We start from the raw sequence: 115,343 nt of genomic DNA on the forward strand, positions 1-115,343 counted from the left end.
TGTTTAATGAACGTTGCACTGTAGGCCAAGAGATAGATATATTATCCACAAGGCCTTGACGACAGTCAGCTTCTAACCTTGTTACCACGTCGGTTAATGCTTCGGAATTGACTTTATTTGCCACAATCACCAGCTTTCGGGCACCGCGTAAAATACAAGCCACGTCATCTTCATCTACGGCAATATCAGTTTCTTTGATACCGTTTTCTAACTCATCCATCAGCTCATTTAAGACAACTGGCAAAGGCTTAGTCACATTCTGATTTTGTAAGTATGGCAATAAATCAAACCAAATAGCAGGGTTACCGGGCATCACAATTTTGGCAATGTCAGATGGTGCTTTGTTTTCTTGCAGCGGTTGCTGCTCTATGGCTTGCTGCAGCTCTTCCTTATGTGCAGATAACAATGCGCTCTCTTGTTCCACTAGTTTTGCCTGATTCGACTCTAACTCTTGTTTTGCTTCCTGCAGAGCCGATTCTTTATCACTTAACTGAGATTGACTGTAGTGTAAATCCTGTTCCAGTTTTTGTAACTGCTCTGCTAACTCAGTGTGATCAATGTGTCGGTCGCTTAAACTCTCTTTACTGTTTGAGTATTCCTGTTGCACAGCTTGTAATTGCTCAGTTAACAGAGCCTGTTTTTCCTCTAAAGAATGAATACTCTGTTCACTGCCCTGTAAACTTTGCTGTTGCTGTTCGAGCTGCTCTTGTAGTTTACGTTCATGCTCTTCTTGTTGTTGTATACGTTGTTGCAACTGCTCTGCTTGGTCACGAGCTTGATTGAGTTCATGTTGCAGCTTTTGTTCGCCCGATTGAGTTTCTGATACTTGTGACTCTGCTTGTTGCAGTTGTTCTAAGTTACCTTCGAGCTTCTGTTGCATTTGAATATTTTGCTGTTCAGCTTCAATCAAAGCCTGTTGTAATTGTAATTTTTGTTGCTCAATTTCTGCATGATGCTTACGCCATTGTTCATCACTGCCTTCAATCATTTCTTTTTGTTTGACCGCACGGCTTTCTACATCGGTGAGTTCAACCGTCAATTGCTCTAGTTTCTGTTGTTGTTCTAAACGAGCAATTTTTTCAGCATCTGCTTGGCGTTTAATATCATCCAAATTACCCTGAGTATTTTGCAACTGTTGACGTTTAGCCTCGACCTCATCTTGCAACGCTTGTTGTTGATTTTGCCAATCTTGGTCGCTCTGGGCTATTTTCTGTTGCTGCTGAGTACTTTGCTGCTCCATTTCTGCCAGCTCATTCTGGAGTTTCTCAAACAGTGCTTGTTGTTGTTCTTTCTCGGCTCTTTCTGCTGCTTTTTCTGCTTCAGTTTGCTGTTTAGTTTGTGACAACAATTGCTCTGATTGTTGCAATTGTTGTTGTTTATCAATTAACTCTTGTTGTACTTTTTGCTGTTGCAACTGCCATTCTTTATCACTTTTTGCCATTTGCTGCTGCTGCTGAACGTTGCGTGACTCCATTTCACTTAGCTCATGTTGTAATGTCTCGAATAAGGCTTGTTGTTGTTTTTTCTCTGCTTCAGTTTGCTCTTTGGCTTGACTCAAGTTTTGCTCAGTGTCCTGGAGCTGCTGCTGCTTATCTTTAAGCTCTTGCTGCATGTTTGCTTGTTGTTGCTGGTATTCACCGTCTCTTAGGGCTATTTGTTGTTGCTGCTGTTTATTGCGCAGCTCCACTTCTGCAAGTTCTGATTGTAAATTTTCGAACAGAGCAAGTTGTTGCTCTTTATCTGCTTTTTCTGTTTCACTTTGTTCTTTAGCTTGCTGTAAGGTGCGTTCGGTGTCTTGCAATTGCTGCTGCTTAGCAGCTAATTCTTGTTGAATTTGTTGCTGTTGTGCCTGCCACTCATGTTCAGTTTCTGCCATTTTCTGCTGTTGTTGCTGGCTATGACTTTCCATCTCAGACAGTTCTTGTTGCAATATTTCTAATTGATTTTGTTGTTGTTCTTTAGCCACCTTATCTTGTTCGGCTGCTTGTTTGGTTTCATCTAGAGCTTGTTGGGTTTCTTGTAATTGTTGCTGTTTTGACTCTAACTCTTGCACCAACTGGCTTTGCTGTTGCTGCATGTCGCCTTTTTGTTGATTCGACATTTCTTCAAATTTTTGCATCTCGTTTTGCAAATGCTCAACATGACGCACTTTGTTAGATAACTCTGACTCAGCTATTTTATAAGTCTGTTCAAGGTTTCGGCGTTGCTCCTCTGCTTGTTCACTGGCCTTGCGCTGATTAACCAATAACTGACGCAGTTTTTCACTGGTATTGCCTGAGCTCGTCAACTCAGACTGCAATGAATTGATTTGACCACCGACTTCATTAATCTGTAGATCTTTTTGCTCAATGGACTGTTTAAACCCATCAATTTCTGACACAAAATCATCCATATTTGCTTGTTGGCTATACTGTTCCTGTTTCAAGTTCTCAGCATTACGTTCGCTTTCAATCAGCTCTTGTTGAGCAGTTTTATATTTTTTCTCGCTGTGTTGTAAAGCGTCTGAAATTTGATTGCGCTGGGCCTGTAACCCCGTCACTTTAGTCGTGGACTCTTCTAATTGAATACTTAATTCACTGTTAACATTTTGCGCCTCGCTTAGCTGAGAACGACTCTGATTATAATCCTGTTGCAACTCTTGAAGATTATCGGTGACACTTTGGTGAGCCTGTTGTAAATCGCTGAATTCACTTTGTTTTTCAGATAAGTCATCTTGAGCAGCTTGTAGCCTTGTTTCTGTATCTGCTAAATTTTTGACCTTTGTCGCCAACTGATCACGGCTGCTTTGTAAAAGTTGTTGTTTCTCTGCGACTTCTTTCTCGGCAGCTTGATGTAAATTCAGCGCCTCAATACGTGCTTCATCCGCTAACTGTAAATCCCTAAAGTCGGTCCAAATACATAGAATTGAATCGAAGTCTTGACCTTTATACATAGGCACATAGGTTGCTTGGCAAGGTAAAGAGACCTGGCCCACTTTATGCTCCCATTGTAATGATTTGGCCTGCCCATCTAGTTTAACTTTGGTTAAATGCCTTTCTAGCTCTTCAGATGCTTGTTGATCTAGATTTAACTCTGCTGCAAAAGGGCTGCTGCCAAATAACTCATGTTCATCTTGTACATTAAAAAATGAGCAAGCTGCAGGATTCAATTTACTAAAGCCTTGCTCACCAAAAATAGCCATTGGCATACTGCTGTGTTGCAATAACCCATCAAACTTATCTTGATGGAACTGTTCTTTAGTGCGGTCTGTAATCCAGCACAAGTACTCTTGTTTTTCTTTATTTAGACAATCGACGTGTAACTCACTGGGATGTAATTCATCATTTTTACCTTTTAAGTGCGCGACAAAACCACGTAATCTTCCAGTCTGATGAATTTGTTTAGCGGCCTTACCTGCATTACTCGAGTCGTTAAACAGCTGATAAATGGTATCTTTTTTCAGCTCTCTTTCACTTAAACCTAATCTATCCGTCATAGCAATATTAGCTCTAACAATGCGGTCTTCGGCATCAATAGTGGCTACAGCTAGAGGTGCTAAGTCCAAAATAGTAATAAAATGTTTTCGTTCTTGTTCAAGCTGATTTTTGGTTTCTTTAAGTTCGGTCACATCTTGAATGACTCCCACCACACCGGCGCGTTTTTTATTATTATCTGAAAAAAACTTTAACTTTAATTTAAGTGTGTGGACCACTTCATCAGCAAGCTGCAATTCGAACTCTTTATCGTGCCCTGCATTGACTGAACTAAAATTTGCACTGTTCTGGGTATGCAGACGATTAATCTCAGCAGGCAGTATGTCAATTTCTTGTAAGCTTTTATGCAGAATTTTTGACAATCTTTGTTTAAACATCGACTCAAAGGCTGAATTGCAATCAGTGAATTTACCTTGTTCATCAAGCAAATAAACGGGGTTAGGACTAGTTGTAAGTAACGTTTTAACTTGTTGCTGGCTAGTTTGAAATAAACCTTTTTGTTGCTCCAGTTCTGACAGGTTTTTGCACCATAAAGTCTATACACGTGGTTTCGCCTTTGTCATTCTTTTTACAGCTTAGGCCAATAAGCCTTAGAGGAATAGTATTTTGCACTTGCGATTCTTTTGGCTCACTGCCCTGACTTTCGGTGTGATTTTTATCGAACAGCAAAAACTCAAGACAAATGTCTAATTGATGCTGTTTCTTACTCGTTTCCAAAGCCTGTTCCCACTCAAAAACAGCTTTGCTATTTAGTAATTTCTTTAATTGATTGAGCTCACCACCTAAAGGTGCCGTTGCCAACAACAAATCGGCAAATAGTTGGTCCGAGGTAAAAGTATTATTATCAAAGTTGATACTGAGCTGAGCTATGCCTGATTGTTGTAAACCTTTATTTAAGCTGGTTAAGCGAGAAGATTGAAGTTCAATTTGATGCTGATAATTGCTCACATCTGCAAGCGAAATAACACTGGCTATACCATGATTTATATCCGACTGTTTACTGAATCCTAATTGCAAATGACGTTTACTAGCTGCCACATAAGTTTGCAGAGGCACATATTGATTAGATGCTAAAGCCGTGTTGATGGATTCTTGTACCCCGTTATCAAACACCTCAGTTAAAGGTCTATTAATTAACTTATCTTCTTTACTGCCTAAAAAAAACGCCGCGACTCGATTTGCAAAAATAATCTCACCGGCCTGATTAACGTGCAACATGCCAACTTTGAAATCGTTAAGTAAGGATTGTTTGTCAGCTAATGCAGTGTTGTGCTTTTTTTGATCTTTACGGACGCTACCCAATTGTATTTTAATGAAAATGACCAACAATAATAAAAAAACAAACACAGCAGCTAACGCCATTAAACCAATTTTTATGGTGTCAGGGCTTTGTTCAAGTATTTGATCGAGTACTATTTGGCTAATGGCAAAACACGCGGGACTGACTAATACTGAAATAATGCATAAAACCTTTAATAACATACTGTTCCAAACACGGGGAGTCATTACACATTTTCCTTATAAACTAGCGACAAGTATCAGAATATAGCAGTGATATGCACTTAAACAGTAGTGATAGCGCAACAAAGTATGAAGATTAATACCTAGGAATGGTAAACATTGACACCATCCCTATTTTTGAACAACTCAGTGGCATCGATTAGGTTTGCTTTAGCTAAAAAAGGCAGGGGTCGTCGCTTAAGTTAAATAGGATGTTTGGGAATAGCCAGCAATTAACCTAACAACCATTAAGAATAAAGCTAAACCGATCTGACAGAGAGCTATGTGTTCAATAACGGACATACTCAGTTCAAATTTGTACGGGAAGTTTGTGCCATTTGTTTGCCTGATCAACTCCCCTTTTAAATACTGAGTGAGCAGAAAAGGTGATTGCTGGGACAACGCCATTAAAGAAAGTGTCTTAGACAGCTTGAAGAGTAAGCGGGTACCTTGGCGAAGTTACCAAACCCGATATGAGGCGCAGCAGGACATCTTGAATTACATATCGATGTTTTACAACAGCCATAGACTGCATTCATATCTGGGCTATCAAAGCCGAAATAAGTACGAGCAGAAAAATGATAAAAACAAGAAAAGTAGCTTAACTGGGCTGTCCGAAATATGTTGACCACGTCACAAGGTACGTTGAAATTTTTTGAATAACGAAGGGGCTGTGATGCAGGTAATTATCCTAATATTGTGCGTTTCGCATTTGGTAATGTCTATGTTAAATACTTGCTTGAGGCGCTGCGCTCATGGCTTTTGCGTGTTTTGCAGTCACTGATAACTGTGTGAATACTCGGTAGTAAGTATAGAATTAGATACGGTCATGTTTGTAACATTATATAAGTAGGTAGTACCAAGGTTTATGCTAATGCCCACTTATTGAATTTACCGTTATATTTTAAGGGTTTCACGTGAATAAAAAAAATTATCTAACCTGAGATCTGCTTAAGCGATAACCATAGAGTTCAGCTCTACGTCAGTTAAATTCAGGCTTGACTTATTTTCTTTTAAACAATAAGCGACCAATCCCGCGAGTAAATTCAGCATAAAGCCGTTCATACTCCGATACCTTGAGTGTTCGATATAAGAAATATTCTTAAGTTGGTCGTTTATTGTTTGAATTATATAGCGCCTTGAAAGCATGGCTCTATCCCGCAACGATATAGCTCTTGCTTTCATATTTTTGCGAACGGTTGTGATGAGACTTACACCTTTGTCTAATAAATCCGCTTCCAAAGCTTTACTCAAATAGCCTTTGTCTCCATACAATTTATCAGTCAAACCTTCTGCTAATTCACGTACGGGTTGAGTGTCATGCACATTGTCGGTTGTGACTTTCGCAGCAACAATTTCACCGTGATGATTGACGACTAAGTGGAGCTTGAAACCATAAAACCAACCCATAGTACCTTTACCTCGTTGAGCGATACCGTCGAAGGTTTTATGTCTAGGTATTCGGATGTTATGACACACCTTGATGCTTGTAGAGTCAATGAATTCGAGTCCTGTGGGCTTTCCTTTAAGTGATGTGAAGTAGACGCACATTGGCACGATAACTCTAGGCATGACCGCTACAAATTGTGTGTAACTCAATAAATTTGGAAACGCATTTTTGTACACAAGAGATACATACCCAAGAGAGTAGTTTTTGAAATCACGGTAATGTGACATATGAAAACTGACGACAATCGTCATGATTTCATATGTGGTCATTTGCCCTTCTCTTTGCCCTTCTTTTTGACGTTTTCGCGTACCGTCTTCAAGCAGTTGTTTACGCCATTGAGGAATAAATACTTTGCAAAAATCATCGACATCACAAAACAACTCAACTAATTTACTCATGCCTGTTCCTTTTTTAGATTCATCTCTTTTAGTCGAAAGATCGGATCTTGGAACAGGTATCTAGTTCAATTTCTTAAACAGAATTCAGGTTAATTAATACAACACGACCGATGCCATAATAATGGTTCATTATTTGCCTACTTTGCGATATTTGAACTGTGTGCACACAAGATTTGCGCTCGACAATAAGCCGAATGGGTTAAGCCGGGATCAAGCAATTTAGTGAAACATTATTTAACGATGGTAGTAGAATTTAGCCATCTTGATGAAGTATCTAGGGTGTTTTATTAGCTGTAGTTTAGGTAAAAGTAGTAAAACGCACTCTGAAAGTTATAAATAACCTTTGGTAACAGACATAATTTCTTCTAATCTAGTAAATACTTTTATCAAGAAAACTCTTAAAGATAGTCATTGTGATTATTTTTAAATCAAAGCTTAGAGACCAGTCTCTAATATAGTCAAGGTCATGATCTATTCGCTTTTCCATTTTTTCTAGGGTATCGGTTTCACCACGCCAACCATTAACTTGTGCCCAGCCAGTAATTCCGGGCTTGACTTTATGTCGCAGCATGTAACCGCTAATAATAGGCCTATATTCCTCATTATGTGCAACAGCATGAGGACGAGGTCCTACTATTGACATTTTACCTTGTAACACATTGAAAAACTGCGGTAATTCATCTAATGATTTTGAACGAAGAATACCTCCGATTGGAGTTAAGCGGACATCATTTTTCTTGGCCTGAATAACTTGAGCACCATTTTCCATTACTGTCATCGAACGAAATTTCCATACCTTAATGGCTTTTCCATCAATTCCGTAGCGTATTTGTTTAAATAAAACAGGACCAGGTGAAGTGAACTTAACTGCAATACTAATAGCAATGAGCAAAGGAGTAATTAATAGTAAGATAATAGTCGATAAAACTAGATCTTCAATGCGTTTAATAATCGCATTAGTTCCATAAATGGGTGAGTCGTAAATGCTGATGGTTGGGATACCAGCAATAATATCGCTCCTTGAATGCATGAGTTCGAATGTAAAAACATCTGGCACCAGATAAACTGAAGCAGTGGTATCAGCCAGCTCTTTTATTAGCCATTTAATTCGTTGTTCAGCCCGCATTGGCAGCGTAATATAAACTCGGTCAATACAGCCTTGTTTGCACTTTACCACTAATTCCTTTAAATCGCCTTTTCTCTGTATATTGTCAAAGCCTTTGTGGCTCTCAAGATCATCGTAATACCCCTCAAATATAAGTCCATATGATTGATTATTTGAAATTTTACTTAATAGACTTTGACCAAGTGCTCCACCACCCGCTAGAACAAAAGAACGGGCGTTAAAGCCTTTGCTGCGGAAATTAGAAATAACAAGCCGTAAGATAATCCGATAAACGACTAGCGAAAATAATCCAATAAGTGGCCATGCTATCTGGATTTTTTGTGAAAAGTTGGCTAGGGTAGATAAATCTACAATCAAAAAACAAACAAACACCGTCACTAGCCAATTAACTGAAGTTTTCTTTAATTCTTTTAAAATGGATAAACCACGCCAAGAAATATAAAGATCACTTATTTCACTGATAAGTTGAAATAACAATGCAGCCAATATTGTCGCAGTTGTATGTACCAAAACCCATGGTTCATCTAAATAATGGCTAGCTAAAAACAAGCTGCATAAAATAACAGCAATGTCTGATAGCCTTTGAAAAACCGTTATGAACGATTTGTTCGCCTCTAAAACGCCTCTTTTTACAACCATAATTTAACTGCCTATATGTATTTATATTATTTCATTTTATTCGGTACTATACGTGCTTGAAAGCCTTTATAAATTTCATCAGGGCTTTTAAGCAGATAGCCCGTACAATCGCATCATGACATGGGATACCATCCTTAAATGGATGATATTTGCAAACCCAAACCAATTTTACATTCCCATATATTTTAAATTTTTCCTTGCCCTCACTACCTTTCATCACATTGCTAATAGCCAATAACAAAAGATCGAGTAAGTTTTTTGCACCTTGCAATATACTGTTCAGAGATGAAGTAAAATGTCTACAAAATTAGGGGAAGATCATTATCAATATTGCTTTGCATAACTTGATTAGAATTTTTTAAAAGCACGTATAAAGGTCTCGTTATGCCGCGTCCATTTGCTACGGCTATAATTTTAGCTATATCAGCGCGCTGATTACTAATAATTCCACAACTATCTGCCAGGTTATATTTACAAAAATTCATATCTTTAAAGGCATGTATTGCCTGGTGTGATAACGCGTGTTGAGCGCACAGCATTTTTATATTTTTTAAACGTAGGATGTGCGGTACTTTCTTTCCAAAGATCTTTTTCCACAAGATTAAACAAATTGGGGTGCGTGAGGGACTTATGCAAATCAAGTGCTGCGCCTATCTATGATTTAGGTACAAAAAAGAATTCGTATAAATCATCAAATACTTCTTTTTTAACTTTTATAAGCGGGTTTATGATTGTTTTACCGCTGTAAGCGCTTAATGCCAATTTTTTTTTAACCATTAAATCTATGTCGTTAGAGGTTCTGGAGGCATCACTTTTATACAACAGGCTATTAAACGCTGCGCATTTAATTAAAATTACCGGTATAGCTTGCGCGCTTAACACCTCAAGTATTTGCTTAAGTTGTTTTGCTTTGGCTAGGTCACTGATAATGCATTGCAGGGTACACAGAGTAAGAAATTGTCGTGTCAGCTCATTTAACTTTTCAAAACACCTAATTGGTGGGCCTTGGCATTTAACAAAGTAATAATGCATTGATGCACGCAGATTTAATCTCGCAAATTATTGAAGATGCCAGGGGCAAGTCTTTCATTTTGCATCCCCCCACTACTTTTTTACACTTAATTTTCTATTTCTCACAACTAATCTGCTCAGCAACGAATAATGTACATTAAAGAGCTCTTCTATTTGCTTCATCATGTAACCACCAGAGTTATAGGATTTTATAAACACTTCGTTACGGCTTGATGATTGTTGTTGCTATTCATCTAAAGATAATGATGCAGCACTGTGTTTTTTAAATCGAATTTCTAAACCTCACCTTCGAGTGCAGCTTATATAATAACGCACGAAAAATTGTACACTTTGCCTATCACTATTTTTGTAAATGAACTTACATAATCTGATGTCATTACGTCTTGCCATGGGAATGCTAAATCACCGAAGTCATCACTATATTTATAAACTTGTGTAACCGCGTTTTTCACTCTGTAGGCACGCTACCGCCCATTGGTTTGGCTCCAAGAGGCAATGTTTATTTCAATTATTTCCCACACACCCGTAACCTCCGTTGTTTTTCTACTTAATCACGACTATAACTAACCTGTAATAATAGAACTTATAATAATAAGTAAATATAATGGTTTATTCTGTTACTGAACCGCTCGTTACCCTCACTCTTTTTACTTAGCGAACTACTTTTTCAAACTTTTTATTTTTTACAATTACCTGTCTTTCTTGGCCTAGCATTCTCACCATCAATAGACTTCGCTCTAAACCACTTTTGGCTTGATATATTGCGATTAACCCTTCAAATGAACCTTCAGTGAGCTCAACTGCATCTCCTTGGCAGTACTCTATTAATTCAACCAAGGTTTTGTCTTGTTTCTCACACCCTATGCGTTTTTTAATAGCATTAATGATGCCATAGTCAATAGTCGCATGGTTCAAGCCAAAACGAACAAAACTCCCTACCCCCCTAGTTGAACGAATAGCATTAAAATCAGCAACCTGCTTATCTAAATGTATAAATAGGTAGTTGGGGAATAATGATTTCTGTACAATTTGATTACGGTTATTTATTTTTGTTACTTGGGCTATTTTAGGTAGAAACACTTCATAACCTTGCATTGTCAAATTATCATAAGCCCGTTGTTCTTCTCTGGGCTTACTGGTTAATACAAACCATTGGCCATTATCTGCATTTAACATAACGCTTTTAGCCTAAGACAGAAGGGAGTTAAACATTCAACATCGTTAATGCAAAATTCGACAAAATAGATGATTAAATGGCTTATAAACTCACACTTTGAATAGCTACTTAAATACATCAGGAAATACCTTATCCCTTAGCTGACGTATAGTCATAAATGTAATATCCAGCATTGTCATAAGCATTTTGGGATTTTCTCGATACACCGTTTAAAATTACGCCTTTAATATCGAGCCCATTTTGTTTAAAACGTTGATTGGTATGTTCGAGTTCTTTGATCGAATTTTTTTCATAACGAGCAACGAGTAACAAACAGCCTCCAACACCACCGATTATAGTGGCGTCAACAACGGCTAAAGCAGGTGGGGTATCGATAATAACAAAGTCATATTTTGACCTCATCTCTTCCACAAATTTACTAAAGCTTCTATGCATTAGTAATTCTGATGGGTTAGGGGGAATTTTACCACGACTAACTAGATCCAAACCATCTGTGCCTGAAGCCTTAATAATACTCTGTTCACTCGTTATTTGTTGTGACAAAAACTCTGACAATCCTATTTCAGGCTTCATCCCGAATACCTTATGTAAATCTCCTCGGCGCATATCGCCGTCAATTAGTAATACTTTTTTGCCAGTTTGAACTAGTACCGCCGCTAAGTTAGCCGAGATAAATGACTTGCCAATGTCTGAGGATGGTCCGGATAGAATAAGCACGTTATCCTCGGCCTCAAACATCGCAAAATGCAAACTGGTTCGCAATGTACGAAACGCTTCGACAGCTAAATCTGCAGGATCAAGAATGGCTAATATTTCAGATTGATGTTGCTCTTCTGAGTTACTTATCTTATCGCTAATGGCTTTTTGATTACTCGAGTACGGAATAGTTGCATACACTGAAAAGCCGAGGCCCTCAATTTCGCTAGGTTTTGTAATGCCTGTGTTAAATGCTTTTTGTAGTAATACAATAACTATTGCTAACATACCACCGAGTAACGTGGCCATTACCACAATTGACCGCTTTTTAGGTGCAACTGGGCTGGATGTGTCAACTGCCGCGACATCAATGATGCGCACATTGCCTACGGTACCTGCACGGGCAATATCTAACTCTTGCATTTTACCCAATAACATAGTGTATATTGCATTACCCACTTTAACATCACGCATCAATCGCAGCAGCTCTTGCTGGGTTTCAGGTAATTGTAAAACTTGTTTGGATAAGCCATCACGTTGATCTTGTACTTTAGCTATTTGTTCGACTAGGCCTCTATAATTTGGGTGGTTTTGTTTGAACAAACGCGAGGCCTCTAAACGGTTCAGCTCCAATCCTTGTAATTTAGTATTAAGTACAACAATTTGCGTCAATATTGCAGATGTCTCTAACTCAATGTTGACGCTTTTCTGACTAATCTGATAATTATTAAGTATCTCTTCTGATTTTTCTAATTGTGTTTTTATATCAGGTAGTTGTTCAGCTAAAAAGTCGAGTGATTTTTTAGCCTCTGCCGAGTTACGATCTATATTTCTCTTTACATATACTTGAGCAACTGTATTTAGTATTTTTTTGCTATACTCAGGGTTTTTATTCTGAAAACTTAAGTTGATTATACCTGAGTCTTTGCCCTTTTCACTTGCACCTATCCTAGATTGCAAGCTAATAATAGCGCTTAAGCGGCTGTTACGTGACATAACAAATTCGGTGCCCGTCCGAGCCACTAGAGTCTCGATTTTTAACGTAAAGTCGCCATTAGTTACCTCTTCACCCACTTTACCCTGCAAAATAAAGTCGCCATTTGCATTCAGTAACTTAAACTGCTGATTATCAACAGCTTGCAAGATATACTTTGTACCTAAGGCATTTTGAGGTACATCAAACAAAAGCACGTCGATTTTTTCGCCGCCCCATGCATAACTTTTTGCGCCAAATCTCGGTTCGGCAACATCACCGACTGCCGTCGGATTGAACAGTCTAAAGCTTCGCTCGCCAATGTAGGGATACAATTTAGGCGTTGCAACTATATCTAACTTTAAAATATCAACGGCTTCACCAATAACGGAGCGAGATTTTAATAATTCAATTTCAGTGACCGCTTCAGATACGCCTTCATAAAAAGAGCTCACACCATCAAGCCCAGGCATTGTCGAATTGCTGTCTTCCACTTGTATCATGGCATCTGCTTTATAAACGGGAGTTGATAATACCGCGATAGCAATACCAACCAGGGCAAAAACGGCGGTTACTGAGACAATCAATAATTTGCGTTCGAAAATAGTTCCAAAAAAAGCCCGCAAGTCAATAACGTCATCGGATAGATTATCAACTTGATGGCTATATTTGATTGGTGCTTTGTTAACTTCTTTTAGTGACATATTTTTTATGACTCATAGTTGAATTTTAATCTTGTTTCTCGTTTTTTAGGATTTATTCGGTCGATAGTTCAGGTTTATGTGGATGCTATTTACTACTCCTTTTTTATAAGTACTTTGCCCAAGCGTCACAACACTTATCGATTAATTGATAAACATGTTCAAACGCTTCATCACTTTGCCGATAAGGATCAGAAATCTCAGCATCATTTAGCCATTTCCCCAGCAAAAACACTTTTCCTCTGACATTGGGGTATTGGTCGCACAAATCATTTAGGTGGCGTTGCTCCATAACCAGTATCAGATCATTTCCAGTGATAAATGAACTACTTAGCTGTCGCGCTTTATGAGCGCTCATATCAATATTATTACGTAGCGCAATTGTTGCAGCTCTTGCGTCAGCGCTTTTACCCACTAGCGCCTTTAGTCCCGCTGACGACACCGTAATATCGTTATCAGCTAATTTATTTTTTAAAAGCTGTTCAGCAGTAGGACTTCGGCAAATATTACCGGCACATACAACTAAAATAGCGTTAAACATGGCCATTAAAGTACACCGCTATTACTTTTAATGACTGGTATCTTATCAAACGATAGAATAGTGGGTACTAATTGGCTAATTAAGCGATTCCAGCGGGCGATAGGCGCCGTGGTAACGTAAACGATATCGCGGGCTTGTAGCTTAAATTGGTCTGCTAATACCAGGGCGACCACATTTTGTGCGTGCAACTGATAGACATCGGCAAACACACCATTTTCAGAGTTGGCTCGTTTACGTAATACAAACACGCCATTGGCATTTGCGGTGCTTTCATTTAACCCGCCGACATCACTGAGTGCTTCAGCAAGGCTTAGGCCATAACGATTAATTTCAATGCTACCGGCTTTACTTACATCCCCTAAGACAAATACTTTTTGATTATCGATGCGATTAATATGAATAATGTCATTGTGTTGTAATAAGCGATTTTGAGAGATATCACCCATAGTATAAAAGTCATCTAGCTTGATGATTTGGACTTGATTATCTCGAGTGAAATTAACCGTGCGCCAATTAGCACGCTCATTTAATCCGCCAGCTTGGTTAATGGCATCAATTAAGGTTAATGGCGTTTCAGTGACTGGAAATACCCCTGGTTGTTTTACTTCGCCAGTAACGTAGACACGCTGACTTCTAAAATCAACCACTTTAATATCTATCTGTGGTTTTTGGATCACCTTGCTAAGTTCTTCCACTAGCAGTTCGCTGAACTGCTTAAGTGTTTTATCCGCCGCGGGAATATCAGCTGCATATGCAAAATTGATGGTGCCATCTGTTTTAACTCTAAAACCGTCAAAGGCAGCAGTTCTTTGCATTCCAGCGGGTAGTGATAATTCGGGGTGATCCCAAACGCCAATAGATAACACATCGCCAATACCTAAAATGTACTCATAACCTTCTGTTATAACTGGCGTGTTTTTTGGTTTTGCGTTTGAGCTTGTGATTGTTCTTTTAGTTGGGCAATAAGACCGGAGTCAATCACTGAAATCCTAACGTTGGACAGGTCTTGCTCTAGCGTAGCAGTCTCCCTCCCATCATCAACCCCTACAAAGTGACTTCCGGGGACCATGCTGCATCCGTTCATTAACAAAATAGATGCTGAGACGAACAGCGTTTTGCAATATTTGCTTGATTGCTTTTTTAAGTGTACTAACATAATATAATCTGGTCACTTTTTAGATAAAGATATTAAATGTGATATGTTTTGCTGGATTTGCTTAGCTTTTGAGTAAGCAAATGACATACAATCTCAAGTCAATAATTGGCGTCCACCAATGTGGCACATGACAACAAACTCATGTTCTATAGCGGCCCATTTGTTTTTTATTATTTACTTGATTACTTTCATATTTATCTTCGTCCCGGTCGTCCTTTAGCACCATATCTCGTATAAAATCGATTTCCTCTCTGTCTAGAAGTGATGCAATCCACCCCTTATTGATAGTTTCGGATTTACTTTCAACAACTGAAGCAATCGCTAGTACAGCTTCGGAGCAAAATTGTAACTTTCGCTTTTCATTTGATGCTCCAATACCTTCATCCTTAAGTGACTCGGAAAACTGAATTGCATTTCTTATTTTTTCGTTATCACCACTAGCTCGTTGATAAAAGTGTATCAGCGATATTAGATTTAACGTAGTTTGGTGTAATTGCTGATCCATACTCAGAAAACGGCTATTTTGTTAATTTCATTAAAAAAGTAGCCTTGCATCAAACACTGCTGTTCTTTGCAAAAAATATACTTGTCAAAACTGTCAACACCTTCAATTATCACGTTGTCAGACTTTCTTTTCATCATTTTAATCATGCGTTTCAGTAGAATGTGGTCGCATTTATGTAAATCCCAAAAAAGCTCTTTTGCCATTTTCAAACCATCAAAATTTATCACATTAATGACATCAAAGTTTGACTGCTCGGTTCCAAAATCGTCAAGCCATATGCGAAGTCGCGGATTTTTTCTAATTTCATCTAATCGGTCTTGAATGTTAATTATTGATAGCAAAGTACTGCTTTCGACTAACTCCATTATGATCGTATCGTTACCGAATTCTGACAAAATCATTTCAACATAACTTGACTTTAAGAAATTAATATTCACATTGAGTGAAATATCAGCCTTTGTTTGCTTGTTCAGACTTTCTAATGCGTGCCGATAAATCATGTAAGTTTCGCGACTGGTTAATTCAACAAAAAACTGCGTAGGGCATATTTGTATGTCGCTATGCATTACAGTGCATAAAACCTCGTAAACGCCACGTTTATTGGACATACAGTCAGTAATTAATTCAACCCTAGGGTATACAATATATTCTTTATTCTCATGCGAGACAGATACTGACTGAATGTTTATCATTAATACTTACCTTGATTTGTATTGAACATTTTATAGCCTGTGCCGCGTACAGTTACTATTTCCAATTTAGTTGTATTCAACAGCACCAACCTTAATTCATACATAGCAACCGTTAGACTATTTTTAACTGTTTTATTTGGACCCCAAGCATAAGCCAGCAAAAAAGCCCTACTTAAGACTTCTCCTTGGTGCTCGTTAAAAGCACACAATATCCGAAACATAGGATTAGATATCTGGAACTGTTTCCCTTTTATTATTACAACGTTTGGTTTAATATAAACATTTTTACCAATTTGAATGGCTGTTGTGGTCTTTGGGCAAACTACACAATATTCAGTACAATATTTTATTCTTAGACTGGCACCTTGATTTTTATTCTTACCCTGAGACCCTTGGTACTTTCTAATGTCAATTACATTTTCATAAGTTATTATGCCCATTTATTAGTACTCCCTTCAAAATGCTCATAAATACTAAACTGACTGCAGACTCTGCTAGTACCGTCATCTTTCCATCGGACTTATTAGCTGCTCTTCAGCAAATCGACTAAGATACTATTAGTAAATTTTAATCACCCCTAGCGATCAACTCAATATTTATAAAAATTATAAAAATTATAAAAATTATAAAAATTATTCCGTACTCTTTTCTAGGCAGTTCAACACAGATCAGTGTCATAACATCTGAATACCTAAACATAAAACCTTCGACGGTATCGCTCAACGAGGTAAAGGTACTATGGGTTGGTTTTATGGCTTCAAGCTCCACTTAGTCGTCAATCATCACGGTGAAATTGTTGCTGCGAAAGTCACAACCGGCAATGTGCATGACACTCAACCCATACGTGAATTAGCAGAAGGTTTAGCTGATAAATTGTATGGAGACAAAGGCTATTTGAGTAAAGCTTTGGAAGCGGATTTATTAGACAAAGGTGTAAGTCTCATCACAACCGTTCGCAAAAACATGAAAGAAAAAGCTATATCGTTGTGGGATAGGGCCATGCTTTCAAGGCGCTATATAATTGAAACAATAAACCAAGCCATAATTTAACTGACGTAGAGCTGAACTCTATGGTTACCGCTTAAGCAGATCTCAGGATACTTAATCGTCAAATTGCACATCCCGTTTACCTTCGATAATTTCATTATTCTTAAGGTCATTGAAATTGCCATGTCGCAGCTATACAAACCTAATGTGCGTTATTACAAGTGCGGGGTGGGTTTGATGGGGTTACACAATGAAGGGCTGTTTCAATACGATTTGTTCACACCCTCGAATAACAACACTAATCTCATGGCTTGCATGGATACAATCTGGGTACTGAAGTGACGCACGGGTTCGAATAGCAGCTGACTCATACATAAAAATTCTGTTGAGTGGAACTTCTGACAACTTCGTTGATAACGATCGATATCTTGTTAATGTTCAGGCAAAGTATTGATGACACTGACACCTCATAATGCAAAACTCTGGGCACAAAAATACATTTGGAACTTTAGCCATTGGCGATACCAGACGAACCCATTGATTAATAGATATTGCCGGACGGATAGGTCAGTTTAACGGAAAATCAGCATAACTACCTTGTGAAAGAAACAGCGCATTACTTGAAGCAACATATCTATTTATCCGTAACGACAATATTCATACCAACAAGGTTCGCCGTGCTGGTTTTCAACAAACTGTTGTGGATTTATTTATGCGGATGGTCCTATTTCTGCCACAAAATTGCTTGCTGGTGGAACGGTATGGCGCAATAATATATCACCCCACCAAGCTGCGCAGGGAAGAGTAATGCAGCACTAAAATTGCTCAACGATGAGTTTATATGATAAACAATACACTGAGTTTGGTTTATCAACTATGCAGCTTCGCCGATTAACATCCCAATATCCACCAAATCTCCGTTTTATCCTTAAAAGTTTGAAGCTTTTATTTGGCGTTACACAGACGAATTTATACGGTTATCCGGTCCAGTACAATTGCCAAACACCTAAACGCATACCTATTGAGCAGGTCTTTTAACAACACCTAATGGCGATTCACACCAACTATATTCATTATAGATAATTGAATCACACTGAGAGTAATTATAAATAGAACAATATTGGCAAAAGTAAAAGGCGTATCTAGAAAGTAATTTAAACCAAACGATATTATAGTACAGAATATTATATTACATATTAGGATTAGTATGTTAAGTAATACTACACAGTTTATGTCTTTCATATTATTTCGAGCTCGCTAATTTTTATGATACCCAAAAGGTTTTCTGGACTCTTTCGGCCGCACGCAATGCAGAGAATGACGCTCCTAAAGCAAACGTTCTGCACATTGATTACATTAGAGTTCATCACCTTGCGTCAGAACACCTTCTAGATTCTCAGAGTTAGATTTAACATCAACGTTGCGTTTACTTCGAGACTGAGCGAAAGTACTTAAGATGCGAATAGTACGCTAATTAATTGTTTGGTTATCTATTCGACGTTTAAATCATTTCACGCATATAAGCACATACATCATGATTAGTTGAAGCATTTATTGTGCCAATAATTACAATGCCTTTAAAATCATATGCTTATATATTTATTTCCGGTAATCAAGAGAAAAGTGTCAAAAAATATGACAGTGTTCTTTGACATTCACTTTAATGTAATCCTACCTCAATCAATATAGTCATTGTTAATAGTAGCAGATCACGTCAAAGATTCGACATGACCCCGAAGAATAGCAACAACTTATCGACGTCCAAAAAGTTAGCGTCATGACTATCGCGCAATTTTGCCATACACACAATATCTGTAAATCGACATTTTATTTGCAACGCTAAAAATAAATGAAATTGCACTGCCACAACGCAACTCGGATTATGGCCGAACAACACGATGATGTTGACTGCGCCAAATACAAAGCAATGGCAAATTGAATTGCGATAACCTATCGTAAACGCACATTGATTAAGGTGTTATATTATCAACAAACAGATTTCTGTTATGTTCAAAAAATTGAAGCGAAGCAACTGCGAGAATATGGCTGGCTCTGAGGGTAAAGTGCCCTTAACAACCGAAGTCAAAGTGTTTAATTGATGGTTTTTATTGGCAAAACGGTAAACTAAACACGCGAATTCAGTAGCTTGCGTTGCTGCACGCCGCAGCATGAAAAACCCCGCTACATTACCCCAAAACATTGATAGTATTCTCTTATAGGAATACGCAAAAGTAGTGGCAAAGTTATCAGCCTCACAAGCGCAGTTCGAGCAACTGCAGCGTCAACCCCACGGGTTCAAACATCAGTTTTTTGGCCGTAAATTTAAAAAGTAGCTCATTGAAAATCCTGACCAAGGGGCGTTGTTTACTAATACTGCCAAAGACGAGTTACCGCCCGCGCGTAAAAAAAGATTAAAGACCATACCCACTCGGTAAAGCAAAAGAATATCGGTTACGTGAATGACAGAGGCCAACGCTTTAATGAAGATGTGTCTACGGTGATACTAATTAACCTGAATCCTGTTTAAGAAATTGAACTAGATACCTGTTCCAAGATCCGATCTTTCGATAAAAAGAGATGAATCTAAAAAAGGAACAGGCATGAGTAAATTAGTTGAGTTGTTTTGTGATGTCGATGATTTTTGCAAAGTATTTATTCCTCAATGGTGTAAACAACTGCTTGAAGACGGTACGCGAAAACGTCAGAGAGAAGGGCAAATGACCACATATGAAATCATGACGATTGTCGTCAGTTTTCATATGTCACATTACCGTGATTTCAAAAACTACTCTCTTGGGTATGTATCTCTTGTGTACAAAAATGAGTCTCCAAATTTATTGAGTTACACACAATTTCTAGCGGTCATGCCTAGAGTTATTGTGCCCATGTGCGTCTACTTCACATCACTTAAAGGAAAGCCCACAGGACTCGAATTCATTGACTCTATAAGCATCAAGGTGTGTCATAACATCCGAATACCTAGACATAAAACCTTCAACGGTATCGCTCAACGAGGTAAAGGTACTATGGGTTGGTTTTATGGTTTCAAGCTCCACTTAGTCGTCAATCATCACGGTGAAATTGTTGCTGCGAAAGTCACAACCGACAATGTGCATGACACCCAACCCGTACGTGAATTAGCAGAAGGTTTGACTGATAAATTGTATGGATACAAAGGCTATTTGAGTAAAGCTTTGGAAGCGGATTTATTAGACAAAGGTGTAAGTCTCATCACAACCGTTCGCAAAAATATGAAAGCAAAAGCTATATCGTTGTGGGATAGAGCCATGCTTTCAAGGCGCTATATAATTGAAACAATAAACGACCAACTTAAGAATATTTCTTATATCGAACACTCAAGGCATCGGAGTATGAACGTAAGCGTGTAATTACCCCCACATATCAATATTAATCGCGCTTCAGCATAATTATCTCAGTAAATTAACATGAGGTAATTATGGATATTCAAAAAAACAACACTGGAAAAATGTTTTTGAGTGGCAACAATCTAGTGGTTTGAGCATTGTTCAATTTTGTCGCGATAAAAAATAAACATATCAACTTTCTACGCCTGGCGTAACCGCCTTACTCGTCAAACAAAGAAAATCCAGCCGCAACAGATTATCCCGTTCGTTATTAATGAGCAGTCGTTCTCTCAATCTTCAATGATAAAACTCTCCACACCTACAGGCTACCAAGTAAACTTCGACTCGACGCTAGCGCCCCAAGCGTTAGCGCAATTGTTGAAACTACTTTGATGCAGCACCACAACAAGTCTATTTGGTCACGGGCTTTACCGACATCAGAAAATCAATCAATGGGCTCAGTATTATTGTCAGCGATATCTTGTCACTTGATCCATTGAGTCAGGCATGGTTTGTTTTTTATAATAAGCAGCGCGATAAATTAAAAATACTATTTTGGGATACAAATGGTTTCTGGCTCTATTGTCGTCGCCTTGAGCAAGGCCGTTTCCGGTGGCCTAAATCTGCTGCAGCACATACCGCCATAAGCATTGAACAAAAACAACTGGTGCGCCTGCAAGTACAGATTGATACCTTGCAGGCTGAGAAACAAGCTTGGGTAGAAGATAAAATGGAAATGCAAACCCGCATTGACCATTTACTTGCCGAGCTAAAATTAAGTCAGTCACAAAAATACGGTAAGAAAAGTGAAAAGGCACCGCGCGGTACCTCTAACGAAGCCGAGCAGCATCAATCCAGTGAGCCACCTCAACATCATAAGAAAGGTAAACAGGTACTAGCTTCACGCTTTGAGCGTGTAGAAGCTGCGAGCACGAAAAGCTTAGCAGTAAAATCATTACCGCTCCCAAACCAGCACAACCTATTCCTGGCAGTATCGCCAGTCCTGAGGCGATAGCTGCGGTAGCTGCGGTAGTGACTGCGAAATACTGCGATGCACTGCCACTTTATCGACAAGTTGATATTTTTAAACGTTGTGGCTGACGTTTATCACGCAGCACCTTAGCGAACTGGTGTATTAATGCGGGAGATATTATCCAACCCTTGGTTGAAGCTATGCGGCTTCATTTGCTTAAGGAGCATAGCCTATGCGCGGATGAAACCCATGTGCAAGTGTTAGATGAAGGGAAATCACCGAGGAGTAAGTCATATATGTGGGTGTATCGCGGTCATGAAAACAGCCAACAACCGGTGGTCATTTATGACTATCAAGCAGGTCGAAGTCGCGCTTGCGCCCAAGCATTTTTAGCGGTGTATCAAGGCTATCTATAATGCGATGGTTACAGTGTTTATGACGGTATTGAAGACATCACGCCTGTGGGTTGTTGGGCCCATGCCAGACGGAAATATAATAACGCCTTAAAAGCCGAATCAAAAAGTAAAGGCCGTGCCCATAAGGCGATTAGCTTCATTAGCAAATTATATAAACTGGAAACGCAAGCTAAAAATAAAAAACTCTCGTCAGATGAGCGTTACCAACTCAGGCAGAAAAAAGCGCTGTCAATTTTAACCAAATTTAAAACATGGCTTGATGAGGTGCAAGATAAAGTCACAACGGGTAGCTATATTGATAAAGCCATCAGCTACAATATCAACCAATGGCATAAATTAATTCGGTATGTTGAAGATGGACACTTGGGGATTGATAATAATATAACCGAACGAGATATTAGGCCATTTACGACAAGTCGAAAAATTGGTTATTCTCAAAATCAGTCAACAGGGCTAAGGCAAGCGCAATACTTTATAGTATCGTGATGACATGTCGGGCCAATGACATCAGTCCTTATTATTACATCCAACATCTATTTAAAGCATTGCCTAATCGCCAGCATATTGATGATGACTTTACCGAGCTAATGCCTTGGAATGTGCAGCTAGACTTCGATTATAGCTAAGCGCACTGCTTAATTGCGCGTTTACGTATGAACGGCTTTATGCTGAACTTACTCGCGGGATTGGTCGCTTATTGTTTAAAAGAAAATAAGCTAAGCCTTAATTTAACTGACGTAGTGCTGAACTCTATGGTCATCGCTTAAGCAGATCTCAGGTAAAGTAAAATGATGGATTGTTTCAGGGCATGAACGATGTACGTGTTAGATTTTATTTTAAGTGGCCCGAGTGTTGCATAAACAAATCAATACCAACAAATTACGCATCAGAAGACCCATATTATTAATAATGCATATCCTAGGTCAATCTTTTAGACTTACGTTGTAATACTTAGTTTCTAATTCTACTACGCCGAGAGGCTTAGAGTAGTGATAACCTTGGATGAAATTGCAGCGCATGGCCCTAAGTGCTATTACCTGGAATTCTGATTCAACACCTTCAGCAACAGTCTGCATGTCCAATCTATTAGATAATGAGATGATTCCAGAGCACATTGCAGACGCATGTTTATCTTTAATTATGTTATCGATAAATGACTTATCTATCTTCAAATAGCTTATAGGCAATACTTTTAAATAGGCCAAATTAGAAAAACCGGTTCCAAAATCATCAAGTGAAAATGATACTCCAAGTTTGCGCAATTGATTCATTATGTCAATAACGGCATCAATATTATCAAACAACGAGCTCTCAACAATTTCAATATCCAAATATTCGCCACTTAAATTTGTTTGGTTAAGTAGCTCAGTGACAAAGTTAACAAAGTCCTTGTGCTGCAATGTGTCCCCCGTTACATTAATAGAAACACGTGGAACCTCAAATCCCTTATCTTTCCATTTTTTTATTTGATTGATAACCGTTTTGAAAATCCATTTTTCCAACTTAAATATCAGATTAGATTTATACGCAATGTTGATTATAGTGGGCGGTGAAACGAAGCCATGACTAAGGTGATTCCATCTTATCAGTGCTTCCAGACCTACCAATCCCTCATTGTGCGCATCAATCTTCGGTTGGTAAACCAGATGCAACTTATTTTGCTCTATGTTTTCACTTAGTTCTCGGGTAAGTTCAATATTTTTTAATTCGTCTTTTCTGATATTTTCAGTGACAACAGCTGTGTTGATACCTTGTTTTTGTGGAAGATCTTTTACAAAAACTTTTGCCATACGGTATATTTGATGGGGTGCAGACACTCCAAAATCGTCCTGAATGATGGCCAGATTTATATTGGGTTCTATCTCAGACACCGATGTTTTAACTGGGCCTTCTAGACATTTTTGTAAATGATTTTTGACATCACTAATTAACTTTACAACAGGATTGTGATCAAGATTTATTACAATAAATCCACCTAATAGGGTGTTTTCAGTTCTGCCTAGTACATTTTTGCCTATTTGAGATATACCACGTCTTAATCTTGCAGATAACTCCAAAATGATCTCATCAGCGACAATATAACCATAATGGTTCTCAATATATTCGATATTTGAGAACTCGAGACACAAGACATAATATTTACAATTATTAACACTTTTTGAATATGCGACGCGTATTTTTTCAAAAAAAGTATCACCCAAGAAAGCATTGGTTAAGGGGTCTCTTTTATTCCGCAGTTTACTGCGCATCCTGTGTGTTGATATCTCTGCGGGTTGGACTATCTCTTGTCGAACTAGCTTGGCCATAGATAAAAAAGATTGGCGCTCTTGTTCATAAAATTTTCGTGGTACCTGATCAATAATACTCAAAGTTCCCAGTGGCAGGGTATCTTCACCTCTGATCACCGCGCCAGCATAAAATCGAATGTAGGGCTTCCCTGTCACCAGTGGATGGTTTTTGAATATAGGGTGGGATTGGGTATCTTCCACAACCAATAATTCTTTTTCATTAATAGCATGAGAACAAAATGCTCGGTCCCTATGTGTCTCATCACCCTCTAGCCCATGACAGGATAAGAACCACTGTCGGTCGGAATCTACCAGAGATATTAGTGCAGTAGGTACCTTAAAAACGGTTGCAGCAAGAACTGTTATAACATCAAACCGCTCACTATGATCTGAATCTAGAAGCTTTGTCGCATGTAGTGATTTTAAGCGTTCACCTTCTCTTTGGTGAAATGGTGCAACATAATTATACTTTTTCATATTTTTCATGAGATAAACTTTACATTCCTTATTTTTTTATGGTCTTGGGCGTAGGTCATACTTATTAAATTGAAGATGTGATAATTTTTAAAATAATAATACCCTATTCGCAACTTTATTTTTTAATTTTAGATCGACATTTACTTTTTAAGGGAATTGTCACAACAATGAATCCCGATGAATAAGATTAAAAAGTGACAATGACGCAATATGTCGAAGCTTATATGAACTATTACAACCATGAACGGCTAATGCTGCTAATGATAATATGTCATTTATTATGATATGAAATATCTCAAAAAAGGGTGCGGTTTATATTGAACAGAGCAGTTGGATCCTTTTAAACGCCCGGGTACATTCTCAATTTTTAGTATGGTTTAATCTCTAATACACAAATGCATATAAATACCCAGGGCTAAGCTCAAGCATTTAGACGCAACGGAGATGATAAAACAGTGCGGAGTCAAAGTGTCTTGTGTATTTGCCCGATAAAACATCTAACCTGAATAATATATTAAGTGACATAACACAAGCCTCACCAAGACAACTCAGTGCAACAAGGATGAAACATGCTTTATTTTTTGAAAATAGCGTCCTGCAACAGGTTTTGAAAAGGATGCGCACCCTGATTTTACTGGGTCCTGAAGACACGTGATATCTGACTTAAATCAGCACCACTAATTACTCAAAAAGCCCAGCTTGGATTGATGTCATCGAGACGAACTTACCTATTGAAATTGTTATTTTCCAGTGTTTTAAAGACACTACCATAGTCTTTTAATTTTAAACCAAGCTTACATATAAAGTTGAATAGGTATGAATGAATTTATTTTTGGTATAATTGGAATGCTAGCCATTTTAATACTCATGGTTACTTTCATTTCCGATCCTATTTAGCCTGTGGCTTATTCACCGTCCCCCACTGAACTTTCCGGCGCATTGACAGCAAAAAACCTGTTACAGAAGGTTGAACTCTTTGCTGTAGGTGAAATCGATAGACCAGATGCGTTAGCAGCCAGGAGCGCTACGCGCTCAAAATGCCCTACCGTGACGACACCAACGGTAACCGGCGCACTCATATAATCTTTGAGCTGCTAGATTTCATTTCCCGTTTAACGACACTGTAACCCAAACTCATAGTTAATCTGACTCGTTTCTCATCCATCGAGCAACCTATGATCGTCCAGCCTGGTTATTTGGAATAAACAGCAACAGCTATGCTGGCACATAAATTGTGTTGCATGGATGTAATGAATAAATTCTTTACCAACGAACTTGTCATGCTGTGTTTATGCTGGGCGGACCTCGTGGAACTAGCGGAGCACACTCCGCAGGGTCGCCTTCACTAACAGTCGGCACCGTGTGACCATATCACCGGCCTCACGAAATAAGAAAGTATTAGCATGACATCCATGATAGTTAGACCGTAAAGGCTTAAATACGTCACGATAAATCACAATGAATGGCCAAACCAATAAATAAAAAATCAGCAGTATAACAATAGCTATTTTGAATCAAATATGTAGATAAATTGCTAATATTTTAAACTTTTGGAACGTTCTATGCTTATCTATTAAATGAAAGCTTTAAGTGAAAGCTTTAAGTGAAGAACACACGAATACAGTTGTCTTTTTTGCGTTAGAGCCGACAATAACTTAGCTCATATATAGCAATAAATTTACAGTCTCTGGAGTATGTATGTCTTGTTTAACACGAAAACTTCAAGAAAAGTTGATACGTTATTTACAGCGTCACAGTGATATAATTAGCGATGGAAATCCTGAAAAAGTCCGCTGCGAGTTAATGAATCGTGGGCTCTGTCCCTCTGATGTGACGATTGACCAGATAATGGCTATTATTCGCGGCGCACAAGGTGTTTAACTATCAAAAATCTAGTTAAATAAACTGGCGTTATCTTACCTGCTTCCATAGATGATTTATGTCCACCGTTTCAATTAAGCTAAGCAGTGCTTCTAAATTATTTTAAATTTAGTAAATCAATATCTTAAAAGTTAATTTTTCTCCATCTCTGGTGTGCAAGCGTATTAAAAATTAAAACTCACATCAGCATTATGGCCCTGCTTTCACCACAATTATCAAAACATTCATGGTCAAAATGAGTGCAGTGAAGATTGTAACCATGCAGCGCTAGTTGTATTCAGTTATAAACTCAGACCATTTTAGTCACGAGAGATAAATTCTGATTAAATCAAAATTTTATTGATAAGAAAAAATAGGTTTATTGCCTCATAAGCGCGATATTCAGTTCCTACAAGATGGGCCAGTCTGCTAATCTTTGCAGGTAACTTATTTTGGATGTCATACTATCTCGAGTTCGTGCACTGGTATAATGCTTGTCATCCTCATCGTGGTATTAAAATTATGATGCCTGAACAGCCTCATAAATGTAATGACAAGAAGCGACAGTAAAACTTGCAGTGATAAATGAAACAGAGAAAAAAACAAGCATCCCGAGCGTTAGAGCGGTAAACCCGAAATTAGAAACTACCCCAAAAACTGCATCTTAATCCCGAGACACATTAATCCCGAGATACGTTGTCTCGAATTAAGCAGGTTTTATAACTGCTCGCGACAACTAGTTTGACAACAACCGAGGGCAATTTGTTTTAATTATGACAGGACTATATTCAGTAAAAACAAATTATCGAAAGATTGAACGAATACAGTTATTACCTCTCTGATGTATACAGTTTATGTGTGTGTTCTCTTTTTAAGCCTGACGATTTTTCAGGCTTTTTTTGCCCGCGATTTAACTGCACTTAATCAATAGTGACCGTGACTCGAATTGTAAGAGCTAGATAAAAGCAGTGAATAGCTAAATATTTTGAACCACAGTGCACGCCGAGAGCACTGAGGAATAATCGATACACTACGATGTCTGTCCTATTAGTTTCGGCTATTAGTTTCTGATGAGAGCAGTGGATAGTAAATAAGGGCTAGTAACTCGAACCACACAGAATATAAATAGTATGAAGGAAATATTTAGAACAGGTTGATTTACTATAATTAACATTGTAATTTGTTTTCGTGATAATTTGACTTGCCCAATATATTTTTACTTTTCAACGAACCTTGTATCTTAAACCCGTGTAAAACATAAGCTATGTTTTACACTATCCAAAGTGATTGGATAGTGGGGTAGAGACACTGCAATTAACCTTAGCGATTACCATTCTGTGGGTCAGATTAGTGCCTACCCCTCACCATTAGCGTCTTAAAATGCGAACAGTATCTTGTGCACAGTCTGAAGCTGAAGCACGTATAGCGACAAGAATGCAGTTGACGTTAACTTATCCAATCAAAATTAGTTTATCTCAACGTAAGGGCTTCTTCATGATATTTGTGGGTATTGATATTTCTAAATTAAGTTTTAATGTGGCCGTGTTGATTGATAGCAAGTACCAGAGTCGTCAATTTGAGAACAAACAGTCAGGTTTTTTAAAACTATCACAATGGATAAAGTCATTTAAAAACCCCGCCTATTTCTGTCTAGAAGCAACGGGAATTTATGGTTTGGCATTAGCTAAGCATTTATATCAAACCAACCAAAAGGTTATCGTTGCTAATCCACTCCAAACCCATGCGTTTGCTAAGATGGAAATGGCGAGAAATAAGACAGATAAAGCCGATGCGATGAGCATTGCTCGTTATTGTCAGTACTTATTTAATAGAGGAGAGATTGACAAGAGTCTTTTCATACCAAGGTCTGCGGCTTTTGAACGGGTACAGTTTCTTGTTACACGCCTAGATCAGTTAAGTAAGATGAAAAGCCAGGAGAACAATCGTTCGGGCGTCAGTTTAGATAAGGCCGCAGCACGCTCCATTGGGTCCATGCTGGCTTTTATTGATAAACAAATAATGGTCATTAAAAAAGAAATAGCCATGATTATTAAGCAAGATGAGCAGCTAACAGTTCAGCTTAAGTTACTCGTTAGTATTAATGGTATTGGGGATAAAACAGCGTGGGCATTGTTAGCGTACATAGGTGATATTTCTTTATTTGAAAACTCAAAACAGATAAGTAGTTATGCCGGGCTCAACCCAAGCATTGATCAATCTGGAACCAGTCTTAACCGTTCCAGCTTGTCAAAGACGGGCAGTACTAGATTAAGTAAATCATTGTATATGCCAGCCATAGTTGCCGTCAGATATAACCCATTAATGCTCGCTTTTTATAATAAACTTTTAACCAAAGGTAAGCCTAAAAAAGTAGCTTTAATCGCGGTGATGCGAAAATTACTGGTACTGGCTTATGGTGTATTAAAATCAAGAAAGCCGTTTGATGTTAATTATCAGCATTAATCAGATTGGGGCTTGATCCTCAAGACAGTATCTGACCCCGCAGGTCCGAAATAACGTCACATTAACTACTCAATATTTTAAGCGGTAATGACAACGCACCGTTATCTGTTTGGCCCACAAGCCAAATAATGGCACTTAGTCCACCCAAAGTGATGACATACCACAAAATAGAAACAATTTGAGCATAACGGTTAAGGGGCAATAGCTCACTTAAGTGTCGACGTTTATATTCAAAGAATATTTCCACACTACCTATAGCAAGTAAAAAACCTAACAAAGCCAAACCAAAGTGATAACTTACATAAACACCTAACATGGCGCCCAATGCGCAGGCGACAATACCCACACGAGAGTTAATTGAAAAAGCGATACTTTTAAGAACATGCCCACCGTCTAAAGGCAGTACAGGTAACATATTAAATAAATTGAGCAGCGCATTGAATACCGCTAAACCTGCGAGTACTTCTATATCGGTAAGCCAATATCCCACTAAACAAGCGATAGACAATATCAAGCCAAAAAATGGCCCCATAATTGAAATAACAATATCTTGCCAGCGTGTATTAATTTTGTCGTCGCTGAGCGCTAAACCTCCTACAAAAGGAATAAGGTAAATACCTTTGGTTTTTAAACCAAAGTACTTCATCGCCCTAATATGACCATATTCATGAAACACCAGACAACATATCAGGGCAATGGCAAACTCAATAGAAAACAACCAGCTATAAGCGGCCAAACTGCCTGCAGCAAACAATACTTTAATAACCTTGGCACTTTTAAAGAGTTTTAAACCCAGCCCCCCCATACCAATAAAACTAAATTTCATCGGTTGTTTTTTACCTTGGATGACTTGCCTTTGCTCTATGTCTTTTTCAATAAGGGTATTTTCAAGCAATAGCTCATCATTAACTAAAAGCTTGAATTTCAGATCAAAAGGCTGCCATTGCAAAGCACCACTCAGCTCCACTTGAAGATCCCCCTGCTCACCTTCTAGGGAAAATTGATGTGAAAAATCACCATTGTTGGCACTGGCACTAATTTGCGAAACGCATTGCTCACCCCAAAACAGTCGTTGCCACCCAGCCATTGAACCTTCCAACTTGAGTGTTTTACCTAAACACTCTACTTCTAATAATTGCACTATATAAACTCAACAAATAAAACCACGCCCGATTATTACTATATTTTCTGGTGGGACAAGGTTTATCAACAATAAATGTTAAAAAACAGATGGATGCAGTGGATAGCTAAAAACAAAAGTAAATGATGTTGGACCACAGAGAAAATAGAGAGCACGGAGGAAGAATCAAGAACTGAAATGTCTGGGCAATTTATCTTAACTTAGACTGAACTACATTCAGTAAAAATAAATTACCGATAGATTGAACTAATACAGTTATTCCCTCTCTGATATTATAGTTTATGTGTGTGTTCTCTTTTTAAGCCTGATGATTTATCAGGCTTTTTTTGCCTGCAATTTAACTCTACTTCGCCGATTACTCAGTCACGCGAAATGTAGTGGCTAGACATTAGTAGTGAACAGCTAAAGATGTTAAACCACAGAACATGCCGAGAACATTGAGGAATAATCAACACACTGCGATGACTGATGAGATGGACGCTCCCTAATACGGCGTCAATGCGCCAAAATAGAATTTACAACGAGACTATTTACATAGGAAACATCCAACATGAAGCTTAGAAAAATTGGTATCGATTTAGCAAAAATGTATTTTAAGTATGTCATTCCTCCCATTACTGGGGCCGTGAAATGGCTAAATTAGGTCATGATGTGAAGCTTATCCCTGCTCAACACGTCACGCCTTTTATGCGGGGCAACAAGAATGATCATAACGATTCTTTTGCTATAACTGAGGCCAGCCAACGTCCGTATATTCGCTTTGTGCCGATTAAAACTGAACACCAGCAGGAGATTTCCTGTTTGCACCGCATTCGTGAACGACTCAGTAAAAACAAGGTCGCGTTGAGCAATCAATCCCGCGGGTTATTGAGTGAGATTGGTGAGGTGTTTCCTTGTGGTCACAAAGCGCTGTTAAATGGGTTAAACAGCGTCATAGATAACGCTCAATATAGTCAGCCATTGCTAACATGGTGAAGGAGATATTGAGTGAATATAACCCCACTATAGAGCGCCTAAACAGCATCAAAAACCAGTTAGATGAATTTGTCGATGAATGCTAAAGCGGCAAGATATTACTCAGCATACCCGGTATCGTTGTTATCAATGCCTCTGCATTGTTAGCGGCCATAGACAAAGGCCAAGCCTTTAACAATCCCAAAGAATTTGCAGTGTGGTTAGGGCTGACACCCGAACAACATGCCTCCGGCGACATGAGTAAAATGGGCGGCATTACCAAACGCGGTGACCATTACTTGCGTAAACAATTGATACACGGTGCCAGAGCTTTGGTCAGTCGTGCTGCAAAAAGTACCGACCCATTATCTCTATGGGCAACTAAGCTACGTATCACCAAACCGTTTAATAAAGTGGCGGTGGCGGTCGCCGTCGCACATCGCTTAGCACGTTTAATCTGGATATTGCTCACGTGTCAGGAGCGTTATCGCGCTATGCCAACTTCTTTAGAGGTCAGTGCTTAATATGAAACAGTTTACGTTATCCCTGTCTAGCTCAATTCCGAACAGGAAAAAGGCACCAAGTCTGTATGACTGTAGTGGAAGGCTAGACACGGGATAACACTTACTTTACCCAACCCGCTTAGTCACAACATGATGAAGAAAACGGTTTACCCTACCTCATCAAAGCCAGACCAGGACAAGGATTAACAATCCGATTGACTGTATTTTAAAGGTGATAAGGGACGCGGTACTCGGTAGGCGGTACGGACTTCATCAGAGGCCTGAAATGATAAAACCATTTCAATTAAGAGCCTGAATATATGTCAGAACTAAGCCATTTTTAGACTGCCTTCAACATAACAGACTAGCGGTAAAATAAGATCAAAACGGTATTTGTGCTGAAAATCAGCATAAAGGGGAAGTAGTACGTTAACATCACATGAACGTCCATATATGTCCTGTGAGTTTCTGATTTAAAGTGTATCTGGCTCTATATATTGACCCCATATATATTTAACTTACATCTTCCACGGTAACCACGAAGCAGCGGTCTGCGGCTAAGCTTTCATACCCACTTTACACGCACAGTCCGCAGCAAACGCAGCCAAGGGCGCAACACGTGCTTCCATAACGTCGGCATTCGCACTATTGGCCGTTCCATCACGAACCCGTCCAACAATACCCTGACAAATCGCGCCAAGGCGAAAGGCGTTGTAAGCAAAGTAGTAGTTCACATTTGGCAAACTATCCCGGCCGGTGTGCTTGCAATACAGTTCGACATACTCTTTCATCGTCGGAATACCATAAGACTGCATGTCTTTGATATCGACCAACGCACCGCGTGATGGTTCCGAGCTCGGCATCATCCAATTCATCAGATGATAGGTGAAATCAGCGAGCGGATCGCCCAGTGTACAAAGCTCCCAATCCAGAACCGCAATCACACGCGGTTCAGTCGAATGCAGAACCATATTATCGATGCGATAATCGCCATGCACAATGGCAGTCTTGTCACCCACTGGAATGTTTTCTGGCAGCCACTTGATCAAGGCGTCCATATCCGGAATTTTCTTAGTTTCCGAAGCAATATATTGTTTCGTCCACCGATATATCTGGCGCGCAATGTAATCGCTCTCCTTGCCAAACCCTTCCAGCCCGGCAGCACGCCAATCAACATTGTGCAGATCGGCAAACGTTTTGACCTTGGCTTGGTAAATCGCATGGCGCTCAGACGGTTCCATTCCCGGCAGTGTGCCATCCCAAAAGATGCGGCCTTCTACCATGTTCATGACATAGAATATCGTTCCGATGACGTCAGTGTCTTCGCACAAGCCATATGGCTTCGCAACAGGGAAACCTAAAGGATACAGCGCTGATATCACCCGAAACTCACGATCCACCGCGTGCGCAGATGGCAACAATTTTCCCGGTGGCTTGCGCCGCATCACATATTGCTTGTTCGGCGTAATCAGTTGATAAGTTGGGTTCGACTGCCCGCCTTTGAATTGACGAACCGTTAATGGGCCCTCATAGCCCTCAACATTGGCTTCCATCCATGTGATGAGCTTTGCTTCATCAAATTTAAGCGTATCGACAACATCTTTTGTTCCGGTGAATAAATTCTGAGCTTTTTCATCGTCAACCATGACTGTATCCAAATGTGTCTAGGCACATGTCTATGCGCGGCCATACCTTGCGGTAAATCTTGGAGCTAGGTTAGCTTTACTACGAAAGTGCCTCTAGAGCCAGAATTACGGTCTCAGCTTTGTCCTCTGGTACAAATGTGGTCAGAGTATAAGTAAAAACCAAACGTCATTTTTCATAATAATAAAAATAGATGATGCCTCATATTTTCCATATTGACATCTCTTTTATATCCTTGAGGGACCAAGATAGGCGATTTATCGTCTATTAATCAACTGATTTCAGATAATTCAGAATTCAAAAAAAGCAGCAAATTACGAACAGCCATAATTATTATGATTGTTAAAAACGGCGAGTTCGATGCTTTTGCTCTACCCTCGTATTTATGTTTGCCAATTATTTCTGATATTTAGTAGGTCAATTTGCAGGGATGCAAATTGAGTCGCAGAGTGCCGGAAGCACATTGTGACGACCTGCTAAATATCAGAAATAATTGGATTAAGAACATAGTTTGGCGAACAGCATTTTTGCTTACTTTTTGCTGCTAAAGGCAAAAAGTAAGTCGTACAGCATGAATGCTGTGTGAAAAAAGCCATGCGAACACCGCGCGGGAAAGCAGTAAGCGCCAACACATGCTTTTTGTCTTTATAAAAACTATCGGACGATGGCGCGAAACGTGCTCTTTATCTTATAGCTGGTAGCGACTAGCTATAAATAATTAAATCGCAGGTTTAAAAAAGCACAAAAAAAAAGGTCTTGGTATAACCCAAGACCTTTTTTCATAATTGGTGCGGATGGAGAGACTCGAACTCTCACGACCTAAGTCACAGCCCCCTCAAGGCTGCGTGTCTACCAATTCCACCACATCCGCATTTTTAAAACTAGTTTGGTACGTCTTCTTTAGGTGCTTCTGTTACTGGTACATCAGAACCTGGAGCAGCTGACATAGAGGGTTCAGAAACTGGAATATCAGAATCAACAGCTTGTTCAGCCATGGGAACTTCTAGGTTTTGCCATTCGTCGACTGCTTTTTCTTTATCTGCTGTCTGATTACCCAATATTAGACTAATAACAAAAAACAATGTTGCAAGAACGGCTGTTGTTCTAGTTAAAAAGTTACCCGATCCTGTTGAACCGAACACAGTGTTCGAACCGCCACTTCCAAAAGATGCGCCCATACCGGCGCCCTTACCTTGTTGAATCAGTACGAAACCTATCAACATAACCGCTACAATCAAATAAACAATAACTAATACTTCGTAAAAAACCATGTGCTGCCTCTACTGATTTGCCGCTTGGCAAATACTTAAAAAATCTTCTGGATTTAGACTGGCACCGCCAATCAAACCGCCATCTACATCTGCCTGAGAAAATAGCTCTTGGGCATTGTTACCTTTAACACTGCCGCCATATAAAATAACTATATTGGCCGCAATGTTGTTATCTTGTTTTGCTAGATGCCCGCGAATAAATGCATGCACTTCTTGCGCTTGCGCCGGACTTGCAGTTTTACCAGTACCGATTGCCCATATAGGTTCATAAGCTAAAACGATATCAGCGAATTGGCTTATGCCAACTTTAAGCAGCACTGTGTCTAACTGCGCAGCGATGTAATCGAACAATGTGCCATCGTCTCGCACATCTTCAGGTTCGCCAACACATAAAATAGGGGTTAAATAGGCATTTAATACCTGTTCAACTTTTAACGCAACTAAGCTGCTAGATTCGTTATTGTCCGCACGACGTTCCGAATGCCCAACAATAACATATTGGCAATTGAACTCTTTAAGCATGGCAACAGACACTTCACCTGTGTGCGCGCCAGATTCAAATTGGCTAATATTTTGAGAACCTAATTTCACTTTACCATCAAAAAGCCCCAAGTATGGAAAGGGGGGACAGATCACCACATCCATATTATTAAGAGTGGCCGCAGCAAATTGCTTCTGCACTTTATCAACCAGAGCTTTATCGCCATTCATCTTCCAATTACCAGCGACTAACTGTCTTCGACTATTTGATTCCACGTTATGCTCCGTCATCCCACATGTAACACCAATAAAAAAGCGCGCGAGATGTTAACTAACCCAGTGACAATATACAAGTGCCTGAACCTATTAATACTCTGTAAACCTTACTAATCGCTTATTTTACGCACAGCATCAGCAATATGTTCAGCCCAAGTACTGGAATCCTGCGCATCATTCGCTTCTACCATCACTCTAACAAGAGGTTCAGTTCCACTTTTACGTAACAATACCCGGCCTCTATCGCGCAAGTTTTTCTCTGCCTCTATCACCGCTTGTTTGACACTTTTTTCTTCTAGTGGTTTAGTGCCCTCACAAAACCTCACATTAATCAGCGTCTGAGGATATTTAATCATACCACGACTCAATTCATTCAAGGTCATGTCCGCGTGTAACATAGCTGCCAAAACTTGTAGCCCAGCTACAATTCCATCTCCAGTAGACGCTGCAGCCAAATTTAACACATGACCAGAACCCTCACCTCCAATTGACCACCCTTTTTTCTTAAGTAATTCCATTACGTATCGGTCACCCACTTTACTTCGCAAAAATGGCACACCTAGAGTGCCGAGTGCCACTTCCAAGCCTAAGTTACTCATTACAGTGCCAACTACCCCGCCTATTAAACGCCGATTTTTAAGTGCGTCTCTAGCGATGATATACACAATTTGGTCACCATCTATCACGTTACCTTTGTGATCAACTAACATCAGGCGGTCCCCGTCACCATCCAGAGCAAAACCTAAATCAGCTTTATTTTTGATAACACTTTCAGTTACCGCTTTCATAGACGTTGCGCCTACTTTGCGGTTGATGTTCAAACCGTCGGGTTCAGTCCCAATTTCTATAACTTCTGCGCCTAATTCACTGAGAACATTGGGTGCAATGTGATAAGTAGCACCATTGGCACAATCAACTACTATTTTTAGACCTTTGAGTGACAATGTAGAAGGGAAATTGCCTTTACAAAATTCAATATAACGACCCGCAGCATCACTAATGCGCACAGCTTTACCCAATTTATCTGAAGCAACACACTTCATGGGTTTGTCCATTTGTTCTTCTATGGCCATCTCAATTGCGTCATCTAACTTCATACCATCAGCAGAAAAAAACTTGATACCATTGTCGTAATACGGATTATGCGAGGCACTGATAACTATGCCAGCCTCAGACCGAAATGTTTTTGTTAAATAAGCAATAGCCGGAGTGGGCATAGGTCCAAGCAATCCGATATTAATACCTGCTGCTGACAATCCTGCTTCTAATGCAGACTCCAACATATAACCTGAAATGCGAGTATCTTTACCAATCAGCACTTTATTAGTGCCATGGCCAGCTAAAACTTTACCTGCAGCCCAACCCAATTTCATTACAAATTCTGGATTGATGATGTTTTCACCGACTTTTCCACGGATACCATCGGTACCAAAATATTTTCTATCGCTCATTATTATTCCTGCAAGCGTTAATCATATTTATTATTTTAACAGCATCTACTGTCTCTTTAACATCATGAACTCTAATTATTTGCGCACCCTTTTGAGCAGCCACTGTGGCAACTGCAATATTTCCGGCTAAACGTTGCTCTATTTGTCGATTTAACAAGTTCCCAATCATCGATTTACGCGACATTCCTGCCAGAATAGGTGCATTTAATTGATGAAACGCTTCAAGATTGGCTAATATTTTATAATTGTGTTCAAGTGACTTACCAAAACCAAAACCTGGATCAACAATAATTTGATCTGCATTTATGCCAGCATCACAGCATACAGAAATTCGCTCTTGTAAAAATGTCATCACGTCCTTGACAACATCATCATATTGAGGGCTTTGTTGCATCGCTCTTGGTTGCCCTTGCATATGCATTAGGCATACAGGCACATTAGCTTCAACAGCAGCAACTAAAGAACCGTTTTCTTGAAGTGCACGAACATCGTTAATTAAGCTAGCACCGGCATTAACTGCTTCGGTCATCACTTTGGCTTTACTAGTATCTATGGAGATAATGGTATCAAAACGTTGATACATTGACTCAATCACGGGGATAACACGGTCAAGCTCTTGTTGCACTGAAACAGCTTGTGCACCTGGTCTGGTAGACTCCCCACCGATATCAATAATGTCAGCACCTTCACTTATCATCAATTCCGCTTGAACTAAACCGTTGTCGAGTATATTGAAGGCGCCACCATCGGAAAATGAATCCGGTGTGACGTTTAATATCCCCATCACCCTAGGTGAAGATAAATCTAAAAACTTATCTTTAAACTGCATAAACGCTCAATATAAATATATTTTGTATAAAAAAAACGCTCTGCTGAAGAATCAACAAAGCGTTTTGAGCACATCCAACAATCTTAGTTAGTTGCGTCGCCAGGATTACCTATATTAGGTTGAACTGGCTTGTTATCTTTCTTATCCGCATCAGCCACAGGGGCTCCGCCAGAAGGTTTATCATTATCATCTTTGTTATCACGTACCCAATCTGCTGGGGGGCGTGGTTCTATTCTTGCCATTAAATCATCAATTTGTTTTGCGTCAATAGTTTCGTATTTCATCAAACAATCTTTCATTGTTTCCAAAACATCTCGGTTTTCGTTGAGAATTTTTTCAGCACGCTCGTAGTTACGATCGATTATCGATTTAATCTCAGCATCAATTGCTCGAGCGGTGTCATCAGACATGTTCTTAGACTTGGACATGGTATTGCCAAGAAAAACTTCACCTTCTTCTTCAGCATAAAGCATAGGACCCATTTTCGAAGATAACCCCCACTGAGTTACCATTTTACGAGCAATATCAGTAGCACGTTCAATATCATTTGATGCGCCAGTGGTGACCCCATCTTCACCTAAGGTAATGGTTTCTGCAATTCGCCCACCGAACAAGCTAGATATCATGCTTTCAAGGTGTTGCTTGCTATGACTGTATCTGTCCTGCTCTGGAAGATACATCGTCACACCTAATGCTCTGCCACGAGGTATAATCGATACTTTATATACTGGATCATGCTCTGGTACCATGCGGCCTACAATAGCGTGACCTGCTTCATGATATGCAGTATTGGTTTTTTCTGCCTCTGACATAACCATGCCCTTACGTTCAGAGCCCATCATGATTTTATCTTTGGCTTTATCAAATTCATCCATAGCTACTACTTTCTTGCCTGTTCGAGCTGCAAACAAAGCGGCCTCGTTGACCAAGTTGGCCAAATCAGCACCAGAAAACCCAGGTGTACCACGAGCAATTAAGCTAGCTTCGACGTTGTCGCCTAATGGCACCTTACGCATATGTACCTTAAGTATTTGTTCACGTCCACGAATATCTGGTAAACCAACAGTCACTTGACGGTCAAAACGACCTGGTCTTAGTAAGGCTGGGTCAAGTACGTCTGGACGGTTAGTTGCGGCAATAACTATAATACCTTCATTACCCTCAAAACCATCCATCTCAACTAACATTTGGTTAAGTGTTTGTTCTCTTTCATCGTGACCGCCACCTACACCGGCACCACGTTTTCGCCCTACTGCATCAATTTCATCGATAAAAATAATGCAAGGAGCTGATTTTTTAGCTTGTTCAAACATGTCACGCACACGAGATGCACCTACACCGACAAACATTTCTACGAAGTCAGAACCTGAGATAGTAAAGAATGGAACTTTTGCTTCACCGGCTATTGCTTTTGCCAGCAACGTTTTACCCGTTCCAGGAGGACCAACCATTAGAATACCTGTTGGGATCCTACCGCCTAACTTTTGGAATTTAGTTGGATCACTAAGGAAATCGACTAATTCAGACACGTCTTCTTTAGCTTCATCACACCCTGCCACATCAGCAAAAGTTGTCTTAATTTGATCTTCGCCTAATAGGCGTGCTTTGCTTTTACCAAAAGACATCGCACCTTTACCGCCTCCACCGCCTTGCATCTGGCGCATAAAGAATATCCACACACCGATCAGCAATAACATTGGAAACCACGATATGAATATCGAGGTTAAAAGAGACGACTCCTCGGGCTCTTTACCAAAAACTGCTACATTGTTTTCAATCAACTCATCCATCAACGCAAGGTCAGTATAAGGAATAATGGTAGTAAAAGATTCACCATTACGTTTCACACCATTAATCTGCCCTGTGTTTCTGTCGATAGTGGCACTGCTAACTACACCGTTGCTTACATCGCGCAAGAATAACGTGTAATCCGTATTGGTTGATTTAGATTCAGTGCCTGAAAAATTTTGGAAAACCGACATCAATACGACAGCGATAACCAGCCATAAGATTAAATTTTTTGTCCATGTCGCTCAAGTTGTTAAACCTCTGTTGTTGCTAGAGTCTGTATGACTCTTTGAATTGCGTCTCGCGCCTTGTTACCAAGTGACGTTGAGACTACTATAATTTGTACCCTGTCGCCACAAGATAAACCTCTCTGGAGCGAGCTCGGGATGATTCAGGCTTACGAGTTTTTACCTTTTTAAAAGCTTTTTGTAATTCTTTCATAAATGGCTCAAACCCCTCCCCCATAAATACTTTGATTACAAAACTTCCATCTTTCTTCAAAACTTGGTGACACATAGCTAAAGCTAATTCTCCTAGGTACATTGATTTAGCTTGATCTATTGCATCGTTGCCACTCATGTTTGGTGCCATATCAGACATTACAATATCTACGTTTTTGCCACCTATTTTGTTCAGTAATTCATTTAAAACATTTTCTTCACGAAAGTCACCTTGGAGAAATGACACACCAGCCAAAGGGTCCATAGGTAAAATGTCACAAGCTATAACCAAGCCATCTTCACCCACCACTTTAGTCACGTATTGTGACCAGCCTCCCGGAGCGGCACCTAAATCAACCACTGTCATGGAGGGTTTAATTAAACCATCTTTTTGTTGAATTTCTTCTATCTTAAATCCAGCTCTAGATCTCAGACCTTGTTTTTGTGCTTTTTGCACAAATTTGTCATCAAAATGTTCTTTCAACCAACGCTGGCTACTAACAGATTGTTTATTTTTACTCATCGACCTGTCAAAAACACTGTATTCAAATTTGGATTAAATGGGAGATGGCGCTAGAATAGCCCTTTTCAACCATCCATCTTTAATAAATTTGTAAGAAAAACTAATAAATGACTTTATCAAACAAACAAATACAGCATCTCAAGGGCCTTGCCCATTCTTTAAAACCAGTTGTCCAGTTAGGCAATAACGGCCTTACGGAGGGCGTTTTGGCGGAAATAGAAGGAGCTATCAACCACCACGAATTAATCAAAATTAAAATCCCAACGGATGATAAGGAAGAAAAAGCTCTAATAATGGATGCCATTATTAGAGAAACAGGTGCAATAAAATTACAATCGATTGGACACGTTTTAGTTTTATTTAAACAAAGCGCTGACAAAAAAATAGAATTACCCAAGCGTTAGAGTAGATCTAGGAATGGATATCCGCTCTACTTTTGACTTTTTGAAGATAAAAATAACAAATTTCTAAAAATGTTTATCAGTTTAAGTTATATAAGCAGTTAAATGCTAATTGTAGCTAAGTTGAATATAACTAAAGAATACCGCAAATCGATTTAAAAATTGTATACCTTAGCAACTTGTCAACATTCCATTGACCATAAGCTTCGGTGTTTCTGATTTATCTGTTTGCGGTTTTGAATCTAGCAAATTAATGTCTAGCTCGACAGACATCGACTTTTCTTTAAAGATTTAGACAATCATTAGATAGTAAACTTGGTTCTTTATTTTTGAAGTATAGCCCAGTTTTCTCTAGTTAATTAATGATGATGTCCTCCAGCGCCATGAGCATGACCATGCTCTATTTCTTCATCGGTTGCTGCACGCACATCTTCAACTTGCAATTCAAATTGTAAGGTTTTGCCCGCCAATGGATGGTTGGTATCTATAGTAACCATAAATTTACCCACTTTGATAATCGTGACCTCTCGCTGGCCTTGCTCTGAGTTGACTACAGCTGTCATTCCTGCTTTCCATTTTGGTTTTTTTCTGCGCTAAGCAAATGTTTAACCGGTATACGTTGTTCGCTATCGGCTTGAATTTCACCATAGGTTTCGTCTGCTTCTAATTCAGCTTCAAGCAAGTCTCCTTTTGACATAGACTCTAGGGACTTTTCGACACCCGGCATCATATTATTATAGCCATGTAAGTAAGCAACGGCCTGCTCAGCAAAATTTGACTCTAATTCTTTACCGTCTAAATCTTTGATCCGATAGTGAAACAGGACAACGGTGCCCTTCGATATTTGCATAATAATAACTTATAAATTTGAATTAATAGAATCGAGATCCTATCAGAATAAACTTTCTCTGTTGACCTTTGATCTTGCTATTTCAACTAATCATCATCTGCGCCCGATACTATATTGGCAATATTAAGTAAACTTGAAACCGCCATATAGTTAACTGAACCTTTGGGATATCGTCCCTTGGTATTATGCACACCCGCAACTTTATTCATCAACAACTCCAGCGCATCATCAACAGTTTCAACCACACAAATATGGAATTTCTGTGCTTTTACAGCCGCCAATACTTCCTTATCAAGCATAAGATTGACTTGATTAGACTTAGGAATAATGACTCCTTGCTTACCCGTTAAGCCGCGATGTTGGCAAAGTTTAAAGAAGCCTTCAATTTTCTCATTTACACCGCCCACTGACTGCACTTGACCATATTGATTGATTGAGCCTGTGATCGCTAAATCTTGACGGACAGGCATTTTAGTTAACGCTGAAATCAACGCAACCAACTCTGCTAATGAAGCACTATCACCGTCTATGTGTCCGTAAGACTGCTCAATCGCAATATTTGCTGATAACGTTAATGGAAATAATTGAGCATATTTATGTCCCAAATACCCTGTTAACAACATCACCCCCTTAGAGTGACTGGGTTGACCGAGTTCGACTTCGCGCTCAATATCCACTACACCATTAGCGCCAACGTAAACTGTTGAGGTAATGCGCGCAGGTGTTCCAAACATACTATCGCCGATTTCCAGTACAGTTAGACCATTCACTTTCCCCACGTCAATGCCTTGCGTTGCAATCAGAATTTGGCCTTGTTTAATATCATCTAATACGGCTTCACTAACACGCCCAGTGCGATGAGTTTTTGCCGCCAAAGCAGCTTCAATATGAGTCACATCGAGTTCTTGGGTCTGTTGATGCCTGCAAAAATATTCGGCTTCATGGAGTAGCTCGATCACGTCTGAAAAACGAGCAGACAAACGCTGTTGATGTTCTGCAAGACGCAAGCTGTACTCCACTAATCGATACATAGCTTTAGCAGAAATACTCTGCAAACCCAACTCTTTCACTTGTACTCTCACGCGGCCAACAAAATCAAATAAAGTTTTTTTATCTAAAGGGATTTCATGGTCAAAATCCACTAATACTCTAAATAACTCATAAAATTCATCATCATAATCCTGCAAGGTATAATAAAGGTCACGGGAGCCCAACAAAACCACTTTGACGTCTATAGGTATTTGTTGAGGATTGAGCGTAATCGAATTGACCATTCCTACATCATGTTGTGGCAAGTCCATTTTAAGCGACCCAAATTTAAGCGCTAATTTAAGGGTTTCCCATGCATAAGGTTGCTCAATGAGTTTGTCTACATCGAGCAACAGATATCCACCATTTGCTCGATGCATGGCACCGGGTCGGATCATCCGGTAGTTAGTAAAAACCGAACCTTGAATATTGGTGTATTCAACCTGGCCGAACAGATTTTGATGAGTTGGGTTAGGTTCATATATTACTGGAGAGCCGCTGTTTAAATCATGGGAGACAATAATATTGGGTAAATATTGTTCTTCTAAAATAGAGCGTTTTTCGAACTCGTCATGCTTGTCATCTTTTTTATCGTCAGCTAATATTTCAACCACTGTCTCTACCAAGTGTGGTTTAAGCTGCCGTAAAAACTTTAAGATAGCCAGGTCAGATGAATATTTATGCTCTAAATCTTTTAATAATGGCTTTATACCCTGTTCTGCGGTTTCTTTTTTAAGCTTTCTTAGTTTTTCCGCAGTCGCGCGCTTCCACTTAGGTAATTCAATTAACGCTTCACTTAATTTGTTTTCAAGTTCATCAATCAATTGATAATAGTGTTGCCTCTGTTCATCTGAGGCTTTAGCAAACTCAGCATCAGTAACCGGGTTACCGTCGACAATAGGCGAAAAGGTAATTGTGCCAGCATCTTCATACATGGCCACATTTTGCTGTTGGGCTAGTTTTTCAACAGCATCAATTGCTTTGTCATATCCTTGATCAAACTCTCGGGTAATTGCCACTTTTTTTCGCTGATAACCGGGATTATCAAATGCTGCTGGAAAGGTATCTAATAATTCATCAATTAAATTTTCCATATCTTTGATGAGCTTTTTACTTTCCCCTGCCATCAATCTTAAGGAAAATGGTTCACGCTCGTCTTCAAAATTATTGATATAACACCAATCATCAGGCGTGACTGTTTTTTGTACGAATTTATCAATAAATTCATGCACTAATGTAAAGCGCCCAGTGGCTTGTTCACCCATCACATAAAGATTGTATCCTCGCGCTTCTATTTCCAGACCAAAAGACAAAGCTGCACGCGCTCTATCCTGTCCAATAAAAGTGGAATTTAAAGCGTTATCATCCAGTAGTGCTTGGTTGATTAAGCGTCTACTGGGTTTTGCAGTCAATTGCTGCAGATGTAAGGCATATTTGCTTTGCATATTAAAAGGCTTAATTACCACAATTTTGGAATATACCAAATAGTGAAACCTGTAATCAGCAGGCTGTCAAACGGATACGAAAAGAATATGGAAAAGTGACTATTTTTAATACAAAAAAACACAAATTGTAGATATCCTAGGGATTAATCTGATCGTTTAAATTATATTTTGGGATCCAAAACACTCAATCCACCTAAAAACTTCAGAATAAGCTCGATTAATCACGTATTTACTGTTGTTAGCAAGGGATGCGCTAAGGTATTCTAAGTAGCTAACTTTTATAGCATTGTTTAAGGTCTTTTGACCTTATCCCTTTCTTCACGGAAATCTTTTTTAATGGCCGAAAAACAGTACCAACCTCAAGAAATCGAAAAAGAGGTTCAAGCCTATTGGGAAACCCAGCAAACCTTTAAAGCAACTGAAGACGCTGATAAAGAAAAATTCTATTGTCTTTCTATGTTCCCTTATCCCAGTGGCCGTTTGCATATGGGTCATGTTCGCAATTATACCATTGGTGATGTGATTAGCCGTTATCAAAGAATGTTAGGAAAAAATGTACTGCAGCCAATGGGCTGGGATGCATTTGGTTTACCTGCAGAAAACGCAGCCCTTAACAATAATACGGCACCAGCCAATTGGACTTATTCTAATATTGAGTATATGAAAACCCAATTAAAAACATTGGGGTTCGGTTACGACTGGGACCGTGAAATAGCCACATGTAAAAAAGATTATTACCGCTGGGAGCAATGGTTTTTTACTCGTCTGTTCGAGAAAGGCTTAGTGTATAAAAAGAATGCCACTGTTAACTGGGATCCTGTGGACCATACGGTTCTGGCTAACGAGCAAGTAATTGATGGTCGTGGTTGGCGTTCTGGGGCGTTAGTCGAACAAAAAGAAATACCTCAGTGGTTTCTTAAAATCACCGACTACGCAGAAGAACTAGTTAACGATTTAGAACAATTAGAAGAATGGCCTGAGCAAGTCCGTGCCATGCAAAAAAACTGGATAGGCCGTTCAGAAGGTGTAGAAATAACCTTTGCCCTTGAACAAACAGTTGCTCAGCTCAATAATTTTGATGTGTACACCACTCGTCCTGACACTTTATTGGGGGTGACCTACGTTGCCGTTGCGGCGCAGCATCCCATTTCATTAGAAGCAGCTAAAAATAACATTGTTTTAGCTGCCTTTATTGAAGAATGCAAAACCACTAAAGTGGCTGAAGCCGACATGGCCACCATGGAGAAGAAAGGTTGCGCTACAGGTTATTTCGCCATTCACCCCTTAACCGGTGACAAAGTGCCAGTTTGGGTAGCCAACTTTGTATTAATGGGTTACGGCTCAGGTGCGGTGATGGCAGTTCCAGGGCACGATCAACGAGACTGGGAGTTTGCCACTAAATACGAGCTTGAAATAAAACAAGTTGTTCAAGGCGATGCACAAAATAACATTGAGTGTGATCTAACCCAAGGAGCGTTTACCGAAAAAGGCTTGTTGGTAAATTCTGGGGAATTTGATGGGCTTACCTCAGCAGAAGCTTTTGAGAAAATAGCTCAAGCACTTAGCGAGCAGGGTAAAGGCAAAAAGAAAATCAATTATCGTTTAAGAGATTGGGGCGTGTCTCGTCAGCGTTATTGGGGCACACCTATTCCCATGCTGAATTTAGAAAACGGCGAATCTGTACCTGTTCCAAGTAACCAGTTACCCGTCGAATTACCCGAAGATGTGCAAATGAATGGGGTTATTTCTCCCATTAAAGCCGATCCTGAATGGGCTAAAACAGAATTTAACGGTCAACCTGCTTTAAGAGAAACAGATACCTTTGACACCTTTATGGAATCATCATGGTATTACGCTCGCTATTGCAGCGCACAAAACGACCAAGCCATGTTAGATCCTGCACAGGCTAATTATTGGTTACCAGTCGACCAATATGTGGGCGGAATTGAACACGCCATTTTACATCTATTATACTCACGCTTTTTTCATAAACTTTTACGTGATGAAGGTTTGGTGCAATCTGATGAGCCCTACAAACGTTTGTTATGTCAGGGTATGGTATTAGCAGATTCTTTTTACCGTGAAGATGCAGCAGGCAAAAAGAATGGTTTTCCCCTGCTGACGTTAACAGTGAAAAAGACGACAAAGGCAGGATCATCAAGTCTGTACTTGAGTCTGATGGCATGGAAGTGATCCATCACGGTATGATCAAAATGTCTAAGTCGAAAAACAATGGCATCGATCCACAGCAAGTGATCGATTTATATGGCGCTGATACCATCCGAGTTTTCACTATGTTCGCCGCGCCACCTGAACAAACGTTGGAGTGGATTGACTCAGGAGTTGAAGGTGCACACAGGTTTGTAAAACGTCTTTGGAACTTAGTGCAAGAACACGTCGAAGCTGGCGAGATAGTGACTCTTAATAAAGCTAACTTGTCTGGTCCGCAGAAAAACCTAAGACGTTTGGTGCATAAAACCATTGAAAAAGTCAGTGATGATATAGGTCGACGCCAGACGTTTAACACCGCTGTAGCGGCCACAATGGAGTTGCTCAATCACTTACAAAAAGCGCCCAAAATATCTGCCCAAGACTTAGCAGTAATGCGCGAAGGTATCGATGCGATAGTCTTGTTACTGGCTCCTATTGCACCTCATATTTGTCATGTAATGTACCGAGACTTAGGCCATGAAAATGAAGTAGAAACTGCACCATGGCCTATTGCTGACGCTGACGCAATGGTTGAAGACGAAAAACTAATAGTGTTGCAAGTCAACGGGAAAGTTAGAGCTAAAATTACCGTCGCTGCAGATGCCACTAAAGAACAAGTCGAGGCTATAGGCTTAGGCGAACAAAATGTGCAGCAACATACAGATGGCAAGACCATCCGAAAAATCATTTATATTCCGGGTAGATTACTCAACATAGTGGCGAATTAAGGTGCTAAAACGCATATGCTTAAATGTTTGTATCCTGACTATTGTTTTAACAATAGTAGGATGCGGCTTTAAGTTACGTGGTGACTACGGGCTGCCCACTGGTATTCAACAACTGCAATTACTAGCGGCACAGAAAAACACACCACTGCATAGGATATTAGGTAAGCAGCTGCAAGGTATAAACATTGATGTGTGGGATAATACCGCCAGTGCTAGTCAACTCGATGAGCAAGTGGATGTAATTGTGTATTTAAGCTCCGACCAACTTGAGAGGCGCTTGTTGTCTCTTTTTTCATCCGGACAAGTAGCAGAATATGAGTTGGTGTATACCATTAAATATCAAATCCAATTTCCAGCACAAGATGCGATAGAAATAGAAATCGATGTCACTAGGGAATATCAAGACGACCCAGATGCAGTGTTAGCTAAGTCTCGTGAGTTGGACTTGATCCAAAACGAAATGCGTCAAGAAGCAGCCAATCGCATTATCCGTCAAATTGCCAGCTCATATAGCAATTGGCAACAGACTACAGGTGGCTAATGCAGGTTTATCCAAACCGATTTAAACTTAATGCCTCTTCAGAGATAAAGCCTTTCTATCTAATTTTTGGTGATGAGCCGCAACAAAAACTTGAGTGTATTGAGTTAATTCGAAACGCCGCCTTAGCCCAAGGCTTTGACGAACGCCAATCTTTAGTAGTAGATGGTCAATTTAGCTGGGATACACTGATTGAAGCGACACAAACCTTGTCGTTGTTTTCTACCAGACAAATCATTGAGCTTGAATTACCCACCGGAAAACCTGGAGCAGAAGGTAGCAAGGTATTAACTAGCTTAGCGCAGCAGGTGAATCCTGATGTGCTGATTGTAATACATGGCGGTAAAGTAGGTAAGGATGTACAAAACACAAAGTGGTTTAAGGCAGTGGATAAACACGCAGTTTATGTGCCTTGTTATCCTCTTGAAGGCAATGCGTTATATCAGTGGTTGAATACCCAGATGAATATGGCAGGCATGCAGCCATCGCAGCAAATATCGCAGTTGTTAGTTGACTACTGTGAAGGTAATTTACTCGCGGCTAAACAAGAAATTCAAAAGTTAATGCTGATTTATCCACAAGGCAACCCAAGCTTTGAACAAGTTGAACAAGCGGTTGTAGATCAGTCCAGATTTACGGTGTTTCATTTAATCGATGTTTTACTCAGCGGAGATGCTCAAAGAGCAGTAAAAATGCTCTATCGCTTAGAAAGTGAGGGAGTCGAACCTAATATTATTGTCTGGGCTTTGACCCGAGAGTGGCAAACGTTGCAGGCGATATTATTTGACAAACAACTGGGTAAAACGATTAACTGGAATCAGCACCGAATATGGAAAAGTCGGCAATCTTTATATCAGTCAGCGTTGCAGCGTTTGTCATTAGAGCATATGCGTGCATTACAACAAAAGCTGGCTGAGTTTGATAACGCTATCAAACAAACTCAAGTGGTACGTCCTTATGTAGAGTTATGCCATTTATGTTTGCTGTTTGTTCCATATTCTCTCAATAATGTGCCTTTAGATTATGGCATTTTAGACTAGGAGACATATTTACGTGCAACTTGCTTCTCCTTTAGGTATTTTTGGTGGCACCTTCGACCCCATTCACAATGGGCATATTTATCCCGTAATAGAAGCGGCAGAAAAAACCAACATCAAAAAAGTCGCCCTAATGCCTTGTTATATTCCCAGTCATAAAAATCCTGCAGTAGCATCAAGCGAAGACAGGCTTAAAATGGTAGAACTTACTTGTGTCGATTACCCTTTGTTTTACCCTGACTCAAGAGATATTAATAGAGGAAAACCCACATTTAGTGTCGACTCATTAAAAGAAATTCGCGAAGCCATGCCCACTACCCCATTGTGTTTTTTCATAGGCACCGACTCTTTCCATAATTTATTTACTTGGCATGATTGGTCAACCCTATTTTCCCTTTGCCATTTTGTAGTGTGTGAAAGAAAGGGCGAGTCTGTAAAAGAAATACAAGGGATCTCTGAAAGCTCTTCAAAACAGCATGCGTCACAACTAAAAACATTGCTAAACAAAAGGCAAACTTTTACTCCAATCGCTTTGCATAACAGTCTTGCTGGGCACATTTATGTAGCTAATACCCAAACATTAAACGTCTCATCCACCCAAATAAGACAACAATTATATAAAAATCAATCGGTTGAGTGCTTTTTACCACCAAAGATATTAGATTATATTCAACAGCATAAGCTCTATCAGCAGAGTGTCGATTTCTGTTAAACTATTACAAATTCATTTGTATAAAATTCAACCATAAGGAAAGTCTTTGGACCACCAACAGTTAAAAGCCTTTGTAATAGAAAAAGTCGAAGACTTAAAAGGTCGTGACATTATTGATTTAGATGTTGCAGAAAAATCTTCGGTTACCGAAACCATGTTAATTTGCTCAGGTAATTCTAAACGTCATGTTATTTCAATTGCCGAAAATGTGGTAGTTGAAGCTAAACGAGCTGGCACCACACCTTTAAGTATTGAAGGGCGAGAAACCGGAGATTGGGTCTTAGTTGACCTAGGTGACGTAGTCTTACATGTGATGCAAGATGAAGCCCGAAATTTCTATCAGTTGGAAAAACTCTGGGGCTAAATTAACCAGTGCGTATTCAAATGATTGCGGTGGGCATGAAAATGCCCGCTTGGGTTGAACAGGGCTTTTCGGAATATTGCAGACGTTTCCCTGCCGATATGCCTTTGCAGATCACCGAAGTAGTCGCCGGTAAGCGTGGCAAAAACGCTGATATCAAACGTATCTTACAAAAAGAAGGAGAATTAACCCTAGCTGCCATTCCCAAAGGCAACAGAGTCGTCACCTTAGAAGTCACAGGTGTACCTTGGGACACCCCAAAATTGGCTAAAACCATGCAAAGTTGGCAAATGGACGGACGGGACGTCAGTTTATTAATTGGAGGACCAGAAGGTTTAGCTCCTGAATGTATAAAAATTTCTGAACAAAAGTGGTCATTGTCGAGTCTTACTTTGCCACATCCATTAGTTCGCATAATTGTAGCTGAGAGCCTGTACCGAGCTTGGTCAATTAATAATAACCATCCTTACCATAGAGAATAAAATTGCCTTCACCGCGTATCCTCATTAAAGACCATTCAGCGGAAGCCAACCTTTTTGCTAGGCGAACGTTTATTGGACTATTTGTGGTCATTGTGATGATCGTTATGGTGTTGACAAATTTGTATTATTTACAAATAAGTCGATTCGAGGATTACCAAACACGAGCAGACGGTAACCGCATAAAAGTATTACCAGTAGCGCCTAATCGTGGCTTAATTTATGACCGTAATGGTATATTGCTAGCAGAAAACCGTCCGGTTTTTAGTCTTCAAGTTATTCCAGAGGAAATTGATGATCTAGATTTAACGATTAATGAATTGAGCATTTTATTAGATATTGACGCAGAAGATGTAAGTGATTTTTATCGAGACTTAAAAGGCACTAGACGTTTTAAACCGGTTAATCTGATCAACCGTTTAAAGTCCAAAGAGGTCGCACTTTTTTCTGCACAGCAACATAAATATCCAGGTATATCCATCGAAGCTAGACTCGCTCGTTATTATCCGTATGGCAGTGCCTTGACCCATGTAATAGGTTACGTTGCAAAGATTAACAAAAAAGATTTACAAAAACTCAGTGAAGCTGGATTTGAAGCAAACTATGCTGCCACTTATGACATTGGGAAAAGAGGTGTAGAAAAATATCACGAAGAAAAACTCCATGGGAAAGTCGGATTTCAAGAAGTGGAAGTGAATAATCAAGGTAGAATTATCCGCATATTGGACTTTAATCCACCTGCTCCCGGTCAAGATATCGTCCTAAATATTGATATGACTTTACAACTGGAAGCCGAAAAGGCCTTTGCCGGTAAGAAAGGTTCTGTTGTTGCCATTGACCCCCGAGATGGAGGTGTACTAGCGTTATACAGCAGTCCAAGTTACGACCCGAATCTGTTTGTACATGGCATCAGCAGTAAGAATTACAAAAAATTACTCACCTCAGACCGCCCTTTGTTCAACCGTGCAACGCAGGGGCAATATCCCCCTGCATCAACAGTTAAACCTTTATTAGCATTGACTGGACTTGAAGAGAGAGTCATTACCCCTGAATATCGGATTCATGACTTTGGTAAATATCAATTAAAAAATGTTGAACGTGTTTGGCGAGACCATAATCCATGGGGCCATGGATGGGTAGATGTGACAAAAGCCATCGAAGTTTCCTGTGATATTTTCTTCTATGATTTGGCTTACAAATTAGGTATTGATCGGATCAGCGAAAGCATGAATGAATTTGGGTTTGGTGATTATACCGGTATCGACTTGCATGAAGAAGCCGATGGTATTATGCCGAGCAGAGGCATTGTAAAAGCCTTGTTTAACCGCCCTTGGTATATTGGTGACACCATCAACGTAGGCATAGGACAAAGTTATTGGACAACGACGCCGATTCAACTCACACAGTCAATAGCCAATCTAGTCAACAAAGGTAGGCGTATAATTCCACAAATCATACGCGGTAATATGCAAAAAGATAAAGTCATTTTACAGGCCGTTAAAGAACGGCGCCCCATAGCCATAAAAGACGAACGCAACTGGGATATAGTATTGGATGCTATGTATGGAACAGTAAATCGAAAAGGCTCTGCACGTGAGGCATTTAGAGGGGCTAATTACATATCCGCAGGTAAAACAGGCACTGCCCAATTAGTATCTATTGCCCAAGACGAGAAATATGATGCATCAAAGCTCTCCAAGAAAAACCACGATAACGCTATGTATGTAGGTTATGCCCCCTACGACAAACCACAAATAACAGTCACTGTTGTTTTAGAAAATGCAGGGCACGGCGGTGCTGAAGCAGCACCTATCGCTCGAAAAATAATGGATAATTTCTTTAAAGATCAAACCTTTCCTGAACACAAAGTTATTGAGTATTTAGGACAAGAACCAGAGGAAATAGAGCTATCAAAAGCCGAACTTAAACCCGTCGTGGAGCCCCCTGATGCTGAGAACTAAACTAGCTTCTAACAGTCGTTCCTTTTGGAACAGAATACATTGTGATGGCATGCTGCTATTGGGACTACTCGTGCTAATGGTGGTGGGATTAATCACTATTTACTCTGCAGGAGGACAAGACATAGGCCTTATTCAAAGGCAATTAACACGTCTTGCGCTGGCTCTAGGTGTAATGTTAGTTGTGGCGCAAATCCCTCCAATGGCTTATCAAAAATTATCCGTTTATTTTTATGTCATTGGCATAGGCATGTTAATCGCTGTTTTAGTAGTCGGTGTATCCAGTAAAGGAGCACAGCGTTGGTTAGATTTAGGCGTGTTTCGCTTTCAACCTTCAGAAATCATGAAACTAGCGGTTCCTATGATGGTCGCTTGGTATATCAGTCGATTTAACTTACCACCTAGAACCTGGCATATACTGGTTGGCTTCGCTTTAGTAGCCCTACCCACTTTGTTAATTGCTCGCCAGCCGGATTTGGGCACCTCGCTTCTGATTGCATGCTCAGGCGTTTTTGCGTTGTTTTTAGCTGGCATGAGCTGGCGTTTCATATCATTTGTTGCTGTTGCAACGTCTGCTTTCACGCCTATTATGTGGATATTTTTGATGCAAGATTATCAAAAACAACGGGTGCTTACATTTCTCAATCCGGAATCTGATCCACTAGGTTCAGGCTATCACATCATTCAATCGCAAATCGCTATTGGCTCAGGTGGGGCGCAAGGTAAAGGCTGGCTACAAGGCACCCAATCTCAGTTGGAGTTTTTACCCGAACGCCACACTGATTTTATTTTTGCGGTGTTCAGTGAAGAATTTGGTTTTTGGGGTGTCGTTGGGCTGCTGGCAATCTACGCATTTATTGTTATTAGAGGTATGTTGATAGCTGTGAAGGCCCAAGATGCATTTAGTAAAATTTTAGCAGGTAGCATTACCCTGACCTTTTTTGTTTATGTGTTTGTGAATATGGGCATGGTTTCGGGGATTTTACCCGTAGTGGGTGTACCTTTACCCTTAGTTAGCTATGGCGGTACTTCTATGGTGACTCTGTTAGCAGGTTTTGGTATTTTGATGGCCATCAGTACTCAAAAAAGAATTATGTCCCGAGGGTAACTGTATCTGTAACCTTAAACGTTTAGATTAAACAAAAGACTCAACCTTCAAGGAGAACCATGAAGTTATTTAAATCGTTTTTAGCATTAGGCTTGTATGTCACAAGCTTGAGTATCCAAGCTTCGCCTTTAGAACTGCAAAAGCAGTTTATTGATATGATGGTAGATAAACATCAGTTCGAACGAGAAGTAGTTGAATCGACTTTGAAAAAAGCCATCAAAAACGAGGCCATTTTACAGTCTATTGCTAAGCCATGGGAGGCTAAACCTTGGTATCAGTATTACCCCATATTTCTCACAGAAAAACGCCTCACCAAAGGTTTAGCATTCTGGAGAACTCATCAAAATGCCTTAGCCCGTGCAGAACAAGAAACCGGTGTGCCCGCTGAAATCATTGTAGCAATCATAGGTGTTGAATCTTTTTATGGCACTTACCAAGGTAAATATTCGGTTCTCGATGCGCTGGTCACTTTGGGTTTTCACTATCAGCCAAGGGCTAAGTTTTTTCGAAGCGAATTAGCACAATTATTCTTATTAGCTAAAGAAGAAAACTTTGAGATAACAGAGCTTAAAGGTTCTTATGCTGGTGCTATGGGTTGGGGCCAGTTTATCTCTTCTAGTTACCGTTTTTACGCTGTAGATTTTGACGGTGACGGTGTGAGGGACTTATTAAACAATCCTGAAGACGCTATAGGTAGTGTTGCAAACTATTTTAAAAAACATCACTGGAAGCCCAATACCGACATTGCGTTTAAAGCTCAAGTTAGTGGTACTCAATACTCAGAATTATTATCGAAATCCCTTAAATATTCCCATAAATGGTCGCAGTTAGAAGACGCAGGTGTGCGTATTGCTGCGCTTAACATAAACAAAGACATGAGCGTCAAACTATTCGAATTTGAGCAAGTGAATAACAAGGAATATTGGGTGGGCTTACCTAATTTTTACGTGATCACTCGCTATAACCATAGTCCACTTTATGCCATGGCAATATTTCAATTCAGCCAGCAACTTAAGCAAGGTTTCAATGTAACCAGCATTGCTGGAGAAGGTCAATTAGCTCTGCCATGAAAAATTACTTTCGTTGTCTTGTTTTAACTTTTTTAACTATGTATTTAGCTGGTTGCGCTCCTAAAGGACGTTATTACCAGCATCAAGACTCAGCTCCTAAAATAATTCCGCAAAATGTGACGACCCAAGATGCGGTGGCTAAATATGAGAGCTACGCGTCAGCTAATATGCGTCCTTATATTATAAGGGGAATACGCTACCAGCCACTCAAAACAGGTAAAGGTTTCAGCGATAAAGGCCACGCCAGTTGGTATGGACAAAAGTTTCATGGTCACTTAACGGCTAATGGTGAAATTTACGATATGTACCAAATGTCTGCCGCCCACAAGACACTTCCATTACCATCATTTGTTCGCGTGACCAATTTGACAAATGGTAAGCAGGTGGTGGTTAGAGTCAACGATAGAGGGCCGTTTCATAGTGGTCGGGTGATTGACCTATCTTATGCCGCAGCGTTAAAGCTAGACGTACTTAAAACAGGGATCACTGATGTTAAGCTGGATGTTATCCACGTGGATAAATCAGGAAAAATGACCGTAGGCCGTTTCCCTACAATCAGTAATAAAATACCCAGCATGACCAACCAACAGGTCTATATTCAAGTCGCTGCATTGCAAAACAAAAATCAAATTGACAAATTAGCCAGTGGCTTAAAGGTTTTATACCAACACTCTTACAAAACCAAATTCGAAAAAGGTATCTACAAATTACACCTTGGCCCAATCAAAAACGAACTTGAAGCTGATGAATTGCTTATTGAGCTTAAAAATAATGACTATCCCGGTGCTTATAAAATCTACACTGATTAGAATCAGTGTATTCTTAACCTTTTGCACAAATTTACGCACAGAATTAAACTTTTTATATTAAAGTGAGTCTCACTTCATTGTAACTAATAATAATCCTATTATTATTTTAGATTAGTCATTAGTTGAGCAGCAATTTAACCCTCAAAGTGCTATATTGTTTGGCATAAATTGTGGTCATTATTTTATGTCTAATAAGACATGTCTAAGACTTCTATTCTTACAACATTTTCAAAAAACGGTAGTTTAATGCTTAAACCAAAAACGTATTTCAGCTCTCTTGTGAACAGCATAGTATTCTGTTCATTCATTTTTTCAGTCTCTGCAGCTGTGGTTATTCCTCCTGCGCCCAGTGTTGCGGCAAAAGGTTTCATCCTGATGGATTTCCAAACGGGTAATGTTATCGCAGAGCAAAATGCTGATATTCAGATCCCTCCCGCTAGCTTAACTAAAATGATGACAAGCTATGTGATTGGCATAGAGCTTCTAAATGGCAATATCAAAGACTCCGATTTGGTGACTATTTCTGAAAACGCCTGGGCTAAAAACTTTCCAGACTCCTCAAAGATGTTTATCGAAGTAGGTAAAAAAATATCTGTAGCAGATCTAAATCGCGGTATTATTGTGCAGTCAGGTAATGATGCCTGTGTCGCCATGGCAGAACATATTGCTGGTAGTGAAGGTGCCTTTGCCAGCATGATGAATATGCATGCAGAAAAGCTAGGTATGACATCAACTTATTTTGTGAACAGTCATGGTTTACATGATGCCCAGCATTTCACCACACCCAGAGATATGGCAATCTTATCAGCAGCATTGATACGTGACGTTCCAGAAGAATATGCTATCTATGCTGAAAAAGAATTTACTTTCAACGATATTAAACAATACAACCGTAATGGCCTATTATGGGATAAAAGCCTAAATGTTGACGGTATAAAAACCGGCCACACATCAGATGCAGGTTACAGCTTGATTACATCTGCGTACCAAGGCGACATGCGTTTAATCTCAGTGGTTATGGGCACAGACAGTGAACGGGCTCGTAAGGTTGAAAACAAAAAATTACTCAAGTATGGGTTTCGTTTCTTTGAAACTATTACCCCTTATAAAGCCGGTGACAGCTTTGTTTCACACCGTATTTTTATGGGTGACAAAGAAACGGTAGACCTTGGTATATTACAAGATACCCCCATCAATATACCTCGAGGTCAAAGCAAAAATTTAAAAGCTAACTTTAAGTTAGACAAAGACTTGCAGGCACCTATTGCTAAAGGTGAAGTAGTAGGCAAACTCTATCTGCAAATTGAGGGCGAAGATATTGCTGAATACCCATTAGTGGCTCTACAAGAAGTCAAAGAAGGTGGATTTATTGACCGTATGGTTGATTTTGTTAAATTACGACTTGGCTTTGATAGTTAATACATTACACTTTTATTAAATATTCGAGAGAAAGATGGACACAAACTTTGATAAATTGCTGGACTTCCCATGCCAGCAAACTTTTAAAATCATGGGTATTGCCCATGAGCGTTTACCGCAAGATGTTATCACTTGTTTGCAGGTGCATGCGCCTGGTGATTACGTACCAAAGGTAAAGCCAAGTTCTAAAGGTACTTACCACTCAATTTCACTTAGCATAACAGTGACCAGTAAAGCTCATATGGAAACACTTTATGTTGAACTAGCTAAACTAGAGCTAGTTAAAGTTGTTCTATAGCGAGTGTTTACCTGAATAATGCCCACTCAATTAATTGTCAGACAATTAGGACTACAACCCTACTTGCCTATTTGGCAAGCCATGCAAGATTTCACCGACAATAGAAATGTTGAAACAGCAGACGAAATATGGCTGGTAGAACACCAAGCCGTGTTCACTCAAGGTCAAGCAGGTAAAGAAGAACATATTCTGATGCCAGGCGATATTCCTGTGGTTAAGGTCGATAGGGGTGGTCAAGTCACGTACCATGGACCCGGCCAACAAATGATGTATGTACTACTTAATCTAAAACGTAATAAGTTAGGTGTAAGAACCTTAGTGACGGCCTTGGAACAATGTGTGGTTAACACACTACAAGAATATGCCATTAATGCCTACCCGAAAGCAGATGCCCCTGGCGTGTATGTAGATGCTAAAAAAGTCTGCTCTATTGGCTTGAGAATTCGCAAGGGTTGCTCTTTTCACGGCTTAGCTTTGAACGTAAATATGGATCTAAGCCCGTTTCAACGCATAAATCCATGTGGTTATGCCGGACTGGAAATGATAGATTGCGCACAACTTGACGGTCCTAATACGCTCGCTGAAGCAGGCATAAAACTGACTGATCACTTATCTGCCTTATTAGGTATAAATAACAAAGAATATAGAGAAGGCTTTAATGACTAACGCACGCCCGCAAGCCGGAGTTAAACTTCGGGATGACGAAAAGGTTAAACATATCCCTATCACCATCATGCCCACAGAAAAGGCTGAGATGTTACGTAAACCTGCGTGGATAAAGATAAAGTTACCGCGTAATACAGATAAAATCGACCATATCAAAAAAACATTACGTAAAAACAATCTACACTCCGTATGCGAAGAAGCTAGTTGCCCTAACCTTGCTGAGTGTTTTAATCACGGTACCGCCACATTTATGATATTGGGTGATATCTGTACTCGCAGGTGCCCATTTTGTGATGTGGGACATGGTAAACCTTTACCTCCTAGTGCAGAAGAACCCATCAAGTTGGCCAAAACCATTGCTGAAATGAAATTAAAGTATGTGGTGATCACCTCAGTAGACCGCGATGATCTGCGGGATGGTGGCGCCCAGCACTTTGTCGATTGTATATCGGCTATCCGTGAGCACAGCCCTACGACTAAAATTGAAGTGTTAGTACCCGATTTCAGAGGGCGTATGGACAAAGCGCTTGAAATACTCAAGCAAAGCCCGCCTGACGTATTTAATCACAATCTTGAGACGATTCCACGTTTGTACCGGGAGTGTCGCCCCGGTGCCAACTATCAATGGTCGTTAGACTTACTGAAAAAATTCAAACAGCAACATCCTGACATCCCTACCAAATCAGGCTTAATGATGGGCATGGGCGAAGACAAACACGAAATAACCGAAGTATTAAAAGATTTACGCACCCACAATGTGGAGATGCTGACTTTGGGCCAATATTTACAGCCCAGTAAACATCACTTCCCATTAAAACGTTATGTACATCCAGACGAATTTAACGAGCTCGGTGCAATAGCCAAAGACCTAGGCTTTAGTCATGCCGCCAGTGGCCCTATGGTCCGCTCTAGTTATCATGCGGATAAACAAGCAGCTGGTGAAGAAGTTAAATAATTTTTTTATTAGTCTAAACCGACTTAAACCAAAAATCCCAGTGAAATAACTGGGGTTTTTAGTGTCTTAATAAGACAATTTACTTTAACAAAGCCAACAACTCAGCAGTTTTCTCTTCCATCAAAGCAATATCAGCTCTTGATTCAACATTCAATCTAACCACTGGTTCAGTATTAGATTTGCGTAAATTAAAGCGCCAATTTTCAAACTCCAAGCCAATACCATCGGTATAATCCACCACTGTTGCACTGGCTTCATACTTGTCCAGCACAGCTTTAATAGAAGCATCAGGATCGGCCAGTGTACTGTTGATTTCGCCTGAGGATGGAAAGGCAGCAATACGCTCTTTGACTAGCTGCGACAACTGTTGCTGCGTGGTACACAACAGCTCAGCTATTAACAACCATGGGATCATGCCTGAATCACAATAGGCAAAATCACGGAAATAATGGTGGGCACTCATTTCACCGCCATATATTGCATCATCAGCGCGCATCCGCTCTTTGATAAAGGCATGGCCGGTTTTACTTTTTATGGGTATACCGCCTGCATTCAACACAATATCTTCGGTGTTCCAATACACCCGTGGATCATAAATAATTTTTGAGCCAGGCTTTTTATCCAAAAAGGCTTTCGCTAGCAAACCCACAATATAATAACCTTCGACAAAATCCCCTTTTTCGTCAAACAAAAAACAACGGTCGAAATCGCCATCCCAGGCTATGCCCATATTGGCTGAATGTTCAATAACCGCATTCGCGGTATCCGCCCTACTCTCAGGTAATAAAGGATTAGGGATACCGTTGGGGAAAGTGCCATCGGGTTGATGATGCACTTTAATAAATTCTATAGGCACATTGGCTGAGTCTAGGGCGCTTTGAATCGCGTCTAAGGCGTCACCAGCCGCACCATTACCCGCATTCACTACCAATTTTATGGGTGTAATGTTAGCAGTGTCAATATAAGACAACATATGCGCCACATAAGGCTGCATATTGTCCAATACGCTATATTGACCGGTGGCCTTTAGTTTATTGGCGTCAACTGAAGCTTCACCTTGAATAAACCTTTGTTCACTAACTAAACCATTCGAATAAAACTCAAGTCTAGCTTGAACGTCATCTTCTGAGTAAGTTTCGGCCAAATCACGAATAGCAAACAATCCAGTATCGCCACTGACGGGTTTAGAGTCAGTTTTGACTAATTTCATGCCATTATAATCAATAGGATTATGACTGGCTGTGACTTCAATACCCCCATCAACACCTAGATGTTTCGTAGCAAAATAAATTTCTTCGGTGCCTGTCATACCTAAATCAGTGACTGTTGCTCCGCCATCGATCAAACCTGCTGCTAGCGACAATTTAAGAGGCTCTGAGGTTAATCTAACATCCCCCCCCACTACCACAGTTTTTGCTTGCATATATTCTGCGAAAGCTTTACCAATGCGATAGGCAACGTGTTCGTCAAGTTGTTCGACTAATTTACCGCGAATGTCATACGCTTTAAAACATGTAATCTTCATAAAGTCTCTTATTTTGAATTCAATATCAACTGCGTCTATTTAGCTTCGACACGACCGTAACGGTCGGAAAAACGCACTATGTCGTCTTCACCTAAGTAGGTGCCTGATTGCACTTCTATCAACTCCAAAGGGATTTTACCGGGGTTTTCTAGCGCATGTATCACACCTATTGGGATGTACGTCGATTGATTTTCTGATAATAATAATGTTTGTTCACCATTGGTGACTTTTGCCGTGCCTGAGACCACTATCCAATGCTCAGCTCTGTGATGATGCATTTGTACAGAGAGTTTTTCCCCAGGTTTTACCGTAATACGTTTAACTTGGAAACGTTCACCGTTATCAATGGAGTCATAACTGCCCCAAGGTCTAAACACTTCGCGATGAAATTCCCACTCGGGGCGATGTTCTGCTTTGAGTTGATTCACCACATTTTTAATGTCTTGCACTTTGTCTTTGTGCGCCACTAACACCGCATCTTTGGTTTCAACTACAACGACATTGTCCAAACCCACTACAGAGATAAGGCGTTGTTCAGAGTTGATATAGCTGTTAGTCACGCCATCCAGAATCGCATCGCCGATGACAACGTTATTATTGGCATCTTTTTGCTTAGCCGTTTCCCACAATGAAGACCAACTGCCCACATCACTCCAACCCGCATCAAGTGGAACGACACAAGCAGAATCGGTTTTTTCCATGACGGCATAATCGATTGAATCATCAGGGCATGTTATAAATACGTCGGCATCGACTCGCACAAATTCCAAATCAGTAGATTCAGAAGCAATCGCTTGTTTACATATTGCCAGCATCTCAGGAGCATATTTTTCTAGCTCTTGCAGGTAACGACTAGCTTTGAACATAAACATGCCGCTGTTCCAATAAAACTCACCGGAGTCGACATATTGTTGTGCCGTTACTAAATCTGGCTTTTCAACAAAGCTAGCCACATCAAAACCCACGTCTACCCCCATGACCTGCTCACCACGCTTAATATAACCGTAACCTGTATGAGCCGAGTCCGGCACAATTCCGAAGGTCACTAATTTACCTTGATTAGCTAACGTTTCAGCCTGAGTGATAGCTTTATGGAACTCTGGGGCATCATTGATTAGATGATCTGCAGCTAAAATAAGGAGAATCGGGTCTTCGCCATGTAACGATGCATGCAAAGCAGCTAAAGCAATTGCAGGTGCAGTATTACGCCCCATAGGCTCAAGTAATATACCCCCATGGGTAATATCTTGTTGACGAAGTTGCTCTGCAACCAAAAAGCGATGGGCATCATTGCAAATGACTATGGGTTGACCTGCATCAGAGCCTTCTAACCTTGCAATGGTATCTTGCAACATGGTCAAGTCACTGGTCAAACGTAAAAACTGCTTTGGTAACGCAGCTCTCGATTTAGGCCATAAACGACTACCGCTTCCACCAGCTAAAACAACAGGTTTCATCACACATTCCTTTTTGATTATTCGTAATTTTTAAAGCAACAAAATTGCTGCTAACTCATATATTTTAATAGTATTAAAGCTTGGCTGGTTATTCAATAAAGAAAACCAAAAAACCACTTTATTCAGATTTAATTATAATTAACTTTGTCGGAAAAAATTAACCGACTCCATTGGGTTATCCGTCATGCCACTGATATAATCTTGCTCGGATAGGTTTTATTGATATGAGTTTATGGAACAGCAGCAACTAACAAAACAGCGTTTTGGTGGCACTGAGCGCCTTTATGGCGTGTCAGGAACAGATGTTTTACAGCAATCACATGTATGTGTGGTTGGCATTGGAGGCGTGGGTTCTTGGGTGGCGGAAGGGTTGGCAAGGACTGCTCTTGGGCAGATCACTTTGATTGATTTAGATGATATATGTGTCACCAACACCAACCGACAAATCCATGCACTACAGAATACGGTGGGTGAACCAAAAGTAGAGGCCATGGCTCAGCGAATTATGCAGATTAATCCAGCATGTCGAGTCAGTCAAATTGAAGACTTTGTGACACCGGATAACGTTTCAGAATTACTGAATAACGCATACGATTATGTAGTAGACGCTACCGATAGCATTAAAGCTAAGACGGCGATGGTAGCATATTGCAAACGCAATAAAATTCCGATTATTACCATTGGTGGAGCCGGTGGACAAATTGATCCAACGCAAGTGGCAGTAACGGATCTGAGTAAAACAATTCAAGACCCATTAGCAGCAAAGTTACGTTCAGAACTCCGCAGATTTTATAATTTCAGTACCAATCCCAAACGCCGTTTTGGAGTTGATTGTGTTTACTCTACTGAGCAACTTCGATACCCGCAGCCTGATGGTAGTGTTGGCTCTAAGAAATCCCTCACAGATGAAAGTGTCAAATTAGACTGTAATAATGGCTTGGGCGCGGCCGTAGCCGTCACCGCTACATTTGGATTTGTCGCCGCGGCAAGGGTAATAGAAAAGCTAATCAGTAAACATAATAAATCAGATTAGAGACGATCACTTGTCGTTTTAAACTTTTTAAAATCTAAGAATAAAGCGACGCTCAACCAGATACTCACCGCAATAACTAAAAACCAAGTATTTTCTGCCATTTGCATGACCTGTTCACTTAGTACTGATGTCCCCCAAATAAGCAGTAAATAATAGGGTAAGTTAAGCAACCCTGCCCAAAGGACTACCTTTGCTGATTTGTGATTTGCACCTTGGCTGAACATAAAAAATGCCAAAGAATTAATATGTATCATGGCCACCAACAAACTTTTTACTGATAAATTTGACTGATGTTGTTTGTCATCACCAAAATTTCTACCTAAAAGATAGTTAATACAAGAGCCCAATGTTGCTGCAACCACCATTGCTAAGGTTAAAAAGAGTATATCTTGAGGCTCAGGTTTAGATAATACAACCAACACCACAGCAAAGAACTGACCGGGAAAGTAAAACCCAACATAGACAACAGATTCTAATAAAATAATAAACAAAATAAGTAAATAAAAGTAATCATCAAAATTTGTTTTTAGGCCTTGCAACAGGTCTAATCCTGAAGGGATAACCTCGTAAGTCACTAAAACTGATAACAAACACAGTGCAATGAGCGCTGATAATGGTAAAACAAAAGAATACTTCAAAAATAAAAACGCCTATGGTTTTGTTAACTAGCTATTACGAAAACAGCAGTCAACAGATCAACGAAGCAAATCAAGGTTTACTGCAACGATATTATTGTCTAATCGACAAATCACCTTATAAGCAACACAATAACCTTATTAATGACCCAAAGAGACAAAATATGCAAATGACATCGGCAGAACTAACAGATTTAATGATAGACAGCTCGCAAAACGCGGTAACCACTACTGAACAAGAGTTCAATCTTACCTTAGATGGTTCTGAGCAAAGCATTGATGTGGTCGATGATGTCATTTTAAGCTGGTTAGGCAGATATAAAGATCAAGCACTAGAAGATAACGCAGTATTTACCATTTGTAATATCTACGGTGCTTATGTCGGTGAGATTTTTCGCAATAAAGTGGGTGGAAATTGGACTTACGATGAATCAGATCCGAATGCACCTTATGTAGTATTGAACTATGCAGGCAGTACTTATGCGTTTGCTGGTATTTGTTACCAACGTTTAGTAAATGATAGTCAGATAAGTGTTAGAAGTTATTTCGACCAAGCACTGGCTAACAATATACAGTAAAAAAAAGCCCCAAAACTTGATGCTTATGGTTTTACTTCTGGCGATATCTGGCTCGATTTTTTCCAGTCCAACAACATCATTTGGGTGTGTTTATCTTTGATTAAAAAGTAAAAAACTAATGAATCAAGTAATAATGTAATGGCAATTAGCCATGAGAATTGCCAATGTTCAATATTAGCCAGCATGACATGTAAGCCTAAATCAGCTAACACAGATAAAATTAGAAATGGTTTGATACATGAAAACATCCAACATTTATCGGCATGCCAAATTTTTTCTCTAAACCCTAATAACAGTAGCGCCAAAAAAGCCGGAAATGCGATAGCGAGGCAAATATACAGATAGCGTTTTTCAGGATAAAACAGTGCTAACAACTGGTCACTGTTTTCTCGAACCGACACTGAACCAATCAATATCATCAGGCTTCTGGATAAAAACCCGATACAAAGGTATAAAGCCACAGCCGGCTTCACTCGACCAGCATCATCATAATATTTAAGGGGTAACAACAGTTTCATGGTTAAGAAGCTACAAAAATATAGATGTTGGGGGTGAAAAAAATATCATGACTTGCGCAATACATTGCGAATTTCAGCTAATAGGTCATCGGCATCAGCAAGACTGTTGACCGAGCTATACAAATGCATATTGGAGTGAACTTCCACCTTATCCCCGTTACCAACTTTAAAGCTAACATCGGTTAGGGCTTTTTGAATTCTTGAGAGCAACTCTTTGGCAACCATATCTTCAATATTAACTAAACAAACAATAAATTGATCTGCACCAACACGGCCAACAATGTCTTTTTCTCTGGTTACCTGCTTAAAACATTCAGCGACGTGTTGCAACGCCAATTCACCCGCCTTGTAACCATACTCTGCGTTGATAGTAGTAAAATTACTCACATCAAACAGCGCCAGTGCGTTTACTTTTTCATCTTTAGGTACTTTGACTTTTTTAATTTTAGCGACTACTGAATGTTCATTAGATAACCCTGTAAGAGGATCCGTGGCTAACTTAAGAAGATATCCCCTCCCCCAAGTTAAATAGCCCACACCGATTAAACCTAAGGTAGTCATTAACACTAGTAAAATGATCTGCAAACGCTGCTCTTCAGATTCAGCTAAGCTCGTTTCTAGGCCAATAACCTCATTTTGCAGGTTAGCCACGCCCAGAACACGTGCAGAATTCTGTTGTTTTTTAATCTTATCTAGCGAAATAGAAGAATAGTCATCAAAACTAAGTTTCGCAGCTTCAACATCCCCAAAAAACAAGTAAGCTTTCACCAAGAAAGCATTGTAATACAGATGTTTAGACAGGCGAGCGGGCATAGATGAAGCCGTATCCTTTTGTTTTTGTAAAAAATCACTGACACAAATTCTATCTTCATCATGTAAACATAAGGCAGCAACATACCAGTCATATAACATCTGCATAGTGGGGTCGAAAATTTGCTCTAGGAAAACCCTCCAACTTCGCAAACTCTTGCGCAAAAACTCATAGTCGTCAGTGCGATAAGCTTGACGACTTTGGGCAAAGTGATACCAACTATTGGTTAAGGGTGTATTCACTTTTAAGTTGCGCCTACCCAACTCCTCAATCATCAAATTAGCGTTCTCGTAATCACCACTGCCAGTGTAAGCTGTGATTAAACTGATCAAAGGTGCAAGTTGGTTTTTTTCTTCATAGACATTTAAACCAATTTCATAAGCTTTTTTTATACTGCTCAGCAGCAAGCGCTCGCTGACCTATTTTGCCATACAACAAGCCAATGTTGTTATGGATATGCGCTAAGGATTCTAAATCACGCCCTTCAGAATAGGATTTAAGCAAGGCAAACAAACGCCCAAGTTTAACCCCTATATCTTGGTTACCTTGCTCACAAACAGTGATGAGTCCGAGTTGCGAGCTCAAATAAACATCACTAAATCTGCCTTTAGCCAGTTGTTCAGATTGGCGATAATAATCACATCTTTCAGGTTTTTCCTGCACATCAAAAATAAAACCTAATTGATAATGCATACTGGCATAACTCTGAGAGTTTTCGTCTATTTCAGGCTCTAATAGGAGGTTTTCAAGCATAAATTGCGCTTTATCATTTTTGCCAACACAGATTAACCAATGCGCTTTGTGCACATTTAACTTGATAAGTTGCTCTGGTAAAACATTGCGCTGCTTTAAATATTCGTCTACTTGCGGCATAAATTCATCATCAGGACAATTATAGGTAGCCACTTGAATACGTTGAATAAAGTCATCGACATTTTCAGCTAAAACAAATTGTGAATAGGCAACAAAAAAAAAGCCAAAAAATGTGGCTTTTAAAATAGGGGGTAAATGGTTATTTTGCATATATTTCATATCCGTTAACCATAAATGTTACCGGTGTTTTTATCCAGCCAAATTAGTGTGAAACGGATAAAATAAGTGACTTAATTCAAAATAAGCTAAAGCATAAATATTATCTGGGTAATAAATAGCTTGTTGAGTTGTCATTAGACACAAGGCCCGCATCCAAAGCTTGGTGTGCATCATCATGCAAACTTATTCCAGTAAATTTACATGCCTTAACATGAACTAATGTATTACTTGAGTAAACAAACTGCCCAAACTCACAACACGATAAAGTAAAAAATACGACCCAAAATAAGGTTTTGTTAGACATTCCCTGCTCCATTTAATAAATAACATATAAACAAATTTGTATATATTTTATTTATTGAGAGCAAGTCTAAAGCCAAAATTTAATAACCAACACTTTCAACTACTTAGACGCAGCATAAAATTTCGCAGTGAATAAAAAGCCAATCATTGATTAATTTAACTAAATTTTGCGTTATTTCGAAATACTAATTACCCCGTCACAAGTGGATATTAGGAACTTAAAACACTATAGATTTTCCACGCCCATTACCTTCTGAAGCAGCATCAATTTTGCCTTCATGATTTAAAATGACCTGCATATCTCCAAAACGTCGCTTACTCATGATGTAGCCCATTTGTTCTAATTCAGAAATAACAGCAGGATCAACTCCGTCATGGTAACGAATAACATCTTTGGGTAATAGTTGATGATGAAACCTAGGTTTATTGACTACATCTTCAGCACTCATAGAAAACTCCAAGGCATTTAAAATAGACAGATAGACCGAACTTATAATGGTGGTTCCGCCAGGTGAACCGGTCACAAAGCTTACTTCACCGTCTTTTAACACCATGCTTGGAGTCATAGAAGATAACATACGTTTTTTTGGTTGAATTTCGTTAGCTTGGCCGCCTACTGCACCAAATACATTGGCTACTCCAGGTTTAGAACTAAAGTCATCCATTTCATCGTTTAATAAAAATCCTGCGCCCTCGACTACCACGCCACTGCCATACCCAAGATTAATTGTGGTGGTATTCGATACAGCATTGCCCCATTTATCCATAATTGAAAAATGCGTAGTTTGTTCGCTTTCTTTCAGCCCAGGTTTTACCAATTCAGTCACTGAAATTGAATCTCTTAATATCGTTTGGCTGCGCATCGCGATATATTCATCACTAATTAAACTTACAACAGGTACTTCTACAAAGTCAGGATCACCTAGGTATTCAGCACGATCAGCAAATACACGTTTGCCAATTTCTGCAAGTAAATGTAAATATGCCGCAGAGTTGTGGGTGAGTTTCTGTTGATCGCGGGTTATTAAGTCATACATTTTTAGCCATTGTATAATAGCGATACCACCAGAGCTGGGCGGTGGCGATGTAAGTAATTGATATTCTCGCCAATTAGAACTAATAGGCGTACGAGACTTAGCCTCATAAGACAATAAATCTTGTTCTGTTACCAAGCCCTTTTCTTTGCGCATAAAATCACTGATGATTTTTGCCGTTTGTCCTTTATAAAATCCGTCTCTTCCCTGATCACGAATACGTTTTAAGGTATCTGCCAATTCTAATTGTTTAAACAGCTGATCCGCTTTTGCGCCTGCAAAATAGTCTTTGAAGTTAACGTCAAAACCACGTTTTTCCAGTCTAGCGATATACCTTTCAATAGATTGTGCAAGCTTGGGGTGAACCTTAAATCCCTGCTCTGCCAGGTTAAAGGCAGGTTCTACTAATTCTTTCCAAGGTAAACTGCCATATTTTTCGTGGGCTAACCACATTCCTGCTACAGTGCCCGGTACCCCGGATGCTAAAATACCAATGACCGACTGATAAGGGATGACGTCACCGTTCTCATCCAAATACATATCCCTGTGAGAGGACAAAGGTGCTTGTTCGCGATAATCGATAAAATCACTTTTTTTATCTTTGTAAACCAGCATAAAGCCACCTCCGCCAATATTGCCAGCTTCTGGTAGGGTAACGGCTAAAACAAATTGCGCAGCAATGGCAGCATCGACCGCGTTACCGCCTTTTTGTAAAATATCTTTGGCTACATCTGCACTATAACTATCAGGCATAGCTACTGCAGCTTGCCTCACTGTGGGTGTAGATAAGAGTTGTGCCTCGTCAACCTGCTCAGTACATGCAAATAGGCACATACTGATAAGCAAAAGAAAAACGTGGCCCATAAATTTATTTGGTGTTGTCCCGAGAGGCATCATTTTTTCCTTAATGTTTAAATCATTATTAAACTGGCGATAAAATATCCAAGAAATGCCAAGACGCCGCCGAACAGCGCATAAGGCATTTGTGTGCGCACATGGGTCAATAAATCACAACCCGATGCGATAGAAGATACAGCGGTAGTGTCAGAGATAGGTGAACAATGATCACCAAATACACCTCCTCCTAAAATAGCGGCTATTACCAGTGATGGGGGTAATCCTAGTGTTTGGATCAATGGGACCCCAATCGGAATGAGTATTGCAAAAGTCCCCCAAGAAGTGCCTGTGCTAAATGACATCATTCCCCCTGCTAAAAACAATACAGGTACAATCAAACTAATAGGCAGATAATCCCCCACCATACCAGCCACAAAAATCCCCGTTCCGAGTTCCTTTAAACTCGCGCCTAGTGTCAAAGAAAACAAGACTATCGTCACTAAAGGTAATATTTCACCCATACCTTTAAAGCCCGTATCGACCAATTCTTTGTGAGAGAATTGTTTTGAACTGAGTAATAAAATATAGGCTACAAAACAGGCAAACACCGTTGCGTAAAGAACAGATTTGCTACCATCTCCGCTAGCTAAGTCGCCGTTTCCAGTCCACAACATAAAGCCAATCATGGCCAAAATCATACTGGCCAAAGGTAGTAACATAAAACGTGCTTTTGTAGGTTGAACAGGAACTTGCTCCCCCTCCAGCTTGGCTAACTCATGCTCAGCGTCTTTCATCGGCCCATGAACTTTGTCAGCCAATATCGTATACAACACTAAGACCAAGGCAATAATCGCATAAAAATTAAGAGGTATCGTCCCCCATAAAATTGATACAGCACTTTGTTCGAATTCATAGTTACTCAACAGGGCTAAGATAAATGCTCCCCATCCATTAAGCAGAATAAGAATGCAAATAGGCGCACTGGTACTATCGATAACATAAGCCAGCCTAGCGCGGCTCATTTTAAATTTGTCGAATAAACCTCGGGCTAAAATACCGGAGGCCAGTACGCTGAGATTGGATTCAATAAACACAACAGTACCGGTAAACATTGTGAGTAAACCCACCTGTTTTTTACTTTTAGCCACCCCTTTGTTGATCAATAGTTCAACTGTGGCAGTTACCCCACCTGAATAACGCATGTAAGCTAACATGGCCCCAATTAATAGGCTAAATAACAAAATACGACTATTGCTCGCCGAAACCACAATTTCAATCACCCGTTCGATTGAACCAATTGTGCCGGTAAATAATACTTCGGTTTTATTTTGATAAGCGAGTAACCACTCAGCAGACAATATTGCTGCAACCAAAGCTAAAATGACTTCTTTGCGCCAAAATACAATAATGATGGCAATAATGGGGGGTAAAATGGAATACCAATGCATACACGAACCTTATTATGATGACACGTTTTTTATTTGGTTAGTTTTAAAAGCCTGTTTTTAAGCGCTTATAGAGGCAAAGCAGTAGTATATTTAATTTGTTCCATCGCGAAGCTCGATGTCACATCAGACAAATCTACACCGCCTACCAATCTCTTATAAAATACATCAAAGGCTTGCATGTCTGCTACTACTACTTTGAGCATATAATCATATTCACCACTCATTCGATAAAATTCAACAATTTGCTCAATGTTTGCAGCGTGATCGGCAAACGTTTTTAGCCAAATAGAGTCATGCTTCGCCGCTTTAACTTGCACAAATACCGTCATACCTAATCCAATTTTTTCAGGGTTAAGTAAAACGACACGTTTATCAATGATGCCTTGTTTTTCAAGAGACTGAATACGTCTCCAACAAGGTGTAGTGCTTAAACCTATTTGTTCTGCAATGTCGGCCACTGATTGGGTGGCATCTTTTTGCAATAATCTAAGTATTTCACGATCTAATTTATCCATGACTTTTTTTATCAATTTATTGAAATTTAATAGAGTATTTTTTTTATTATATCAAAACATCAAGAATTTACATGCAATCTTATTTATAGACTAGCCACTCAAAATATTTAGCATATGGGTTAACAAGAGAATTAATACATGGCGACACCCATTGATGCTTAACACAATTATATCTGCCTTAGCGACCAGAATCATGCTGTAGTTCCTACTCCTAGCGTATTTAACAATACCAATTTGACTTTAGAAAAAACGCCTTCAGTACAGTCAATTAGCTTGGTTAAAAAGCACTCAGCTCTCTCTAAGTAACTAATTTTTTCTGCTTCGATATGATTGCATGAAATCGTTGTGGTATCGCTTGGCATGTTATCTGGTAAGGCTGCATGGACAGCTATCAATTTAGGACAAAAATCCAAAACAAAACACGTAAATTTTAAAATGGTCATGCAAAAACATATTCAATTTTTCGCTTAGCACTGTCGCTTTAAAACCCTTGCATTCGACTAAACAAGTCCGCTAGTTTAGTACTATTGTTAGCAACAAATTCTGGATTATTGATAGCAAGAACAGCTGCGTTAGCGGCGGTTAGTTCACATAACTGGCGAACCAACTCAAAAGATATAGCTGTTTGTTTAGAAGTTACCCAGTCATAAAATATGGGATTGTCTGTGAGCCCAAACTGAGAATAAAAAGCATCTCTGTCACAAGCAAAATAGTGGTAAATGATATTTTCTACTTCAGTTCCAATAACAACTGCCACCTCTGCTCTTTGTGATAACTCAAATATGTTCTGTCCTGAAGCAGAATTACTATAAGCAGCATGATATAACCCAGCTTGTTGCAATATTTCTGATGCGTTCCACGCCTTCAATAGACACCTTGTACCTTCAATAGACACCTTGTACCTTCAAGGTGGGGAATAACTGAAACATTTAGCTGTTCACATTTCCCAGCACCTAGCTCTATCAACAGCCGAAGTTTTTCATCCATTTTCAATCCTATATCTTAGGTCAACTAACAAACTAATATTATATTTAATCATATAAATTACCACTGCAAGAAAAGTTCTGAAGTCACTTCAACCAGTTTCTGGTATGGGTTGGTACTTACCAAAATGTATATGTTACGCTTATTTTAGCTAATCATAAAAAGATGTCGTAATACTATTATTTAATATTAGTATGGATGTGTACATAACCACTTAGACCATCAATTTATAAATTTCACCGGTAACAGCATAGACTATAACAACCCTAAATATGGAGTGATAAATGCTTGGAAATTTGTATTTAAACGGCAGATTAACAGATAGATCTGACTTTGAAAGCAGCTCAAAAAAACTAGCCGCTGTTTTACAAATACAAGGTGTGGTGGAAGGCGATACTATTGCTGTATTAATGCGTAACGATGTTAGATACCTAGAAGTTATCCAAGCCTGTCGATACTTAGGCAGTTACTTTGTGCCTCTAAACTGGCATTCGGTCGCGACTGAAATTCAGCATATTATGGAAGACTCAGGCGCAAAAGTACTCATTGCACATAAAGACTTAGTTCACCAGTTTGATGAACAAATGCTCCCGAAATATTGATTGCTACCTTCCCTACACCACCAGAAGTTACAAAAAGTTATCACCTCGATGTTGGCTGATGCAGCAAAACAGCTGATACCGCTTTAGAGCTTGAGTTGGCATTGCAATCAGCCGAAGAAATCGGCACACAACACAAACCTTTTAGAGGCATGTTCGCCTATACTTCGGGCAGTACCGGCAGACCGAAGGGGATTAAACGTAAGACACTAGACAGCATTACGGATAGATATGCGGTGTACCAAGGGCTGTCTAAATCATTAATGCAATTAACCGCAAACGACAGATTTTATGTTGCTGCGCCTATTCATCACAGCGCTCCCAATACATAAAGTCTGTGCAGACTTGCAGCATCAGATGTAAATATTTATATGTCTACTAAGTTTGATCCTGAACACTTTCTCTCCGCCATAAACCAATATAAAATCACTCATATTTATATAGTGCCAACCATGATGATTAGGTTGTTAAAGCTACCAAAATCTGTGCGTGAACAATATGATTTGAGCTCCCTGAAATACGCCCTTTCCACTGGTTCAGCTTGTCCCGCAGATATTAAAACCGCCATGATAGACTGGTTTGGTCCAATATTTTATGAATCATATGGAGCCAGTGAAATTGGATTTATGACGTTAGTATCATCCTCTGAGGCATTACAGAAACCAGGCTCTGTAGGCAAGGTAGTCCCAGGTGGCACCATCAAAATATTGGATGAAAACAAACAAGAATTAGGCCCGCACCAATCAGGACTAATTTATGTCGACTTGCCTATGTTTGGTAAATTTGATTACACCAATTTTGACGGCGATAGCAGCGAATATACTTATCAAAACTATACTTCAGTAGGTGACATAGGATTTTTAGACAACGATGGCTATTTGTTTATTAATGACCGTCAAAAGGATATGATTACTTCAGGTGGAGCGAGCATATTCCCACTCGAAATAGAGTCGATATTAATTCAAATGAGTGACATAGTTGACTGTGCTATTTTTGGCGCACCACACCCTGAGTTTGGCGAAATGGTAGTGGCTGCGGTGCAATGTCAGCCAAAAAAAATGTCACTTTTGAGCAAATTCATGAATTTTTAGATGGCAACCTAACCCGTTTCAAATTTCCTATAAACCTGGATATACATCACGATCTCCCAAGGGAAGACAGTGGCCAAATATTTAAACAGAAATTACGAACACCGTAATTATTTTGAACAGTGCTAACACTGTTCAAAGTTTTTCGAGTTGTGTCACTCAATCACTCGCTTTTTGTAACTCACTTTCTCGATATCCACGACTTCAATAGTCAGAGAAACCGGTGGCTGTAAAAACTCACTGACCTTATCCGATACTAATTTTGTAAGGTCTTTTTTCTGTTGATGATCCCTACCTTGTAGTATTTTTAAAGTAATATGAATAAAAGGTGAGTCGGATAAGCCTGTTTGATAATGAGTAAATTCAATAGCCCGCGTTTTGATCGACGACTCATCGAATAATTCTGATGCAAATACGCTGCCGTGCACCAAACTCACTAACTCTTTAATAGATAGCTTATTTTCTAAAGTTTTAGAATATTCGATAATACAGTGAGGCATTACATAGACCTAATTTAAGATAAAACATCAATTAAAATAAGAGCTTAACAACTTGATGAAGAACATGGGATATAGTAAATTTCAAACAAAACATGAAAAAATTGATGCTCAATATCATTCTCAATAATAAGATATCGACACAGCATGAATGACACATTTTCATTCATTAGCTGAAAAACATCATCAGCTAATTTTTAACATGTGCATCACTTTCAAATCATTTTTCGATTTTAATGGCTTAAAAGTAATAGCAAATTAATTACTGCCTACCCAAGGACAATTACCAAGCAACTTAAATGATTCAAACCTTTTATAATGAGGTGCGCTTATAATGTGATGCACTTATAATAAAGCGCGCTGAAAATCAAAATATAAAATAATTAAGCTCGATACAGCGGTCACCATCAGAATATAACCATTAATACCAAAATGATCTTTGTCACGGCGGTTTCGTCTACGTTTCATGATTAATACCGTCACACTGATAAACACACACAGTGACAACAGAGCAACTAAATATATAGTGAGCGTTTTAGACCACTCTTGACGCCCTTCTACCCCCAAAAATGCTTGCACCCCTGAAATAAATTCAGGGCGGGCATCATGAAACACTAACAGCGCACCAATAAACACAAACCAACCCAAAACATTGATAAGTATCATGCATTGAAAAAAACTTGTCGTGTTCTCTTGGCAACTTTCTTCTGTTTTTAAGCATTTTTGATGTGTGCTCTATATTTTTCATATACTTAATAATACTAGCTTAATTGTCGATTTTTCTTGAGTCTAGGCGCTACCTGAGTAAGATTACACACCTTGCGAGATTAGCCAAGTAAACTGTATGTTAAAATGCAGTGAATTTGAGTTTTTTTTCAGGCGAATCTAAAGTTTCAAGAGTGTTTTTTGTCTCTGTTTTGTCTCCTTATTATGGCTTCCAGCAAAATTCAGTAGATTTGAGGTTACATATTGTTCTTTTGCCTATGCTTTGAAAAACAGTTTATATTAAATGATGACGGGATCGATATCCCAATAATTGGAGAGAAGTAAATGGCGCACGCCCCGGTGGCAGATATTTTTGCCGGTAAATATTCAGTTGGTGACCAAGTTACAGTTAAAGGGTGGGTTCGTACTCGCCGTGATTCAAAAGCAGGTTTATCTTTTATTGCATTACATGATGGTAGCTGTTTTGATCCTATTCAGGTGATTGCATTGAGTTCCATCGAAAATTACTCTGATATCCAAAAGCTGACTACCAGTTGTTCACTGGTGGTGACCGGCTCATTGAAGGCATCACAGGGTCAAGGTCAATCCTTAGAAATTGAAGCATCGACAATTGAAATAATTGGTTGGGTAGAAAATCCAGACACTTATCCTATGGCACCTAAACGCCACAGCCTGGAATATTTACGTGAACATGCACATTTACGTGCACGAACTAACGTAGGCGGCGCAGTTACACGTGTGCGTAACTGTTTATCTCAAGCCATTCATCGTTTTTTCTATGAACAGGGTTATTGCTGGGTAAGTACTCCAATCTTGACAGCAAGCGATACCGAAGGAGCGGGGGAGATGTTTAGAGTATCTACTTTAGATATGCAAAATGTCCCTAAGACTGAAGCAGGCGAAGTTGATTACAGCCAAGACTTTTTTGGCAAAGAAACTTTTTTAACCGTATCAGGCCAGTTAAATGGTGAAACTTACGCCACTGCCATGTCAAAGATTTATACCTTCGGCCCCACTTTTAGAGCTGAAAACTCGAACACTAGCCGCCATTTGGCCGAGTTTTGGATGATCGAACCTGAAGTCGCCTTTGCCGATTTAGCGGACATAGCCCAGCTATCCGAAGATTTGCTTAAATACGTTTTCAAAGCCGTTCTAGCAGAGCGCCCAGATGATATGGCATTTTTTGCCGAGCGTATCAATAAAGAAGCCATATCTCGTTTAGAAAAAGTCATAGACCAAGACTTTGTGCGTATGGATTACACACAAGCCATTGAGATTTTACAAAATTGTGGTAAAAAGTTTGAATTCCCTGTGAGCTGGGGTGTAGATTTATCGTCGGAGCATGAACGTTACTTAGCTGAAGTACATGTTGGCGCACCTATCATCATGCAAAACTACCCAAAAGACATTAAAGCCTTTTATATGCGCATTAATGACGATGGTAAAACGGTAGCGGCAATGGACGTATTAGCACCGGGCATTGGTGAAATCATCGGTGGTTCACAACGTGAAGAACGTCTTGATGTATTTGATCGTCGTTTAGCAGAAATGAATCTCGATCCAGAAGACTACAGCTGGTATCGCGACTTGCGTAAATACGGTACTGTACCCCATTCTGGCTTTGGCCTAGGTTTTGAACGTTTAGTCGCATATGTAACAGGCATGCAGAATGTCCGTGACGTGATTGCCTTCCCAAGAACACCGGGTAACGCTAGTTATTAAACATAGTTCGTTGTTATGTTTTAATTGAGCCATGCTTTGATTAAGCCACTTTTTAAGTGGCTTTTTTATGTATCCAAATAAACTATAATCAATTCATCTGTGCATCACGTGTATTCATTCAAATTAGTTTGCAAACCAAACGCTGAATAATCTGAAGCTTAAAATTAATCCTGCGACAGTCATCAACAAAAAAATGACTGTCAATATTCTGTATCCTAACCTCACAAACCAATATTTTATCTTGCCAAAAAAGTAACCTTCTTAATGGACTTAATAGGAAGATTGACAAAGGTATTTAGCATAATAAAAAGTAACAAACTCCAAATGAAACCAGCCAAACTGGGGGTCAAGTACACCTCTTCAATGTAGTATCCAATATTTAATAAAGAAGAGCAGAATATAGCGAGGCAAGTCAAACCTATAAATACCACTATAGGTCTTAACCAACGGACTTTGGAAGATATCGACGAAAGTGTTTCAAGCATTGTTACTTGACTCTATTAAATTTTAATCAGGTAGATAGTCCATCTAAAATAAACTATTGCAAATGGAGCTATAGAAAGCAAAATCTTAGGCTAAGAAGTTCTATATATTTATTTCGCCTGACATGTACTCCACTGCATTGCCGGTTAAAATAACTCTATCTTCAATTAATTTACAATGTACTATTCCACTTCGTTGGGATAATTGCCGTCCACTTAGTACAGATAAACCGAGGCGTTTCCCCCAATAAGGCGCTAATTCACAGTGTGCTGATCCCGTAACGGGATCTTCGTTAACTCTTAATTTAGGAAAAAAGCAGCGACTAACAAAGTCAACATCGCTACCTTGTGCCGTAACAACTACGCCCCTTAAGTCAAGATCTAACCACTGAGAAAAATCAGGATTAAGCTCAATCACCTCTTTTACACTACTTAACACCACCACATAATCAAATCCAGCCAATATTCTTTGGGCTGTGACTTTGCCTAATCCTAGTAATAACGCAGCAGGTACATCAACGGCCTGCAGTATAGAGGCAGGGAAGTCCATACTGAAACCCTGCTCTATTTTAGTCACCACCAATTGTCCACTCTTAGTATCAAAAATGGCGCTCGGGGCGGAATAATTGCAATATTGATACAATATATAAGCAGCAGCCAAAGTCGCATGACCACAAAGTTCCACTTCCTCGAGAGGCGTAAACCATCGAAGCTGAATGTTGTTGTCGGTCTGAACAAAAAATGCAGTTTCGGACAAATTATTTTCCTCTGCAATTTTTTGCAATAGATAATCATCCAACCAGCTTTCTAATGGACAAACAGCAGCGGGATTACCTTCAAACACCTTATTTGCAAAGGCGTCCACTTGATAGAGTTTTATTTTCATCTGGCTCCAGTAAAGACTTGATTTAGGTGGTTTTATATTGATTAGCTGTATTCGGTTTTATCATTTTTAGTGCGCTAAGTGAGGAGTGTGACTAGAATACTACACACTGTAGAGCTCAAGCCAGCAGTGTAATACCATTATCTAACGAGCTAACCTACACTTACCATACATATCAATTATCCAGATATGTTCACTAATAAAATGTTGCACCATCTTGGTATGCGTTACTGTTAAACACATATTATATTATGCAAATAATATACAAGGCAGCTTAAACAAACAGACCTGAATAACGAAATAAACCATATCAACACCACGCCATCGTATAAATTACATGCTGAGTTGTTGGTCATTTTTACCTTAATAGGAGAATTAATAACAGTGAACACATCAAAACAACTTTTTACCGAAATAACTTCAGATGCACAACTCAAAATATCCCTAATTGAACGGGATGTGCCGACACCTAAATCTCATGAAGTTATAGTTCGCATCAAAGCAGCTCCTATCAATCCATCAGATATGTGGCCGATGTTTGGTCCAGCTAATTTAGCTGAAGCAACTTATGATGCAGACAATAAAGTCATGACTGCACCTGTGCACAAAGGTATGTTACCGCGCATTAAGTCACGTTTAGACCAAGTGTTACCTATAGGTAATGAAGGTGCCGGAGTGGTAGTTGCGGCTGGAGATCACCCTGCTGCACAAGCATTAATGGGTAAAACAGTAGGTGTATTATCAGGTGCAGTTTATAGCGAGTATTGTTGTGTGCCTATGCAAGCATGTATTGTGCATAATGAAGGCACCACAGCTAAAGAAGCCGCATCATCTTTTGTGAATCCACTCACCGCATTGGGTATGGTCGAGACGATGCGCATGGAAGGACATTCTGGTCTGGTGCATACCGCTGCAGCGTCAGCATTGGGTCAAATGCTGAATAAAATCTGTCTTGCTGAAGACGTACCTTTAGTCAATGTTGTACGAAACCAACAACAGACCGATATCTTAAAAGAGATTGGCGCTAAACATATCTGCGATTCTTCTAGCCCCAGCTTTAAAGCTGATTTATATAAAGCAATTGAAGAAACAGGTGCCACCCTTGCTTTTGATGCTATTGGTGGCGGCGATCTAGTCAGCGACATTTTGACTGCAATGGAAGCAGTGGGCAGTAAAGACGCAGTGGGTTTTAATACCTACGGCTCAGAAGCAAACAAACAAGTATATATCTATGGTGGTTTAGACTTTTCCCCAACAGTGCTCAACCGTGCTTATGGTATGACATGGGGAATAGGCGGATGGTTGTTAATGCGCTTCTTGGGCAAATTGGCTCCCGCTCAGGTCGGTGAATTACACAAAAAAGTGGCAAATGAAATTAATACTACTTTTGCTTCTTCTTTTACCGAAGAGCTTAGCCTAGAAGAGGCCATGCAACCTAAAACTGTACTCAAATACAACGCTAAAAAGACCGGTGAAAAATACTTAATTAACCCGTCAAAAGCTTAAAACAATAAAGGGCGCATACAGCGCCCTTTTTATTGTGTAGATGACTTACTTACCAAATACGTACACGGTCTTCAGGCGCTAAGTAGAGCGCATCTTCAGGTTGAACGTTAAAGGCTTCATACCAAGCATCATGATTACGCGGTGCCAATGCACGGTAACGACCCGGAGCATGAGTTCCCCCTTTTAATTGTGACAACATACTTTGCTCAGTGCGTTTTTCACGCCATACTTGTGCCCAAGCTAAGAAGAAACGTTGGTCACCTGTGACACCATCAATTACTGGGGCTTCTTTACCATTCAAGCTGAGTTTGTAGGCGTGATAAGCCATAGCAAGTCCACCCACATCACCAATGTTTTCACCCAGGCTGTTGCGGCCATTGACAAAATTACCTTCGATGGGCTCATAAGCATTGTACTGTGCTGCGAGTGCATCAGCTTTGGTTTCAAATGCAGCTCGGTCTTGGTCGGTCCACCAATTTTGTTGAATACCATTGGCGTCAGACTTAGAGCCTTGGTCATCAAAACCATGACCCATTTCGTGGCCAATCACGGCTCCAATTCCACCGTAGTTGACCGCTGGGTCGGCATTTGGATCAAAGAACGGCGGTTGTAAAATAGCCGCTGGGAACACAATTTCGTTAAACGAGCTATTGTAATAAGCGTTCACGCGTTGTGGAGCCATTCCCCAGCGATTACGATCAGTTTTTAATAACTCGTTAGCGGCACTGTCTTCTCGGAAAAACTCACGCAAACGTACCATATTACCTAATAAGTCGTCTGCTTTTATTTCTAAGCCATCAAAGCTTTGCCATTCATCTGGATAACCAATTTTAGGAACAAAAGCAGCAAGCTTAGCTTGAGCATTCACCTTGGTGTCGGCCCCCATCCAATCTAAACCTTCAATACGTTCACCTAGGGCTTTACGTAAATTTTCAACTAAATCAGCCATTTGTGCTTTTGAACTAGTAGGAAAATGTTTCTCTACATAGGTTTTACCGATAGCAAAGCCAAGTGACTGTGTACCTGACATGGCAGAGATAGCCCGCTTCCAACGAGGACGTGGCTCTTGTTGACCATTTAAGGTTTTACCAAAAAAGTCGAAGTTGGCAGTAAAAATATCATCGGATAACAATGATGCATGATTAGAAATCGTATGGTAAGTCATATAGTCTTTCCATACTCCAAGCGGCTGCTCGCTTATCACTTTAATCACGTCTTTAACTGGCTGAGGTTGGGATATATTTAGGTGAGGTATTTTATATCCTGTCTCGGCAAAATAAGTGTCCCAATCAAACCCTGGATAGGTATCAGTTAGGTTTTCACGTACTATTTGATTAAGTGAAAGGTCACGATCGCGGCGTTTTTCACGAGGCCATTGTACTTCAGCTATGCTGGTTTCTAGTGCGAGTATTTGCTGAGCCTTTTCAGCAGCGCCTTCAACCTTGGCGAAACTTAACATTTGTGCAATGTGCGCCACATAGACTTTACGAATGTCCACAAACCGTTCTGAGTTTTCAAGGTAATATGAACGATCGGGTAAACCTAATCCACCTACTCCCACCGACATTTCATACTCATCGGGGTCTAAACGGTTAAACCACATGCTACCGTTAATAGGGCTAGTAGAACCATCTAACCAAGCACTACCAAACGCAGCTGTTAATGCCTGTTTATTTTCTATGTTGTTAATTTTTTCTAATATTGGAGTGATAGGCGCAAGGCCTTTAGCATTAGCAGCATCTGTGTCCATATAAGCAGCATAAAAATCTGCAACCATTTGCTGCTCAGGGTTGAGATTCGTACCTTTACTTATTTCTTCTACCAGTGCTTTAATTTGTGTTTCGCTGCGTTCTGCTAACTTATCAAATGCGCCAAAACGAGTTTTATCGCTTGGTATTTCAAAGTTTTTATACCAATTGCCACCTGCATATTTAAAGAAGTCGTCGCCAGGCTTAATAGATTCATCTCTGGCATCCAGCTCAACTCCAAAGCTACCCAATTCTGCTGAACCTTTTTGTATGTCTGCACTGGCTGTTTTTTCAGCCATATTTATTTGGCTTTGTTCACCCTGTTTACTGCATGCACCGAGTAAAAACACTGAAGCAATAGCAGCACTTATTATTGTTTTATTCATGTTTTTTTTCATTAATGTTCCAACCGCCGATAGGTTATGTGTCAAAATTTATTTCACGTGTAACGTTGATAACCTATATTTGGCTGATTGAAAAGATAAATGTGTTCTATCGTAACACTATCAATGTAAAGGAATTTTTCCACATTACTATTATTAGCTTGTTATCGATATTGTCCTTAGAAACGCATACTTGCCTGTCTAGCGCAGCGATAAACGTCATAATACTGATAGAAATAGAGAGGCCAAAATGAACAAGTTACAAGACGAATTGTTTGCTCAAAAAAACACTAAAGCACTACTAAAACAAGCTCAACAGGCTGCGTTTGATTACATAGATAGTCAGTCAACCCAACGGGTATTTCCGAGTGAAACAAATCTTGAAAAACTCACTATATTTGATGAGTCTTTACCCAAAGCAACCAGCGATCCGAGTTTGATATTAGAGCTGCTCAATACTGTAGGTTCAGTTAATACGGTTGCCCAAACTGGAGGACGTTATTTTGGCTTTGTCAACGGTAATGCCCTACCCATTACTTTAGCCACAAAATGGTTATCAGACGTATGGGATCAAAATGCAGCATTATATGTCATGTCACCTATCGCATCTAAATTGGAAAGTGTTTGTCAAAATTGGCTTAATCAACTATTTGGCCTACCTGAACATACTGTGGCAGGGTTCGTCAGCGGTACGTCTATTGCAACCTTATCAGGGCTTGCTGCAGCTAGATTTCGTCAACTGCAAAAGTTAGGTTGGGATGTGAATCAACAAGGATTATTTGGTGCTCCGAGAATTCGCTTAATTTTAGGTAAGCAGACTCATGGTACCGTGGCTAAGGCTATCAGTTTATTAGGCTTTGGACAGGCATCTATCGAGTGGGTGGATTGTGATAACCAAGGGCGATTAATGGTCGAAAAGCTGCCTCCATTAGATCAGAGTTGTATTTTGGTACTGCAGGCAGGTAACGTTAATTCAGGTGCCTTCGATGATTTTACTCAATTATGTAAGTTGGCAAACAGAGCCCATGCATGGGTGCATATAGATGGCGCATTTGGATTATGGGCTAAAGCGTCAAATATGTTTGATAAACATACTAAAGGCATGGAGCTAGCCGATTCATGGTCAGTAGATCCTCACAAAACCCTTAACACCCCTTATGATTGCGGCATCGTATTATGCAAAGATCCCCTAGCCTTAACGAGCGCTTTGCATCAACAAGGCAGTTACATTCAACTCAGTGAACAGCGGGATGGTTTGTTGTATACCCCTGAGATGTCAAAACGCGCCAGAGCCATCGAACTATGGGCAGCCATGAAATACTTGGGGCGTGCTGGTATAGCCGAGCTGGTTGAACAACTTCATAGTCACACACAATTTTTCGCTGATTTATTAACAGATAACGGGTTCACGATATTAAATGATGTTGTTTTTAATCAAGTGGTCCTTAGCTGTGAAACCGAGCAACTGACTAAAAAAACCTTATCCTTAGTGCAGCAATCAGGTGAATGCTGGTGCGGCGGCTCGACTTGGCATGAGAAAAGTGTCATCCGTATCAGCCTGTGTTCTTGGGCAACAACCAAACAAGATGTGGTGCGCTCAGTAGATGTATTCGTTAAAGCTCGCAAGCAAGCATTACAAACATAACTATCTGAGTCTATTAACAAAATGTTACTGAATATTGTGAAAAAATGTTGTTTAATAAGCCAGCAAATATTTATCACATCCGTAATCCGAAACCGAGTGAAACAATCGAAACTAAGACCATAATATCTAAACCACAAACGATACTGTGTCATGAGTGCCACTTCCGCGTTAAGTTACCATCCTTGACCCATAAGCAGGCGGCGGTGTGTCCTCGATGTGGCTTGCAGTTAACTGTGTATCACCACCATGCCTCACAGCGTATCATTGCTTTGGCGGCCACTTCACTTATATTTTTGCTCACATCCCTGCCGTTTGAATTTCTATCGTTCAGTATAAGTGGTCAATATACGTCAATTGATATTCTTGGTGGCTTGTGGGTTTTGGTTGAAAAGGATTATGGGCTCCTTGCATTAGTTCAAGTGCTAGCAATACTGATACTGCCCGCATTTGTTTTAATGAGTTTATTATATTTGTTAGTGCCCTTTAGCCTAGGCTTTCGTCCTAAAAAGGCTGAATGGGTCATAAAAACGTTATTTAACTTGCTCCCATGGACCATGGCTGAAATTTTTTTAATAGGAGTATTGGTCAGTTTAATAAAAATCTTATCCATGGCTGACATAGGATTAGGTCTATCATTTTATGCATATCTATTTTTTACTATTTTCATGACCATTACCCTGCTGTACGTGGATAAATATCAATTAAAACTATTGCTCAACGTAGAAGTGAAAGACCGAAAGACACCTACCAACCCGTCAAAAAGTATTCAAACAACATGGGCATTGTTGTTCACCTCGGTACTCTTATATATCCCTGCAAATATTTTACCTATCATGCACACCAGTGTATTGGGCAGTGACGATCCTAGTACAATCTTAGGAGGCGTCATACTCCTATGGCAAATGGGATCATACCCTATTGCTATTGTTATCTTTATTGCTAGCGTGTTTATCCCAGTAGCGAAAATAGTTATTTTATGTTGGTTAAATTATTCAGTTCAAAGTAAACAACAACGTGCCAATAGTGAAAGAATATTTTGGTACCGTATCACCGAATTTGTTGGCCGCTGGTCGATGATTGATGTATTTGTAGTCGCGGTATTAGTAAGCTTAATCCAATTAGGCAATATCATAAATGTATTGCCGGGTCATGCGGCATTGGCTTTTTGTGGTGTTGTTATTTGCACCATGCTTGCGGCTATGTCTTTTGACTCAAGGCTCATATGGTGTGAAACAGAAAAACTAAAAGGCGGAGAAAGACCATTATGAGTCAGGACCTACAGCAACAACCCAGTGAGCCTGAAGAAGCCTTAATCAAACCTGTCAGAACAGTATCTAAAATTTGGCTAGTGCCAATTGTTGCCTTACTTATAGGTGTATGGATGGTGTATTACCAGTGGAGTAATCAGGGGCCAGTTATCACGATTGAGTTTAAAACTGCAACCGGACTAGAAGCGGGAAAGACCAAAATAAAACCCGAGATGTGGATATAGGCCTAGTCAATAAAATAGAGCTTACTGATGATTTAAGTGGGGTTTTAGTGACGGTTAGAATGGATAAAGATGTGGCTCCAATTTTGCACTCTGACAATCAATTTTGGATTGTTTCTCCTAATGTGTCGCTTAACGGTATATCAGGTTTAGGCACCATCTTGTCTGGCCCTTATATAAATATGGCGCCTGGGGTCGAAAAACAAAAGAGTGAAATATTTATAGCCCTAGAGGCACCACCCGTCACTCCAAAAGGTACACCAGGATTACATGTCACGCTAAACAGCGAAAGTGAGTTTGCCTATAAAAAGGGCGATCCTGTTGTGTATAAAGGCATCAAGGTGGGTGAATTTGAAGATATATTTTTTAACTTCGAAGAGAGGGTTGTGTACTACAACACCTTTATTGAATCGCCGTACCACACCCTAATTACCACTAACACCAAGTTTTGGGATATCAGTGGCGTACAGATGGAATTGGGCGCTAGCGGCATGAAAATCAGTACTGGTAGTTTAGAAACGCTGCTAACCAACGGCGTCACGTTCGGTATTCCTGAGGGCATGTCAAAGGGTGAAGCTATCAACGATCGGAGTTTTTTTGATATTCATCCAAATCATAATTCTGCATCCGAAGAGCGTTTCAAGTTAAGTGCTGAATATGTGATTTTGGTAAAAGATACCGTAAGAGGATTACATGTTGGAGCACCTGTGGAGTACAGAGGACTGGTAATTGGTAAGGTATTATCAATTAATTCATTAGATAATAATCAAGATGGTTTGCTGGAGCAGGGCTATGACATACCGGTGGTCATTAGTATTCAACCAGGTCGTGTGCAGCAACCAGACAACACGACAGGCCTAGCATTTATTCGCAAACAAACCAGTCTTTGGATTAAACAGGGCCTTAGAGCAACCTTAAAAACTGGCAACCTGTTAACGGGTGCTTTGTTTGTGGACTTACAACATTACCCAGATACCCCCCTTTTGGTAACACAACGTCTGCAAGGTTATGAGGTTGTTCCAACTATGACAGGTGAATTTTCAGAAATTACTGCAAAAGTCACAGCCATATTAGACAGTATTAACGAAATGAAATTGAATGTTATTTCGGAAAATGCCAACAACATGCTTTTACAAATCACTCAAGCAGCTCAATCTTTACAATCAACGGCTAACACAACAGATAGTTTAATAAACACTGTGCGCGAAGATAAAGTCACAGCAACCTTGGTTGAAACTTTAAAAAATCTGTCAAAATTGACCAAAGATTATTCTGCTGACTCGGAAACCTACGACGAACTCAATAAAACGATGCAAGTCCTTCAAAGTACCCTGCAGGAATTCCAGCCATTAATATTGCAATTAAACAGTAAACCTAATAGTTTGATTTTTGCTGATAGCAGCGGCTCAAGGTTAATTCCTACAGCCAAAACATTAAGCAATAAAGCATCAGGAAATTAACATGAAAATATCCCTCATTTTATTATTTTTGGGCTTATTGGCAAGCTGTACCTCTAAACCCTTGATGATGAAATATTATGTATTGCATACGCCTGAAAATAAAATTTCGGACAGCAGTAATAAAACAAAACCTATGGTTTTATTGCAAATGGTGGATGTAGCTGAATATTTAAATCAGTCAGGCCTAGTGATGCAAGTCGACAAGTACGAATTGTATTACTCACGACAAGATGTGTGGGCAGAAAAACTGCAATCTTCATTTTATAAAGCATTACTTGAAGATCTTAATACTACTGGCCAACGTGTTTACGTTGAACACAATTCGCCAAATGCAGAGTTTGCCATTGTTAGCATTAAAGTCGAATTAGAGCATTTCCACGCCACAGACACTTCAAGTGTTGTCAGCTCTGGACGTTATTCGTTATCCCTAAGTGATCCTAAGGTCACTAGAAACAAAAAAGTTACCACATCAAGCCAATCATTCTTTTTTGAGTCAGAACTGAACCAAGATGGATATGCACATGCTGTTGAAAAACTCAGAACGTTGATTAATCGCTTGGCCAAACAAATAGAAAGGGATATTGCGGCTTTGCCGAATAATTAGAAGTAGTTTATGGATTTTAAAAAATTAAAGAGGCACGCTAAAAATTATTTAAATACTGGCGTGGTGCAATCAAACGATACAGAGTCAAATCAACATGTTTTTGTTGCCAATTTGTTTGGTTTTATTGGTTACAGCATCACTTTCCTAATGGGTGTTAGTGCATTTATTAGAGAAGATAGATTGCTTGGGATGGTATTGTTGATTGCCTGTCTGCTGTTCTTTAGTTCGCACTTAATACTTCGTTCAAAGCGCATTACCGACCCTTACAAATTCTCTGCAAATTTAGTGACTATCTCACTAATGATGTTGATGATTTACTTAGTGTTTACCGGAGGGGTTAAAGGAACCGGCCCATTATGGATATATATTGTGCCGCCAGTAGCGCTATTTTTCGGAGGTATGCGTAAAGGCACACGCAACATTGGCTTATTTGTTTTGGTTATTAGTGTGTTGATGTTTTATCCGAATAATGAATGGCTTGGTACCACGTACACCTTTGAGTTTAAGTCTAGATTAATCTATTCGTTCTTAACTGTTTCATGTTTATTTGCTTTCTACGAGTATGTTAGACAAAGCTCATTTATTCGGATCCAAGAGATGAGTCAAAAGTTCGAAAAGCAAGCCATGCGCGATCCCCTATCAGGGCTATTAAACCGCCGCGGAATGCGAGTCAAGTTACAGGATGAATTTGAACGAAGTCAACGATATAACAATGAATTGACTGTGATGATGTGTGACATCGATAATTTCAAGAGAGTCAACGACCAATATGGCCATGATAAAGGCGATGAAATAATCAAAAGTTTAGGGGCTGTTTTTAAGTCAGGATTACGCAGACAAGACTCCCTGGCAAGATGGGGCGGCGAAGAGTACCTATTTTTATTACCTGAAACCAACGGTAGCCAAGGCATGCAACTAGCAGAAAAACTAAGAACTAAAATTGAAAAAGAACAGTATACCCATGAGTATAAGAATTTCAGTGTTACGGTTAGTATTGGATTACATCAAATAGTTGTAACTGATACGATTAACCAAGCGATTACAAAAGCAGATACCAACCTTTATAAAGCTAAAGAACAAGGTCGAAACCGCTGCATTATTAGCTAAAGCATCAACAAAAAACTCTATTAATACCTAAGGTAAAACACTCAACTCATGCGCTCTAATCGACATCCCATTAATGATGACACGCCAATTAACTGGCGTATATTTTCCCAGCTATGGCCGTATTTAACTGAATTTAAAGTTAGAGTTGGTCTAGCCCTGCTGTGTTTAATTGCCGCAAAAACAGCCAGTATCTATCTACCTTTTATTCTTAAATATACTGTTGATGAACTTAATGCGGAACGTGCGGCTGACGCTATAGTCCTCGTGCCTTTTGGCTTAGTTGCCGCCTATGGGCTGCTTCGTTTGGCTAATGTATTGTTTGGCGAGATAAGAGACACCCTTTTTGGAAGAGTAACCGAGCGTGCCATGCGGCGTTTAGGTTTACAAGTATTCCGTCACCTACATAATTTAGATTTAGATTTTCACCTCAACAGGCAAACAGGGGGATTATCAAGAGACATCGAGCGCGGTACTAGCGGCATCAGTTTTTTAATGCGCTTTTTAGTTTTCAATATTGTGCCAACGCTGTTTGAAATTGCCGTTGTGGTGGGCGTATTGTTCTACAATTACGGGGTAAGTTTTGCACTGATAATTTTGGTTTCAGTAGTCAGTTATGTGAGTTTTTCAGTTAAAGCAACTGACTGGCGTACTAAATTCGTTCGTGAAGTCAATCAAGCGGACTCAAGCACTAGCTCAAGAGCCATTGATAGCTTACTGAACTACGAAACGGTTAAGTATTTCAATAACGAGACTTACGAAGCAAATAGATACGATGTTGACTTAGCCAACTGGGAAAATGCACGACGCAAGAACCGCTTGTCATTATTTGCATTAAACGGTGGCCAGGCTTCGATTATTGCTATCGCTATGACCAGTATGATGGCGCTTGCGGCCTATAAAGTCGCCCAAGGTGATATGACCATTGGCGACTTTGTATTGATCAACGCCTTTACCATGCAAATATTTATGCCATTAAATTTCTTGGGGTTTGTATACCGTGAAATACGTGGGTCGATTGCCAATATTGAAAATCTATTTAATCTATTGGATAAACAACCTAATGTGCCAATAGATGAAAACGCCAAAGACCTAAAGATTGCTCAAGGAAAAATCACATTTAACCAAGTGCAGTTTAGTTATCGTCCCGATCGTACTATTTTGCATGATATTAGTTTTGATATCCTACCAGGACAAAAAGTTGCAGTGGTGGGTGAAAGTGGTTCGGGCAAGTCAACCTTAGTAAAGTTATTATTTAGATTCTACGATTCATCAAACGGTAGCATCAGTATTGACGGGCAAGACATCAGTAAAGTTAATCAACACTCACTACGCAAAGCCATCGGTATTGTTCCTCAAGATACGGTGTTATTTAATGATACTATTTTTGAGAATGTTCGTTATGGACGCCCGGATGCAACTGATGCCGAGGTTCAACAAGCCATTGATTTAGCTCATCTTCGAGGTTTTATTGAATCTCTTCCTAATGGTGAAAATACCTCCGTCGGCGAGCGAGGCCTCAAGCTATCCGGTGGCGAAAAACAACGAGTAGCGATTGCTCGGACTATATTAAAACGTCCACCTATTATGGTATTCGACGAGGCAACATCTTCTCTGGACAGCCAATCAGAACAAGCTATTTTGACCGCACTCAAAGAAATATCACAAGGTCATACTAGCCTTGTGATTGCACACCGTTTATCTACCATTGTTGACGCAGATAAAATTGTGGTGATGGGCAATGGACGCATCTTAGAGCAAGGCAGCCATCGTCAACTACTAGACCAAAACGGCGCTTATAAACAGCTTTGGCAAACTCAACAAAGTCAACATCACGAGTCAGATATTGAATAATCAAGTCCTCTTGGACGCAATCAATCAAACGATGCCCTTTGGCAAATACGCCGGCAGAAAATTATTGCACTTACCTGAACCTTACTTAGTTTGGTTCAGCAACAAAGGGTTTCCTGAGGGGAAATTAGGGCAACAGCTGGCTTTGATGCACGAAGTCAAGGTGAATGGATTAGAGTCCATGTTAGCGCCACTTTTACGAGACGATTGATGAGTTATCAACACACACGAAACCGGGTGAGGGACAAGCCTAAAACCGCCCAGCAAGATAATATTGATAAACAAATTCTGTGTTTACATAAAGCAATGGCCGAAAAACTCATCGCTAATCATCACTATATTCCGCAAGTGATGGAAACAATAGAAGTTCGTTATGAGTCAGGAAAAATGCGCCATGGAGCATATTTATTTTGGACGAGTCTAATGGAGCATATTCATCAACCGGAGCTCTTTATGGCAACTATCTTAGAGGACTCCTCACAAATCATAAAGTACCGTAGACAAACAGTTTTTGTTGGCGTATTAACGGAGAGTGAAAGAAATGAAGCATTGGAGATTAATTTATTTCAATAACGTAGTCTTTAATTTTTAGTACAAAAAGTTAGGTCAAAGCCAGCTATATTCTGTTTGCCTTCGAATAACTAACCTTATAGCAATCAACTTCATTATTTGATTAATCATAACCAATAACCAATAACCAATAACCAACTATAAAAAAACTAACGTACTCTTCTTACTACAAAAATAACAGTAAACAAAATAAACAGTAGAGAAGTTGCAGGCGCGGTAACAACTGAAACATTAACAGTTTGACATGATTTTTGGAAAAAATTTAGTTAGAAAGGTACTGCAATAACGCCTCTCATCTGCACTAAAGCTATACCGGAATAATCGCTCCTATAAAGGTTTGCGATGCCACTGCCATTTACGTATGAGCCATGTGTACGAAGCACACCACTCTCATACATACCAAATAAGCGTGTCTGTTAAGATTTATACACACCATTAACTGGAATGCCAGCGACTGAACCAAATAAATTTTGCCTAGATTTTGCCTAGATTTTGCCTAGATTTTGCTAAAGCATAACAAGTTGAGGTATTCGCACAGTTTTGTTCATAATTGTAAAGTTTTCCATATTCACCTGAAAAAATAATGTCTAGAGGAAATGAGTCTAAAAGATTACGCACATCCTGATAAGTCGCATATTCCCAACCATCAAAATAAGCACCAGCATCAACGCAATCAACACCCGCGGTCAAATCTAAAGACAACCAGACAAGTCTTGAAGGTTGATCTTTATGGCTGTTTCATCGCCCGTATCAAATGCTTCCTAGCTAATTAATGCAGCATGAGCTTGATGAATGACTCCAAAATAAATAAGAATTAAAACAGCGAATTTTTCATTATTGTTATCTTCACTTATTAACCAAGAATATATTGTAACAATAAGAATCTTACTAAATTCATAACGTTATAAATATCATCCCTAGGTATTAAATTTGAAGTGTTTTTAATTCAATTTGCATATTACACAGATATTTGTCATGTGGCTTAAATCAGAGATAGACACTTATTTACGTGCTTTATAAAATAATACTCTCAAAGGATATTTAATAACATCACAGGTGTTTGTTGTTCTTAGCACATACATCGCAGCAGAATAAAAATGGCATTTGCCTAAACTTGAAAAATTAATTGTTATCAAACTTGGCGCTGTCACAATCGATTTAGTGCCTTTTATAGCCCCTGAACATGTCGCAAGATTTAAAGATGTGGTCGTTGAAGGATTTTCGATGGTGTAGACTTTTATTGCGTAATAGAGGGTTTTATTGCACAAGCTGGCGACTTTTCAAAAGAAAATCGAAGCAAAAAAACCTTTTTTAAACGCTGATTTTATAAGCCCTACTCTCCAAAAATCAGATTTTATACAGGTGCAATCACCAGACTTTACTGCCCGTCACTCAGGTTATTTACATGGTTTTACCGCAGGGCATGAACCTCAGGATAAACAAGAATGGCTTTTAGATTGTGCAGTTCCCTTTGCCAGAGATGTAGGCGCTAATTCGGCTAGCATTGAGTTTTATAGCGTGATTGAACAAGCTACCCGCCACCTTGATAGAAATATGAGTACCATTTAAAGGCAGTGCCAATTTGGATGTTTGTTACTACCACCTGAAAACCCAAGTAATCAACATGTAGCAAAGGAAAACACTAATAGCAAAAATTTAGGAATGACCACTGAGGAGTGTGGGGGCAGGAAAAAGTTTTTAAAGCGTCACTTAGTTTACAGCTAATCTGCGCTTCCAATCCCCATTATGTTCCAACAGACAGGCTTGTTCGGTGTCAAAAAACACGTGGCGCCGAGCATCTTTAAGCAAAATCCCTAATTTAAAGAGTTGCTTTTGAATTTGTTTACGCAGCTCAGTGTCTTGTTCTTTTAACAACAAAATATCTAGTGATTGAGACGTATCCAATACACAAGTCACCACTAAACTGCCTGGGAAATTGGAATAATTGGCTGAGTGAGTTAACCACTCAAAGCCAACTATGCCTTGTTTAGCTGTCTCACAAACAATTGTCAGTGCATTCACCACATTATTATCTATCTTTTTGACAGTTTTGTTCATGACTTACCTTAACAATTAGCCATAAGTACACATATAGACAGTGTCGCTTGTAACTTTCACGTTGAAGCTTTGATTGGCCTCGACTGTAAACTGCTCATTTGCGCCAAAGGTTTGCCACTCATCACTACCTGGTAATTGCACAGTTAGTGCACCACTAACCACTGACATAGTCTCAAACTGGCTGGTATCAAATTTGTAATCACCAGCGGCCATCACACCTACAGTGGCAGGCAATGTCTCAGTTTTAAATCCAATAGACTTCACTTTACCATCAAAATATTCGCTTACTTCAAACATAGCATTCCTAAATAACATCATAAATTAATCTTAAATCTACCAGTTTACGTAAAGTAAACAACCGCCAAATTGATCTAACTTATCACGACCTAACATTTACTCTGTTCTTTTAAGGAGACGAAAATATTGATCAATCCTAGCTTGTGCGTTATGCCGGATATTCATATGACACCAATAAAGGTTAATACCTTAAAAATTATGGCTTCTCATTTTAATCAGCTCCACCTAATTCGAGCAGGTCTACAAATCAACGATCACCGGGTCTTTAGGTCGTTTATTAGCATCCTTTTATTTTTAATGTCTGGTTTATCTGCTGCTATTGATTCGATAGTCGTTTGTGCATTAGAGTCTGGCAGGTTCAGTAGAGAAATAAACCAAGGTAGACGAGCGTAAACTGTCGAGCTAGCTGCGCTATTCCTAAAAGATATTGGCGCTGTTATGTAAATTTTATATTTTGGGAGCAATAAATCAATTTTGATGATAATAGTTGAAAACAGATAAATCTATTATCAATACTGTTTTCTATTAAACTCGAACTGACTTCATCAATATACAAGATTCGTTTACCATTAGACGAAGACTGAGTCTTAACAACCAAGTAAACTGTAAAAACTAGAAATGTGCCTTGCCTTCGATTCATATATTACTTACATAGTAGCGGTATCAATGCAGGAAGATGATTAAAACATAAGTAATCTAATTCAAGGTAATCAGGTCTTGAAAGTGACTGGCCTGGATTTGTAAGACCGATTAAGGAAAAGCATGATTATTCAGCATCACGTCAAAGATATTCAAACTGAAACGGGCCTAATGCGTACCTCGATATTTCGTCCATCAATGGATGGGAAATATCCGGCTATTGTTTTCTACTCAGAAATATTTCAAGAAACTACCCCCATCACACGCAGCGCCCAAATATTGGCAAGTCATGGTTTTGTGGTGTTGGTACCTGAAATTTTCCATGAACTGAATCCTCTGGGCACTGTGCTAGCTTATGATGATATAGGGAAAGACAAAGGTAACGCAGATAAATTTACCAAACCATTAGAGCACCACGACTCAGACACTCAAGCTATGCTTAAGTTCGCCCAACAGCAAACCTATTGCAGCGGTAAAGTGGGTGTAATGGGAGTGTGTATTGGTGGCCATTTAGCTTTTAGGGCTGCTTTAAATATACAAATTACCGGGGCTTTTTGTTTATATCCTACAGATATACACTCCAACGCATTGCCTTGTAAAGACGCCAATGACTCATTAACTAGAAGCGGCGATATTCACTGCCCTATGGTATTGGTGTTTGGAAAACAAGACCCTCATGTGCCAGCAGAAGGTCGTTTGCTTATTCATCAAACATTGAGTAAAAATGCATGTGATTTCAGTTGGCATGAAGTCAACGCTCAACATGCTTTTATGCGTGATGAAGGCGATAGGTACGATGCAGCCATAGCATTACAGATGTACAAAATGGCGATTGATTTTTTCACCATTCTTTGCGCGCATAACCCAACAATGCCTCATTCTTTCGCACTAACATGGCTTAAACTAAATACATGTTTATGGTTAGTGCTTTATCCCCTGCACAGCAGAGCGGTCACAGAAGATCAGTTTAGTGTTCATGGTTTATCTGCTTTTGAAGAAGATAAAGCGACAATACTGGAAAGTTGGTTGACCCAAGGTGTAAATGCCACGCGTGCTACACTTGGCATTTTACCCACTCCTCTTTCATTACATCTCTACCCCAGAAAATCCAATCAACCTGTACCTTGGGCTTACACAAGACGAGAGGGAAAAGGCAGCGTACATTTTCATGTCGATGCTCGTTTTGGTCTGACAAAATTTGTCGATGACTGAACTATTTATCATGAATTAGCCCATATGGCGCTGCCTTATTTAGGGCCAGAATACCGTTGGTTATCAGAAGGTTTTGCCAGTTATATGCAATATCAAATTATGCTGCAAGCAGGCGTATTAAAGGGCGATTTATCTGAAAATTATCACATAAAAATCGCTCCACACTTACGTTGGTTTAACAGTGACTTAACTGCAGCCTCTATTGCCACAAGGCTGATGGACAACAAACAGTACCCAGCTGCCTACTGGGGGAGTGCGTATTTTTTTGTGTTGGCTGATAACAAATTACAGCAACAACACAAAATCAGTTTGCCCCAACTGATCAGCCTCTATCAGGATTGTTGTCGTGCACTAGACCATAATTTAGAACAGGTAATGGCCTCTCTTGATAAAATGATAGATGACAAGCTGTTTGCTCAACTGATGGATGAATTTAAAAACCTACCGGCTAAAGAGCTGTACCCTGAGGTTTTTAGTCAATAGATTATAAAACACCTTAAAGCTGGATGAGTACTTTGTGGCTCTTAATGTTAAAGCGGTGGCGCGAAAAAATTGGATTGATAGTCGTTTGTGCTCCCCTTGCGGCCTTTGGCTGAACCTGATGTCATAGGCAGCCATGTTTAACATCACAGGTTCTATCAGGACGACTTATTTGGTAGGAGCGAACTTACGCTTCGCGCCATCATCCAAGATGGATTTTGACTTAAATCCCTTCAAGCCAGTGACTCTTTTTATTAAGTAAGTCCATGCACTTAACCTTACAGGCCAGCTAAAGCTGTTCCATATTTATCCAGTAAATATGGAACAGCAAAAAAATAAACCTGACAAAACAGTAGGGAACCATTTTGAACATCTACAAGATGGCCCGCGGGACAAAGTAATGGATTTACTTTGTAAAAATGCCGCTGCTACTAAAATTTCCAACCGCAAAAATGGCTTATTTTGGGGTGAAACTGGATTCCTTAGAAGCACAGCTTCGCCCAGTTAAACAGCTCGACAAGCGACCGCTATGGACCGCGTAAGGTAGAATAGTGCAGGAGCAATTGTCGAGAAGTCGAGACCGGGTGCCGATCATCCTAGATGATGATTGATTACTTTGAAGAATTTCAAGCTGACTTATAATGACCTTCTTGAACTTAGAAGTAATTGGATGAAGAACATCGTTTGGCGAGCAGGATTTTTCACTTACTTTTTTTGCCCTCAGAAAAAAATAAGTCGAACAAAAGGGATTCTGTGAGTAAAACATCAACCGGAGGCTGCGCGGGTAGATGGTGCGCAGCAATTAGAGGAAATTATCGCTGTTATAGCTTCTTTATCTAAAGTATCACGCCGTATGAACAGTCTATATTGGGTTATGAAGTATTTGTCGAATTAAGTTGACTACATAGTCAGGTGCGTCGTTTGGAATATTGTGTGAAGCGTTTGGTACTATTTGACGTTCAGTTATATTAGATATCGACAACAACTCTTCCTGCAAACCAGACCACGGACCATGTAATGATTGCCATCTCTGTGTATCGGGATAGGCAGTATCATCATGACTAAGAACATAAACCGGTAAGTCTTCAAAGTTGTAATTTAATTCACTTAAAGGTGTAGAAGCCAACGCGGTATTTATATGCACTGAGCACCTGTGCGTATCGCAAGCTAGAATAATAATTGCTCCATTACTCTGGAATTGGTGAATCTGACAGTACTAACAAATCTTTAATCCTGTTGTACCCAAAGATCACATCAGCATATGTAGCTAAAACGACAAAGTTGGCAATAGGCGCAAAATTCTCACCCAGAACTTCGTGCTAATTTTCATGGGCAGAATCGAGCAATATTAAAGTACTTACGTCAAGCTGATTTTTAATACGATTTTTAATAGGCCACCCATAATAATTTGACTGTTTTTTGTACTGCACTAAGCTTTAATAACACCAATTGAAATAGCATAAATTGAAAGGAGTCTCTTATGCCCAAGCCTCGTTCTTCTCAGGTCAGCCTCATCGACACACCCTACTACCATTGTGTTTCACGGTGTGTCAGACGCGCATTTTTATGTGGTACGGTAGCCGCGCTACTGACGAATACTCAGGTACGAGTTACGAGCACAGACGGACCTGGGTAGAAGACAAAGTGTTGTGGTTATCGTCAGTATTTGCCATTGGTATATGCGCCTATGCAGTAATGAGAAATCATGTGCATCTGGTGCTGTGTGTGGATAAAGATGAAGCCGTATCGTGGTCAGATAAACAAGTGGTAGGCCGCTGGCATCGGTTACATAGAGGCACATTATTGAGCCAGAAGTTCATGCGTAACGAGTTGTTAAGTGAAAATGAATTGATAAGCCTTAAAGAGACAATCGCTATATACCGCCAGCGTTTGTATGACATCAGTTGGTTTATGGCTAGTTTAAGCGAGCCTATTGCCAGGCAGGCCAATAAAGAAGACGGCTGCACAGGCAGGTTCTGGGAAGGCCGTTTTAAATCTCAAGCGTTGCTAGATGATGCAGCAGTCTTATCCTGTATGGCGTATGTCGACTTAAATCCGATTAGAGCTAAAATGGCAAAAACCCCTGAAACCTCACAGCACACCAGTATTCAAAAACGAACTGAGGCCATACAACAGCACAAACGCCAGCCTTATAAGTTACTGCCCTTTGTCGGCAGTCCTAGACAAGACATGCCCCAAGGCATTGCTTTTTCGCTACAAGATTACTGTGAACTGGTTGACACCACAGGCCGCATTATCCGAGCAGATAAAGCAGGTACTCTCGACTCAGCACACAGTCCAATTCTGAGCCGATTAGGTTTATCAGAAGAGCAATGGATAACCCTGACTACCGAATTCGAACAACACTTTTGTTATGCAGCGGGCGCAGAGCAGATGATGCAAGCATTCAAAACCCATACCCACAGAAAACGAATAGGTGGGATGAGGCAGGCCAAACGACTGCTATCCTAGGAGTACCCAACAAACATTCAAACATCCTATTATTTTGTGCTTTTTTTAATTAAAGAGGACGAAACATATCTAGAAATCAGCGTTTAACTTTTAGTTTTCTTAACACAGTTAATACAGCCCCGTTTTCCTGCTGTCTTTACCCGTCAGATATTTTAAGCACAAAATCAAGTGTGAAATATATACTTTTTATTTGATTTTATTATGAGTGGCCTATTAAGTTCTGTAATGGAAACAATAAAACAAATGACTCAGTTACCACTTGATAACTGAGTTTATATTTAGGAAGGTATAATAACGTTGGTTATCTCTTCCACTTTCGACATTGCAGGCACTGCCAAAAAGTCAGCAGCTAGAAATGCAGGGTTAGGATACTTATAAAAACCCTCTCCCCCCAAAGCCCCTTGCAGGCCTTTGTCCAAAAAATTAGTTTTTATATAATCAGCGTTTTTCAGCCACTGTTTATCACCATCCACACCACCCCAATAAGTAGCAACATCGAAGGCTGTTTTCATCCCAACCATATCGGCCATACCAAACGGGCCAATTCTTGTGCCGGCATTAGTTATCAAAAAAGTCCTATCTACATCTTCAAACGTTGCTACGCCATTAACCACTAAAGACATTGACGATTTTAACAAGGCCACAAACCAAGTGTTCAGCACATAACCATTTTGCTCCTCACGCACAGGAATGGGCACCATGCCGATTTCAATAGAAAACTGCACCAAGCGTTTTACTGTGTCTCTATCAGTTGTTTCATGGGCCATTATTTCAGTTAAATTACTCAGCCAAATATGATTAGCAAAATGTAGCGAGCAAAACTTTTCTGGTCTACCAGTTGCCTCGGCAAACATACTCGGCAGTAAAGTTGAGGTGTTAGTTGCTATCAAGGTATGGGGTGGTAACAAGTAAGCCATATCAGTATATAAGCTGGTTTTTATTTCTGGAATTTCCGGTACCGCTTCAATCACCAAATCAGATTCTGCCACCGCAGTGGCTAAGTCTGTGGTAAAACTAAGCCGCGCGCGAGTGGCCGCTATATCGTCAACACTGGCACCAACATCACTTAAGTAAGTATCAGCGTAGCCTTGCTGGCGAGCCTGACATACATCAAGCCCTTCCTGATTAATATCAAACACCATAACGTGCTTGCCTTTAAACGCGCTATGCCACGCTATCTGGCCGCCTAAAACGCCTGCGCCAATTACTGTAACAGTACTAATTCCAGATTCTACAGTCATAACTTTAATTCCTTATTTTTAGCCAATTAGCCGTTACGGCTCATGCCAAATGGGTGACGTATAAGCACGGTCTTGAATGGCAATAGGCGCATCCACGTTACGCTTTACACCAAAACGAACCGCATCAATTGTAGACCAGCGATGTATAGGTAAAATAAGACGTCATTTTTCATAAAATGAAAATATATGATGCCTCATATTTACCTATCATTTTTATCTTTGAGGGATCAAAACTAGCTATTTTTCGTCTATTAATCAACCGTTTTCACATAATTCATAATTCAAAACAATCGCCTCCCACTGATGTGCAAACCAGTTTTGAATATTGCTTTTGTTTATGATGAAGAACTGCTTTAATTCAAACAGACTTATCTTAGGCGGCGCTCTACTTTGTAGGGGTAATATTCCACGATGTCGTCATTTGTATTCAGGTGACTGAGTATCTTTTGGATCACCAACGCATATTCAATGGTTGGAATAACTGGGGCTGACTATCCGGTGATCGCTCTTTGCAGACGTAGTCATCCTGCTTGATGAACGATCCCAATTAGCAGAAAGCAGACGTAGCTATTTTGTCAAATCACTCCCATTTTCAAGACTAAATAGGCTCTCTTGTTTTAACGAAAGATAACAATGAAATATAATTTATTAAAAACTAGTAAAGTGTAAATTAAAAGTGTTCCCCCTTACCTAAGGTAATACTTCAGGATAATCATGTTAGTAATTGACAAGTATTGGTAATCAGTAAAATGAATGGCAGAAAAAATACAACGTGGGGCAGCTGAGTAAATTAAGTGTGCGTACTTTGCACTTTTATTACGAGAAAAATTTGCTCAAAGCCAAAAGGAATAGTAACGGCTATCGTTTTTACTCTAACTATGATGCTGCTTTGTTACAGCAAGTCATTATCTATCGACAAATGGATATGCGTTTAGAGGATATTGCTGCAATCATTCATGCTGATAGCTTTGACTTGTTAAGTGCTTTGCAAAAACAGCAAGAGCTACTAATACAACGTCGTGAAAACACTGACGAAATGATTAAACGAATCGAGGTATCAATTATGATGGTAAAGGGTGAAGAAAATCTAGATGTAATATTAAAGGGATTACTACAAGCCAAAGTGGATAAATGGAAATCTGAATTAAAGCAGTACGAAAATGGTGAAAAGATTTTCGAAGCTTACGGTAAAATATCAAATGATGAAATTCATGATATTAAATACGAGGCTGATGAGTGGACTGAGCACTATATGAAAGTTACCCACCTACACGTAAACGATGGAAGAGTGCAAGCCCTTATGAAACAAGCATATGTCATGATGAATAGCATGCTCTGCAAAACTATCGATGATTTTAGGGGCGCTAACTTTGAGTTCACAATAGAAACAAATGCAGAAGCAAGAAAAGACAAACTAGTCGTTGATATCTATGAAACGTATCAAAAAGGCATGGCAAAACACTATTTTGATGCTACGGATTATTTTGCCGAAAATACACTGAAGGATAATGAAGAAGAGTATATTCACTTGAGGTAAAAATTGAATTTATGTCATGGCTATGTTTGGGGGCACCGTAACTGCGCCTCCATCTTTGCATGTATTGATAAAGAAGAAAATGGCAGTAATTTCCCATAGAAATTTGAACAGCGTATGACCCCTTTGGCAGTAAATGCGATCTTCACAGCCAGTTAGTCGTGTGACTGGTTTTCGCTCATTGGTAATTATCGAAGATTTTTTTAGTGCTAGGAAGCTAGATATACAAGTTTAGCTTCCTAGCCTAATATTAGATTTTTTGCTGCGCAATCCATCTATCAATTTTCGCCTCTAAAATTGACATAGGCAAAGCACCATCTATCAGGATTTGAGTATGGAATTTTTTCACATCAAATTGATCACCCAATACATGTTGCGCTTTATTTCTGAGCATACAAATATGTCGTTGACCCACTTTGTAACTCACAGCTTGTCCGCCAATAACGATATAACGCTCTACCTCGGCTTCGATGTCAGTCAAAGCAAGTGACGAATTGTCTGTCATAAAGTCAATGGCTTTTTGTCTACTCCAACCAAAAGCATGTAACCCAGTGTCGACCACTAAACGCATGGCTCGCAGTTGTTCATCAGATAAACGGCCATACCACATATATGGGTCGGTAAATAAGCCCATTTCTTTGCCTAAACTTTCGGCGTACAACGCCCATCCTTCAGCAAACACGGTATAGCCGCCAAATTTACGAAAATCAGGCAAGCTTTCTACTTCTTGTTGAATGGCAATTTGGAAATGGTGACCAGGTGCCGCTTCGGAACACTGAGGGTTTCCATCAAGTATTTGGGCTGGGCTTTTAAGTTATAGGCATTAATATAAAAGATACCAGGTCTAGAACCATCTGGTGCGGGGCTCTGGTAACTGGCACCGGCAGAAGATGCAGCCCGGAAAGCTTCGACTGCCCTCACTTCGTAATCAGCTTTAGGGAAAATCTCAAACAACAGCGGAACGCGACTATCAATTTTTTCTTTTACTTGGATGTAACCATCAATCAAAGCTTGCTCTGACTCAAAGAAAAACTGTTCATCTGTGCGCAAAAATTCAAAGAAGGCCGGTAAGTCACCTTCAAAACCAACGATTTCTTTTACCTTGGTCATTTCATCTAGAATACGCGCGACTTCTTGTTGACCAAAGGTATGAATTTCATCAGCGGTTAGCGCCAAGGTGGTATTGGTTTCAATTCGATACTCGTACCATGCTTTGCCATTAGGTAAGTCATTTAAACCCACCGTATCGCGGCCCTTTGCTAAGTAACTCTGCTGCATAAATTGATGCACTCGGCTGTAAGCCGGAATAATGGTATCTTTTATGGTATCAATATAATCTTTGGTAATTTGCTCCTTATCTGCATTTGTTATGTTTGCATTGGCTTTAAGCTTTTCTAACGGTGCATAAAAGACACTTTTAGTCACATCTTCTAAAATGTGAACCTGCAACTGCGGCAACACTTTTTGGATCAACGGTTTGGGTAGCACAATAGATTTTTCTATACCCTCTTGCATGGCCACTATCGCACTGTCCATGTAGATAGCAAAACCTTGTGCTCTGCTTATAAAATTGCGGTAATCATCTGCGGTATTGAATGGCTGAGCACTTTTACCTGAACCTAGAGAGGCAAAATAACTATGTGCGCCGCCCATTTGATGAATAGGCATAAGATGTCCTGGAAATTGTGCTCCTTTGATAGCAATTTCTCTGTCCCGCAAAAACATTTCATAACTGAGTAAATCTTGGCCACTCAGAACTGAAGCATCTATGCTTTTAATCTTGGCTAAATACTTTTCTTCAAAAGCCAAAGACTCAGCAAGGTTTTGTTGATTGATAGGAGGGCTAAACCGATCATTGTACTGGTTTACTCCCAAGTAAGTCGCTGATACGGGGTTCATCTGCATACTTTCATCAAAATAAGTTTGAAACAGCGCATTAGCTTTTTCAGACTCAGATACATTAGTTATCACACTACCCTGTTTCACTTTTTTAGTTTGTGCCGTATTCGACTGTTCACAGGCGGCAAGCCCAAGTGAAAAAGCCACAGCAAGGGCAAGATGTTTTGTATGCATTATATATGTCTCTTTATTCTGATTTTATTAAATAAAATTGAGTTTGACGACCATCTAAGTAACGAACCCCAGATTGATCGAAGTAAGCCTCTTCTTCAAGCATAATACGGATTTCTGTTTTCCATTCGGGGATAAATGTTGCCGCATTCAATTCTATAGAATATGCGGTGTTAAAATATAACGGGTAATCCCCCTGAACTGGCACACCACCTTGCGAGTCCCACATGCCTAACGTGGTGCCTGCAGCATGTCCATGGTATCCAATAGGATGAGTATATATAGAAGGCTTAATTCCTTCTTTGATAGCTTGTTTGCGGGATAGTTTTAGCACTTCGTTGCCAGTGCGGCCTAATTTGAAGTTTGCGGTAAATATGTCCTGCAGCCGATTGGCATTTGCTAACGCCTTTTTCAGATAAACTGGGGCATCAGTTTCATTAGGCTTAAGCACATAAGCATGTTGTTGTTGATCTGAATGCAGCCGTAAATAGGTTAAACCAAAATCCATATGTAACAAATCACCGGGCATAATGGTTTGCGATGTGGGGCGCTGACTGAATGCTTATAAGTGATCAAACGTCTCATTACTTGAGCGTTGTAATGAAACGCTGGGATGAAACCAAGTTTGCAACCTCAAATCTAATACTTTCTCTCTTAGCCACCAAGCTATATCGTCGGTAGTGGTGACACCTGGCTCAACGACTTGATTTGAAAATGCTTCAGCTATCACCTGATGACCTAACTCAATCAAATTAGGGTAAACCTGCATTTCCATTTCACTGCGTGTTTCAAGCCAAGCGATAGCAAGTTTTTCTGATGACACCAGTTGAGACTCAGTTTGTTTCGCTAATGCTTGGCTAAATTCCTCATATTCTGTAGCCGTGATCCCGTCAGCTAATGCAAAATGCTGGGATTTATTAATAGCCACCGTTTTGGGTTGTTTCTGCTTTATCATTTTGACAAGGCTATCCCATTGATTAGGTTGTTTTTCTTTGTCCCACGACTTTCTAAATAAGCTGTCAACCGCATACCTTGCGACAGCCAAGCGTTCTATTGGCTTGCCTTCGCCAGGGTCATAAAGGACTAAGATGGTGCGTCTGCGGGCAGATAGCCAGTTAGCAGGGAGCATCGTTTTAAGTATCGGATCTTCATTATACTCACGTGATATCAGCACCCACATATCTATGCCTTCACGGCGCATCAGGCTCGGTAATAAGTGTTGTAATCAGTCGTCTAAAATCTGATTGATAAGCTGCGCTCGCTCGCGTAGGGGCAATACATTGGGAGCCGCTATACTGCTTGCACAAAATACTAATAATACAAAACCCACTATCTTATTTTTCATCGCAATCACTTCGCTTCTATGGTCATATTTGTAAACCTGCCTTTCAACATCTAACTTAATGGAATTATTGGTTAATTTCGAGTGCAAGCGTTACAGTAGATGAAAATAATAATAATCTGAGTCTTTGACCTGCATATGAAAAAACACATCTACGTCGCATACACTGGCGGTACAATTGGTATGCGCCCTTCTTCTCAAGGTTTTATTCCTGCTGCTGGTTTTTTATCAGAAACCTTGGCTAATATGCCTGAATTTCACCGCAGCGAAATGCCCGACTTTACCATTCACGAATACCACAACTTGATTGACTCTTCCGATATGAGTCCGTCTGATTGGCAAAAAATTGCCAATGATATTCACCAGAACTACCAACAGTACGATGGTTTTATTATTTTACATGGCACGGACACAATGGCTTATACCGCCTCAGCATTATCTTTTATGCTCGAGGACTTAGGCAAACCGGTTATTGTTACTGGCTCGCAAATACCGCTTGCCCAATTGCGATCTGACGGGCAGGTAAATCTATTAAATGCGTTGTACATTGCTGCTAACTATCCTATTGCTGAAGTCACCTTATTTTTCAACAATCAACTTTTTAGAGGTAATCGTAGTCGCAAACTTGATGCAGATGGATTTAATGCTTTTGATTCACCTAATTTTCCGCCGTTACTCAAAGCGGGGATTAATATTGAAGTTAATAAAAAGTTGCTAGGCATAGACACCTCTAAACATCTGCACGTCAGTCAGATTGAATCACAGCCTATCGGTGTAGTGACCTTATACCCCGGCATCAGTAATGATGTGATTAAAAACACCTTACAACAACCGGTTAAAGCCTTAATCCTGCTTAGCTTTGGGGTCGGTAACGCACCACAGAATACGAGTTTAATAAACCAATTATCCATTGCGGATCAGCAAGGCATCATTGTCTTAAATTGTACCCAATGTGTGCGCGGTAAAGTCAATATGAACGGTTATGCTAATGGCCATGTATTACGAGAAGTCGGTGTAGTGTCAGGCCAAGACATGACCCCTGAAGCCGCTCTGGCCAAGTTACATTATTTACTCAGTAAAGGCATGCCGCCAAGCCATATCAAACGACAGTTGATAGCCAACTTACGCGGCGAGTTAACGGAATAACAAAGACAAAACTAAGCAGTAAAAGATTAGAAGCTATTAACCACAGAGGAAAAGGAGAGCACAGAGGAAAGGCATAGTAATCATATGCTTTTCTTTTCTCTGTGAAGCGCAGCGCTCCTTTTCCTCTGTGGTTCAAATTCTTTTTATGCTTTTAGCTCGTAACTCACAGCTTTCTTTTCTCCAGGTATAAAAAAAGCAAACCCTGAGGTTTGCTTTTTTTATAGTAATTCTAATTATTTGATAATTAAAGTACTACGATGTTCTCAGCTTGAGGACCTTTTTGGCCTTGAGTTACAGTGAACTCAACTTTTTGACCTTCGGCCAAAGTTTTAAAGCCAGTACCTGTAATAGCGCGGAAGTGAGCAAAAACATCAGGACCGTTTTCTTGTTGAATGAAACCGAAACCTTTTGATTCGTTAAACCATTTTACTGTACCAGTAGTTGCAGACATAGTCTTTCCTATATTTTTCAAGAGTAATTGTGTCTCATAAGAGACGTTAGTTGTGCTGAAGAGTGTTGCAATTACTTATGAGCTACGAGACCGGGTACTACAATGGAACGTCGAAACAATGTACATAAATATCAAACTTACTTTCAAGCATATTAATTATATATTTAACATTCCGCAGGTCAACAACTATTATCAATAAAACTGGTCTAACAAGGCTTTTTGATTCAACGAGTTAGTCACTAAATGGTCATAAACATACCAATTTAACTGCGTGTAATTAAGCATGAATAACTGTTCATATAACAATCAATAAGTTACAACCTTTATGAACGACTCTTGGCGAGTATTTAATCACAACAACACATATAAAATAGTGAATACCGAAATGCTTATAAATTACATCCGCTTCGACGAAACAAACATAAGACTCAGGGTGGAAAGAACAGCAGCCATAGCAGCTAAAGTAAATGTTAATTCAGCGCCTTGACCTTGCTGCCAAAAATAACCCGCGCCATAACCACCAATCGCACCGCCAATACCAAAACCTACACTTATATATATAGCCTGCCCATGACTTTGAAACTTGTTACCAAAATAGTGATGAATAAAGTGCATCGACGCTGCATGTGTCATACCAAAACTAAATGCATGCAGAACTTGGCTTAATACTAATATTATTGGGTTGCTTGCAAACACAGCTAACAAATACCATCGCAATGCGGTCAGTAAAATACTGGTCACTAAAATCCACTTTACACCAAACAATGTAATCAATTTTCCAGCTTGCAAAAAAATCACAACTTCTGCCAATACTCCTAATGCAACAAGCCAACCGGTTGCTTGTCCGCTATAACCTAAATCAAGAACGTACAATGCGAAAAATCCATAATAGGCACCGAAGCTTAGCTGTAACAGTGTCGCTGACAACAAAAAGGTATAAAAAACTGAGGTGTTAATTTTATTCCAAATTGAGGCTTGTTGAAGATCGGTACTTTTTTCTCGTGGTGGCTCTTTAAGAAATATCGTTACAGCAAACAAACTGAACAACACTATCGCCCCCACGTAAATGGGCGCCTCGCTAGAAAACATATCAATCATCTTGCCGGTAAAGATAGTCAGCAAAATATAGCCGATGCTACCCCATAACCTTATTCGCCCATAGCGACTGGCATTGCCACGTACACAATTTAGCGTTAACCCTTCGATTTGCGGCAATATAGCGGTCCAAAACATCATCATTAGTGCAAGGCTAAGAGTCAGCGCCCAAAAGCCATCAACAAACAAGACTAAACAAAACGTGCAAAAAGTTAACAATGCGCCTAATTGTAATACCTTGAGCGCCCTACCCGATTTGTCAGCCAGCACCGCCCACAAATTTGGCCCCGCTATCCTAGCAACAGTGATCAGTGCAAACAGCTCACCTATTTCGCTTGACGAAAACCCTCTGCCATCTAGAAAAACACCTAGGTATGGCATCAGCACACCGAATTGTCCGAAATAAAACAGATAAGTAATAGAGAGAAGGACTAAATTAGAAGTGGAAAATGCAGTTTTAGACAATGAGAACGCTTAAGTTAAGTAGTAGGAGCGCATCAGACCCAACCTAGAATGACGGTTAAGCCTTCTAGGTTACGAGTCCGGCTAATAGCTGGAACGCTCAACAAAGCCCGACCTAGCGAGGCCCGACCTAGCGAGGCCCGACCTGCCCAGCAATAATAGGAGTAGCACTTTTAACATCAGCATTTTGTCCGCGATGCCTAAGCAAGTGATCCATCACCACCAAAGCCATCATTGCTTCGGCAATAGGCACAGCTCTGATCCCCACACAAGGATCGTGTCTGCCTTTCGTGATGACTTCAGCAGTATTGCCATGCACATCTATCGTCTCGCCGGGAACACTGATACTTGAAGTCGGTTTGAGTGCCATATGCACCACCAAATCTTGACCTGTGGAAATACCACCTAACACACCACCAGAGCGGTTTGAGGCGAAGCCTTCTGGAGTGAGTGCATCACGGTGTTCGCTGCCTTTTTGCTCGACTGTAGCAAAACCATCACCCACTTCGACACCTTTAACGGCATTAATGCCCATCATGGCATGGGCTAAATCTGCGTCTAATCTGTCAAAAATAGGCTCGCCCAAACCAACAGGCATATTAGTCGCCACCACTGACACTTTTGCGCCAATGGAATCACCTTGTTTTTTAAGATCACGCATGTAGGCATCAAGGGCTTCGATCTTGCTCTCATCAGGGCAAAAGAATGGATTGGTATTGATGAAGTTGAAATCAACAGTTTCGACTTTAATCGGTCCTAACTGCGACAGGTAACCATGTATTTCAACACCATATCGTTGTTTAAGATATTTTTTAGCCACGCCACCAGCGGCGACACGGATAGCAGTTTCACGAGCAGACGAACGACCTCCACCGCGATAATCACGCAGTCCATATTTTTGTTGGTAGGTGTAATCAGCGTGCCCAGGTCTAAAGGTATCTTTAATTTTTGAATAATCGTTACTGCGTTGATCGGTGTTGTTGATAAGAAGTCCAATACTAGTACCTGTAGTTTTACCTTCAAACACCCCAGACAAAATTTTCACCTCATCTTCTTCGCGTCTTGCGGTTGTAAAACGGGACGTGCCGGGCTTGCGCCTGTCCAAATCGCCTTGTAAATCTTCTTCAGACAACTCCAATCCTGGAGGACAGCCATCGATAATGCCACCAATTGCAATGCCATGGCTTTCGCCAAAGGTGGTGACGGTGAATAATTTACCGAAGGTGTTTCCTGCCATAATTTTAAAATCCTATAGTTTTACTGCATATTTTATAATGGGGCGAATACGGCGAACCGGTCTATATCAATAAAAACTTAACGTATTTAACCTGAGTTTGGGATAATCCATACGGTTCAATATCACTATTGTTGTGCCTATATTCGTTGAACTTGCCCACAATAGCGCAATGTTCCCTTACAAGTTCGCCTCGATAAACGCAATAATAGCAGCACTGGAATCGTTCAATGTCTTTGCAAACCAATTGGCAGCATCTAACATATTATTTATATTGTAATGACTTCTAGGGACGCGGCACGTCTTAACCCGAGTTCAGGTTATTTAGTTTAATGGTCAACTGAGCGCCAGTACTCAACTAAATCGTTCTTGCTTATAGCAAACACACCGTGACCGCCATTTTCAAACTCCACCCATTGAATTGGCAGTTCAGGATAACGGTTGTACATGTGCACTTCACTATTACCCACTTCAACAAATAACCATCCATTGTCAGTTAAATGACTGGGTGCCTGGCGTAAAATATTATCAACTAAATCCAGTCCATCTGCGCCTGCGGCCAATGCCAGTTCTGGCTCATGATGAAACTCTTCTGGTAAGTCATCCATGTCTTCAGCATCTACATAAGGCGGATTACTCACAATCAAATCATACTGCTGCCCCTGCAAGGCCCCCATCAAATCGGAATGAATCGGATAAACTCGGTGGTTCAATTCATGTTCAGTAATATTCATCTCTGCTACATCTAAAGCATCTTGACTGATATCCACAGCATCCACCTGTGCCTCTTCAAATGCGTAGGCCAAGGCGATGGCAATACAACCTCCACCAGTGCATAAATCTAATATATGCTGTGGCTCGCTATCGCCAATCCATTCTTCAAAGTGGTTTTGAATAAGTTCCGCAATAGGTGAACGAGGTATAAGTACACGTTCATCTACAAAAAAGGGCAAATCGCAGAACCATGCTTGATTCGTCAGATAAGGCACCGGAATTCGCTCATTAGCACGGCGTTTGACAATTTCGATAATTTTTAATTTTTCGGCTTTAGTTAAGCGACTATGAAATAATTGGTCACCGGTTTGTAGGGTCAATTCTTGATGCAAATGCAATAACTGCAAAACTAAACTTGCCGCTTCATCCCAAGCGTTATCGGTACCATGACCATAGAATAATCCAGCTTGATTAAAACAACTCACCGACCATCTAACCATATCTAAAATAGTGTGTAAGTCTTCTGCAGTTTGTTCGGGGTCTATTTCGGAAAAAGTATCAGTGGTCATGTTATCGCTTAATAAATCTAGGTCCGCGGACCTTGAATACATATTCTCTTGTAGCAAATTTTGTTATGCTAAATTTATAGCAGATATGTACTTGTAATGAATGAAAAACACGCCATCTCACCAAACAAATAAAAAAGAAATTGATGAATCTGCTCTCTTTAAAAATGAGTTCAAAGACGTAGTGCAAATTAAGCAGGACAAAATACCGCCTCAGCGCTTATCCAGCAAGCAGAATTCGGGACTTACTCAAAAAAATAACAAAGATTTAGCAGAAATCAAACAAGCTGCCGCTGCATTTGAGTTTTCAGATGGTTTTGAAGGCCATTTTGATATCAACCAACCACTAAAATATGTCAAACCAGAAGCAGACAGTCACGAAGTTAAACGCCTGCGACGAGGTGATTATCCTCCCGACCTTATTCTTGATTTACACGGTGTAAAAAAAGAAGAAGCCAAACACGAAATTGCAGCACTTATTCATGTAGCACAAAAAAAACATGTTTATTGTGTCTCCATCATGCATGGAAAAGGCACTTTCGCTTTGAAAAAATCTATCCCCAACTGGTTAGTGCAACACCCCGCAGTAATGGGTTTTCATCAAGCACCAAAAGAATGGGGGGGGCAAGCGGCGTTGCTTGTATTGATTGACTTGCCTTTACATCACGCAAAATATTAAGCTAATTTTATTTATTTCAAAATACTGATAAACACATCACGCTAAACTTATACTCATTGATGAGTGAATATGGCTAAAAAAATCTGCCATGCTGAATATTATAAAATGCACTGCTTAGGAAAAAATTAACGATGCCAAATGAATTTAATGCCAGCATTTTGTTTGTTGATGACGAACCTGAAATTTTAACTGCCTTAACCCGTTTACTTCGCAGTAAAGATCTTACAGTACATACTGCCATTTCTGGTGAAAAGGGTTTACAAATTCTTGAACAACAAAATATTGATATTGTTGTATCAGACAAAAATATGCCGGGCATGAATGGCAACGAGTTTTTACAAAAAGTGGCTGAGCAGTGGCCAGAAACAGTACGTATTATGCTCACCGCTTATACCGAGTTAAATGATGTTATCGCTGCCATTAACTCCGGAAGAGTGTGGAGTTATATGACAAAGCCATGGAATAACGATGAATTAAAACTGAATATTCAGCAGGCTCTCAACTACAGTGAGTTTTTAGCCGAACGAAGCTTATTGCGACATACTCTAGAACAAGTGCAAACCAAACGTAAACGCAATTTCATGAAATTCATTGGCCAATCAACGGCCATGCAATTTGTTTATGATGCCATTGAAAATTGTGCATCTAGCAATGCCTCAGTATTTATAACCGGACCCAGTGGAGCCGGTAAGGAATTAGCAGTTGATGCCCTACATAAACTCAGCTCTCGCAAGAACCACCCTCTTATTTGTTTAAATTGTGCTGCTATTCCGAGTGAGTTGATGGAGTCAGAAATTTTCGGCCACATAAAAGGCGCGTTTTCTGGCGCAGTAGCTAATCGAGATGGTGCAGCAACCTTGGCCGACGGTGGCACATTATTTTTAGATGAATTGGGCGAGATGGACATAGGCCTTCAAGCCAAAATATTACGTTTCATACAAACCGGAACCTTTAAAAAAGTAGGCAATAATAAAGAAGAAAAGGTCAATATTCGATTTATCAGTGCCACTAACCGAGAGCCATTTAAAGCGATAGAAGAAGGCCGTCTCAGAGAAGACCTTTATTATCGACTCAATGTTATTTCTATTAATATTCCGCCTTTAAAAGACAGAGAAAACGATGCCTGTCAAATAGCGCAGTATTTCCTGAATCGCTTCAGTGATATTGAGCAAAAAGTGTTTGTCGGTTTGTCGTCGGATGCCGGCACCCTCATTAAAAACTATTCATGGCCAGGTAATGTCAGGCAACTAGAAAACACTATACACAGTGCAGTAGTGATGTCAGAAGACCCGTTATTAACCGAGCAGATATTGGCTAGCCAATTACAGTTAAACCAAACACAAATGGCTGAGTTATTACGTAAGAAAAGCGCAACCGCGGAGCTTGAGTCAATATATCAAGCTTCCAGTAACCCCATCAATCATCTTCAAGACAACAAAATCCATGAAACCAGTGCAGTGCGCAGTTTAGCAGAAGTAGAAAGAGCCGCGATTGAACATGCCATTGCTCTGTGTCACGACAATATTGTTAAAGCGGCCAGTTTACTTGAGGTCAGCCCGTCTACCTTGTATCGCAAAATTCAACAATGGCAAGATTGATAATTTAACCTTTTAGTTTTTGCATCTTGCAAAATTAACCTATCGCAAGATGCAAATTCTTCACACCAGCTCATACCCATATACAATATAAGTAGATATTTCAATATGTTATAAATTCTGATTTTATGGCCTATATCTTGAACACGCTAAGTAGAGTTGTTTGATGAGGCCAAGAAAACGATGTTCACTACTTTACAAGATGAAACTAAACGATTACTCAATAATACCAGTTGGCTCCTTGCTACTGAGATGGTCGCTAAGATTTCGAGAGTGTTAGTAATACTAGCGTTAGCAGCAAACCTAGGCGTTGTAGAGTATGGCACAGTGATGCTCGCACTAGCCTGCCATGAAATATTTAAACTAATATTGCGCTCTGGAGCTGGCGCGCAAATTATTCAATGCACCGAAAAACAGTTACCTATATACGCCAGAAACGGAGCATTGTTGCAGTGGCTGGTGTGTTTATTATTGGCTGCAACACAAGCAGGCCTAGCGTCACCCATAGCTAATTTTTACGACAACCCTGAGCTCATTCCCTTGATAAGCTTAATGGCTATTGTTTATCTGTTTTACCCCTTAGTTAGCATCAAAGTATTCCTTATTCAGCGCCAAGGGAATATGAAATTTTATAGCATACGCAATGCAATGTGCATCGTGGCTGAAAATATTAGCATTGTATTATTTGCCGTTTGGGATTGTGGCATTATATCGATTGTTTATGGCAAATGGGTATTCGCGCTACTTTGGATAGGTTTATTTTACTTCACGCCAGTACAACATTTTGGGCTTGACTTTCAACGGTCTGTTTTTCTTAAACTCACCAAAACATCAGGGCAATTATTATCTACAGAACTGGTAAGGGCACTGCGAATGCAGTCCGATATGTTGATTGGTGCACGTTTGCTAAGCCCCGAATTATTTGGTTTATATAGCTTTGCCAAAAGTGCTGGTGTGGGCCTTAGCCAGTCAATCAATAATGCATTTAATACCGCGCTATATCCTTATCTGTGCGAAAAACACAGAAACAATCAACTCAAAAAACATATCCCGATGGTGTACCTATTTACGAGTTCGGTAAGCATATTATTCTTAATTCAAGCGTTTTTAGTACCGATTTACGTGCCCCTATTGTTCAGCCAAGCCTGGCAACAGAATTATATGATAGTGATGGTGTTATGTTTAGCGGCATTACCCGCAGTATTTATCGACACTCAGTGCAACCTTTTGCGCGCCAAGGCAGAGTATCAAAAGGAACTATACGTTAGGTTATTTTGCTTAATTGTAACTACGGTTGGCTTGCTAGTCGTTCAAGCTGCGAACCCTGAAAATTTTGTTTTAACTATTTTAACGTGCAGCTTTTTGTGGCTGCTAACTTTGATCCCTTGGCACAAATTTGAACATATATTTACATCCCCATTATTTGGTAGGAGCTAGCTATGAACAAATCACCTTTACCCTTGGTGTCTGTCGTTATTCCAATGTTTAACGTCGGCCAATATATTGAGCAATGTATACAATCGGTGTTAGCACAAACATTTAAAAACTTTGAAGTAATATGTGTTGATGATGGCTGCACAGACGACACTTTACATAAACTTGCACGATTTCCTGACCCCAGAATCAAACTGATTCAGCAATCTAATCGCGGCTTATCGGGTGCTAGAAACACTGGCATCCTAGCTTCAAGAGGAATGTATGTTGCCCTGCTTGACGCGGATGACTTTTGGGCCAAAGAAAAACTAGCCCTACATATTAATCACCTCAACACTCGTTCAGATGTGGGCGTGAGTTACTGCCCTTCGTTGTTTGTAAACGAACATGGCAATTCTATGGGTATAGGGCAAAACCCAAAACTTAAACATATTACTACCAAAGACGTATTCTGCCGCAATCCAGTTGGAAATGGCTCAGCGCCAGTCATCAGAAAACGGCTATTAAAAGAAGTAGCTTTTGTAAGTGACAAAACCGGCAGAAAATGCATCTTTGATGAAGATTTACGTCAATCTGAGGACATCGAGCTATGGTTGCGTATCGCCCTACTTGGCAATTGGAAATTTGAAGGGATCAAAACCCCTCTAACTTTTTACCGTGTTAATGATGGCGGTCTGTCTTCTAACCTCATTAAACAATATGCAAGTTGGTGTTTAGCCATGCAGAAAAATCAAGCAGGATACGAGTGTTTTTTCAAACGCTACTTCGCCCTAGCTAGAGCCTATCAACTCAGGTATTTAGCACGGCGAGCCATTCGGTCTGGTGATGCTTGGCAGGCCATTAAACTGGTGCACAAAGCACTCCTTACCCAACCTAAAATAGTCATTGAAGAGCCCGCTCGTACTTTAGCAACCTATGGATGTGCACTAGTGTCGTTATTACCACACTGCCTTTATCGGATGCTAGAAAATACCGCTATGCGAATACTCCAAGTCCGCCGTACACATAGTCATTAATAGGAGTAGCGAAGTGAAACCCACCCACTCTGTCCGCAAAGATCCTGATATAATGAGTCTCCTGAGCCGCTTGCCTCTAGAAACGGCGGCGGTGCTTACCGACACTCAACTCAGTCATCTCAAGGTTGCCATCGGCAGTGGCCAATATCGCAAACACAAAGTAGATATTCGCGGCACTATCTCGCTGCCATTTTTTCCATCTCGCATCTACTTTGTATTACTGATGGGCCGCAACATTCGTAGCCTATCCCGACAAGAAAAATCGATTGCGATAACATCTATGATGTTATTAACAGTAATATTTTTAGTATTTAGCAGCGTACTCGGTTTGGCGATTATTTATGTACTTAAGTCAGCATTAGGAATAAATTTGCTGGAAGGTTATTCTTTGGGGCTGTGGGATTGGATTAAGAATTATTGATTTTGACTGTGAACAAACAGTAAGTTCGTCATCTTCAAAGGCAGATCAATATTGAGAATTTTTATGCTATAGAAATCACTTTCAGATTTGTTTACCTTTTTGCGTTTATTGGCTACGATAGCTGACAATTCACTGCCTATAGTTTAGATTACCTCACTCTCGAATATTACTTAACATATGATATAAGTTTAGAAGAATTTTCTATTCCTGAATTATCTTAAACAGCTTGCCCTAATCACCTATAAATACGCATCTAATAATATTCAAGAAGTAGTGCAATGGTCTGTTTCAGTTGTTTTTAATAAGACTTAATATAGCAAGGGCATGCTTTATACCGATAGAATTTTGACTGGCTTAGCAAGTCACTATCAATAGTGATTTGTGGATTCATTATTCCTATACATATTTTGTTATTTATTTTAATCCATAACCTTTTTTCTAGAATCTGCTTTAGCAGACCAAAACCTTATATTCCGCCATGATTTATATTCTTCGCCATTTACACAAGTAACCCAGATATGCTGCTGCCATGACGTAAAGTCTGCTCTTAGATAACGCTCTGCCGTCCAAGAACCAGCACAAATTTATCGTCATCGATAATAATAAGCGCTATGTCCTGCTTCTAGAAAGCCGCCAAAGGAATTGCTTTAACAACAAGTGCACTATCTCTACATGTCATCAACAGTGACATGGATTGAACATATTTATTGTGGCACGTCAAAACTGATTAACCGTTTTTACTCGGATGCATTCGAGTAAGCTACTTTGTTGCTGTCGCCATGAGTTAACATAGCGGTTTTGTTTAGTCATGGTATGCAGTCGTTCAACTATGCAAGGCTATGTTTTAAGTAATCCATATTCAGATAATAAATTTTTAACGCAAATAGCAGAATGAGCATCATTTGCTGCATATAATATCTGATGTTCGTGAAGTGGGTATTGTCCCCAATTTGACTTCTGAGCCCCCTTTCCTAGTCGATATTTAAGTACCATTGCTACCGCAGCCCTGGCTCCAATCTGATTTTCGTCACCCACTATATGCTTTAATTCAACAGATAAGTCTTGCGTGTTTACAATATTAATATTGAGTTTATGACGCAGCTCCTTATTATCACCCTTTATTCCAAATCCAATCTTTTGGATACTTGGGTTGCACAAGATAGCCCCAGCTGAAGACACGGCAAAAGGAAACCTAGTTGGGAATAGAAATGCTTTATTCTCTGTTGCAAGTTGAATCAAGGTTGGACCGGGGCTAGTTTGACCCTTACGAAAAATTGGCTTACTTTCAGTATCAAACCCAAGACAAACTTCAGTTTCTAACTCTTTTAAAGCTTTAGCCGCATCTAATTCGGTTTCTATAATGTCAATATTAGTAATGCTGAGACCAACATACAAAGGCAATCTTCGCACCTGTTCTTTAGTAAGACGTTCCAAGTTCTATCCCTAAAATTGTTTACTATTTATTTTTATCCGCTAACGATATAAAACTAACTTGAATTTTTATAATCATAGATAAAATACTAAAAACTATTCACTACAGAAGTCACCCAAAAAAGGAATAGTTAAATTTAACCAGCCCCTAAAACTACTCTATATTTGATAACTTATCGACATGAAAACTGACATAAACTTTAATAGTCTTTGAATTAATATGACATCCACCTTAACTTTGCGACTGAACTTCAAACGCTCTGCCTGCGACTCGACAACATTAATTGAAAAACAATTAACAATAAGTTGAACTTACGCTGTTACTGCTCCACTGAGTATGTAGTTTTTATATGTGTTCTCTTTTTTAAGCCTGATTTTCAATCAGGCTTTTTTTTTGCCCTTTTTGTCTTTAAAATAAACTTAGC

General features: G+C 39.8%; 93 protein-coding genes, 1 tRNA gene and 13 pseudogenes (1 of these 107 cut by a window edge). 53 read left to right on the top strand and 54 right to left on the bottom strand.

Annotated features, from left to right (window positions below; all coding sequences use genetic code 11):
* Both C427_RS14330 and C427_RS27615 read right to left on the bottom strand, forming a co-directional pair.
* On the bottom strand, positions 1–3,901 hold the 5' portion of the coding sequence (locus tag C427_RS14330) for a PAS domain S-box protein (RefSeq protein WP_015430984.1). Its footprint begins 38 nt before the window's first position; the window shows 3,901 of its 3,939 coding nt (coding positions 1–3,901); it begins with the start codon at positions 3,899–3,901; its stop codon lies off the left edge, out of view.
* Between the two features lie 49 nt (positions 3,902–3,950).
* Entirely contained in the window at positions 3,951–4,979 is a 1,029-nt protein-coding gene (locus tag C427_RS27615) for a PAS domain-containing protein (protein ID WP_015430985.1), read from the bottom strand.
* Positions 4,980–5,346: 367 nt separating this feature from the next.
* Here C427_RS27615 and C427_RS25020 point away from each other — a divergent pair.
* Positions 5,347–5,578 (top strand): annotated as a pseudogene (locus C427_RS25020) (IS3 family transposase); the annotation flags it as partial.
* Between the two features lie 346 nt (positions 5,579–5,924).
* On the opposite strand, the gene C427_RS14335 reads toward C427_RS25020, so the two are convergent.
* The 10 genes and pseudogenes from C427_RS14335 to C427_RS14390 form a co-directional block, all read right to left on the bottom strand.
* The gene (locus C427_RS14335) at positions 5,925–6,821 is read right to left on the bottom strand and encodes an IS982 family transposase (RefSeq protein ID WP_015430986.1); all 897 of its coding nucleotides are present in this window, start codon (positions 6,819–6,821) and stop codon (positions 5,925–5,927) included.
* Positions 6,822–7,191: 370 nt separating this feature from the next.
* Entirely contained in the window at positions 7,192–8,586 is a 1,395-nt protein-coding gene (locus C427_RS14340) for an undecaprenyl-phosphate glucose phosphotransferase (protein ID WP_007636619.1), read from the bottom strand.
* Between the two features lie 654 nt (positions 8,587–9,240).
* Positions 9,241–9,618, bottom strand: coding sequence for a nucleotidyltransferase family protein (locus C427_RS14355; protein ID WP_007636617.1), 378 nt, complete (start codon positions 9,616–9,618; stop codon positions 9,241–9,243).
* Positions 9,619–10,269: 651 nt separating this feature from the next.
* The gene (rfaH, locus tag C427_RS14360) at positions 10,270–10,794 is read right to left on the bottom strand and encodes a transcription/translation regulatory transformer protein RfaH (RefSeq protein WP_007636615.1); all 525 of its coding nucleotides are present in this window, start codon (positions 10,792–10,794) and stop codon (positions 10,270–10,272) included.
* A 130-nt stretch (positions 10,795–10,924) separates the two neighbouring features.
* The gene (locus C427_RS14365; protein ID WP_007636613.1) at positions 10,925–13,168 is read right to left on the bottom strand and encodes a polysaccharide biosynthesis tyrosine autokinase; all 2,244 of its coding nucleotides are present in this window, start codon (positions 13,166–13,168) and stop codon (positions 10,925–10,927) included.
* A 103-nt stretch (positions 13,169–13,271) separates the two neighbouring features.
* A complete protein-coding gene (locus C427_RS14370; RefSeq protein WP_187292421.1) occupies positions 13,272–13,706 on the bottom strand; it encodes a low molecular weight protein-tyrosine-phosphatase in 435 nt (144 codons plus the stop codon).
* Between the two features lie 5 nt (positions 13,707–13,711).
* A pseudogene (locus tag C427_RS14375) lies at positions 13,712–14,862 on the bottom strand (polysaccharide export protein).
* Positions 14,863–15,001: 139 nt separating this feature from the next.
* Positions 15,002–15,367 carry a hypothetical protein gene (locus tag C427_RS14380; protein WP_007636607.1) on the bottom strand — a complete coding sequence of 122 codons (366 nt, stop codon included), beginning with the start codon at positions 15,365–15,367 and terminating at the stop codon, positions 15,002–15,004.
* 2 nt (positions 15,368–15,369) lie between these two features.
* Positions 15,370–16,059: an EAL domain-containing protein gene (locus C427_RS14385; protein ID WP_007636605.1), complete on the bottom strand. Its 690-nt coding sequence runs from the start codon at positions 16,057–16,059 to the stop codon at positions 15,370–15,372.
* Positions 16,059–16,499: a winged helix-turn-helix domain-containing protein gene (locus tag C427_RS14390; protein WP_007636603.1), complete on the bottom strand. Its 441-nt coding sequence runs from the start codon at positions 16,497–16,499 to the stop codon at positions 16,059–16,061. The genes C427_RS14385 and C427_RS14390 overlap by 1 nt, the downstream gene beginning before the upstream one ends.
* Positions 16,500–16,731: 232 nt before the next feature.
* Here C427_RS14390 and C427_RS14395 point away from each other — a divergent pair.
* The 4 pseudogenes from C427_RS14395 to C427_RS29015 form a co-directional block, all read left to right on the top strand.
* A pseudogene (locus tag C427_RS14395) lies at positions 16,732–17,103 on the top strand (IS982 family transposase); the annotation flags it as partial.
* Positions 17,104–19,646: 2,543 nt separating this feature from the next.
* Positions 19,647–20,420 (top strand): annotated as a pseudogene (locus tag C427_RS14405) (IS982 family transposase); the annotation flags it as partial.
* 406 nt (positions 20,421–20,826) lie between these two features.
* Positions 20,827–22,426 (top strand): annotated as a pseudogene (gene tnpC, locus C427_RS27625) (IS66 family transposase).
* A 27-nt stretch (positions 22,427–22,453) separates the two neighbouring features.
* Positions 22,454–22,567, top strand: a pseudogene (locus C427_RS29015) (IS982 family transposase); the annotation flags it as partial.
* Positions 22,568–22,723: 156 nt separating this feature from the next.
* Here C427_RS29015 and C427_RS14425 read toward each other — a convergent pair.
* Positions 22,724–24,574, bottom strand: coding sequence for a sensor domain-containing phosphodiesterase (locus tag C427_RS14425; protein ID WP_007635161.1), 1,851 nt, complete (start codon positions 24,572–24,574; stop codon positions 22,724–22,726).
* Positions 24,575–26,263: 1,689 nt separating this feature from the next.
* On the opposite strand from C427_RS14425, the gene C427_RS14430 reads away from it, so the two are divergent.
* Both C427_RS14430 and C427_RS14435 read left to right on the top strand, forming a co-directional pair.
* Entirely contained in the window at positions 26,264–26,446 is a 183-nt protein-coding gene (locus C427_RS14430) for a hypothetical protein (protein WP_007635166.1), read from the top strand.
* Between the two features lie 1,473 nt (positions 26,447–27,919).
* Positions 27,920–28,888, top strand: a complete 969-nt coding sequence (locus C427_RS14435) for an IS110 family RNA-guided transposase (RefSeq protein ID WP_007635168.1) — start codon at positions 27,920–27,922, stop codon at positions 28,886–28,888.
* A 61-nt stretch (positions 28,889–28,949) separates the two neighbouring features.
* Here the strand turns inward: C427_RS14435 and C427_RS14440 are convergent, their stop codons facing one another.
* Complete coding sequence (locus tag C427_RS14440; protein ID WP_007635170.1) at positions 28,950–30,029, bottom strand: metalloprotease; 1,080 nt, start codon at positions 30,027–30,029, stop codon at positions 28,950–28,952.
* Between the two features lie 630 nt (positions 30,030–30,659).
* Between C427_RS14440 and C427_RS27635 the strand changes: the two genes are divergently transcribed.
* Complete coding sequence (locus C427_RS27635; RefSeq protein ID WP_015430995.1) at positions 30,660–31,004, top strand: IS110 family transposase; 345 nt, start codon at positions 30,660–30,662, stop codon at positions 31,002–31,004.
* A 140-nt stretch (positions 31,005–31,144) separates the two neighbouring features.
* Positions 31,145–31,507 carry an IS110 family transposase gene (locus tag C427_RS27640; protein WP_015430996.1) on the top strand — a complete coding sequence of 121 codons (363 nt, stop codon included), beginning with the start codon at positions 31,145–31,147 and terminating at the stop codon, positions 31,505–31,507.
* Between the two features lie 536 nt (positions 31,508–32,043).
* On the opposite strand, the gene C427_RS14450 is transcribed toward C427_RS27640, so the two are convergent.
* The 8 genes from C427_RS14450 to rlmE form a co-directional block, all read right to left on the bottom strand.
* Positions 32,044–33,132: a phosphotransferase family protein gene (locus C427_RS14450; protein ID WP_007635172.1), complete on the bottom strand. Its 1,089-nt coding sequence runs from the start codon at positions 33,130–33,132 to the stop codon at positions 32,044–32,046.
* Positions 33,133–33,916: 784 nt separating this feature from the next.
* Positions 33,917–34,001: transfer RNA gene (locus tag C427_RS14455), tRNA-Leu, on the bottom strand.
* Positions 34,002–34,011: 10 nt separating this feature from the next.
* Entirely contained in the window at positions 34,012–34,401 is a 390-nt protein-coding gene (gene secG, locus C427_RS14460; RefSeq protein ID WP_007635176.1) for a preprotein translocase subunit SecG, read from the bottom strand.
* A 9-nt stretch (positions 34,402–34,410) separates the two neighbouring features.
* Positions 34,411–35,157, bottom strand: coding sequence for a triose-phosphate isomerase (gene tpiA, locus C427_RS14465; protein WP_007635177.1), 747 nt, complete (start codon positions 35,155–35,157; stop codon positions 34,411–34,413).
* A 110-nt stretch (positions 35,158–35,267) separates the two neighbouring features.
* Positions 35,268–36,608 carry a phosphoglucosamine mutase gene (gene glmM, locus C427_RS14470; RefSeq protein WP_007635179.1) on the bottom strand — a complete coding sequence of 447 codons (1,341 nt, stop codon included), beginning with the start codon at positions 36,606–36,608 and terminating at the stop codon, positions 35,268–35,270.
* Positions 36,598–37,437 carry a dihydropteroate synthase gene (gene folP, locus C427_RS14475; protein ID WP_007635181.1) on the bottom strand — a complete coding sequence of 280 codons (840 nt, stop codon included), beginning with the start codon at positions 37,435–37,437 and terminating at the stop codon, positions 36,598–36,600. The genes glmM and folP overlap by 11 nt, the downstream gene beginning before the upstream one ends.
* Before the next feature lie 83 nt (positions 37,438–37,520).
* On the bottom strand, positions 37,521–39,419 hold the full coding sequence (gene ftsH / locus C427_RS14480) for an ATP-dependent zinc metalloprotease FtsH (RefSeq protein WP_015430997.1): 1,899 nt from the start codon (positions 39,417–39,419) through the stop codon (positions 37,521–37,523).
* Positions 39,420–39,558: 139 nt separating this feature from the next.
* Positions 39,559–40,188 (bottom strand): 23S rRNA (uridine(2552)-2'-O)-methyltransferase RlmE, encoded by a 630-nt coding sequence (gene rlmE / locus C427_RS14485; RefSeq protein ID WP_007635183.1) that lies wholly within the window; start codon positions 40,186–40,188, stop codon positions 39,559–39,561.
* Between the two features lie 107 nt (positions 40,189–40,295).
* On the opposite strand from rlmE, the gene yhbY reads away from it, so the two are divergent.
* Positions 40,296–40,592 (top strand): ribosome assembly RNA-binding protein YhbY, encoded by a 297-nt coding sequence (gene yhbY, locus C427_RS14490; protein ID WP_034898619.1) that lies wholly within the window; start codon positions 40,296–40,298, stop codon positions 40,590–40,592.
* 356 nt (positions 40,593–40,948) lie between these two features.
* Here the strand turns inward: yhbY and C427_RS14495 are convergent.
* Positions 40,949–41,439 (bottom strand): annotated as a pseudogene (locus C427_RS14495) (FKBP-type peptidyl-prolyl cis-trans isomerase).
* 86 nt (positions 41,440–41,525) lie between these two features.
* Positions 41,526–43,913, bottom strand: a complete 2,388-nt coding sequence (locus C427_RS14500) for a Lon protease family protein (RefSeq protein WP_007635186.1) — start codon at positions 43,911–43,913, stop codon at positions 41,526–41,528.
* 336 nt (positions 43,914–44,249) lie between these two features.
* Between C427_RS14500 and leuS the strand changes: the two are divergent.
* From leuS to C427_RS14550, 10 genes and pseudogenes are all read left to right on the top strand, one after another.
* A pseudogene (gene leuS / locus C427_RS14505) lies at positions 44,250–46,852 on the top strand (leucine--tRNA ligase).
* A 1-nt stretch (position 46,853) separates the two neighbouring features.
* Positions 46,854–47,393: an LPS-assembly lipoprotein LptE gene (locus tag C427_RS14510; RefSeq protein WP_007635188.1), complete on the top strand. Its 540-nt coding sequence runs from the start codon at positions 46,854–46,856 to the stop codon at positions 47,391–47,393.
* On the top strand, positions 47,393–48,430 hold the full coding sequence (gene holA, locus C427_RS14515; protein WP_007635190.1) for a DNA polymerase III subunit delta: 1,038 nt from the start codon (positions 47,393–47,395) through the stop codon (positions 48,428–48,430). The genes C427_RS14510 and holA overlap by 1 nt, the downstream gene beginning before the upstream one ends.
* Positions 48,431–48,443: 13 nt before the next feature.
* Positions 48,444–49,139: a nicotinate-nucleotide adenylyltransferase gene (gene nadD, locus C427_RS14520; protein ID WP_007635191.1), complete on the top strand. Its 696-nt coding sequence runs from the start codon at positions 48,444–48,446 to the stop codon at positions 49,137–49,139.
* Positions 49,140–49,185: 46 nt separating this feature from the next.
* Positions 49,186–49,503, top strand: coding sequence for a ribosome silencing factor (gene rsfS / locus C427_RS14525; RefSeq protein WP_007635192.1), 318 nt, complete (start codon positions 49,186–49,188; stop codon positions 49,501–49,503).
* An 8-nt stretch (positions 49,504–49,511) separates the two neighbouring features.
* The gene (rlmH, locus tag C427_RS14530; RefSeq protein WP_007635193.1) at positions 49,512–49,982 is read left to right on the top strand and encodes a 23S rRNA (pseudouridine(1915)-N(3))-methyltransferase RlmH; all 471 of its coding nucleotides are present in this window, start codon (positions 49,512–49,514) and stop codon (positions 49,980–49,982) included.
* Between the two features lie 2 nt (positions 49,983–49,984).
* Entirely contained in the window at positions 49,985–51,940 is a 1,956-nt protein-coding gene (gene mrdA, locus C427_RS14535) for a penicillin-binding protein 2 (protein WP_007635194.1), read from the top strand.
* On the top strand, positions 51,927–53,045 hold the full coding sequence (rodA, locus tag C427_RS14540; protein WP_034898622.1) for a rod shape-determining protein RodA: 1,119 nt from the start codon (positions 51,927–51,929) through the stop codon (positions 53,043–53,045). Before mrdA ends, rodA begins: the two co-directional genes overlap by 14 nt.
* 59 nt (positions 53,046–53,104) lie before the next feature.
* Positions 53,105–54,115, top strand: a complete 1,011-nt coding sequence (mltB, locus tag C427_RS14545; protein ID WP_007635196.1) for a lytic murein transglycosylase B — start codon at positions 53,105–53,107, stop codon at positions 54,113–54,115.
* The gene (locus C427_RS14550; protein WP_007635197.1) at positions 54,112–54,924 is read left to right on the top strand and encodes a septal ring lytic transglycosylase RlpA family protein; all 813 of its coding nucleotides are present in this window, start codon (positions 54,112–54,114) and stop codon (positions 54,922–54,924) included. The genes mltB and C427_RS14550 overlap by 4 nt, the downstream gene beginning before the upstream one ends.
* Before the next feature lie 188 nt (positions 54,925–55,112).
* Here C427_RS14550 and C427_RS27645 read toward each other — a convergent pair whose 3' ends face one another.
* Complete coding sequence (locus tag C427_RS27645) at positions 55,113–55,295, bottom strand: hypothetical protein (RefSeq protein WP_007635199.1); 183 nt, start codon at positions 55,293–55,295, stop codon at positions 55,113–55,115.
* On the opposite strand from C427_RS27645, the gene C427_RS14560 reads away from it, so the two are divergent.
* From C427_RS14560 to lipA, 4 genes are read left to right on the top strand one after another with little or no spacing between them, the layout of a single operon-like run.
* Positions 55,252–56,343 (top strand): serine hydrolase, encoded by a 1,092-nt coding sequence (locus tag C427_RS14560; RefSeq protein ID WP_226991047.1) that lies wholly within the window; start codon positions 55,252–55,254, stop codon positions 56,341–56,343. The two genes, C427_RS27645 and C427_RS14560, sit on opposite strands and share 44 nt — an antisense overlap.
* A gap of 34 nt (positions 56,344–56,377) precedes the next feature.
* On the top strand, positions 56,378–56,641 hold the full coding sequence (ybeD, locus tag C427_RS14565) for a DUF493 family protein YbeD (RefSeq protein ID WP_007635203.1): 264 nt from the start codon (positions 56,378–56,380) through the stop codon (positions 56,639–56,641).
* Positions 56,642–56,659: 18 nt separating this feature from the next.
* Complete coding sequence (lipB, locus tag C427_RS14570; protein WP_007635204.1) at positions 56,660–57,307, top strand: lipoyl(octanoyl) transferase LipB; 648 nt, start codon at positions 56,660–56,662, stop codon at positions 57,305–57,307.
* Entirely contained in the window at positions 57,300–58,262 is a 963-nt protein-coding gene (gene lipA / locus C427_RS14575; RefSeq protein WP_007635205.1) for a lipoyl synthase, read from the top strand. Before lipB ends, lipA begins: the two co-directional genes overlap by 8 nt.
* 79 nt (positions 58,263–58,341) lie before the next feature.
* Here the strand turns inward: lipA and C427_RS14580 are convergent, their stop codons facing one another.
* Both C427_RS14580 and C427_RS14585 read right to left on the bottom strand, forming a co-directional pair.
* Positions 58,342–59,787 carry a phosphohexomutase domain-containing protein gene (locus tag C427_RS14580; protein WP_007635206.1) on the bottom strand — a complete coding sequence of 482 codons (1,446 nt, stop codon included), beginning with the start codon at positions 59,785–59,787 and terminating at the stop codon, positions 58,342–58,344.
* 35 nt (positions 59,788–59,822) lie between these two features.
* Complete coding sequence (locus tag C427_RS14585; protein WP_007635207.1) at positions 59,823–61,244, bottom strand: mannose-1-phosphate guanylyltransferase/mannose-6-phosphate isomerase; 1,422 nt, start codon at positions 61,242–61,244, stop codon at positions 59,823–59,825.
* Between the two features lie 232 nt (positions 61,245–61,476).
* On the opposite strand from C427_RS14585, the gene tcdA reads away from it, so the two are divergent.
* A complete protein-coding gene (gene tcdA, locus C427_RS14590; RefSeq protein WP_007635208.1) occupies positions 61,477–62,277 on the top strand; it encodes a tRNA cyclic N6-threonylcarbamoyladenosine(37) synthase TcdA in 801 nt (266 codons plus the stop codon).
* On the opposite strand, the gene C427_RS14595 is transcribed toward tcdA, so the two are convergent.
* Entirely contained in the window at positions 62,274–62,915 is a 642-nt protein-coding gene (locus C427_RS14595; RefSeq protein WP_007635209.1) for a hypothetical protein, read from the bottom strand. The genes tcdA and C427_RS14595 overlap by 4 nt on opposite strands.
* 161 nt (positions 62,916–63,076) lie before the next feature.
* Between C427_RS14595 and C427_RS14600 the strand changes: the two genes are divergently transcribed.
* Positions 63,077–63,490: a hypothetical protein gene (locus C427_RS14600; protein ID WP_034898642.1), complete on the top strand. Its 414-nt coding sequence runs from the start codon at positions 63,077–63,079 to the stop codon at positions 63,488–63,490.
* A gap of 23 nt (positions 63,491–63,513) precedes the next feature.
* Here C427_RS14600 and C427_RS14605 read toward each other — a convergent pair whose 3' ends face one another.
* From C427_RS14605 to C427_RS28235, 9 genes are all read right to left on the bottom strand, one after another.
* Positions 63,514–64,008, bottom strand: a complete 495-nt coding sequence (locus tag C427_RS14605; RefSeq protein ID WP_007635211.1) for a DUF2919 domain-containing protein — start codon at positions 64,006–64,008, stop codon at positions 63,514–63,516.
* A 45-nt stretch (positions 64,009–64,053) separates the two neighbouring features.
* Entirely contained in the window at positions 64,054–65,226 is a 1,173-nt protein-coding gene (locus tag C427_RS14610) for a GGDEF domain-containing protein (RefSeq protein WP_015431004.1), read from the bottom strand.
* The gene (locus C427_RS27650; RefSeq protein WP_051075193.1) at positions 65,195–65,851 is read right to left on the bottom strand and encodes a hypothetical protein; all 657 of its coding nucleotides are present in this window, start codon (positions 65,849–65,851) and stop codon (positions 65,195–65,197) included. Before C427_RS27650 ends, C427_RS14610 begins: the two co-directional genes overlap by 32 nt.
* A 100-nt stretch (positions 65,852–65,951) precedes the next feature.
* The gene (locus tag C427_RS14615) at positions 65,952–66,155 is read right to left on the bottom strand and encodes a hypothetical protein (RefSeq protein WP_007635214.1); all 204 of its coding nucleotides are present in this window, start codon (positions 66,153–66,155) and stop codon (positions 65,952–65,954) included.
* A 217-nt stretch (positions 66,156–66,372) separates the two neighbouring features.
* A complete protein-coding gene (ggt, locus tag C427_RS14620) occupies positions 66,373–68,022 on the bottom strand; it encodes a gamma-glutamyltransferase (RefSeq protein WP_407636110.1) in 1,650 nt (549 codons plus the stop codon).
* A gap of 77 nt (positions 68,023–68,099) precedes the next feature.
* Entirely contained in the window at positions 68,100–69,473 is a 1,374-nt protein-coding gene (locus C427_RS14625) for a Na+/H+ antiporter NhaC family protein (protein WP_007635216.1), read from the bottom strand.
* A 65-nt stretch (positions 69,474–69,538) separates the two neighbouring features.
* On the bottom strand, positions 69,539–69,988 hold the full coding sequence (locus C427_RS14630; RefSeq protein WP_007635218.1) for an Lrp/AsnC family transcriptional regulator: 450 nt from the start codon (positions 69,986–69,988) through the stop codon (positions 69,539–69,541).
* A 481-nt stretch (positions 69,989–70,469) separates the two neighbouring features.
* A complete protein-coding gene (locus tag C427_RS14640) occupies positions 70,470–70,856 on the bottom strand; it encodes a DUF6817 domain-containing protein (RefSeq protein WP_007635227.1) in 387 nt (128 codons plus the stop codon).
* Positions 70,853–70,975, bottom strand: a complete 123-nt coding sequence (locus tag C427_RS28235) for a hypothetical protein (RefSeq protein WP_007635229.1) — start codon at positions 70,973–70,975, stop codon at positions 70,853–70,855. The genes C427_RS14640 and C427_RS28235 overlap by 4 nt, the downstream gene beginning before the upstream one ends.
* Positions 70,976–71,256: 281 nt before the next feature.
* On the opposite strand from C427_RS28235, the gene C427_RS25045 reads away from it, so the two are divergent.
* The 3 genes and pseudogenes from C427_RS25045 (at position 71,257) to C427_RS27655 (ending at position 72,662) form a co-directional block, all read left to right on the top strand.
* Positions 71,257–71,574, top strand: coding sequence for an AMP-binding protein (locus C427_RS25045; RefSeq protein ID WP_015431007.1), 318 nt, complete (start codon positions 71,257–71,259; stop codon positions 71,572–71,574).
* Between the two features lie 149 nt (positions 71,575–71,723).
* Positions 71,724–72,275: pseudogene (locus C427_RS14645) on the top strand (AMP-binding protein); the annotation flags it as partial.
* 261 nt (positions 72,276–72,536) lie between these two features.
* Complete coding sequence (locus C427_RS27655; RefSeq protein WP_236613786.1) at positions 72,537–72,662, top strand: hypothetical protein; 126 nt, start codon at positions 72,537–72,539, stop codon at positions 72,660–72,662.
* Between the two features lie 152 nt (positions 72,663–72,814).
* Here C427_RS27655 and C427_RS14650 read toward each other — a convergent pair whose 3' ends face one another.
* Both C427_RS14650 and C427_RS14655 read right to left on the bottom strand, forming a co-directional pair.
* Positions 72,815–73,159: a 5-carboxymethyl-2-hydroxymuconate Delta-isomerase gene (locus tag C427_RS14650; protein ID WP_007635231.1), complete on the bottom strand. Its 345-nt coding sequence runs from the start codon at positions 73,157–73,159 to the stop codon at positions 72,815–72,817.
* A gap of 342 nt (positions 73,160–73,501) precedes the next feature.
* Entirely contained in the window at positions 73,502–73,822 is a 321-nt protein-coding gene (locus tag C427_RS14655; RefSeq protein ID WP_007635233.1) for a hypothetical protein, read from the bottom strand.
* A gap of 384 nt (positions 73,823–74,206) precedes the next feature.
* On the opposite strand from C427_RS14655, the gene asnS reads away from it, so the two are divergent.
* Positions 74,207–75,604 (top strand): asparagine--tRNA ligase, encoded by a 1,398-nt coding sequence (gene asnS / locus C427_RS14660; RefSeq protein ID WP_007635235.1) that lies wholly within the window; start codon positions 74,207–74,209, stop codon positions 75,602–75,604.
* Positions 75,605–76,189: 585 nt separating this feature from the next.
* On the opposite strand, the gene C427_RS14665 is transcribed toward asnS, so the two are convergent.
* Positions 76,190–76,972 (bottom strand): PhzF family phenazine biosynthesis protein, encoded by a 783-nt coding sequence (locus C427_RS14665; protein ID WP_007635237.1) that lies wholly within the window; start codon positions 76,970–76,972, stop codon positions 76,190–76,192.
* Positions 76,973–77,353: 381 nt separating this feature from the next.
* Here C427_RS14665 and C427_RS14670 point away from each other — a divergent pair, with 381 nt between their 5' ends.
* Positions 77,354–78,475 (top strand): zinc-binding dehydrogenase, encoded by a 1,122-nt coding sequence (locus tag C427_RS14670; RefSeq protein WP_007635239.1) that lies wholly within the window; start codon positions 77,354–77,356, stop codon positions 78,473–78,475.
* A 49-nt stretch (positions 78,476–78,524) separates the two neighbouring features.
* Here C427_RS14670 and C427_RS14675 read toward each other — a convergent pair whose 3' ends face one another.
* The gene (locus tag C427_RS14675) at positions 78,525–80,609 is read right to left on the bottom strand and encodes a M13 family metallopeptidase (protein WP_034898647.1); all 2,085 of its coding nucleotides are present in this window, start codon (positions 80,607–80,609) and stop codon (positions 78,525–78,527) included.
* 247 nt (positions 80,610–80,856) lie between these two features.
* On the opposite strand from C427_RS14675, the gene C427_RS14680 reads away from it, so the two are divergent.
* The 9 genes from C427_RS14680 to C427_RS14715 are packed head-to-tail and all read left to right on the top strand — an operon-like array spanning position 80,857 to position 89,332.
* Positions 80,857–82,251, top strand: coding sequence for a pyridoxal phosphate-dependent decarboxylase family protein (locus tag C427_RS14680; RefSeq protein WP_007635243.1), 1,395 nt, complete (start codon positions 80,857–80,859; stop codon positions 82,249–82,251).
* Positions 82,252–82,295: 44 nt separating this feature from the next.
* Positions 82,296–83,519, top strand: a complete 1,224-nt coding sequence (locus tag C427_RS14685) for a paraquat-inducible protein A (RefSeq protein WP_007635245.1) — start codon at positions 82,296–82,298, stop codon at positions 83,517–83,519.
* Positions 83,516–83,743: a hypothetical protein gene (locus tag C427_RS28560; protein WP_015431011.1), complete on the top strand. Its 228-nt coding sequence runs from the start codon at positions 83,516–83,518 to the stop codon at positions 83,741–83,743. Before C427_RS14685 ends, C427_RS28560 begins: the two co-directional genes overlap by 4 nt.
* Positions 83,734–85,200, top strand: coding sequence for an intermembrane transport protein PqiB (gene pqiB / locus C427_RS14690; RefSeq protein WP_015431012.1), 1,467 nt, complete (start codon positions 83,734–83,736; stop codon positions 85,198–85,200). Before C427_RS28560 ends, pqiB begins: the two co-directional genes overlap by 10 nt.
* Before the next feature lies 1 nt (position 85,201).
* Positions 85,202–85,804 carry a PqiC family protein gene (locus C427_RS14695; protein WP_007635249.1) on the top strand — a complete coding sequence of 201 codons (603 nt, stop codon included), beginning with the start codon at positions 85,202–85,204 and terminating at the stop codon, positions 85,802–85,804.
* Between the two features lie 9 nt (positions 85,805–85,813).
* Positions 85,814–86,911 carry a diguanylate cyclase gene (locus C427_RS14700; protein ID WP_007635251.1) on the top strand — a complete coding sequence of 366 codons (1,098 nt, stop codon included), beginning with the start codon at positions 85,814–85,816 and terminating at the stop codon, positions 86,909–86,911.
* A gap of 48 nt (positions 86,912–86,959) precedes the next feature.
* The gene (locus tag C427_RS14705; protein ID WP_007635252.1) at positions 86,960–88,762 is read left to right on the top strand and encodes an ABCB family ABC transporter ATP-binding protein/permease; all 1,803 of its coding nucleotides are present in this window, start codon (positions 86,960–86,962) and stop codon (positions 88,760–88,762) included.
* Positions 88,763–88,793: 31 nt separating this feature from the next.
* Positions 88,794–88,970: a DUF3820 family protein gene (locus C427_RS14710; protein ID WP_007635254.1), complete on the top strand. Its 177-nt coding sequence runs from the start codon at positions 88,794–88,796 to the stop codon at positions 88,968–88,970.
* Positions 88,970–89,332 (top strand): hypothetical protein, encoded by a 363-nt coding sequence (locus C427_RS14715; RefSeq protein WP_007635257.1) that lies wholly within the window; start codon positions 88,970–88,972, stop codon positions 89,330–89,332. The genes C427_RS14710 and C427_RS14715 overlap by 1 nt, the downstream gene beginning before the upstream one ends.
* Before the next feature lie 471 nt (positions 89,333–89,803).
* Here C427_RS14715 and C427_RS14720 read toward each other — a convergent pair whose 3' ends face one another.
* On the bottom strand, positions 89,804–90,031 hold the full coding sequence (locus C427_RS14720; protein ID WP_007635259.1) for a hypothetical protein: 228 nt from the start codon (positions 90,029–90,031) through the stop codon (positions 89,804–89,806).
* 402 nt (positions 90,032–90,433) lie between these two features.
* Between C427_RS14720 and C427_RS28240 the strand changes: the two genes are divergently transcribed.
* Together C427_RS28240 and C427_RS14725 are read left to right on the top strand one after the other, a co-directional pair.
* Positions 90,434–90,562: a hypothetical protein gene (locus C427_RS28240; protein WP_007635261.1), complete on the top strand. Its 129-nt coding sequence runs from the start codon at positions 90,434–90,436 to the stop codon at positions 90,560–90,562.
* A 27-nt stretch (positions 90,563–90,589) separates the two neighbouring features.
* Positions 90,590–90,898, top strand: coding sequence for a hypothetical protein (locus tag C427_RS14725; RefSeq protein WP_007635262.1), 309 nt, complete (start codon positions 90,590–90,592; stop codon positions 90,896–90,898).
* A 141-nt stretch (positions 90,899–91,039) separates the two neighbouring features.
* On the opposite strand, the gene C427_RS14730 is transcribed toward C427_RS14725, so the two are convergent.
* Positions 91,040–91,387, bottom strand: a complete 348-nt coding sequence (locus C427_RS14730; RefSeq protein ID WP_007635263.1) for a hypothetical protein — start codon at positions 91,385–91,387, stop codon at positions 91,040–91,042.
* A 15-nt stretch (positions 91,388–91,402) separates the two neighbouring features.
* Complete coding sequence (gene ppnP, locus C427_RS14735; RefSeq protein WP_007635264.1) at positions 91,403–91,684, bottom strand: pyrimidine/purine nucleoside phosphorylase; 282 nt, start codon at positions 91,682–91,684, stop codon at positions 91,403–91,405.
* 762 nt (positions 91,685–92,446) lie between these two features.
* Between ppnP and C427_RS14745 the strand changes: the two are divergent.
* The 3 genes and pseudogenes from C427_RS14745 to C427_RS14755 form a co-directional block, all read left to right on the top strand.
* A pseudogene (locus C427_RS14745) lies at positions 92,447–93,166 on the top strand (dienelactone hydrolase family protein); the annotation flags it as partial.
* A gap of 393 nt (positions 93,167–93,559) precedes the next feature.
* Entirely contained in the window at positions 93,560–94,018 is a 459-nt protein-coding gene (locus C427_RS14750) for a hypothetical protein (protein WP_007635267.1), read from the top strand.
* A 316-nt stretch (positions 94,019–94,334) separates the two neighbouring features.
* Complete coding sequence (locus C427_RS14755; protein WP_007635268.1) at positions 94,335–94,523, top strand: hypothetical protein; 189 nt, start codon at positions 94,335–94,337, stop codon at positions 94,521–94,523.
* Between the two features lie 354 nt (positions 94,524–94,877).
* Here the strand turns inward: C427_RS14755 and C427_RS14760 are convergent, their stop codons facing one another.
* Positions 94,878–95,159, bottom strand: coding sequence for a hypothetical protein (locus C427_RS14760; RefSeq protein WP_007635269.1), 282 nt, complete (start codon positions 95,157–95,159; stop codon positions 94,878–94,880).
* Between the two features lie 336 nt (positions 95,160–95,495).
* Here C427_RS14760 and C427_RS14765 point away from each other — a divergent pair.
* Positions 95,496–96,487: pseudogene (locus C427_RS14765) on the top strand (transposase).
* A gap of 278 nt (positions 96,488–96,765) precedes the next feature.
* Here the strand turns inward: C427_RS14765 and C427_RS14770 are convergent.
* Positions 96,766–97,728 carry a 3-hydroxyacyl-CoA dehydrogenase gene (locus tag C427_RS14770; RefSeq protein ID WP_007637671.1) on the bottom strand — a complete coding sequence of 321 codons (963 nt, stop codon included), beginning with the start codon at positions 97,726–97,728 and terminating at the stop codon, positions 96,766–96,768.
* Between the two features lie 33 nt (positions 97,729–97,761).
* Complete coding sequence (locus C427_RS28855) at positions 97,762–97,884, bottom strand: DUF3604 domain-containing protein (RefSeq protein ID WP_148285951.1); 123 nt, start codon at positions 97,882–97,884, stop codon at positions 97,762–97,764.
* Between the two features lie 616 nt (positions 97,885–98,500).
* Here C427_RS28855 and C427_RS14775 point away from each other — a divergent pair.
* Positions 98,501–99,265 carry a MerR family transcriptional regulator gene (locus C427_RS14775; protein WP_007637669.1) on the top strand — a complete coding sequence of 255 codons (765 nt, stop codon included), beginning with the start codon at positions 98,501–98,503 and terminating at the stop codon, positions 99,263–99,265.
* Positions 99,266–99,512: 247 nt separating this feature from the next.
* Here C427_RS14775 and C427_RS14780 read toward each other — a convergent pair.
* Positions 99,513–101,335 (bottom strand): annotated as a pseudogene (locus C427_RS14780) (DUF885 domain-containing protein).
* A 13-nt stretch (positions 101,336–101,348) separates the two neighbouring features.
* Positions 101,349–102,677 (bottom strand): annotated as a pseudogene (locus C427_RS25970) (M24 family metallopeptidase).
* 135 nt (positions 102,678–102,812) lie between these two features.
* Here C427_RS25970 and ansA point away from each other — a divergent pair.
* On the top strand, positions 102,813–103,820 hold the full coding sequence (gene ansA, locus C427_RS14795; RefSeq protein WP_034899225.1) for an asparaginase: 1,008 nt from the start codon (positions 102,813–102,815) through the stop codon (positions 103,818–103,820).
* A gap of 244 nt (positions 103,821–104,064) precedes the next feature.
* Here the strand turns inward: ansA and C427_RS14800 are convergent, their stop codons facing one another.
* From C427_RS14800 to prmB, 4 genes are all read right to left on the bottom strand, one after another.
* The gene (locus tag C427_RS14800; protein ID WP_007617424.1) at positions 104,065–104,271 is read right to left on the bottom strand and encodes a cold-shock protein; all 207 of its coding nucleotides are present in this window, start codon (positions 104,269–104,271) and stop codon (positions 104,065–104,067) included.
* A gap of 396 nt (positions 104,272–104,667) precedes the next feature.
* Positions 104,668–105,786, bottom strand: coding sequence for an MFS transporter (locus C427_RS14805; protein ID WP_081589000.1), 1,119 nt, complete (start codon positions 105,784–105,786; stop codon positions 104,668–104,670).
* A gap of 172 nt (positions 105,787–105,958) precedes the next feature.
* A complete protein-coding gene (aroC, locus tag C427_RS14810; protein WP_007637662.1) occupies positions 105,959–107,065 on the bottom strand; it encodes a chorismate synthase in 1,107 nt (368 codons plus the stop codon).
* Between the two features lie 326 nt (positions 107,066–107,391).
* Entirely contained in the window at positions 107,392–108,345 is a 954-nt protein-coding gene (gene prmB, locus C427_RS14815) for a 50S ribosomal protein L3 N(5)-glutamine methyltransferase (protein ID WP_007637661.1), read from the bottom strand.
* 100 nt (positions 108,346–108,445) lie between these two features.
* Between prmB and smrB the strand changes: the two genes are divergently transcribed.
* From smrB to C427_RS14840, 5 genes are all read left to right on the top strand, one after another.
* Positions 108,446–109,021: an endonuclease SmrB gene (smrB, locus tag C427_RS14820; protein WP_007637660.1), complete on the top strand. Its 576-nt coding sequence runs from the start codon at positions 108,446–108,448 to the stop codon at positions 109,019–109,021.
* A 131-nt stretch (positions 109,022–109,152) separates the two neighbouring features.
* Positions 109,153–110,619, top strand: a complete 1,467-nt coding sequence (locus tag C427_RS14825) for a sigma-54-dependent transcriptional regulator (RefSeq protein ID WP_007637659.1) — start codon at positions 109,153–109,155, stop codon at positions 110,617–110,619.
* Positions 110,620–110,799: 180 nt separating this feature from the next.
* Entirely contained in the window at positions 110,800–112,053 is a 1,254-nt protein-coding gene (locus tag C427_RS14830; RefSeq protein WP_007637658.1) for an oligosaccharide flippase family protein, read from the top strand.
* A gap of 2 nt (positions 112,054–112,055) precedes the next feature.
* On the top strand, positions 112,056–113,066 hold the full coding sequence (locus C427_RS14835; RefSeq protein WP_007637657.1) for a glycosyltransferase family 2 protein: 1,011 nt from the start codon (positions 112,056–112,058) through the stop codon (positions 113,064–113,066).
* Positions 113,067–113,079: 13 nt separating this feature from the next.
* Positions 113,080–113,487: a hypothetical protein gene (locus tag C427_RS14840; protein ID WP_007637656.1), complete on the top strand. Its 408-nt coding sequence runs from the start codon at positions 113,080–113,082 to the stop codon at positions 113,485–113,487.
* Between the two features lie 837 nt (positions 113,488–114,324).
* On the opposite strand, the gene C427_RS14845 is transcribed toward C427_RS14840, so the two are convergent.
* Positions 114,325–114,921, bottom strand: a complete 597-nt coding sequence (locus C427_RS14845; RefSeq protein ID WP_007637654.1) for a 3'-5' exonuclease — start codon at positions 114,919–114,921, stop codon at positions 114,325–114,327.
* Between the last annotated feature and the right edge of the window lie 422 nt (positions 114,922–115,343).

It is taken from the genome of Paraglaciecola psychrophila 170, assembly GCF_000347635.1.
Taxonomy (GTDB): domain Bacteria; phylum Pseudomonadota; class Gammaproteobacteria; order Enterobacterales; family Alteromonadaceae; genus Paraglaciecola; species Paraglaciecola psychrophila.

Excerpts from the sequence above, each read along its gene's own strand:
- C427_RS27655 (WP_236613786.1), top strand. The coding sequence starts at position 72,537 with ATGAGTGACATAGTTGACTGTGCTATTTTTGGCGCACCACACCCTGAG.
- C427_RS14695 (WP_007635249.1), top strand. The coding sequence starts at position 85,202 with ATGAAAATATCCCTCATTTTATTATTTTTGGGCTTATTGGCAAGCTGT.
- C427_RS27635 (WP_015430995.1), top strand. The coding sequence starts at position 30,660 with ATGGCTAAATTAGGTCATGATGTGAAGCTTATCCCTGCTCAACACGTC.
- C427_RS14710 (WP_007635254.1), top strand. The coding sequence starts at position 88,794 with ATGCCCTTTGGCAAATACGCCGGCAGAAAATTATTGCACTTACCTGAA.
- C427_RS14835 (WP_007637657.1), top strand. The coding sequence starts at position 112,056 with ATGAACAAATCACCTTTACCCTTGGTGTCTGTCGTTATTCCAATGTTT.
- C427_RS14550 (WP_007635197.1), top strand. The coding sequence starts at position 54,112 with ATGAAAAATTACTTTCGTTGTCTTGTTTTAACTTTTTTAACTATGTAT.
- C427_RS14580 (WP_007635206.1), bottom strand. The coding sequence starts at position 59,787 with ATGAAGATTACATGTTTTAAAGCGTATGACATTCGCGGTAAATTAGTC.
- smrB (WP_007637660.1), top strand. The coding sequence starts at position 108,446 with ATGAAAAACACGCCATCTCACCAAACAAATAAAAAAGAAATTGATGAA.
- ggt (WP_407636110.1), bottom strand. The coding sequence starts at position 68,022 with ATGTGCCTATTTGCATGTACTGAGCAGGTTGACGAGGCACAACTCTTA.
- prmB (WP_007637661.1), bottom strand. The coding sequence starts at position 108,345 with ATGACCACTGATACTTTTTCCGAAATAGACCCCGAACAAACTGCAGAA.
- C427_RS14355 (WP_007636617.1), bottom strand. The coding sequence starts at position 9,618 with ATGCATTATTACTTTGTTAAATGCCAAGGCCCACCAATTAGGTGTTTT.
- holA (WP_007635190.1), top strand. The coding sequence starts at position 47,393 with ATGCAGGTTTATCCAAACCGATTTAAACTTAATGCCTCTTCAGAGATA.
- rlmE (WP_007635183.1), bottom strand. The coding sequence starts at position 40,188 with ATGAGTAAAAATAAACAATCTGTTAGTAGCCAGCGTTGGTTGAAAGAA.
- C427_RS14425 (WP_007635161.1), bottom strand. The coding sequence starts at position 24,574 with ATGAAAAATATGAAAAAGTATAATTATGTTGCACCATTTCACCAAAGA.
- C427_RS14770 (WP_007637671.1), bottom strand. The coding sequence starts at position 97,728 with ATGACTGTAGAATCTGGAATTAGTACTGTTACAGTAATTGGCGCAGGC.
- C427_RS28560 (WP_015431011.1), top strand. The coding sequence starts at position 83,516 with ATGAGTCAGGACCTACAGCAACAACCCAGTGAGCCTGAAGAAGCCTTA.
- secG (WP_007635176.1), bottom strand. The coding sequence starts at position 34,401 with ATGGTTTTTTACGAAGTATTAGTTATTGTTTATTTGATTGTAGCGGTT.
- C427_RS14335 (WP_015430986.1), bottom strand. The coding sequence starts at position 6,821 with ATGAGTAAATTAGTTGAGTTGTTTTGTGATGTCGATGATTTTTGCAAA.
- glmM (WP_007635179.1), bottom strand. The coding sequence starts at position 36,608 with ATGAGCGATAGAAAATATTTTGGTACCGATGGTATCCGTGGAAAAGTC.
- C427_RS14380 (WP_007636607.1), bottom strand. The coding sequence starts at position 15,367 with ATGGATCAGCAATTACACCAAACTACGTTAAATCTAATATCGCTGATA.
- C427_RS14585 (WP_007635207.1), bottom strand. The coding sequence starts at position 61,244 with ATGAAACCTGTTGTTTTAGCTGGTGGAAGCGGTAGTCGTTTATGGCCT.
- C427_RS14700 (WP_007635251.1), top strand. The coding sequence starts at position 85,814 with ATGGATTTTAAAAAATTAAAGAGGCACGCTAAAAATTATTTAAATACT.
- C427_RS14715 (WP_007635257.1), top strand. The coding sequence starts at position 88,970 with ATGAGTTATCAACACACACGAAACCGGGTGAGGGACAAGCCTAAAACC.
- C427_RS14365 (WP_007636613.1), bottom strand. The coding sequence starts at position 13,168 with ATGTCACTAAAAGAAGTTAACAAAGCACCAATCAAATATAGCCATCAA.
- rodA (WP_034898622.1), top strand. The coding sequence starts at position 51,927 with ATGCTGAGAACTAAACTAGCTTCTAACAGTCGTTCCTTTTGGAACAGA.
- folP (WP_007635181.1), bottom strand. The coding sequence starts at position 37,437 with ATGCAGTTTAAAGATAAGTTTTTAGATTTATCTTCACCTAGGGTGATG.
- C427_RS14435 (WP_007635168.1), top strand. The coding sequence starts at position 27,920 with ATGATATTTGTGGGTATTGATATTTCTAAATTAAGTTTTAATGTGGCC.
- C427_RS14675 (WP_034898647.1), bottom strand. The coding sequence starts at position 80,609 with ATGAATAAAACAATAATAAGTGCTGCTATTGCTTCAGTGTTTTTACTC.
- C427_RS14390 (WP_007636603.1), bottom strand. The coding sequence starts at position 16,499 with ATGGGCATAATAACTTATGAAAATGTAATTGACATTAGAAAGTACCAA.
- C427_RS14450 (WP_007635172.1), bottom strand. The coding sequence starts at position 33,132 with ATGGTTGACGATGAAAAAGCTCAGAATTTATTCACCGGAACAAAAGAT.
- ppnP (WP_007635264.1), bottom strand. The coding sequence starts at position 91,684 with ATGTTTGAAGTAAGCGAATATTTTGATGGTAAAGTGAAGTCTATTGGA.
- C427_RS28235 (WP_007635229.1), bottom strand. The coding sequence starts at position 70,975 with ATGGATGAAAAACTTCGGCTGTTGATAGAGCTAGGTGCTGGGAAATGT.
- ybeD (WP_007635203.1), top strand. The coding sequence starts at position 56,378 with ATGGACACAAACTTTGATAAATTGCTGGACTTCCCATGCCAGCAAACT.
- ftsH (WP_015430997.1), bottom strand. The coding sequence starts at position 39,419 with ATGTCGGTTTTCCAAAATTTTTCAGGCACTGAATCTAAATCAACCAAT.
- C427_RS14755 (WP_007635268.1), top strand. The coding sequence starts at position 94,335 with ATGGAACAGCAAAAAAATAAACCTGACAAAACAGTAGGGAACCATTTT.
- C427_RS14800 (WP_007617424.1), bottom strand. The coding sequence starts at position 104,271 with ATGTCTGCAACTACTGGTACAGTAAAATGGTTTAACGAATCAAAAGGT.
- C427_RS14665 (WP_007635237.1), bottom strand. The coding sequence starts at position 76,972 with ATGAAAATAAAACTCTATCAAGTGGACGCCTTTGCAAATAAGGTGTTT.
- C427_RS14750 (WP_007635267.1), top strand. The coding sequence starts at position 93,560 with ATGGCGCTGCCTTATTTAGGGCCAGAATACCGTTGGTTATCAGAAGGT.
- lipB (WP_007635204.1), top strand. The coding sequence starts at position 56,660 with ATGCCCACTCAATTAATTGTCAGACAATTAGGACTACAACCCTACTTG.
- C427_RS27645 (WP_007635199.1), bottom strand. The coding sequence starts at position 55,295 with ATGAAACCTTTTGCCGCAACACTGGGCGCAGGAGGAATAACCACAGCT.
- C427_RS14705 (WP_007635252.1), top strand. The coding sequence starts at position 86,960 with ATGCGCTCTAATCGACATCCCATTAATGATGACACGCCAATTAACTGG.
- C427_RS14730 (WP_007635263.1), bottom strand. The coding sequence starts at position 91,387 with ATGAACAAAACTGTCAAAAAGATAGATAATAATGTGGTGAATGCACTG.
- mltB (WP_007635196.1), top strand. The coding sequence starts at position 53,105 with ATGAAGTTATTTAAATCGTTTTTAGCATTAGGCTTGTATGTCACAAGC.
- C427_RS14830 (WP_007637658.1), top strand. The coding sequence starts at position 110,800 with ATGTTCACTACTTTACAAGATGAAACTAAACGATTACTCAATAATACC.
- C427_RS14500 (WP_007635186.1), bottom strand. The coding sequence starts at position 43,913 with ATGCAAAGCAAATATGCCTTACATCTGCAGCAATTGACTGCAAAACCC.
- asnS (WP_007635235.1), top strand. The coding sequence starts at position 74,207 with ATGGCGCACGCCCCGGTGGCAGATATTTTTGCCGGTAAATATTCAGTT.
- C427_RS14825 (WP_007637659.1), top strand. The coding sequence starts at position 109,153 with ATGCCAAATGAATTTAATGCCAGCATTTTGTTTGTTGATGACGAACCT.
- C427_RS25045 (WP_015431007.1), top strand. The coding sequence starts at position 71,257 with ATGCTTGGAAATTTGTATTTAAACGGCAGATTAACAGATAGATCTGAC.
- C427_RS14370 (WP_187292421.1), bottom strand. The coding sequence starts at position 13,706 with ATGTTTAACGCTATTTTAGTTGTATGTGCCGGTAATATTTGCCGAAGT.
- yhbY (WP_034898619.1), top strand. The coding sequence starts at position 40,296 with ATGACTTTATCAAACAAACAAATACAGCATCTCAAGGGCCTTGCCCAT.
- C427_RS14385 (WP_007636605.1), bottom strand. The coding sequence starts at position 16,059 with ATGATAAACATTCAGTCAGTATCTGTCTCGCATGAGAATAAAGAATAT.
- C427_RS14650 (WP_007635231.1), bottom strand. The coding sequence starts at position 73,159 with ATGCCTCACTGTATTATCGAATATTCTAAAACTTTAGAAAATAAGCTA.
- C427_RS14680 (WP_007635243.1), top strand. The coding sequence starts at position 80,857 with ATGAACAAGTTACAAGACGAATTGTTTGCTCAAAAAAACACTAAAGCA.
- rfaH (WP_007636615.1), bottom strand. The coding sequence starts at position 10,794 with ATGTTAAATGCAGATAATGGCCAATGGTTTGTATTAACCAGTAAGCCC.
- C427_RS14430 (WP_007635166.1), top strand. The coding sequence starts at position 26,264 with ATGTCTTGTTTAACACGAAAACTTCAAGAAAAGTTGATACGTTATTTA.
- C427_RS14625 (WP_007635216.1), bottom strand. The coding sequence starts at position 69,473 with ATGCATTGGTATTCCATTTTACCCCCCATTATTGCCATCATTATTGTA.
- lipA (WP_007635205.1), top strand. The coding sequence starts at position 57,300 with ATGACTAACGCACGCCCGCAAGCCGGAGTTAAACTTCGGGATGACGAA.
- C427_RS14615 (WP_007635214.1), bottom strand. The coding sequence starts at position 66,155 with ATGTCTAACAAAACCTTATTTTGGGTCGTATTTTTTACTTTATCGTGT.
- C427_RS14605 (WP_007635211.1), bottom strand. The coding sequence starts at position 64,008 with ATGAAACTGTTGTTACCCCTTAAATATTATGATGATGCTGGTCGAGTG.
- tcdA (WP_007635208.1), top strand. The coding sequence starts at position 61,477 with ATGGAACAGCAGCAACTAACAAAACAGCGTTTTGGTGGCACTGAGCGC.
- C427_RS14685 (WP_007635245.1), top strand. The coding sequence starts at position 82,296 with ATGTTGTTTAATAAGCCAGCAAATATTTATCACATCCGTAATCCGAAA.
- C427_RS14600 (WP_034898642.1), top strand. The coding sequence starts at position 63,077 with ATGCAAATGACATCGGCAGAACTAACAGATTTAATGATAGACAGCTCG.
- C427_RS14630 (WP_007635218.1), bottom strand. The coding sequence starts at position 69,988 with ATGGATAAATTAGATCGTGAAATACTTAGATTATTGCAAAAAGATGCC.
- C427_RS27615 (WP_015430985.1), bottom strand. The coding sequence starts at position 4,979 with ATGACTCCCCGTGTTTGGAACAGTATGTTATTAAAGGTTTTATGCATT.
- C427_RS14655 (WP_007635233.1), bottom strand. The coding sequence starts at position 73,822 with ATGATACTTATCAATGTTTTGGGTTGGTTTGTGTTTATTGGTGCGCTG.
- C427_RS14340 (WP_007636619.1), bottom strand. The coding sequence starts at position 8,586 with ATGGTTGTAAAAAGAGGCGTTTTAGAGGCGAACAAATCGTTCATAACG.
- ansA (WP_034899225.1), top strand. The coding sequence starts at position 102,813 with ATGAAAAAACACATCTACGTCGCATACACTGGCGGTACAATTGGTATG.
- aroC (WP_007637662.1), bottom strand. The coding sequence starts at position 107,065 with ATGGCAGGAAACACCTTCGGTAAATTATTCACCGTCACCACCTTTGGC.
- C427_RS27650 (WP_051075193.1), bottom strand. The coding sequence starts at position 65,851 with ATGAAATATATGCAAAATAACCATTTACCCCCTATTTTAAAAGCCACA.